This window comes from Burkholderia sp. BE12 (assembly GCF_002959955.1).
In the GTDB taxonomy this organism is placed as follows: Bacteria; Pseudomonadota; Gammaproteobacteria; order Burkholderiales; family Burkholderiaceae; genus Burkholderia.
Map to the genome: position 1 here is coordinate 115,344 of NZ_PREY01000007.1, position 111,994 is coordinate 227,337.

Consider the following 111,994-nt stretch of genomic DNA (forward strand, 5'->3'; position numbering starts at 1 on the left):
GGAGATCGGTATCGTTGGTCATCCTGATCTTCACCTGCTCGAATACGATTTGACTGACCTGGGATCGAGCATTCGCCTGCTTCAAACCACGCAGGCGACGGAAATTTACAACCTCGCGGCGCAGAGTTTCGTCGGGGTGTCGTTCGATCAGCCCTCTACAACCGCGCAGATTACCGGTCTCGGAGCACTGAATCTGCTCGACGCCATTCGGATTGTCAACCCGAAGATTCGCTTCTATCAGGCCAGTACGTCGGAAATGTTCGGGAAGGTCCAGGCCGTTCCCCAGATAGAAAGCACACCTTTCTATCCACGCAGCCCGTACGGTGTCGCCAAGCTTTATGCACACTGGATGACGGTCAACTACCGCGAAAGCTACGACATCTTCGGATGCAGCGGCATTCTGTTCAATCACGAATCGCCGCTGCGTGGCAAAGAGTTCGTCACGCGCAAAATCACGGATAGTCTTGCAAAGATTCGCCTGGGCAAACAGGACGTGCTGGAACTCGGCAATCTCGACGCCAAACGCGACTGGGGATACGCAAAGGAATACGTCGAAGGGATGTGGCGCATGCTTCAGGCTGCTCGCCCTGATACCTACGTGCTTGCCACGAACCGCACCGAAACTGTCCGGGATTTCGTTTCCATGGCTGCGCAGGCGGCCGGCTTCGACCTCGCCTGGGAAGGCAGCGGTGAAAAGGAGGTCGGAGTCGATACCCGTTCCGGCAAGTCTATCGTCAGGATCAGCCCGAAGTTTTATCGCCCTGCGGAAGTCGATTTGCTGATCGGCGATCCGGCCAAGGCACGCGAAGAACTCGGCTGGACGCCGCAAACCACACTGGAGCAACTGTGCCAAATGATGGTCGAGGCCGATATCCGCCGAAACGAAGCCGGCGCCTCGTTTTAAAGCATGGCAAAGGTCTTTGTAACGGGATTGGACGGGTTTACCGGTCGCTATCTGGCGGCCGAATTGTCGCAATCTGGCCATGACGTTTGCGGGATCGTTCGTGCGGAAACAGCCAATATCCCGGGGCGAGTGCACGTCTGCGATCTTCTCGATCGCGAGAACCTGAGGCAAATACTGTCATCGGAACAACCCGATGCGATTGTGCACCTCGCTGCAATCGCGTTTGTGCAACACGGCACGGCGGGGGATATCTATCAGACCAATGTCGTCGGTACCCGAAACCTCCTCGACGCATTGGAGCACTCGGGATGCGAGCCTCGATCGGTGTTGCTTGCGAGCAGCGCCAATGTATACGGCAATTGCGATCGGGAAATCATCGACGAACAGACTCCCCCTGCCCCGGTCAACGACTACGCCATCAGCAAGTTCACGATGGAACTGGTCGCCCGGATGTGGGAAGGCAAGCTCCCGATCGTCATTGCGAGACCGTTCAATTACACCGGCGTCGGGCAAGACAACCGATTCCTTCTCCCCAAGATCGTTGCCCATTTCCGCGACAAGGCGGAGCGCATCGAGCTAGGTAATCTGCACGTCGTGCGCGACTTCTCGGACGTTCGCACAGTGGTGTCCGCGTATCGCCGATTGATCGAAGGGGATTTCGCGGGGCGAACCTTCAACGTTTGCTCCGGTGTCGGACATTCACTGCAGGATATTCTGGCAATAGCGCGTGAACTGACTGGTCACGACCCGGAGATATGTGTGAATCCGCAGTTCGTACGCGCGAACGAGGTTCACAAGCTGATCGGAAATTGCCAGGCGCTTACGCGCGCAGTGGGCATGATCGACTCCATTCCGCTGCGAGATACATTGGAATGGATGCTGACCGCGGCCTAGCCGACAATCGCATCGTCGTGGACGCATCGATCACGGCAACACGATAAAGGAAGGCCCGATGAAAACTACTCACCATCGGGCATCCGTGCGATTGAAACGCATTGAATCACACATCGCTCGTCCCTATGACAAGCAGCCACTGGCCAACGTATCTTGGATTTGCCCGAAGCGCTTGTCGGTGGTGCCCACTCAACGAACAAGCGAATACGCAAACGCTATCGAAACCGCAGCAGATCGGACGCCGCCACCGCGACGCCCAGCCTGCCATACCCATAGCCATTGCTCGTCAAAAAATAGGCGCCCTTCCGCACGCGAAGAAAAGCCGACATGACGCCAACTCCTATCGCCTGAAATTCGGCTGCTGTGCGAAACGGAAGAGAGCTTCAACCATCAATCGACGGAAATAGCATCCATCAATTCAAGGACGCCCTTTCTAAAATGAGGCAGGGAATAACGCTTCACATCTTCACGGGCCCGAGCCGCTATCGCTTCCAGATCCGGGTGACCAAACATCTCCATTAGCCTTTCGGTGCGGGCGGCCAGCTCGTTCGCGTCACGGAAATAATATCCATTGACTCCGTTATTGACGATCTCGGGTTGCCCTCCTTGCGGCATTACCACCGGCACACATGCCGCGGCCATCGCCTCACACGTCGTCATACCAAAGTGCTCCATTCGCTCCGGGAACGACTCCGCATCTTCTCCCCAACCCGATCCATGCCAGAAAATGCTTGCCTTTGCATATTCCTGCTTCAGCACGTCCGCAGAAATATTGCCAAGGATTTTTACAGGATACCCCTTCGCAAGATCATTCACCTCTCGAAAATACTCAATATCATCGACGGTATTCAAATTGACGCTGCCGGCTAGATGATACTCCCATCCCTCCGGAACACGTCCACTGTCGCACATGGCACGAAAAGCGCGCAAGAGCTCAAGATGTTTCTTGTTGTGCCCATCCTTCCCACCGTGAAAGAAGCGGCCCACGCTCAGAATGACACGTGATTTTCCCGAACTTTCGATATCCATGTAGCGTTCCACGTCGATGGGCGGTGACAGCACGACTCCCTTGCATCCCCAGCGGCGATTGAGCCATTCAGTCGTGAATTCAGAAATCGAAATTTTGATCTGATAGCTCGAAATGAATTCGTTACTTCCGCGTTGGATCCTTCCGTATGCTCGCGAAGCCAGTCTTGCTCCGGCCTTTCCGAGCAGTCGCGGCGATCGCCCCATCGCGCCAAGCACGGAAGCCAAGGCTTTACGCCGCGGCCCCATGGGACGGGGCGACAATTGATGCGGGAAAAAGACCACGTAAATGGATGATTTCGCCTGCGAAATCATGGAAGAGCAGTATGTCGAATTAATAAATAAATCGTAGTCAGCCGATCTTGGTGCCAGCTGCGCACAGGAGTCGCCAGGCCACTCAACCCAGCGTGCGCGAGAAAGATCCAGATTCATACGAGCCTGAAATTCATTCACGTCGATCTTCGTAGTGTGAATGAGATCGACCTCATGGCCTTCACTTAATATTTGAGCAATGGTTCCGGTGTATTTCTCACCCCCACCCATCGTGCTCCAATATCTATTATAAATTCCGATTTTCATTCCAACCTGCCTTATAGTCGATCCAGTGGGGTACCTTTGAAGCCCCATCGCCGCAAAAGCGTTCCTGGAACTTTCTTGACCAAGTCAATCTGCAGACGAAGACGCAACCCGAACTCCGCGCGCGCGCTGATCGTGACCACCACCAACAGCATTACGCACCCACGCCACACATGCCCGCGCACAACGCGCAACCTCGATCAGATAGCTGCTCATCGCCACACGTAGCGAAGCATGCTTGAAGCGAATCAGTACGTGATTGCGGGAAACGTAGTAGATGAACATAGGAGACCACTCCACACTGGACCCAGTATGGATATGGCGCACGACGCTCGTCGGCACATATCGGAGCACACCGCCAGCCCGCCGGATGCGCCAGCAAAGGTCCGCGTCCTCGTAATACATAAAAAATCTGGAGTCGAATAGACCCGCTCGCTCAAGGGCGGTACGTTTTATAAGCATTGCCGCACCGCAAAGCGCCTCAGCGTCTTCCTCCTGATCATACTGTCCGCGGTCAGGTTCGTAGATTCCACGGTCACTGGCATCACCGCTTTCGCTCAACCGGGTACCGGTGTTATTCAACAAGTCGAAGCTCGCGCCACTCACCAACGCGCGCGGGATACGCAACAGGTGCTCATCGAACTCCGACGACAGCAGGCCGTGACCAATCTGCGTGCCAGCCAGTTCGACACTGAACGATGTTCCTGCTCCCGCTTCCATTCCCGAAACGATCAATGACAGTTGATACTCGTCGTCGCTATCCGCTACCGGCATCACAGGCAATAACAGTCTTGCCTCGCCCGATGTCCAGCGAACGCGCCTCCCCGCCAACTGCTCACTTCCCCAAAAACCCGAGGCAAAAACAGTCTTCCGATAGTCGCACCCCACGAACGCACTATTCTCGTCCAACAAGAGGCCCAGTTCGCGCTGATCGGGGGACAGTCCTTTTTCTGACGGCTTGAAAACATCACTCTTGACTACGACTTCGACATATTTGCGAAAAAATACCAGTTTCGAGCCCGTCGCCCATACCTTCGGATCGCGTACCAGCGCCGTCACCAATTCGCGAAGCCATTTCGGATCCACCTCGGTATCGTTATTGATAAGCCCAATCAGATCGCCATTCGCAGCTTGCATGCCGAGATTATTTCCACCGGCAAAGCCAAGATTCCTGCTCGATTTAACGATACGTACGCTGGGAAAGTGTTCGGCAACGTAATCGATCGAAGCATCGCTCGACGCATTATCGACCAAGATAATTTCATATCTCGGGTAATCAGTCTGCGTCAGACTCCGCAACAGTCCCGGCAAGAATCTGAGGCCATTGAAATTCACAACAATCAGGCTGACGAGCGGCACCATTTCCTTGAAAGCTGCGTTCTCTACCACCTGATCGCGCATGCTATCGATCTGTGCCGCCACCTCCAACCGTTCTCCTTCCATCACGGAAATTCTGGCCTGGTATTCATGTGCAACACGCTCGACCTCCCTCCCCCATGCCATATCCTTGGATTTCAGCATGGCGTCTCGTTCAGTCGCGATGCGATCGATTTCCGCCCCGTAGTCTTTTATTACTTGCTGAAGGTATTTTTCCCATGCCTGGTCCTTATCCTTCAACAGGCCATCACGCTCCAGAGCGATACGCTGAATCTCCGTTTGATAATCCGAAGATACGCCTTGCACTCGAGATTCGACATAACCTTCGACCTCGAACATTGACGGCGCAAATTCCGGCACCTGACCATTTGACGCCACGGCAATGAAATAGACGGGTTCACGAGGCAATTCGGCCTCCCGGACGTCATGCGCTCCGTTACCTGTTCCGGTCCAGAAGTGTCGTCCGGCTTTACCGACACTCCCATCCATGCGCGCGATCAGCGAGCCAAATGCTGCTCGCTGCCCGTAAATGTCGACGTGGGAAAAATGATGCGATAACAAGCTCTTGAATTCATCCAAGTACAATTCTTTGACGTGAAACGAATTCTTGAATCCGGGTTTTTCAGAATACTCATACTTGTCCGGGCTGGAGATGATCAAAACCCCGTCCTCGCGCAGCACCCGGGAAATCTCGAGCATCATCTCTTCATGCTGATCATGGTGCTCGATCGTTTCGAAGCTCACCACCACATCAACACTGTGATCAGGGAGAGGGATTGCCGCGCATGACCCAGTTTCGAAACGAAGATTCGGTTGGCGATAATGCACGCTTGCATGTTCAACAGTAACACTGTCGATATCCACGCCGATGACGCTACGCGCACTCAACGCCATCAGCCCGGAGCCATATCCCTCGCCGCACGCGATGTCAAGGACATCCTTTCCCTTGACGAGTTCGCTAACAAGATAATATCGATGGTAGTGTTCCATCTCTATCTCGCCGGCCACGCCCGGCACGAACCGTTCTCCGGTGAAATCCATGCTTCGATCCCCTTGCTCGCTCGGATAAGACATCATATAGCTTCCAAAATAATCTCTTTCATAGGCACACCAAACAAGCCTATGCACGTCGAGCTGGAATGGACCTGAAGAATCATCGCATCATGCACCCAGTGGTGTTGTACGTGATCACTTTGCGTACCCTCTGCAATCGCGGGGGAAATACTGTATTCTCCGGAAGGTAAAACCGGGAATTTGAATCTGAATTTCGCCACGAGCTTGTTACCCCGGCTCGCTTCAACCGATTTATTTTTGTAAGGGATGTACGTGTTATCGGCAAAGATAATCTGACCGAGTTTATCTTTGAACACAAAGCCGATAATTGGACGTACGAGATCAGCTGTTGCCCGCGCGGAAATCTCGAGCACCATCTCCTCGCCGCCAACCGCCCACGCAACGGGACTCCCACTTGCATCGAGCAATCGTACACCCGTGATTTGCGCCCCGCCTGCGCCGAACGATGCGCGTGCCTCGTCGAACTGGAAGACCTCGATATCATTTCGCAGCGGCGACGCATTGATCAACGACATGCGCATGTCAATATAGTCCTCGGCCGGAGGAGCAGGCTCCTCGACGTCGGTCAGTTCCTCAACCGGCTGCGGATCCTCCACCACCACCGGATCAAACAGCGATTCCAAATATTTTTCTGAAACTGCTTTCGGATTTCCCGCCGCCCTGATTTGACCTTTATCCAGCCAGACAACGCGATTGCATAGATTGACAATTGCCCCCATATCATGGCTGCAGAATAGCAACGTTCCGTGTTGCATGAACGAGCGCAAGAATCTCATGCACTTCTGGGTAAAGTACGCGTCCCCTACGGACAAGGCCTCATCTACTACCAATATGTCTGCATCAACATGCGCGATCACGGAAAAGGCTAAGCGCACGACCATACCACTAGAATAAGTCTTGACTGGTTGGTCAATAAAATCGGCTATACCGGAAAAAGCAACGATATCGTCATAACGTGCCGCGATCTCATCCCGGGACAATCCGAACAAGGCCCCGCTCAGCATCACGTTCTCGCGCCCGGTGAACTCCGGATTGAAACCGGACCCGAGCTCGAGAAGAGCAGCAATGCGGCCCCGCGTTTCCATCGTACCGGATGAAGGTGAAAGCGTCCCGCAAACAAGCTGGAGCAACGTGGACTTGCCCGAGCCGTTTCTTCCGATAATGCCGACGGTTTCCCCCCTCCGTACCTCAAAGGACACGTCGCTCAACGCCCAAAATTGCTTGTAGTACTTCCGCGGCTCCTTGCCTATTGCGCGATCGACAGTCGGCAACAGGAATTGCTTCAGTCGATCTTTCGGGTTTCCGTAGATCTCGTAATATTTTCCCAAGCCTTTGGCCGCAATTACTACATCGCCAGTTGCGGCCTCGGAATTATCGAATTGATCAGAGAACATCGGCAAATCCCTTTCTCATCTTCTGGAAACAAAAAAAACCAAACCAAGCCACAATCAGCGCCACAACCAAATACAAGCCCAACCCTGCAAAGTCAGGATAATGCCCCCAAAGCATAATTTCCCGGGCTTGCCCGATGATAAATGTCAGGGGATTAAGCAGAAAAAGAGTTTGGTACTGCTGCGGCCACGCTGTTTCCGGATAGAAAACAGGCGAAAGAAATAGCATTGCGGTAGTTATGAACGAAGTACTTTGCTTCAAATCGCGAGCAAAAACACCCAATGCAGCGAGCATCCAGGCGATACCGATGACCATGACCAGGAATGGGAAAAGGACAAATGGAAGCAAGATAATCTGCCAATGCAATTCGCCGCTATAGACCAATATTCCAATCAACAGGATCAAGATGCCGGCAAGTGCGTGAAAAAGCGCTGCCCCGAGACCGATAGCTGGGAGAATTTCCAACGGAAAAACGACCTTCGTCACGTAGTTTGGATTTTCCAGCACCAGGCCCGGTGCGCGATTGATTACCTCGGCGAACAAGCCATGAATGATAACGCCAACAAACATGACCAACGCGAACTGCGAGCGACCGCCATCGACCGCCCCCGCCCACCGCGATTTAAATATGAATGTAAAAACGAACGTATAAATCAAAAGCATCAACAGTGGATTAACCAGCGCCCACAGTAGCCCGATGTACGACCCCTTATATCGAGCCTGCACATCACGCTTCGCAAGCAGCCAAGTAATTTCCCGATTGCGCCAAATAGAAAACATCATCGAGACCAGCGAAGTCGAATAATTCGACGCAGAACTCTTTGAAGGCAAGTTACTGTTCATGACTGAGGTATTAAATTCCGTACGTGCGGCAACCAGCTCGATCCCCTGGAAGCCACGATCGCTGGACGATAGTTGCGGCGACCCAAGGATCGAAATTCCGGATTCCTTGTAAATCAAGTCTGGGATTGAGTCTCGGCGCGATCCGCTTCACCAACCCGGCCATACTGGTCCTCAAAGCGAACGATGTCGTCCTCGCCCAGATACTCCCCGCTCTGCACCTCGATAAGCACGAGCGGAATCTTTCCCGGATTTTCAAGACGATGCCGATGACCGCACGGAATGTAGGTTGATTGATTCTGGGTAAGCAGCATCTCCTGCGCGCCATTGGTTACCCGTGCGCTGCCGGAAACCACGATCCAGTGTTCCGCGCGATGGAAATGCGCCTGCAAGCTGAGTCGGCCGCCCGGCTTGACTTCAATGCGTTTGATCTTGAAACCTGCGCCCTCTTCCAGCACGGTATACGTGCCCCATGGCCGGTGAGCGGTCCGATGAATCATGGCCGCTTCGTGATTCTCCATTCTCAGGTTGCCATACATCGCCTTGACGTCCTGCACCCGCTCACGGTGGGTAATCAGCAAGGCATCTTGGGTATCCACCACAACAAGATCCGAGACACCCAACAGACCGATCATGCGACTGCCGCCGTTCACGTAGCAATTCCTGGCATCGAGCAGGCGCGCCTCGCCGAGCACACGGTTCCCATGCTCGTCAGCATCGAGCAAATCCGCCATACCGGCCCACGAGCCGATGTCCGACCAGCCGCAGTCGCACGCAACAACCGCAACATTTTTTGCCCTCTCCATCACCGCATAATCGATCGAGATCGACTGCACCGTCGCGAAAGTCGCCTCGTCAACAATGATATTCGAGCGGCTTGTGCGATCCTCGCGGGACTGCTCCAGTGCACATTTCGCTCCAGCGAGCAATTCCGGGCAATACTGCTCCATCGCAGCTAGCATGACGTTCGCCGCAAAGCAGAACATCCCGGAATTCCAGTAAAAGCGACCGCTTCTCACATAGTCGACTGCGGTCTCATAGTCGGGTTTCTCGACGAAGCGCCGTACCTCTTCGCCATCGGCTTCGATATAGCCAAAACCTGTCTCGGGGCGATTCGGTGAAATGCCGAAAGTCACGATTCGACCTGCGCTCGCAAGCGCCATAGCGCGGTCCACGGCCACCTGAAATGTGGGCTGGTCCTCGATAAGATGGTCCGCCGCTAGCACCAAAAGCAGTGCATCCTCGCCATACTCCCGAGCAACCTCTAGGGTCGCCAGTGCGACCGCAGCAGCAGTATCTCGCCCGAAAGGCTCCAAGATATAGTGCTCATCCGTTACCTTGCAGTTGGATGCTGCATAGTGGTCTTGAGTAAGAAAATAGAGATCCTTATTAGTCACCGTGAACAAGTGCTCCACCCCCGGAAGCGATGCGGCTCGCTCATAGGTACGCTGGATAAGCGTGCTTCCATCCGGCAAGGTGAGAAACGGCTTCGGGTAACGCTCTCTCGACTGCGGCCAGAGGCGTGACCCTGAACCACCACTCATAATTACGGGAATCAATTTCATGATGCGAATAAACTCCTTAAACGTCACGACCAATGCACGGCTTCGTCAATAAGCCGGTGCAGTTCACGGCAACTTCCTGCTATCGCTTCGTTGCATTCCGCATCGCCGCCCACCGAACCCGCTTCGCGTTCAACCCGTCGAGCCAATGGCCACGGGTGTTGCAGGCCCATGGCACGGGGTTCTTTGGGGTGCCAAGTAGAGTCGTATGGTACATCACCGCCAAGATGCCACCCCGACGCGGCGGCGTACCATGGCTAGTGTCAACTCCCCCGGGATACCGGCGGCAGCACGCGTCGCAAGACAGAGCGGGCCGCATCGAGCGAGAAGTATTCAAGTACGTTGTCCATGCCGCGGTCAGACAATCGATACCACAGCCCCTCGTCTTCGTAGGCCAGCAACACCGCAGCGGCAAAACCTTCGGCATCGTCGCTCAGCAAGACATTGTCTCCGTCCGACAGGCGCATACCCTCGGCTGCGATATGGGTTGCGACCACCGGCAAGCCGTAGCTCATTGCCATGTTCACCTTACCCTTCACGCCAGCACCGTAGCGCAGCGGAGCAAGCGCCACACGGCATCCGTCCATCCACGGCGTCAGATCGGGCACGCGACCGTGGATCTGAATACCGTGCCCAGCCAGTTCGGATTGCGCCGCACCAGGCATATCGCCGATGATGTGCAGCGGGATATCCGGCCGCTTCGCCCGAACCCGGGGAAATATCTCTCCGACGAGCCAGCGCACCGCGTCCTCGTTGGGGCGATGGCTGAAGCCGCCCACAAAAACCAGCCCCTGCCGCTCAGCAAAGCCGGCGCGACGACCGGGCACGTCGTGTATGTTGGACAACAACTCGACGGACGCATCAGGCACTTCGCGAGTCAGCAGATCGTGCTCGATCGGACTAACAACAAACGACACGTCGCACGCTCGAATCAGCATCAGTTCATGCTGTCGGGACAAATTCGCTTTTCGTGCCAATGCCGAGTTATTGGTGAACGCAGCAGCACGCTGCTCACGCAAGAAATGGAGATCGACCGTATCGAACAGGATTCTTGCTTGGGGGGCGACACGCTTGATCAGCGCGAGATTGGGCGCGGCAACGTAATGTCGGCAAAGCATCACGGCAGCAAGCTGATTACCTTCACGCTTGAGCCAGCGAGTCAGCGATGGAGTCCAGGGCTTGCATAGCACGTGCACCCCGATACGACCGAGCTCGACAATCTCCGCATGCGAAGCCTGGCCGTTGCTTGCCATAAAACTGATCCGCCAACCCATCTCGCTCAGCAGGCGCATGATATTGATCAATCGCAGCGAACCAGAGTCGCGGGACGCATTGGGCGTCAACGCATCGACGATCAAGATATGCGGCGACGCAACACGGTGAATCGCTCGTACGGCAGGCGTGCCTGCGGCCGGTTGCGCGGCGAGTTCGGCCGCCCACTTGCCCCTGAATTTGTCGCGGTTGATCACCTGATACTGCTTCACACCTGAAAAGGTGTCGGTGCCTGAGCTGATCCCTTCGTTATGAATCACCAGGCTTTCCGGCTGATAGAACACCTGCTTGTTCGCAGCCCGTACGGCGAATGCCAGGTCCGTATCCTCGTAGTAGGCGGGTGCATACCGCAAATCGAAGCCGCCTAGTTGCATGAAGAGAGCGGCCTCGATCATCAGCGACGCACCGGAGACGTAATCGACGCGTCGCCGGTAAAGAAACTGCGGATCGTCCGGCGATTCGAAGCGCCCGAAATTCCAGCCGGACGCGTCGGAGAACACAATTCCCCCCGCTTCTTGCAGTCGCCCATCCGGATACACCAGACGACTGCCGGCGATACCGCAGTCGCTCTCGTCGGCAAAGCATGCGAGCAGTTGATCGAGCCACCCGGGGGTGACTTGCGTGTCGTTGTTGAGAAAGAGCAGGTAGGTACCCAGAGCGGCTGCCGCGCCCGCGTTGCAGCTACCAATAAAGCCGAGATTGCGCTCGTTGCGTATCAAGCGCAGCCCCTTGATCTGCGCAAGGGTCTGGACGCTGTCGTCCGGCGAGGCATCGTCCACGACGATGACCTCGAAAGCGGCGTCAGCGCCATGTCGCGCTATCGACCGCAAGCAGGCCAACGTATATTCCAGCTTGCCGTAGGCGGGGATGATCACCGACACCTGCGGCTCGGAACGGGTGGGCAGCGCAAACGGGCTGAACGGTTGTTGAACAGATTCGAACGTCCAGCGCATGGAATCGGACGACGGCGGGCGAAATTCCTGCGTGATGCGCGCAAGAGTATTGCGCCACCCGCGAGTGGCGATGCTTCCGGTCACGCGCTGCGCAAGAAAGCGTATGCGATGCACATGCCAAATCAAGTGGTTGAACGACATTGGATTTCTATACCGGGGAAGACTTGAATTTGGAGCAATCGTGCGTGATGAATTTCTGCGGCATCGATATCCTCCTATCGGCATCCGGGATGACAACAGTCGCCGTCATTGACTTCGCGGAAACCCGCATCGAATGGCGCGAAGTGGCCGCCTGATCGCGCTGGGACCGATCAATGCCCGCCGCGGCCATTCAGCAACTTTCGAGGCACAGCTGCAGTGCGTCGTCCCAGCGAGGCGGCTGAATTCCGAACATCCTTTCCAGCTTTTCAGAGGACAAGCGCGAATTTGCCGGCCGCTTCGCCGGAGTGGGATAGTCCGAAGTCGAAATCGGAAGAACGCGAGGGGGTGCCTCCCACTTCGCTCGCGCGAAAATTGCCTGAGCAAATCCGTGCCATGAAGTCGTGTCAGCACAGGCAAGATGATAGACACCGGAGCGCTCTTTCCACCATTGCGCGGATTCCGACGCGAGCCCCTGAGCAACGATATGCGCTGTGATGGTCGCAATCGTGTTGGCCCACGTCGGCGCACCGATCTGATCCGCTACAACGCGCAACTCCGGGCGTTCGGCGCCGACCTTCAGCATCGTCAGCAGGAAGTTCTTGCCGCGCCGCCCGTACACCCAGCTCGTTCGCAGAATCAGGTGCGCGCAGCCTGTCGCGGCGATCGCCTGCTCACCCTCGAGCTTGGTAAGCCCGTACACGTTCTGCGGGTTGGTTGCATCCGTTTCGACATAGGCGCCCTCTTTGGTGCCGTCGAACACGTAGTCGGTCGAGTAATGGACCAGCGCCGCACCGATACGCGCAGCTTCCTCCGCAAAGGCGCGCGGCACGTCGGCATTCAGCCGACGCGCCGCATCGACGTCCGTCTCGGCCTTGTCGACCGCCGTATAGGCAGCCGGATTCACGATGATCGACGGCTTCAGCTCGCGCACGACATTACGCAACCGCTCGAGATCGGACAGATCGAGCATCGAGCGGTCGCATGCCACCACGCGGCCGAGGCCTTGCAGCGAGCGCAGCAGTTCGAACCCGACCTGGCCATTCACACCCGTCACGAGGATCGTCGGTTCAGGAGTCACACCCACCTCACGCATAAACTTCGGCTTCGCTCAAACGCTTGCCGGCCGCATCTTTCGCCGCCAGCAGCGGCTCGAAATCGATCGGCCACTCGATCCCGATCTCCGGGTCATTCCATACGATGCTGCGCTCGTGTTCCGGAAACCAGTAGTCGGTCGTCTTGTAAAGGAACTGCGCGGCCTCCGACAGCACGACGAACCCGTGCGCGAAACCGGGCGGCACCCACAGTTGCCGATGGTTGTCGTTCGACAGCACCACACCCACCCACTTGCCGAAGTTCGGCGAATTCTTACGAATGTCGACGGCCACGTCGAACACTTCACCTTCGACCACGCGAACGAGCTTGCCCTGCGCGTGCTCGATCTGATAGTGCAGACCACGCAGTACGCCCTTCGACGAGCGCGAATGGTTGTCCTGCACGAATTCGATGCCAGGTGCGACCTGCTCGGCGAATTCCTTCCCGTTGAAGCTTTCGTAGAAGAATCCGCGCGCGTCGCCGAACACCTTCGGCTCGATGATCTTGACTTCGGGCAACGCCGTCGCCGTTACTTGGATGGCCATGCGACTTGATCCGTGAGAATGTTCTTCAGGTACTGACCGTATGCGTTCTTCGCGAGCGGCTCGGCCAGCTTCGACACTTGCTCCGCGTCGATCCAGTTGCGGCGATAGGCGATTTCTTCCGGACATGCGACCACGAGACCCTGCCGCTTCTGCAGCGTCGCGATGAAACTGGCCGCCTCGATCAGCGAATCGTGCGTGCCGGTGTCGAGCCATGCGTAACCGCGTCCCATGATCTCCACATTGAGCGCGCCGTCCTTCAGGTACCGCGAGTTGACGTCGGTGATTTCCAGCTCGCCGCGCGGCGACGGCTTGATGTCCGCCGCGATATCGCATACGCGGTTGTCGTAGAAGTACAGGCCGGTCACCGCGTAATTCGAACGCGGCTTGACCGGCTTCTCTTCAATCGACAACGCGCGGAACGACTTGTCGAACTCGACGACGCCATAACGCTCCGGGTCGTGCACGTGATACGCGAACACGGTCGCGCCGTTTTCCTGCGCATGCGCACGCTCGAGCTGCTTCGCGAGATCGTGCCCGTAGAAAATGTTGTCGCCGAGAATCAGCGCCGACGGATCGTTGCCGACGAATTCCTTGCCGATGATGAACGCCTGCGCGAGGCCGTCGGGCGACGGCTGCACCGCGTACTGGATGTTCATGCCCCACTGGCTGCCGTCGCCGAGCATCGACTCGAAGCGCGGCGTGTCCTGCGGCGTCGAAATGATCAGCACGTCGCGAATGCCCGCGATCATCAGCGTCGACAGCGGGTAGTAGATCATCGGCTTGTCGTACACCGGCAAGAGCTGCTTCGATACGACGTGCGTGATCGGATACAGCCGTGTGCCGGAACCGCCGGCGAGAATGATGCCTTTACGTGCCATCGCTTCTCTCCTCAAGTGCGTTTTGCGTAGTTCGTTTCGACCCACTTGCGGTATTCACCCGATGCGACCTCGTCGGCCCACACCTGGTTGTCGAGATACCAGTCGACGGTCTTCGCCAAGCCGGTCTCGAACGTTTCCGCCGGCTTCCAGCCGAGCTCGCGTTCGAGCTTGCGTGCATCGATCGCGTAGCGGCGATCGTGGCCCGGGCGATCGGTCACGTAGGTGATTTGGTCGCGGTACGAACCAGCTGCCTTCGGGCGCGCCTTGTCGAGCAGGTCGCACAGCGTATGCACGACTTCGAGGTTCTTCTTCTCGTTCCAGCCGCCAACGTTGTACGTCTCGCCGGGCACGCCGCGCGCGAGCACTTCGCGGATCGCGCTGCAGTGGTCGCCGACGTACAGCCAGTCGCGCACGTTCTGGCCGTCGCCATACACCGGCAACGGCTTGCCCGCGAGCGCATTCGCGATCATCAACGGGATCAGCTTTTCCGGGAACTGGTACGGGCCATAGTTGTTCGAACAGTTCGTCGTCAGTACCGGCAGACCGTACGTATGATGGTATGCGCGCACCAGATGATCCGAGCCCGCCTTCGTCGCGGAATACGGACTGTTCGGCGCGTACGGCGTCGTCTCCGAGAATTGCGGGTCGGTGGCCGACAGCGAACCGAACACCTCGTCGGTCGACACGTGCAGGAAGCGGAACGCGGCCTTGTCGGCGTCGTTCAGGCCGTTCCAGTACTGGCGGGTAGCCTCGAGCAGCGTGAACGTGCCGACGACGTTGGTCTGCACGAAGTCCGCCGGACCATGGATCGAGCGATCGACGTGGCTTTCCGCGGCGAAGTGCAGCACCGCGCGGGGCTTGTGCTCGGCCAGGAGTGCGTCGAGTGCGTCACGGTCGCAGATGTCGACGCGGGCAAACACGTGCTTCGGGTTTCCGTCCAGCGACTGCAGCGTGCGCAGGTTCCCCGCGTACGTCAGCTTGTCAACGTTGAGCACGGCTTCGTCGGATGCGCGCAGCCAGTCGAGTACAAAATTGGCACCGATAAAACCCGCGCCGCCCGTAACCAGGATCATGAGGCTCCCTCTAATAATGTGCGGCAGACGCCAGCAGGCGCCGCCACATCAGCTTCGCAAATGCTAGTAGCTTGTGATGGCCACGTTAGACCGGGAATTTTAACCGGTCGCCATGGCCTCCAAAGTCATGAAATGCTAATTTTGTTGGGGAAAGCGACAATTATAGGGAGCCGCCCCCTGCAAAAGCCATGCCGCTAACAACTTGATACAGCGCTTCGAACCCTTTCCAAGTGCGAAATTTCTTGCCAAACCAACCTCATGTGAGGGAACAGAAATTGCGCAACACCGCATTGACTGGATAATTTTTCCCACATTCTCGATACTCGCAAAATCCGCGGCCCCATGACCTTCCCCCCCATTGCCATCGGCGACATCCAAGGCTGTCATTCAGCTTTCCAATCGCTGCTGGAAAAGCTTTCAGCCCCCGCCGACACGCCGCTCTGGATCGCCGGCGACGTCGTCAATCGCGGCCCGGGCTCGCTCGCCGCGCTGCGCGCGGTGATCGATCTCGGCCCGCGCGCGACCGTCGTACTCGGCAATCACGACCTTCACCTGCTTGCGGTCTCCGCCGGGCTGCGCACCGAACGCCCCGGCGACACGATCGGCGAGATCCTCACGGCCCCTGACGCCGAAGCCCTGCTCGACTGGGTCCGCCACCGTCCGTTCGCCCATTTCGAAGACGGCAAACTGCTCGTCCACGCCGGCGTCCTTCCGCAATGGGACACCGCGCTCGCGCTCGAACTCGCCGACGAACTGCAGCACGCGCTCCGCGCCCCCGACTGGCGCGACACGTTGCAGAACCTGTACGGCAACGAGCCGAATCAATGGAGTCCGAACCTGAAAAAACGCGACCGCATGCGCGTAGCCTTCAACGCATTCACACGCCTGCGCTTCTGCACGCCCGACGGCGTAATGGAGTTCAAGGCGAATGGCGGCCCCGACAGCGCACCGCCTGGCTACCTGCCATGGTTCGACGTGCCGGGGCGCCGCACCGAAGACGTGACTGTCGTGTTCGGGCACTGGGCCGCGCTCGGCCTGATGCTGCGCGACAACGTCGTCGCGCTCGATTCGGGATGCGTATGGGGAAACCAGTTGTCGGCCGTGCGACTGACGGCCGATCCGGCGCAGCGCACGGTCACGCAGGTGCAGTGCGACGCGTGCCGCGCGCCGGGCGGCGAGTGATTACGCGCTGATTCGCACGACCGGAAAACGCCTCACCCCTCACGCCCCGGCACCGGCGCGTCAGCCGCCCCATCGCCCGTCGCACCTGCGCCGAGCTCGGTCGCCGGAAACGCATGCTTCTGCAACTCGGCGAGCGACTCGGCCGTCGGCTTGCCGACCTTCTCCTGCAGCGTCGCCAGTGCGGCGGCGATCGCGTCGCGCGCGGCCGCGGACGTCGCGCGACGGTCGCCGCCCGGCGCGATCGGTTCGCACACGTACAGATGCGCGACGAGCGGGCCGCCGCGCAGCACCATGTCGAGCGACGTACCGAGCGACAGGTCGCCCGTGTACGCCGGCGCGACCGACTGCCGCCCGTGAGCGTCCTCGTACATCAGGCAGATCGGCTGCACCGCGCAGCCGGCCGATACCGCGGCCTGGAACAGGTTCGCATGGAACGGCAGCAGATCCTGGCCATCGGACGTCGTCCCTTCCGGAAACACGCACATCACGCCGCCTTTACGCAACCGCTCGGCCATCTCGTGCATGATCCGCATCGCTTCGGTACGCTTCTCGCGCTGCAGGAACACGGTGTCGAGCTTCTCGGCGAGCCAGCCGACGACCGGCCACTGCCGCACCTCGGCCTTCGACACGAACGGCGTCGGCCGCCACGCGTTGACCGCATAGATGTCGATCCACGATACGTGGTTGCCCACGACGAGCGCGCTCGCATCGAGCCGCGCGCCGTCGTTGTGGACGACGAGGCGCATCCCGCAGATCCGCAGCATCTTGACCGACCAGCGGCGTATCAGCTCGGCGCGGCGCGCGGGCGTGACGTGCGAAAAGCGCAGCGCGACGATCGCCATGCCGCGCAGCAGATGAAAGACGAGACGCAGCTTGCGAAGAGCGGTCATGACGAAGATCCGGCTTGGTTCAGTGGCGCTCGAACGCGACCTGGCCGGCGACGAGCGTCGCGCGCACGGTGGCCGGCAGTTCGTAGCCGAGGAACGGCGAGTTGTGGCCCTGGCTCTTCAGCGCACGCGGCTCGACGCGCCAGTGCGCCCGCGGATCGAACACGCACAGGTCGGCCGCGCTGCCTTCGGCGAGGCGGCCTGCGGGCAACTGCAGCACGTCGGCCGGCGCGGACGTGATGCGGCGCAGCGCCTGCGCGAGCGGCGTGCGTGTCTCGTCCGCCCACTTCAGCGTCAGCGACAGCAGCAGTTCGAGCCCCGTCGCGCCCGGCGTCGCTTCACCGAACGGCAGCAGTTTCTCGTCGTCGTCGACCGGCGTGTGATCCGAGCAGATCGCGTCGATCGTGCCGTCGGCGAGCGCCACGCGGATCGCTTCGCGGTCGCGCTCGCCGCGCAGCGGCGGGTCGAGCCGGAACTGCGAATCGAAATAGCCGATGTCGACGTCGATCAGATGCAAGTGGTTCACGCCGACGTCGCAGGTCACGGGCAGCCCCTCCGACTTCGCCGCGCGCACGAGCGCCAGCCCGGCCGCCGACGACAGCCGCGCGAGATGCACGCGCGCGCCGGTCACGCGCATCAGTTCGAAAATGGTGTGCAGTGCGATCGTCTCGGCCGCGACCGGCACGCCGGACAACCCGAGCCGCGACGCGAGCGCGCCGCTCGCGGCCACGCCGCCGCGGCCGATGAACGCGTCGAGCGGACGCAGCCACGTCGTGTAGCCGTAGGTGCTCGCGTACTGCAGCGCGCGCAACAGCACCTGCGTGTCGCGCACCGGCACGTTGGCGTGCGTGAAGCCGACGCAGCCGGATTCGGTCAGCGCGACCATCTCGGTGATGACCTCGCCCTTGAGGCCGACCGTCAGCGCGCCGAGCGGATGAACGTTCGCCTGGTGCAGGTTGCGCGCGCGGAACTTGAGCATTTCGACGAGGCCCGGCTCGTCGAGCACGGGGTCGGTGTCCGGCGGGCACACGAGGGTCGTGACGCCGCCCGCGACGGCCGCGGCCATCTCGGACGCGAGCGTCGCCTTGTGTTCGTAGCCGGGCTCGCGCAGCCGCGCGCACAGGTCGACGAGGCCGGGCGCGACGATCAGGCCCGATGCGTCGATCGTCTTGTCCGCGTTGAAACCGGCCGGCGCTGAACCAGCCGCCGCGAGCGCGGCGATCTTGCCGTCCACGACGAATACGTCGGCCTGCCGTTCGGTACCGGCGACCGGGTCGATCAGCGTGCCGCCTTTGATATGAATCTTCATGCGCTGTCTGTGAATGCGTTGATTGCGTTGAATGCCTGAACAAGAATGCGCGAAAACGGGCTCAGTCGCTGTTGCCGGCGACGATGCCCATCACCGCCATCCGCACCGCGATGCCGAACGTGACCTGGTTGAGGATCACCGACTGCGGACCGTCGGCGACCTGCGAATCGATTTCGACGCCGCGGTTCATCGGGCCCGGGTGCATCACGATCGCGTCGGGCGCGGCGAGCGCGAGGCGCTCGGGCGTCAGGCCCCACGTCTTGAAGTACTCCTGCGCGGACGGCAGCAGCGCGCCGCTCATCCGTTCGTTCTGCAGGCGCAGCATGATGATCACGTCGACGCCCTTCAGCCCTTCGTCGAGGTTGTTGAACACCTTCACGCCCATCTGCTCGAGGCCGCCCGGCAGCAGCGTGCGCGGGCCGATCGCGCGCACTTCCGGCACGCCGAGCGTGGTGAGCGCGTGGATGTCGGAGCGCGCGACGCGCGAATGCAGGATGTCGCCGACGATCGCCACGCGCAGCTTCGTGAAGTCGCGCTTGTAGTGACGGATCGTGTACATGTCGAGCAGGCCCTGCGTCGGGTGCGCGTGGCGGCCGTCGCCGGCGTTGATCACGTGCACGTGCGGCGCGCAGTGCTCGGCGATCAGGTACGGCGCGCCGCTCGACGCGTGGCGCACGACGAACAGGTCGGCATGCATCGCCGACAGGTTGTTGATCGTGTCGAGCAGCGATTCGCCCTTGCTGGTCGACGACGCATTGATGTTCAGGTTCAGCACGTCGGCCGACAGGCGCGTCGCGGCGATCTCGAAGGTCGTGCGCGTGCGCGTCGAGTTCTCGAAGAACAGGTTGAACACGGACTTGCCGCGCAGCAGCGGCACCTTCTTCACTTCACGGTCCGTCACGCTGACGAACTGCTCGGCCGTATCGAGGATGTGATTGACGATCGAGCGCGGCAGGCCCTCGATCGACAGCAGATGTTTCAGCTCGCCGTTTTTCGTGAGCTGCGGGTTGCCCTTCAGGAAACCGTAGCGAAACCGGTCGGGGCTCGCGGCCGCCGCGGGATTGCCGGTGCGGCCAGTGGTGTCGGTGGTCATGGTGTGCGTGATTCCAACTATGCAAACGGGCCGCGGTGCAAACCAGCGGCCCGGGATACGGTTCGCGTGTCGTTCAGGCGCCGTGCAACTCGACGCGCAGCGTGAACCGCGCATCGTCGCGCGCGAGCACGAGCGTCGCGTCGGCCGGCACGTCGAGCGTGCCGCCGGCGAAGCGCGCGGCGACCGGCAGCTCGCGGCCGCCACGATCGGCGAGTACCGCGAGCTCGACCGCGGCCGGACGGCCGTAGTCGAACAGCTCGTTGAGCGCGGCGCGCACGGTGCGCCCGGTGTACAGCACGTCGTCGACGAGCACGATGCGCGCGCCGTCGACGTCGAACGGCAGCGATGTCGGGCTGGCCTGGCTGTGCAGCCCCTTCTTCGCGTAGTCGTCGCGGTGCAGCGCGACGTTGATGACGCCGAACGCCGGGGCGCCGAGATCGCGCGCGAGGCGCTCGGCGAGCCACGCGCCGCCGCTGTGAATGCCGGCGAGCCGCGGGCCGCCCGGTTCGGCGAACGCCGTGCCGTACGCGGCGCGGATCTGGTCGAGCAGGACGCGGTAAAGCGCCTCGGCGTCAATGGTGCTCATGGTCGGACAATTGATCGAGATACTGTTGAAGAATGACGCGCGCGGCTTCGGCATCGAGCATGTCGGTGCGTGCGCGGCCGCGCACGTTGCGCTCGCGCAGCCCGGCCTCGGCTTCGACCGACGAATAGCGCTCGTCGACCCACGTGACGGGCAGCCCGAAGCGGCCGTTCAACTGGTTGCCGAAGCGCTTCGCCTGCTGCGTCATGTCGTGCGGCGTGCCGTCCGGATGCATCGGCAAGCCCACGACGAGCGCGTCCGGCCGCCATTCGGCCAGCAGGTCGCCGACCGCCTTGAAGCGGTGTTCGCGGTTCAGGTTCTGGATCACGAGGAGCGCACGGGCCGAGCGCGTCAGCGCGTTGCCGATCGCGACGCCGATCCGTTTCTCGCCGTAGTCGAACGCCAGGAGCGTCGCATCGCGCGCGCTCGCGCCGCTCATGCGTGCCCTGCCTCGCCGGACAGCATCGACGAGCTGACGCCGAGCAGGCCGAGCGCGGCTTCGAAGCGCTCCTCGGCCGGCGTGTCGAACACGATGCGCGGATCGGCGGCGACCGTCAGCCAGCCGTTGCGGGAAATTTCTTCCTCGAGCTGCCCGGCGCCCCAGCCTGCATGGCCGAGCGTCAGCAGGAAACGTTTCGGGCCGGTGCCCGTCGCGACCGCCTCGAGCACGTCCTTCGACGTCGTCATCTCGAGCCCGCCGTCGACGGACATCGACGAGTTGTAGCTCGCGCCCTCGACCGGCTCGTGCAGCACGAAGCCGCGCTCGGTCTGGACCGGGCCGCCGAAGTACACGGGAATGTGCAGCAGCGGCTCGATGTCGAGCTTCAGGTCGATGCGGTTGAACAGCGATTCGAGGTCGATGTCGGTAGGACGATTGATGACGAGGCCGAGCGCACCGCGCTCGCTGTGATCGCAAAGATAGACCACCGTCCCCGAGAACGTCGGATCGGCCATGTTGGGCATGGCGATCAGGAACTGGTTGGTGAGATTGATGCGATCGGAAGGCTTTGACATGGTTTGAATTTTAGCAAAGACGCCGCGACCTGACCGGGCCGCGATCAACAAGCAACGCCGCGCCGCGCTGGCAACGGCGCGCGCGGATCACACGGCACTCTAACACGCGCGCGGGCGCTGTCGGGAGCGTGTTGCAGGCCCGCGCGACAAGGGTCGCAGTCGCGTGTCCGTCCCCTTGTTCGTCAGGTCCGGCCGAGCGCGGCGCCGAGCGCTTCGGACGCCGCCGTGAGATCCGGCGGCGCGACGCCGGCCGCGATCTTCAGGAGCGCCGCGCGCAGCATGTCGGACGCGTGGCGGTGCGCATCGAGGCCGCCGTCGGCGAGCGGCACGCCGTGCGCCGCACGCCGCCACGCCAGGCCGAGCGTGTCGGCCAGCAGCGCCGCGTGTCCGAGCCCGAGCGCGCACGCGGCCGTGCTGACCCGATAGGCCGCGCCGGACGCGTGCCATGCGGCGCCCGCGTCGGCCGTGGCCGGGTTGGCCGCGAGGTCGGCCATCGACGCATCGGCGGTCTGCAGGAAATCCTCATAGGCATGCGCGTTGACGGTCACGACGCCGAGCGCGCGAGTGGGCGCGACAGCGAGCGCATCGTGCTCGGCCCGCGCGGCATCGGCCTCCCACAATGCTTCGGATGCGGGCGTGCCGGCGACGTGCCAGTCGACCGTCAACCCGTAGTCGTGCAGCACGTCGACGAGCGCGACGTCCTCGGCCGCGGCGCCGAACAGCGCGAAATCGCGCCACAGCAGCGCCACCGTCTCGCGCACCAGGTCGGGCGGCGCCGCGCGCCGGCCCTGCGCGTGTTCGCCGAGCAGCAGGTTGGTTCGCGCGAGAAAGCGCTTCAGCTCGGGCGCGCCGCTTGCTCGCAGCGCGCGCACGCACGCGGCCGCGAGCCGCCAGAAATCGTACGGCCCATCGTCGGTGAGCGCGGCCAGCATCGCGTCGAGTTCGTCGAGCGCCGCCCCCGGCGCGCCGTGTTCGGCGCGCAGCACGCCCAGCAGCGCCTGCTCGTAGCGGGCCCGGATCCGGGCCGCGAATGCATCGGGCAGCGCGCGCAGCGTGGCAGGCGGCACCGCGCGGCCGACCAGCGCGAGCGCATCGAGCGGCGCGCTCGCGCGCAGGTCGGCGGCGCTTTGCGCCCGCAACGCACGGAAATGCTCGAAGAGAACGGGCGAGCACGCGAGCTCGCGCAAGTTGTGGCGCCCGACGGCCGCACGAAAGTCGCGCAGCGCGGCACGCCAGCCGGCCGAAGTCGGCTCGGTGGCGACGAGCGGCACGGTGGCCGACAGCTGCCCGGCGAAACGCGCGGCCGGCAGCCAGCCGGCTTCCGCCAGCACGGCCGCGGCCGCGGCAAGCGGCGCCGCGGCGTCGTCGCGCCGCTCGAAGGCGTCGGCAGCCGCCGCCAGCCATGCGTCGGCCGCGCGCACGGCTCCGCCGCGCGGGTTGGGCAATGCGTCAGGGAGGGGAACGTTCGCCGGATCGGACGTCATGGACACGCGCGCCTGTGATCGTCAAGTCGCTCGCGCGAACCGCGGCGCGCGAGCGCCGGGCCGGTGCGAGGCCTGAGCGGGGTGTCCGTGGGCCAGCGGTCCGATCAGATCTGGACCATCTCGAAGTCTTCCTTGCGGGCGCCGCATTCGGGACACGTCCAGTTGATCGGGACGTCTTCCCAGCGCGTGCCCGGGGCGATGCCCTCTTCCGGCAGCCCGGCTTCTTCGTCGTAAATCCAGCCACAAATCAGGCACATCCAGCTCTTGTATTCCATCTTAAGCCGCGTCGGGGAAAAGTCGGTAAATTCGGGAGCCATGATGGTACCGTGTCGGGGCCGGACTGCCTAGCAATCGCGCTGGAGGACGGCGACTACGTTGCGCTGCGCTAAAAAATCCGTCGTACCGGCCGGATTCCACCGCATAATGGTTGAAAAGTGCGGCCTGCCGGGCAACACAGGGCCGAAAAAGCCCATTCGCCTCGCCGTCCGCATCTCCGTCGCTTCTCCGTTTTTCTCTTGCCCCATTTTTACATGTCCAGCAACGCCCCTCCGATCGTCCTCACCTTCGGCCTGTCCGATCCCACCGGCGGCTCCGGCCTCCAAGCCGATCTGATGACCCTGGCGAGCATGGGCTGTCACGGCGTGTCCGTCCTGACCGGCTATACCGTGCGCGACTCGGCCGCCTGCGAAGAAGTGACCGGCCTCGATCCCGACGTCGTCGCCGCGCAAGCGCGCATGCTGCTCGAAGACATGCCGGTTGCCGCATTCAAGATCGGCGCGGCGACGCGCGCGGAAGTCGTGAGCGCGATCGCCGAAGTCGTCGCCGACTACGACGGCGTGCCGCTCGTGCTCGCGCCGGACTTCACGCTCGACGACGAACACGTGCTCGCCGCCGACGACCTCCGCGAATCGATCGCCGACCTGCTGGCGCCGCAAACCACGTTGCTGGTCGCCGACCACGCGACGCTGATCGCGCTCGCGCAGCCGGACGGCGATGCCGAGGCGCCGAATCTCGATGCGGCCGTGTCGCACCTGCTGTCGCAGGGTTGCGAATACATCCTGTCGTCGGAAACGGGCTCGCACCGGCTCGTCAACACGCTGTACGGCGAGGAAGGCCAGCTCCGCGAAGACATGTGGGATCGCTCGCCGCACCGGCTGATGGGCATCACCGATACGCTCGGCGCGGCCATCGCGGCGCTGCTCGCGAACGGCCAGGAGCCGCCCGAGGCCGTGCGCGAGGCGCAGGAGTACCTGTACCAGGCCGTGCGCGACGCGTTCCGGCCCGGCATGGGCGCGTACCTGCCCGACCGGTTCTTCTGGGCGCGCAGCAACGACGATTCGGACACGCCGCCGGCCGTGAAGGCCGACCCGGTTCCGCGGACGTCGCACCGGCATTGAGTCGCGACGCGGCGGGCAGGTCCCGCCGCCCCACGCCGCGCCGCTTCGGTGCGTGCCGTATCGGGCCGCCCCATGCACGCATCCAAAACCACGCACGAATAAAAAAAGACCCGCATCGCTGCGGGTCTTTTCTTTTGGCTGGAACGCGCATCGCTGCGCGCTCCGGACACCATCGACCGAAGTCGATTACATGTCCATGCCCATGCCGCCCATGCCGCCCGGCATGCCGCCCGGCATCGGTGCATCTTCCTTCGGCAGTTCCGCGACAGCTGCGTCCGTCGTCAGCAGCAGGCCTGCAACCGAAGCTGCGTTCTGCAGTGCGGTGCGCGTGACCTTGGTCGGGTCGACGACGCCGGCTTCAACCATGTCGACGTACTCGCCCGTTGCTGCGTTGTAGCCGTAGTTGCCCGTGCCTGCAGCAACCGCCGCCACCACGACGCTGGCTTCTTCGCCGCCGTTCGTGACGATCTGGCGCAGCGGCTCTTCCATCGCGCGCAGCACGATCTTGATGCCGGCGTTCTGGTCGGCGTTCGCGCCGGTCAGGCCTGCGATCGCGGTGCGTGCGCGGATCAGCGCGACGCCGCCGCCTGCCACGATGCCTTCTTCCACAGCTGCGCGGGTTGCGTGCAGTGCGTCTTCGACACGTGCCTTCTTTTCCTTCATTTCGACTTCGGTCGCAGCACCGACCTTGATCACTGCAACGCCGCCTGCCAGCTTGGCCACGCGCTCTTGCAGCTTTTCACGGTCGTAGTCCGACGTCGCTTCTTCGATTTGCGCGCGCACTTGCTTCACGCGTGCTTCGATGTTCACGGCTTCGCCTGCGCCGTCGATGATCGTCGTGTTTTCCTTGCCCACTTCGATGCGCTTCGCCTGGCCCAGTTCTGCCAGCGTTGCCTTCTCGAGCGTCAGGCCGGTTTCTTCCGCGACGACTTGACCGCCGGTCAGGATCGCGATGTCTTCCAGCATCGCCTTGCGACGATCGCCGAAGCCCGGTGCCTTGACCGCGACGGTCTTCAGGATGCCGCGGATGTTGTTGACGACCAGCGTCGCGAGCGCTTCGCCTTCGACGTCTTCAGCGATGATCAGCAGCGGACGGCCAGCCTTCGCGACTTGCTCGAGCACCGGCAGCAGATCACGGATGTTCGACACCTTCTTGTCGTGCAGCAGCACGAACGGGTTGTCGAGGACGGCGACTTGCTTGTCCGGGTTGTTGATGAAGTACGGCGACAGGTAGCCGCGGTCGAATTGCATGCCTTCGACGACGTCGAGTTCGTCGGCCAGCGACTTGCCGTCTTCGACGGTGATGACGCCTTCCTTGCCGACCTTGTCCATCGCTTCAGCGATGCGATCGCCGATCGACGAATCGCTGTTCGCCGAGATCGAGCCGACCTGGGCGATTTCCTTGTTGGTCGTGCACGGCTTGCTGATCTTCTTCAGCTCTTCGACAGCCGCTGCGACTGCCTTGTCGATGCCGCGCTTCAGGTCCATCGGGTTCATGCCCGATGCAACGTACTTCATGCCTTCGCGGACGATCGATTGCGCGAGGACGGTTGCCGTCGTCGTGCCGTCGCCTGCGTTGTCGCTGGTCTTGGAAGCGACTTCCTTGACCATTTGCGCGCCCATGTTCTGGAGCTTGTCCTTCAGCTCGATTTCCTTCGCGACCGACACACCGTCCTTGGTGACCGTCGGGCCGCCGAAGCTGCGCTCGAGCACGACGTTGCGGCCCTTCGGGCCCAGCGTGACCTTGACTGCGTTGGCGAGGATGTTCACGCCTTCGACCATCTTCGAACGGGCGGAATCGCCGAATACGACGTCTTTAGCTGCCATCTTTAACTCCTTGAATTCTTGAGAATATGTACCGTCGAGGAACGCTTACTTGGCGTTGACCACGGCCATGATGTCTTCTTCGCGCATGACCAGCAGTTCCTGGCCGTCGACCTTCACGGTCTGGCCGGCGTACTTGCCGAACAGGACGCGATCGCCGACCTTCACGTCGAGGGCGATCTGGGCGCCCTTGTCGTCGCGCTTGCCCGGGCCGACCGCCAGGATTTCACCCTGGTCCGGCTTCTCGGCTGCTGCTTCGGGGATCACGATGCCCGAGGCGGTCTTGGTTTCCTGATCCAGGCGCTTGACGATCACGCGATCGTGCAAAGGACGAAGGTTCATATTCACTCCTCTCTTGACTGAGATTGAAGAACGCTTAGGGAATCTGCCCGGCTCGTCGCCCGGCAGAGAATTGTTAGCACTCTCGTGCAGCGAGTGCTAATTATATGGACGGGTTTTGACAAATTCAAGAAGGGAAACCGGGGGAATTTTCGCGGCGGCGATGCGGGGGATAAACACACGAAAACAACAAAAACCTTTTCAAAACAATAGCCTGAGTCAGAAACCGTTCCGGAGGGCGACCCGTGCGGCCCCGCGAACCTCATCCAGCCCCGTTTGGACACCGGGTAAGCCCGGAGTTCCTGAGACCGACGACATCGCAGCAAAAAAACCGGACGGGCGCCGATTTCATCCGTCGCGACGCGTTCGTCCGCCCGCGTCGCCGGGCCCAGCCTCGCGCTCCTCACGCATCGGCGCAGTCCGCGCCCGACAGCGGCCGGAAGGTCCGGCCGTCCGTCTCGACGGCCGCGCCCAGCCGCCGCGCGAGTCCCTTCGCGCCTTCGCGCATCACGACGTCGTGATTCCATCGGAACAGCGGCCGTGCGAGCGGCTCCAGCCAGTTCATCCAGCCGTGCGTGCGGATGTGCCAGTCGTAGCGCACGACGGTGCGCGCGCCGTCGGCGGCGAACGACCAGCGTCCGTCGCCTTCGATCGCGCCGCTCGCATGGCCTTCGAGCGCATGCGGCGGCTCGACGCGCCGCACGCGCATGTCGAAGGTCAGCCGGTACGGCAGCGCACCCTTCCATGTATACCGGTGCAGCGCGCCGACGCCGCGCGCGTCGCCATGCTCGAGTTCGACGGTGCGCACGGCGCCCTTCCACCAGTCGGGCCAGCGGTCGACCTGGTAGATCGCGTCCCAGACCGCCGCGAGCGGCGCATCCACGCGCCAGGTCGTCGAAAACCGGTACTCCGCCATGCAGCCTCCGGCATGCGTGTCAGGAACGCGGATCGGCGCGCCGTCAGGGCGCGAAGAAACGCTCGGGAAACGCGACGTCGATCTCCACGTCGTCGAGCGTCACGGTTTCGAGCGGCACGTCGTCATCGTCCGCGTAGCTGACGACCTTCAGCGGAAAACCGTCCGCGGCGTCGAGCCACAACCGGTAGCGATGCACGCCGTCGACCGCGTGCGCGGGCGCGCCCGTGACCAGCACGCGCAGCGCGGTCCGGCCGCCGACGGCCTCCTCGCCCTCGGTCACGGTCGCGCCGCCCTGCTGCAGCGCATGGACGTTGCGCAGCAGTTCGCCGACGTCCGAGCGGTCGACCCGGTGGCCGGTACGATCGCGCACGAGCGGATTGGACGGCGACAGCGTCAGCGCGGGCGGCGCATGCGTGCCGAACGGGCGCAACCGCACCTTGCCGTCGCCGGGATCGTACGCGAGCACCGCGCCGCGATGCGGCGACACGAAATCCATCCGGACGAAGCCCGGTTTCAGGTACGCGTAGCGGATTTCGGTGCGCTCGCCGTCGCGCGCCGACGAGCGGATCGTCGCACGGTACGAGTGGACGTGGTCGAAATGCGCCTGCGCGACGGTCACGGGATCGGCTGTCATGCTCGCTCCTATCAGGCTCGCGGCCAGCAACGCGGCGATCACGGCGCCGCCTCGACATCGAGCACGCCTTCCATTCCGCGCTCGCGATGGCTCCTGAAAAACAGCAGCCGGTGCGTGCAATAGTAGGCGAACCGCCCCGGCTGCTGCGGCGTGAAACGAAACGTTTTCGGCGTCGTGCCGAGTTCGGTATGCACTGCGATGCCCGCCTGCGGTGGCGCGTCGATTTCGAAGCTGTGGGGCACCACGCCGGGTTCGGCCGACACGGTCAGCTCGACCGGCACGTGCGCGCGCACGATCACGTGATTCGGCCGGAAGAAATAGCTGCCGCCGACGATCGCCACGCGCTGCACGCCGTCCGCGTCGACCGGCACGCGCACGGGCAGGTCGCCGTCCGCTCGCGCAAGCAGCGTGCCCGCCAGGAACGCCGCCAGCCCGAGCCCCTTCATCATCGCCGTCTTCATCGCCTGCTCCCTGCGAGCGCCGCGCGTCATCCCTTCCATGCGTCGGTCGGGCCGCCCAGCGCCCCGCATGCGTCGATCGCGAGCTCGCGCAGACGCCGTTCGTCGCCGCGGCCGGACAGCGCATAACCCATGCCGCGATCCGACCAGAAATACGTGTAGCGGCCGTCGGCCGACATCGCCTGCGGCGCGAGGCGCCGCGTATCGTATGCGGTCATGTACAGCGTCACGCGCGCGCCGTCCGCGCGCTGGTACATGAGCTGGGCGGCCGGCCCCGCGTCGCCGGGCAGCACCCGGCCGCCCAGCAGCGCGTAACCGTATTCGTCGAGCGACGGTGCGCGCACCGGCCGGCCGACGCGCGCCGACAGCCACGCGGCGAGACGCGCGGGATCGGCCGCACCGACTTCCACCGGATGCTCGCGGTCGGCGGCGTACACGGCGTATGCGACATCGGCGCGCGCGGCGAACGCCGGTTCGCGGCCGAACGCCGTCCAGCCCGCATGCAGCGCGACACCGATCAGCAGCCCGGCCGCGAGCCCCGCGAACGCATGCGCGACGGCGCGCCAGCGCGGTGCGCGGCGCTGCACGAACAACGCGGGCGCGGCCGCCGGCAACGGAAACAGCGCCTTCAGCGCATCGCGCTGCGCGCGGTAATGCGCGAAGCGTTCGGCTTCCCGCGGATCGGACTGCAGGCGTTCGAGCATCTCGCGGCGCTCGTCCCCGGACAACTCGCCGTCCAGCAGCGCGGACAGCAGTTGCGCCGACGCATCGTCGTCCCGCTGGTTCGAAGGCTTGCGCGGATCGTCCATCATGGCTTCCCGATCACCCGTAACGTGGGCGTGCCGTGCGCCGACGGCCCGTCCGACAGCAAGGCGCGCATCTGCGCGCGCGCCCGCGCGAGTCGCGACATCACAGTGCCCATCGGCACGCCGAGCACCTGCGCGGCATCGCGATAGCTCAACTCCTCGAGCGCGACCAGCAGCAGCACCTCGCGCTGTTCGACCGGCAGCCGGTACAGCGCGCGCTGCACGTCGCGCAACTCCAGCCCGCCGACCTCGCCGGCCGGCGCGGCCATCGTCTGCCACGGCGCGGTGGCGTCGTCGACCGCGATCTCGTGCCGTGCGCGCAACTGGTCGATGAAGCGGTGCCGCAACAGCGTCAGCAGCCACGCGCGCAGGTTGCCGCAGTCGCGCGGCGGCCGGTTCAGCGCACGCTCGAGCGTGTCCTGCACGAGATCGTCGGCCCACGCGCGCTCGCCCGTCAGCGCACGCGCATAGCGCGTGAGATGCGGAAGCCACACCAGCAGATCCGATTCATAGCTCATCGGGGCGCCTCGCGCGTCGCCGCGCGATCACGGCCGCGCAACGTGCCACATGCCGCCGACGCCGTCGCTGCCCGCGTCGCCGGCCTTGTGGTCCATCTTCCAGCGATACAGCGGGCGGCCGCGGTACGCCCATTGCTTTTTGCCGTCGTCGCGGGCGACGAGACTCAGCGCACCCGACGCCTTGTCGTACGCGTCGGCAAGCGCGGGCGGCCAGTTGGCTGCGCACGCGCTGTCGCACATGCTCTTGCCCGGCGCATCGCGATCGAACACGTACAGCGTCATGTGCGCTTCGTCGACCAGTTTCCCGTCGGCGGCCTGCGGCGGTTCCGCGGCGGCCGGCCGCACGAGCGCCGCCGTCAGCGCGGCGGCGAAAAGCATCCGTTTCATTCCCGTTCTCCTTGGCGTCGTGTCGCGACATGGCGGCCGCCGGACGGGACGATCGACTGCGTCGCGATCATTATCCCGCCGGCCGGCCGTGCCGGAACTCGGTATGTAAACGGACGGCGATGGCCGGTTATTCCATGCCATACCATGCCGCGCCGCAAACAGCGGCGGCGATCATTCATGCGACGAAAGAAAACGGGAAGCCCGAAATGACAACGCGGCATGACAGCGATGTCATGCCGCGTTGCGCGACCCGTATTGCCTGGCCCGTGTTACGCGACCATTTCGCACGACGGCCGATGCGGCGCCGTCGTGCGGTTTCGGCCGGTTACCTCGGCAGTGCGCCGGTCAGCGACTGGAGCAGCGTCGTCACCGGTGCGAGCGGGTTGTTCGGCGAGCTGTTGCCGGAATGCGGCGTCACCGACAGGCTCGGCGAGGAGCCGAGCACCGTGCCCACCGACGTGCCGACCGCATTGACGACCGTCGCCGTCGAGTTGGCACCCGTCGTCAGCAGCGAACCGACCGCGCCCGCCGTGCCGCCGGCCGCATTCGCGCCCGAGCCGAGCAGGCTGCCGCCTGCCGCTGCCGCCGAACCGCCCGCACCCGACAGCGCGCCGGCCGCCTGGCCGAGCGCCGCCGGACCGGACGCAAGTGCGCCCGTTACCGAACCGAGGGCGCCAGTCAGCGCGCCGGCCGGGTTGCCGCCGCCCGTCAGGCCGCTCACGAGGTTGGTGATCGGCGCGATCGGGCTGCTGCCGGCGGCGCCGGACAGCGTGCCGACCACCTGGTTCACGACGCCTTGCACCGGCGCCAGCGGGTTGGAACCGCCGAGGTTGCCGAGGGCGCCCGTCACCGAGTTCAGCGCCCCCGTCAGTGCCCCGGCCGGATTGCCGTTGCCGAGCGTACCGACGACCTGGTTCACGACACCCTGCACCGGCGCCAGCGGGCTCGTGCCGCCCAGTGCGCCGAGCGCGCCCGCCACCGAGCCGACCGCGTTGCCCAGGGCGCTCGTGGCCGTCCCGACCGCGTTGCTCAGCGTGCCGGCCGGATTGCTGCCGCCGAGCGTGCCGACCACCTGGTTCACGACGCCTTGCACCGGCGCCAGCGGGTTCGTCCCGCCGAGATTGCCGAGCGCGCCCGTCACCGAGCCGAGTGCGCCGGTCAGCGCGCCGGCCGGGTTGCCGCCCGGCAGCGCGTTCTGCAGGCCGTTGACGAGGTTCGTGATCGGCGTGATCGGGCTGCCGCCGCCGGCACCCGACAGCGTGCCGACGACCTGGTTCACGGCGCCCTGCACCGGCGCCAGCGGGTTCGCGCCGCTGAGCGCGCCCGTCACCGAGTTCAGCGCGTTCGTCAGCGCACCGGCGGGATCGCCGTTGCCGAGCGTGCCGGCGAGCTGCGTGACGGCACCCTGTACCGGCGCGAGCGGGCTCCCTGCGCCACCGACGTTGCCGAGCGTGCCCGTGATCGTGTTGACCGCGTTGCTCAGTGCGCCGGCCGGGTTGCCGCTGCCGAGCGTGCCCGTGACCTGATTCACGACGTTCTGGATCGGGGTGATGGGGTTCGCGCCGCCGCCGAGGTTGCCCAGAGCGCCGGTTACCGTGCCGAGTGCGCCGGTCAATGCGCCTGCGGGGTTGCCGCCGCCGACGCCGCCCAAGGCGCCCGTCACCGTGCCGAGTGCGCCGGTCAACGCGCCTGCCGGGTTGCCACCGCTAACGCCACCTAAGGCGCCCGTCACCGTGCCGAGTGCACCGGTCAACGCGCCTGCCGGGTTGCCGCCGCCGACGTTGCCCAGGGCACCCGTCACCGTACCGAGTGCGCCGGTCAATGCGCCTGCCGGATTGCTGCCGCCGACGCCGCCCAGGGCGCCCGTCACCGTGCCGAGTGCGCCGGTCAACGCGCCTGCCGGATTGCCGCCGCCGACGCTGCCCAGGGCGCCCGTTACCGTGCCGAGTGCACCGGTCAACGCGCCTGCGGGGTTGCCACCGCCAACGCCGCCCAGGGCGCCCGTTACCGTACCGAGCGCGCCGTTCAATGCGCCTGCGGGGTTGCCGCCGCCAATGCCGCCCAAAGCGCCCGTCACCGTACCGAGTGCGCCGGTCAACGCGCCTGCCGGATTGCCGCCGCCGACGCTGCCCAGGGCGCCCGTTACCGTGCCGAGTGCGCCGGTCAACGCGCCTGCCGGGTTGCCGCCGCCGACGCTGCCCAGTGCGCCCGTTACCGTGCCGAGTGCGCCGGTCAATGCGCCTGCCGGATTGCCGCCACCAACGCCGCCCAAGGCGCCCGTTACCGTACCGAGCGCGCCGGTCAATGCGCCTGCCGGATTGCCGCCACCAACGCCACCCAAGGCACTCGTCACCGTGCCGAGTGCGCCGGTCAATGCGCCGGCCGGGTTGCCACCGCCAACGCCGCCCACGGCGCCCGTCACCGTGCCGAGTGCACCGGTCAATGCGCCTGCCGGATTGCCACCGCCAACGCCGCCCAAGGCGCCCGTTACCTGATTCACCACACCTTGAACCGGCGCCAGCGGGTTCGAACCACCCCCGATACCGCCCAGTGCGCCCGTGGCCGTGCCGAGCGCGCTGCTCAGCGTGCCCGTCGCCGTGTTCAGCGCACCCGTCAGTGCACCCGCCGGGTTGCCGCCGCTCAAGGCGCCCGTCACTTGATTCACCACGCCCTGAACCGGCGCCAGCGGACTCGCGCCGCCACCGATACCACCCAGTGAGCCGGTCACCGTACCGATTGCCCCCGTCAACGCACCTGCCGGGTTACCGCCACCCAGCGCACCCGTCACCTGATTCACCACACCTTGAACCGGCGCCAGCGGGTTCGAACCACCGCCGATACCGCCCAGCGTGCCCGTGGCCGTGCCGAGCGCGCTACTCAGCGTGCCCGTCGCCGTGTTCAGCGCACCCGTCAGTGCACCCGCCGGGTTGCCGCCGCTCAAGGCGCCCGTCACCTGATTCACCACACCCTGAACCGGCGCGAGCGGCTGCACCGTGCCGCCACCGCCGAGTGCGCCCGTCACCGCCCCCACGGCGCCCGACAGCACTTGCCCCGGCTCGCCGAGCGACGTCTGGATCGCGCCCGACCCGCCCGCCGTCACGGTGACCGAGCCCAACGGCGACGTGCCCGTCGCGGCCAGCCCAACCGACACGCTGTTCGTCGGCGGATTGACGATCACTTGCGGGATCGGCAGCGAATCGAGGGCCCCCGCCATCGCGGAAGCCGAAGCCAGCACCCCGAACACCGTCGCGACCGACAGCGCCACACCCGTCAATTTGAAATTCTGTCCCATCGTTATTTTCCCCATCTCGGTTGGCACTACGTTGACAAAGCATGGGGACGGATTGCACGAAGCGTGCCAATTCCAAAAACGGATTGATTCGTCTGGTTATTGAACGGCAATAACGCTTTTTTAATCGATTTCAGGCGAAATTCGAGATTGGGAAGACGAAATCGTCTGATGAAAAAGGCCTTCGGAACGCGGATGTAACGTAACGTTTGCGAGCCCCGCGGTAACGTGTTCCGGTACATTCCATGTAACGCCTGAACGCGCGCCCGCGATGGGACCCTATACCGTCACAACCGCTGCCCATTACGCATTTCAGCAATATGAAAATACATTGATAAATCGCGAATTTGCTGATTTTATTTTATCGCGCGATTTTCTTTCTTATCGATTACGCAGATCATTTCCGATTGCGTGGATTTCGATAATCCGGACAGCAGAATGAAACACTGTGAAGAATACGTATTACCACCGGCACGTGCCGGTGGCCGAAACCGCCTCTGCGCGCCGCGGGTTCAACCGAAGCGCGCGGGCCGGTACGGACGGGGATCGATATAGGTCGGCGCGCCCGTCATCATTTCGGCGAGCAGGCGGCCGGTCGCGGGCCCGAGCGTGAGCCCGTGATGGCAGTGGCCGAACGCGAACCACAAATGACGGTGGCGCGGCGCGGGCCCGATCACCGGGCGCATGTCGGGCGTGCACGGCCGCATTCCGAGCCACGGCTCCGGATCGAGCCGCTCGCCGATGCCGAACGCGTCGCGCGCCAGCGGTTCGGCGCGTGCGAGTTGCACGCCGGTCGGCGGCGCGCCGCGCGGCGCGATCTCGACGCCGGTCGTGAGCCGCAGGCGGCCACCCTCCATCGGCGCGACGACGAAGCCTTCCTCGGTATCGCACACGGGGACGTTCAGCGGCGCGCGCGTCGGCAGGTAATGCATGTGATAGCCGCGCTTCGCGCGCAGCGGAATCCGGTAGCCGAGCGGCGCGAACACATGATCGGACCACGGCCCGAGCGCGACCACGGCCGAGCGTGCCGAGATCGGCCCATGTTCGGACCCGACCTGCCAACCGTCATCCACCTGCACGAGCGTCGTCGCGTCGCCGCGCACGAACGTGCCGCCGTCACGCTGGAACAACCGCGCATAGGCCTTGGTCAGCCCGCCCGGGCTCGACACGGTCTTCGGATCCTGCCAGTGGAACGCGCCGCAGAATGCATCGCCGATACCGGGCTCGCGCGCGCGCAGCGCACGCGCGTCGAGCACGGTCATCCGCAGCCCGTGCGCGTCGGCCACGCGCTGTTGCGCGCCCGCTTCCGCATCGAACAGCGCGGGCGAGCGAAACGCCTCGATCCATCCGCCGTCGTGCACGAGCGGCTGCGCGTCGGTGCGCGCGAGCAGCGCATCGTGCTCGACGACGCTCGCCGCGACGAGCGGCAGCATGTCGCGCGCGGCGGCCGCGAGCCGCTGCGGCGACGATTCGCGCCAGAAGCGAGCGAGCCAGCCTGCATACTCGGGCAGCGCCTTGTAGTCCCAATAGAGATCGACCGAACGGTTGCGCGCGTAGCGCAACAGCGTGCCGAGCCGGCGCGGAAACGCATACGGCACGACCGACGAGCGCTCGATCAGCCCCGCATTGCCGTGGCTGGTTTCCTCGCCGGGCGCGCGCCGGTCGACGAGCGCGACGCGCAGCCCGCGATCCTGCAGATGCAGCGCCGACGACACGCCGACGATGCCGGCCCCCAGAACGATGACGTCGAAATCCATATTCCCCCGCACTGTGTCGAGATGGGATGCGCCGTGCGCCAGGCCGCGGCCGGTGCGCGGCGGCGCTTACTTCGCGATGATGTCGCGCTTGAAGTACTTCCGCGACAGCGCGCTCAGCGTGCCGTCCTGCTTCAGCGCGTCGAGCGCGCCGACGATCTTCGCCTGCAGCGCCTTGTCGTTCTTGCGCATCCCGAAACCGGTGCCTTCGCCGAGCGTCGCCGGATCCTTCAGCGGCTCGCCGACGATCTGGTAGTCGCGGCCGGCCGGCTTGTCGAGGAAACCGTCCTGCGCGGTCTGCGCTTCCTGCACGGCCGCGTCGAGACGCCTCGCGACGAGATCGGCGTAGATCTGGTCCTGATCCGGGTACGACACGACGGCCACGCCCGCATTGGCCCAGTGCGCCTTCAGGAAATCCTCCTGCGACGAACCCTGCAGCACGCCGACGTGCTTGCCGCGCAGGCTCGCGACGTCGGGCTTCAGCGGCGAGCCATGCTTCGCCACCATCACGATCGGCACCACGTAGATCGCCGGCGTGAAGTCGATGCTTTGCTTGCGCTTCACGGTGATGTTCATCGCCGAGTTGATCGCGTCGAACTTGCGCGCCTGCAGCGCCGGGATCAGCCCGTCGAACGAATTCTCGACCCACACGCATTTCATGTTCAGCTTCGCGCACACCGCGTTGCCGATGTCGACGTCGAAACCCTGCAACTGACCGGCCGGCGTCTTGCTCTCGAACGGCGGATAGGCGGCTTCGATCCCGAAGCGCAACGTGGTCTGTTCCGCATGGGCCGTGACGGCCGCGCACGCGAGCGCCGCAGCGGCGCAGAGGGAAAGTTTCCAGTTCATGACGGTCCTTCTGTTCTGGATTGAGGCTGGAGATCGGTCGCCCGACGCCCTCGACCGGGCGGCGGTGCGGCATCCGAGTCAGCTAGCCACCTGACGATGTGTCGGATCCCGCACCCCGAAATATAGACTTAAAGTCTACTATGGACTATAGGGGATACGAGGATGTCGCCCCGTCGCTCGACGTCGAGATTTCGTCGCTCATGCCAAACACCCTTGATTCCATGGCGTTTTTCATGAATCCGGCAACGACACAACGTCTCGAAAAGAAAAATTCTCCTGATTGCGTTTGTCTATATTAGACTTTTCGTCCATAACGAACATCGCTGGACGCCGTCTTTCGAGACTTTCCGTCCAGCCCGAACCGGAGATGCTCCCATGACGCAAACCGTCCCCACCCCGCCGCTGACCGTCGACGAAGCCGCGGTGCGCGCGGCGCTGCCTTCGCTCGACGTGCTCGGCACGCTGCGCCGCATGTTCGCGTCGCTCGCCGCGGCGCGCGCGGTTCAGCCGCCGCAGACGCTCACGCTGTTTCCCGGCCAGGCCGGCGACTTCATCACGTATCTCGGCGCGCTCGCCGACGAGCAGGTGTTCGGCGCGAAGCTGTCGCCGTACATCGTGACGGCCGGCAAACCCGACGGGACACCCGGCGGGACACCCGACGGGAGACCGATCGTCACCGCATGGACCGCGCTGATGTCGATGCAAACCGGCCAGCCGCTGATGTGGTGCGACGCGGGGCTGCTGACCGTCGAACGCACGGCCGGCACGACCGCGCTCGCGGTCGACTGCCTCGCGCCGCGCGACGCGCGCCAGCTCGCGATCGTCGGCGCGGGCGCGGTCGGCCTCGCGCACCTCAAGCACACGGCGGCGCTGCGCGACTGGGACACGATCCGCGTGTACTCGCCCGCGCTGGCGGGCGACGCGGCGCTGCAGGCGAGCCTCGCCGCGCTCGACCCGCGCACGCACGCGGCGGCGAGCGTCGAAGCCTGCGTGCGCGACGCGGACGTGGTGATGCTGTGCACGTCGTCGGGCACGCCCGTGCTCGGCGACGGGATGCTCACGCGCCCCGCGCTCGTCACGTCGATCAGCACCAACGTCGCGCGCGCGCACGAAATCCCGCCCACGTGGCTGCCGGACATGGACGTCTACTGCGACTACCGGCATACGACGCCCGCGAGCGCCGGCGAGATGCAGATCGCGGCGGCCGAGCACGGCTGGGATGCCGGCCGGATCGTCGGCGACCTGCCCGCGCTCGTCGCCGGCACCTGCGCGGCGCCGTCGCGCACGCGTCACGCGTTGTTCCGCTCGATCGGCCTCGGGCTCGAGGACATCGCGATCGCGCACGCGCTGTACACGCATCTGACGCGCGCATGAGCGGCACGCGCACGCGGGGCCGATACAATGGCGCAACCGCCGCGGCGGCCGCGCGCGGGCGCACGGGCATGCCGGCCAACGGTACGCCGGCTCGCCGGCCCGACCCGCTGCCCGGCTCCCGCCCACCCGAGATCGCGATACCGATGCGCAAGAAGAAATCTCCCGTCAAAGACCTGCTGCTCACCCGCTATGCGCCGATCGCCGACGGTATCGCCGCACTGTTCTTCCCGTACGCGGAAGTCGTGATCCACGACCTGCACGACCAGACCGTGCTGTATCTCGCGAACAACCTGTCCAAGCGCGAGGTCGGCGACGATTCCGCGCTCGAGGAAATCGATCATTCGGCGCGCGAGCGCGTGATCGGCCCGTACGAGAAGCTGAACTGGGACGGCCGGCGGATGCGCTGCGTCAGCAACGTGCTGTTCGACGACGAAGGCCGGCCGGCCGGGATGATGTGCATCAACTTCAACATCGCCGTGTTCGACGAGGTGCGCTCGACGCTCGACTTGTTCATCAAGGGCGCGGGCGTCGTCGCGCAGCCCGACGAGCTGTTCCGCGACGACTGGCAGGAGCGCATCAACACGTTCCTGCACGGCTGGCTGCGCGAGCGGCAGCTCGGGCTGAACGGGCTCACGCGCGAGCACCGGCGCGAACTCGTCGAGGCGCTGTACGCGGAAGGCGCGTTCCGCGGCAAGAGCGCGGCGAACTACGTCGCGAACGTGCTCGGGATGGGGCGCGCGACGGTCTACAAGCACCTCAAGCACCTGAAGGAAACGCAAGGCGACGCGTGAGCGCGACGTGGCGGGCGCAATCACGGTAGGCCGGTCATCGGTATCGGGCCGCCGGTTCCGCGCCCAAGCTCCGCGACACGCGGGCGCAGCCCCTTCCGCACCATTCCGCGGGCGGCGAAACGTCGAAAAATAAAGTGATATAGTCTCGGTTACACTTTTTTTGCCGCCCGGACCGCCCATGACGACCGCTCCCGCCCCGACTGCCCGCCCGACCCTGACCGTCGAGATCTGGTCCGACCTGATCTGCCCGTGGTGCTGGATCGGTAAGCGCCGCTTCGACGAGGCGCTGGCCGCGTTCGCGCACGCCGACCGCGTCGACGTCGCGTTGCGTGCGTACCGGCTGATGCCCGGCCAACCCGTCGAGCCGGTCGAGGCGATGCTGGCAGGCAAATACCGGATGGCGCCCGCGCAGGTCGACCAGATGCTGCGCCAGGTGACCGATGCGGCCGCGAGCGTCGGGCTGCGCTACGACCTGCCCGGCACGCTCGTCGGCGACACGCTCGACGGCCACCGGCTCGTGAAGCTCGCGCAAGCGTCGGGCCGCGCGCACGCGCTGACCGAGCGGCTCTATCGCGCCTATTTCTGCGAGCACGGCTCGCTGTTCGATCATGCGGCGCTGACCGGGTTTGCGGTCGAAGCCGGGCTCGAGCGCTCGGCCGTCGAAGCCGTGCTGCGCAGCGACGCGTATCGCGACGAAGTCGAAGCCGACATCGCGCACGCCGCACGGATCGGCGGGCGCGGCGTGCCGCTGTTCGTGTTCGGCGGCCGCTATGCGGTGTCGGGCGCGCAGCCGGCCGACGCGTTCGCGCGGGCGCTCGATCAGGCGTGGCGCGACGGCATCGTCGAACCCGGCGACGACGATGCGGCCGCCTGCGGCCCCGACGGCTGCGAACTGCCGGCTCGGTCGTAATCCTCATCCCGCCGCACGCGCGCCGCAGCCGCGCGCGCCACTACGCGACGCTCCTGCCACAAACCGGCAGGAAGCCCGCGCCGCCGACGTCTACAATGCATCCTTTCAGATAACTATCAGAAGGCTGCAGGCCCATGACCCACGGGATTCACGGCGAGAAGCGCTGGTACGCGCTGATCGTGCTCTGTCTCGGCGTGCTGATGATCGTGCTCGACAGCACGATCGTAAACGTCGCGCTGCCGTCGATCAGCACCGATCTCCACTTCACCGAAACGGCCCTCGTGTGGGTCGTCAATGCCTACCTGCTGACGTTCGGCGGCTGCCTGCTGCTCGGCGGCCGGCTCGGCGACCTGTACGGCCAGCGGCGCATGTTCCTCGCGGGCCTCGTCGTGTTCACGCTCGCGTCGCTCGCCTGCGGCCTCGCGCAATCGCAGGCGATGCTGATCGCCGCGCGCGCGGTGCAGGGGTTCGGCGGCGCGGTCGTGTCGGCCGTCTCGCTGTCGCTGATCATGAACCTCTTCACGGAACCCGGCGAACGCGCACGCGCGATGGGCGTCTACGGCTTCGTGTGCGCCGGCGGCGGCAGCATCGGCGTCCTGCTCGGCGGGCTGCTGACGAGCTCGCTGTCGTGGCACTGGATCTTCCTCGTCAACCTGCCGATCGGCGTCGCCGTCTATGCGATGTGCGTCGCGCTGCTGCCGCGCATGCGTATGCCGGTGGGCACCGCACGGCTCGACGTCGCCGGCGCGATCACCGTGACCGCGTCGCTGATGCTGGCCGTCTACGGCATCGTCGGCGGCAACGAGGCCGGCTGGCTGTCGACGCAGACCGTCGCGCTGATCGGCGCGGCCGTCGCGCTGCTCGTGCTGTTCATCGCGATCGAGTCGCGCGCCGCGCATCCGTTGATGCCGCTCACGCTGTTCGCCGCGCGCAACGTCGCGCTCGCGAACGCGATCGCCGTGCTGTGGGCGGCCGCGATGTTCGCATGGTTCTTCCTGTCCGCGCTGTACATGCAGCGCGTGCTCGGCTACGGGCCGCTGCAGGTCGGCCTCGCGTTCCTGCCGGCGAACCTGATCATGGCCGCGTTCTCGCTCGGGCTGTCGGCGCGCATCGTGATGCGCTTCGGGATCCGCGGGCCGATCGCCGCCGGCCTCCTAATCGCGGCCTGCGGCCTCGCGCTGTTCTCGCGCGCGCCGGTCGACGGCGGTTTCGTGTGGCACGTGCTGCCCGGCATGACGCTGCTCGGCATTGGCGCGGGCGTCGCGTTCAATCCGGTGCTGCTCGCCGCGATGAACGACGTCGATCCGGCCGATTCCGGGCTCGCGTCGGGCATCGTCAACACCGCGTTCATGATGGGCGGCGCGCTCGGGCTCGCGGTCCTCGCAAGTCTCGCCGGCGCCCGCACCGACGCGCTCGCGGCGGCGCAAGCCGCGCCGCTCGACGCGCTGAACGGCGGCTACCGCGCGGCATTCGCGTTCGGCGCGGCGTTTGCGGCCGTGGCCGCGCTGATCGGTTTCGCGCTGCGGATCCGGCCGCCACGCGCGGTCGAAGGCGCCGGGCCCGCGATGCACTGACCGTCGGCAGCCGAACGGGAACCGGCATCGAATCGGGGCGCGCAGTGTCGCGCCCTTTTTTGTGCGCACCGGACGCGCGGCGTACGCGCCCGGGTCGTCATACCTTTCACGCCGACCCCTGCTCAAACGCCCGTTTCATGTCCGCCGGCGGCCGCCGGGCGCCCTATCCCGGCCGATTTTTAACGCAGTCGTACATTGACGCGCCACTTTTGCGACAATGGCGGACTTTGATGCGCGCGCCGCAGCCGCGCGCCGCCGCCGAACGCTGCATAACCGCCTGCCTCCGATGTCGCTTCCCCATATCGATCTGCTGTACTCCCTGTCCGGCCTGTTCGTCGGCATTCTCGTGGGCCTCACGGGCGTCGGCGGCGGTTCGTTGATGACGCCGATTCTCGTGCTGCTGTTCGGCGTCCACCCCGCGACGGCGGTCGGCACCGACCTGTTGTACGCGGCCGCGACCAAGGCCACCGGCACGCTCGTCCACGGCCTGAAAGGCTCGATCGACTGGCGCATCACGGGCCGGCTCGCGGCGGGCAGCGTGCCGGCCGCCGCGCTCACGCTGTGGTGGCTGCACACGCACGGGATGAACACGCCGGGCACCGCGCGGATGATCCAGCTCGTGCTCGGCGTTGCGCTGCTGCTCACGTCGCTCGCGCTGATCTTCCGCCCGCAGCTGACCGCATTCGCCGCACGCAACCCGCTCGCGCCGAGCCCCGCGCGCACGCTGTGGTCGACCGTGCTGACGGGCGCCGTGCTCGGCGTGCTCGTGTCGATGACGTCGGTCGGCGCCGGCGCGATCGGCGTGACCGTGCTCCTGCTGCTGTATCCGGCGCTCGCGACGACCCGCATCGTCGGTTCCGACATCGCGCATGCCGTGCCGCTCACGCTGGTCGCGGGCATGGGTCACTGGCTGCTCGGCTCGGTCGACTGGTCGATGCTGCTGTCGCTGCTGCTCGGTTCGCTGCCCGGCATCGTGCTCGGCAGCCTGCTGTCGGCGCGCGCGCCAGAACGGCTGCTGCGCAACCTGCTCGCCGCGACCTTGGTCGCGGTCGGCGTGCGGCTCGTGCTGGCGTAAGCGGCCGGGCCGCCCTTTCCTCCGCGGTTACGCCCCTTCCCGTCCGGCGCATGAGGTACCCGCCCATCGCTCGCCGCACAAGAAAAACAGCCCGACCGGCCTGCGCCGATCGGGCTGTCGTCCATCCGGGGCGGCGCGAGCCGCCCGCGGCGCTTACTGCCCCTGCTGCTGCAGTTTCTGCTGCTTCATCTGCTGCGTGCGCGCCTGCAGCTTCAGCACGCGCTGCAACGCGGTGCGGTTCGCGAGGATGCCGTCGTAGAAGTTGGCGAGATCGCCCTTCAGCGCGGTCCGCGACGCGTCGTTCAGGTAGATCATGTGGCCCGACGGGTAGTTCTTGATCGTCAGGTTCTGCGCCTTGAGCGTCGGATCGAGCGGCATCTGCGCGAGCGTCAGCTCCGTCTGGTGGAACGGCGTGACGGCGTCGAAATACCCGTTCGCCGACAGCACCTTCAGGTCCGGGTTCACGCTCATCGTCGACGCCAGGTCGCCGGCCGTGTACAGCGTATTGCCGCCGCCCTTGTTCGCGCCGGTCGGATCCGTGTGGCTGAAGTCCCAGTTGTTGAAGACCTGGTCGTTCAGGTCCACGAACGACGACGTCGACGTGTACTTGAGGTCGGTGTTGATGTAGCTGTTCCACAGCACCGTGTACGCGCCGCCGACGTTCGTGATCGACGGATCGTTGCTGCCCGAGTTCGGCAGGATGTACGGCGCGATGCCCTTGCCCGTGAAGTTCGCGCGACCGTCGTACTGGCCGATCTGCGTGCCCGGCACGAGCGTCAGGAAGAACGTGTACGGCGGGTTGTCGTCCGACGACGGCACGTTGCCGAGCGCGGCCGGGTTGCCGAAGGTCTGGATCAGCGAGGTCGGGTCCGTGCCGATGTACGAACCCATCTGCTGCGCGGTCTGCAGGTTCAGGTTCAGCCGCACGTTCACGAAGCCGCCGTCCTGCGGGTTCGGCTTCTGCGCGAGCGGCGCGAGCGTGTTGTCCGCGTAGTTGCGGGCCTGGACCATGTACGCGTCGAGATCGGTCGGCGTCGGGTTGACCGTCGTCTTCTTCCAGTAGAACGCATCGGCCGCGAGCGTCGGGAACGTGCCCGGCGCCGACAGCGCGTTCGCGTAGTCGAGGATCGACGACTGCAGCGTGATCCCGTTCAGGTCGATGCCGTCCTCGTGCAGCACCCACGACACGACCGCGCTGCGCGCGGTGCCGTACGACTCGCCGTACAGGAACTTCGGCGAATTCCAGCGCGAGTACTTGGTCAGGTAGCGCTGGATGAAGCGGTCGATCGAGCGCGCGTCCTGGTCGGTGCCCCAGAAATCCTTGTTCTTCGCCGGCGCGATCGCCGTCGAGTAACCGGTGCCGACCGGGTTGATGAACACGATATCGGTGCGGTCGAGCAGGCTGTCCGGGTTGTCGAGCAGCTTGTACGGCGCGGGCGGCGTGAAGTTCGGGAACGACGACTGCAGGCGCTTCGGCCCGTACGAGCCGAGCAGCAGGTAGACCGACGACGAACCGGGGCCGCCGTTGTAGAAGAACGTGACCGGGCGCGGCTTCGACGGGTCGGGATTGTCCTGCGTGTACGCGACGTAGAACATCTTCGCGTTCGGCGCCGACGTGATCGGATCGATCGTCGTCAGGTGGCCCGTGGTGGCCGTGTACTTGATCGTCTTGCCGCCGATCGTGACCTGGCGGTGCACGACCGCGGCGCCTTCGGTCGAATCCGTGACCGCGTCGTTCGGCCCGGTGCCGTACACGTCGGTGTCGACGTACGGCTGGTCGGCCGCGGCGGCGGCCGTTGCGTCGGTGTTGACCGACGTGCTGCCGCTGGTCGTCGCGGCCGCGGTGGCGGCCGCCGCGCTCGGGCTCGGCCCGTCGTCGCCGCCGCACCCCGTGACGAGCAGCGCCGCGGCCGCTGCCGCGGCGAGCGGTACGCTCAAGGTCGTTCCGAATAGCGCGAAACCGTCTTTCAAGGACTTGCGTGTCGTCATTATTGCCTCTCGAACAGAACGATAAATACCGCCGGTCGCAAAGGATCATTTGCGCCGGCGCTCCGCACCGGGAATGCATTCGTTATGCGACGCACTCCGAGTTTTTTACCGGATCGGCAAATACCGATCGGCACGATTTACCCCACCCATGTTTTTTTGCAACTGCACAATGGAATCAATTCCATTGCAAACGACAATTCAACGGTCCCAGCAATACGAACGCATTTCGCGAATTCGCATGCGCACAAAATCGGCGACAAAGAGACGCCACGAGAAGCCCGCCCATCAAGGCGCCTCCACTTCGAACAGACGAACGATCCCCGTCGGCGAGATACCGATTAATCGCGAAACGGCGATCAACCGCGGCTCGAACCGATTGAATAAAATCGAAAGGATCGATTAACTAAATGGAAAGGAATATTCTCGTATCTGGAATTTATTAAATTAAGTGAAAATACCGGCGCATATTAGGTTCCGGATTTATGGCCGTAAAGTAATAATTTGTTACAGCGCTCGTCATTCGGATAAAAGGCAGTGCGGGACCGATTCCAGACGATGCAAAGAAAAAGCCGGACGGCTGTCCGGCTTTGTCGGAGGCGGCGCGACGGCCGCCGTCAGAGCGGCACGTCGATCGTGCCGACGCCGGCGGAAATCGCGTTCGCGCCCGGCGCGGCCGAGATCGGCGGCAGGTTCGCGCTCGTCAGCGCGGGCGCGGCGCCCGGCGTGCCGCCGCGCGGCACCGTGCGGATCACCTGCGACGGCGGCAGCGGCGCACCGCCCTTCAAGTGCTTCCACATCAGGTTCAGCGCCTGCACGTTGTAGTAGTGAACCGGCACGAAGCGCGTGTCGAAGCCCGGAACCGACAGGAAGGCGTCGAAGTGCTGGCCGTTCGTCACTTCATAGAACACCAGCTGGCTGCGCCCGGCTTCGCTGATGCCGTTCTGCGCGACGTACGCGCGCGACGCGTGGTTCACGGGCACGAGCGCGTCGCTGCGGCCCTGCACGATGATCGCCGGCTTGCCGTGCAGGTTCGCGTTCACGCGCACCGCGTCGACGTTCGCGGGCATGCCGAGCATCCCGTTCGTCCACAGCTGGCGCAGGCACAGCGCGCCCGCGAAGCTTGCATCGGGCGTCGCGAGCCGGTGGTCGACGCCCGCGCCGTTGTTGAACACGAGACTGATGCCGGCCGTCGGCGGCACGCCGCTGCCGGCGCCGAACACGGCCGGCATCGGCGACGCGGCGGGGGCCGCGACCGCGCCGGTCGCCGGGTTCGTCGTCGCGAAGCTGAAGTTGCACAGGTTGTCGGTCACGCGCGAGCGCGTGTACGCGTTCGCATAGGTGACCGCGATCGCGGGAATCGCCTGCGAATCCCACATCGGCGCCTGCAGCAGGTCGGAATCGGCCAGATAGCCGGCCGCATGGAGCTGCGCGAGCGCGTCGGCCGCCTGGCTCTGCGTGTCGGCGCCCGCCACCAGCCCGGCCGCGGCGAGCGTCGCGCAGCGCTGCGTGCGGATCGACTGCGTGGTCGCGGTCGGCAGCGCGCTCAGGTACGGCGCGCCGGCCAGCGACGCCGATGCCGCGGCGCACGGTTCCAGCAGGTTCGCGAGCGTCGCGTAATCGGCCAGCGGCCGGCCGAACGACGGCACCGGCTGGCCGCCCGTGCGCACGATCGCATTCGGCGCCATCCGCACGTTGATCTGCGGCTCGCCGACCACGACCGCGGTAATCCAGCCGCGGTTGTCCTGCTCGGCCGCCGCCAGCGACGCGCCGCCGCCGTTGCTCACCGACGCGGCGATCGTCGTGATGTCGCCCGCGCGATAGCGCACGCCGCGACGCGCGCCGTCGATCAGCGGACCGAACTGCTCGTTGAGCGCCCAGTACGCGAACTCCACCGCCTGCAGCGTCACGCGCCCCCAGTCCTGCTCGGAATTCTGCTGCGAATGCGCGTGCTTGAATGCATAGCGGTTCGGGAAGCGGCCGTTGAACGCGGCGAGATCGCCGCTCGTCACGTTCGCGGTAAACAGGCTCGCGGTGCCGGCCAGCACCGCGTTGGCGAGCGTGCCGTCGATCAGCGTGACGGTGTCGGAGCCGAGCTCGTGCGCGCCGTTGCCGCCGCCCTTGTCGTTGTAGGCCACCGCGCAGCCGCGCTTGAGCGCCCACTCGCCGGCCGCGGAAATCGCGCCGTACACGCCGCGCGAGCCGGACGACGTCGCGGTGACGATGCAGGGCTGCGCGGGATCGAAGCTGGCGGGCACCTGCACGAGCAGCGTCACGTTCCTGGTGCCGCTGCCGTCGTCGGCATACGCGAGATATTCGGTGCCGGGGATCTTGCCTTCGCCGAGCGTATCGTTGCCGTCGAGGTCGACGTTCGGCCCCCAGAAGCGGCCGTAGCCGCCGTTCGCGCTCATGTCGACGAGCGCGCGGTAGTTCGACCAGATGGCGAGGCGACGCAATTCGGCGCTCGTCGGCCGCGACGGGTTCGCGAAGCCGGGCGCACTCGCCGCGGCGAGGCCCGTCTTGCCGAGGCCGGCCGTCAGCAGGTCGTCGCTCGCGCCGTCGTAGGCCGTCGTGCGCACGCTTCCGGACACGAAGCCGGGCAACCGGTTGCGCTCGGCCGACTCGTCGCCGTTGCAGGCGCCGAGCATCGCGATCGCGGCCAGCGCCGCCCCACACACCACCCGCCTGCCCCACCCGAGCTTCGTCATCGCCGCCCCCTCGATATCGTTATCGGTCCGCCGCCGCGCCGCGCGCGGCGTTCGGCTTCTGAAGCGCAAACGGGCCCCGGCATGGGGCCCGCCTGGAAACGGGCGCATGCGGCGCTCGCGCGCCGCCGCCCGGCGTTACTGCTGCTGAACCGTCAGCTTGTTCGTGACCGACGTCACACCCTTCACGCTCTTGGCTGCCTCTTCCGCCTTGTCGATCTGTGCCTGGTCGGGCACCGTGCCCTCCAGCGAGATCGCGCCGCCCTTCGAACGCACGACGAGGTTCGCCACGTCGATGCCGCCTGCCTTCGTAATGGCCTTGCGCACCGCGTAGCCGAGCTTGCGGTTCGCCTTCTTCGCGGTTTTCGCGGCGGCCTTCGGCGCGCTCGTAGCGGCCGACGGCGCTTCCGTTGCCGCTGCGTCGCTCGACTGCGCATACACGCTGCCCGACAGACAGGCCGCCACGGCGGCGACACCCAACGCTCTCAACACGATCGACTTCATGCTATCTCCTTATCACTTCGGAACGGCCGTGCACAGTACGGCCGGATACCCCCAAAAACAGCCGGCCCGCGCGCGAACGGGCGGGACAGCCGGTGTTTTCCACGGCGATACGAGAGAGGCGTCACAGGCCGGCGGCCGGCGCACGCGAAAGCGGGCCGGCCGGGCCGGACAGCCGCCGGCCGGACGCGCCCGGTCTCATGACGTGCCGGGTCGCGCGCGATTCGGGCGCGGCTGCGTCGCACAATGTAATCCAGCGCCCGCGGAAGCGCAAAGCTTTTGACGCGACGGCGCCCGCCGCCGTGTCGCCGTGCCGCCGCGCAATCCCTGCGCGACTCGCGCATACGCGCCGAAACCGGGTACCATCGCCGCGAGCATCCGTGTCGTCACGCCAGCGTCATCCGCCGATCCCATGAAGCCTGCCCGCCCTCGCCCGCCGCGCCGCATCCTCGCCCGCTTCGTCGCGGTGTCGTGGCGCGACCTCGCGCTGTCGATCGGCCCGACCGTGCTGCTCGCCGGCGCGGCCGTCTGGCTCGCGGTGAAGCTGATCCAGCCGGCGCCACCGTCCACGCTCGTGATTTCGTCCGGGCCGCCCGGCAGCACATACTGGAACGCCGCCCAGAAATACAAGACGATCCTCGCGAAAAACGGCGTCACGCTCGACGTTCAATCGTCAGAAGGTTCCGCGCAGAACCTCGCGCGGCTGTCGAACCCGAACGCGCCGGTCGACGTCGGCTTCGTGCAGAGCGGCATCGGCCCGAAGGAGCGCGACGAGCATCTCGTGTCGCTCGGCAGCATCGGCTACGTGCCGCTCGCGATCATGTACCGCGGCCCGGTCGTCGCGCGCCTGTCCGACTTCAAGGGCAAGCGGCTCGCGCTCGGCGCGGAAGGCAGCGGCGCGCGCGAGCTGAGCCTCGCGCTGCTGAAGATGAACGGCATCGTGCCGGGCGGCTCGACCGAGCTCCTGCCGACCGCCGGCGAGGACGCCGCGACCGCGCTGCTCGACGGCAAGATCGACGCCGCCTTCCTGTCCGGCGACTCGACGCAGATCCCGGTCATGGCGAAGCTGTTCCGCGCGCCGGGCGTGCACGTGTACTCGTTCACGCAGGCCGAGGCGTATGCGCGGCGCTTTCCGTACCTGACCGCGATCACGCTGCCGATGGGCGTCTACGATCTCGGCCGCAACCTGCCGCCCGCCGACATCCACACGGTCGCGCCGACGATCGAACTCGTCGCGCGCGACTCGCTGCACCCCGCGCTGTCCGACCTGCTGATCGAGGCGGCGCGCGAAGTGCACGGCCACGCGACGATCCTGCAGCACGCAGGCGAATTCCCGTCGTCCGTCACGCGCGGCTTCCCGCTGTCCGACGACGCCGCGCGCTACTACAAGTCGGGCAAGACCTTCCTGTACCGACGGATGCCGTTCTGGGTCGCGAGCCTCGTCGACCGGCTGCTGGTGGTGGTCGTGCCGCTGATCGTCGTGCTGATCCCCGGGCTGCGGCTCGTACCCTCGCTGTACGGCTGGCGCGTGCGCTCGCGCATCTACCGCTGGTATGGCGCGCTGATCGCGCTCGAGCGCAGCGCGCTCGGCGAGCATACGGCCGACGAGCGCGTCAAGCTGCTCGACGAGCTCGACGACATCGAGGAAGCCGTGAACCGGATGAAGATGCCGCTCGCCTACGCCGGGCAGTTCTACGTGCTGCGCGAGCACATCGGCTTCGTGCGCGAACGGCTCACCGCGCACGACCCGGATACGCCGGCGGGCCCGCCCGGCGCCGGCCATCCGCCGGCACGCGCGGAAACCGGCCCGACGCCGGCCGGCGACGCCCCCCGGGCGACTCCCGGTTCCGCGTGAGCGAACGATCCGCGATCATTGCTGCATGCGCGCGCCGCCGCGTAACATGGAGGCCGCCGCCAGGCGCCGCACGCCCCACCTTCTGGAGAACGACATGACAACCGGCCTCGATACCGCCCAACCCGCCTGGTTCTTCGACTTCGTGTCGCCGTTCTCGTATCTGCTGCTCGAACAGCACGACAAATGGCCGGACGTGCCGTTCAACCCCGTCGCCGTCTCGCTGCCCGACCTGCACCGCCACTGGGGCCAGCGCCCGAGCGCCGACGTGCCGGCCAAGCGCGTGTTCACGTACCGGCATGCGCTGTTTCGCGCGGAACAGCTCGGCATCCGCTTCAAGATGCCGCCCGCGCATCCGTTCGATTCCGACAAGGTCCTGCGCCTCGCGATCGCGCTGCGCGCCGATATCGTGACGGTACTGGAAATGTTCCGCTTCATCTGGCGCGAAGGTAACGATCCGTCGACGCCGGAAGGCTTCGCGGCGCTGTGCGAACGCGTCGGCGTCGGACACGGCGACGAGCTGATCGAATTCGAGGAAACCGCCGCGCAGCTGACCCGCAACACGGCCGACGCGATCGCGCTCGGCGTGTTCGGCGTGCCCACCTTCTGGATGAACAAGCAGCTGTTCTGGGGCGAGGACGCGCTGCCGATGGTGCTGTACTGCGCGCGCACGCCGAACTGGCTCGAATCGCGCGAGGTCAAGCGGATCAGCACGCTGCCGAAGGGCCGCGCGTGATGGCCGGTATCACGCACGGCAACGCGCGGCTGCGGTAAGGTTACGCGTCACTAGGGTCTGTTTACATATGGAACGCGCATGCGAATGCCCGAAATCGCGCGTAGGGCAAGGAGTGAGGAGCGCCGTTTGGCCGCGCCAAACAAGCGACGAGCGACGCCGCCATACGGGCGATTTCGGGCATTCCCGTGACATGGATTTATTAATTTGGGGTTGCCACGAGAACGGCCGCTCGCCGCGTTGTGCTCCTTGCGAATACGTCAGTATTCGCGGCGTCGCACGCCTCGCGAGCGGCCGTTCTCGTGGCAACGCATGCGCGTTCCATATGTAAACAGACCCTAGAATCCCCCCATCGATGGAAGACGACGACCGTACCGCCTCGCTCGACATCTGGCTCGTGCGCGTGTTGCGCACGCTGCTGCTCGAGCGCAGCGTCACGCAGGCCGCGCTGCGGCTGAACCAGACCCAGCCCGCGATCAGCACCGCGCTGCGCAAGCTGCGCGAGACGCTGAACGACCCGATCCTCGTGCGCGGCAAATCCGGCATGGTGCCGACCGAATACGGCGCGTCGCTGCTCGAGGCCGCCTCGCGCGCGCTGCGCGAGGTCGATTTCATCGCGACGCCGCACGGCGACTTCGACCCGTCGTCCGCGCGGCGCACGTTCCGCGTCGCCGCGCCCGACTACCTGAACGATTTCTTCATGCCGACGCTGATCGAGCGCTTTCGCGACGCGGCGCCGCATGCCCATCTGGAAATCGATTCGCTGAATCCCGCGCTCGACCACGCAGGCGCGCTCGAATCGGGCGCGCTCGATCTCGTGATCGGCAACTGGCCGAAGCCCGACCCGCAGTTCGCGCGCCAGGACCTGTTCTCCGACACGATCGTGTGCCTGATGCGCGACGCGCATCCGCTCGCCCGCCTGCCGCTCACGCGCGACGCGTATGCGTCGGCCGCGCACGTCGCGCCGACGCCGTACACCGGCGACAAGCGCAACGCGATCGAGATCGGCCTGGCGCGCGCACGCCTCACGCGGCGCATCGTGACGACGCTGCCGTACTTCGGGATCGTGCCGCAGGTGCTGCTGCAGTCGGACCTGATCTTCACGACGACGCGCCGCTTCGCGACGCACTACGCGCAACTGCTGCCGCTCGTCGTCGTCACGCCGCCCGTGCCGTTCCCGCGCATCAAGAGCTACCTGCTCACGCATCCGCAGCCCGATCGGCCGACCGACATCGCGTGGCTGTGCGCGCTGATGCAGAGCGTGTCCGACGAGCTGACGGTCGCCCGCACGCGCAAGCGCTGAAACGCGCGGCTCGAGCGCAGCGCGACCGTTCAGGCAGCGCGGCCGCTCAGGCCGTGCAGAAGGTTTCCTGCAGATGGACCCAGCGCACGACGCCGGCCGCGTCGCGCGCGAACACGGCGGTCGCCCGGCGCGCGGGCAACTCGCCCGACGCCGCATGCTGCGCTTCGAGATAAGCGATCACCGCATGCGATGCGTCGGCCGCGAGCACGCGAATCTCCGACAGCGCGATGCGCAGCCCCGGCTTCGCGCCGGCCAGCTTCGCGAACAGCGCGCGCGTGCCGTCGTGGTCGACCATGCGGCCGTCGGTCAGGGTCATCGTGAAGTCGGCGGAAAACGCCGCGAGCAGCGCGTCGAGCGCCGCCGGCGCGGTATCGACGCCGGACAGCCAGCGCTCGATGGCGGCCACGCTCGCATCGAGCGCGTCGAGATAGACGGAGTGATCGGACATGGGCGCGTGCACGGTGAGGTCAAGCGCGGCCCGCTGCCGCGCGTCGCCGTGCAGTGTATGCAAAAACGCTCGGCCGTGCGCCGGCCGCGCGGCATCGGCGTTTTACCGCGCGCAGGACACGTCGTCGCGCGCGCGCCCGGCCGCCGCCGCCTTCGCATCGGCCACCGGCATGCCCGAGCGCGCCTGCAGCAACTCCGCGCAGACGGCCACCGCGATCGCGCCCGGCGCCTTGTCGACGATGCCGGCGACCCCGATCGGACACACCATCTCGACGAGCCGCGCCGGATCGACGCCGCGCGCCGCGAGCCGGCGCTCGAACTTCACGCGCTTGGTGCGCGAGCCGATCATCCCGAAGTACGCGTAATCGCGCCGCCGCATGATCCGCGCGGCGAGCGAGAAGTCGAGCGCATGGTTGTGCGTCATCACGAGGAAGTACGCGCCGGGCGGCGCCGCGTCGACGACGGCCTCCGGCGTGTCGGTCGGCTCCGGCTGCACGTTCGGCGGACATTCGTCCGGGAACAGTTCGTCGCGCGTATCGACCCACTGCACGACGCACGGCAGCGCGCCGAGCAGCGTGACGAGCGCATGGCCGACGTGCCCGGCGCCGAACAGCACGATGTGCATCGGCGCCGGCGCACCGGCCGCGCGGTTGCGCTGGCCGGTGCCTGGCGCGAACACCGGGGTCGACACGGCGCGCGGCGACTGGGCCGGCCCGTTCATGCCGGCCTCCGCCGGGCCGGGCGGCCGTGAGTGGGCAACGAACGAAGCGAGCGCGACGAGCGTTTCATGTCAGCCTGCCTGGCCCGCGCGGGCCGCACGCACCGCGCCGATCGCGCGCAGGATCGATTCGCCGGTGGCCGGCGCGTCCAGCGGCGGATTCACCTGGTAATCGCCGACCGCCGCGATCGCATCGCGTACCGCGAAGAACACCGAAAACGGCAGCAGCAGCGGCGGTTCGCCGACGGCCTTCGAGCGGTGGATGCTGTCCTCGACGTTGCGATTCTGGAACAGCCGCACGTTGAACTCGGGCGGCGTGTCGTTGACCGTCGGGATCTTGTACGTGGACGGCGCGTGCGTCATCAGCTTGCCGCCCTGGTTCCACCACAGCTCCTCGGTCGTCAGCCAGCCCATGCCCTGGATGAACGCGCCTTCGACCTGGCCGATGTCGAGCGCCGGGTTCAGCGACGCGCCCACGTCGTGCAGCGCATCGACGCGCAGCGTGCGCATCTCGCCCGTCAGCGTGTCGATCACGACTTCCGACACGGCCGCGCCGTACGAGTAGTAGTAGAACGGGCGGCCCTGCAGTTTCGACTGATCCCAGTGCAGCTTCGGCGTCGCGTAGAAGCCGTCGGACCACAGCTGCACGCGCGCGAGGTAGGCCTTCGCGATCACTTCGCCGAACGGCACGCTCGCGCCGCCGACCCACACGAAGTCGTTGCCGAACTTCACGTCGGCCGCATCGACCGTGCCGTCGCCGAACTGCTTCGCCGCGAACACCGCGAGCCGCTCGCGCAACTGGCGCGCCGCATCCTGCGCGGCCTTGCCGTTCAGGTCCGAGCCCGTCGACGCGGCGGTCGCGGACGTGTTCGCGACCTTGCTCGTATCCGTCGCCGTCACGCGGATCCGGCCGAAGCGGATGCCGAGCTCGTGCGCGACCACCTGCGCGACCTTCGTGTTGAGCCCCTGCCCCATCTCCGTGCCGCCGTGGTTCACGAGCACCGAGCCGTCGGTGTAGATGTGCACCAGCGCGCCGGCCTGGTTGAAATGCGTGACGTTGAACGCGATGCCGAACTTCACCGGCGTGAGCGCGATGCCCTTCTTCAGCACCGGATTGCGCGCGTTGAAGGCGCGCACGCCCGCGCGCCGCGCACGGTAGTCGCTCGTCGTCTCGAGTTCGCCGAGCAGTTCCTGCAGCACGTTGTCCTCGACTGTCTGCCCGTACGGCGTCACATTGCGTTCGGTCTTGCCGTACAGGTTCGCGTAGCGGACGTCGAGCGGATCGCGGCCGAGCGCGCGCGCGATGTCGTCGAGGATGTATTCGATCGCGAACGCGCCCTGCGGGCCGCCGAAGCCGCGGAACGCGGTGTTCGACTGCGTGTTGGTCTTGCCGCAGTAGCCGGCGATGTCGACGTCGCCGAGCCAGTACGCGTTGTCGAAGTGGCACACCGCGCGCGTCATCACCGGGCCCGACAGGTCGGCCGAGAAGCCGCAGCGCGAGGTCATGTCGAGTGCGACGCCGTCGATGCGGCCGTCGTCGTCGTAGCCGACGTCGAAGCGGTAATGGAAGTCGTGCCGCTTGCCGGTGATCATCATGTCGTCGTCGCGGTCCGGACGCAGCTTCACCGGGCACAGCAGCTTCCACGCGGCAAGCGCCGCGCAGCACGCGAACAGGCCCGACTGCGATTCCTTGCCGCCGAACCCGCCGCCCATCCGGCGGCATTCGACCAGCACGTTGTGCGACGCGACGCCGAGCACGTGCGCGACGAGGTGCTGCATCTCGCTCGGGTGCTGCGTCGAGCAGTACACGTGCATCCCGTCGTCGTCCTTCGGCACCGCGTACGCGATCTGCCCTTCCAGGTAGAACTGCTCCTGGCCGCCGAGCAGCATCTCGCCCGACTCGCGGTGCGGTGCGGCGGCGAGCCGCGCGGCCGCGTCGCCGCGCGCGAGCTTCAGCGGCGGGATCACGTAGGTTTCGGCCTTGCGCGCTTCCTGCGCGGTCAGGATCGCGGGCAGCTCCTCGTAGTCGACCTGCGCGCGGCGCGCGGCGAGCCGCGCGGTTTCATGCGACGTCGCGACGACGATGAACATCGGCTGGCCGACGAACTGCACGACGCCCTTCGCGAGCACCGGATCGTCGTGGATGATCGGGCCGCAATCGTTGACGCCCGGGATGTCGTCGGCCGTGAACACGGCGACCACGCCCGGCGTCGCGCGCACCGCGTCGAAGTTCATCGACACGATCCTCGCGTGCGGCTTCGCCGACAACCCGAGCGCCGCGTGCAGCGTGCCCGCGACGATCGGGATGTCGTCGGTGTAGGTGGCGCGCCCGCTCACGTGCAGGTGGGCGGATTCGTGCGCGCGCGACACGTGCACCTGCGCGGCGTCGGCCAGCGGATCGAGGGTGCTGAGGAACGGTTCTGCTTGCTGATTCATGTTCGATGTTCTCCGTCTTCAGACGCGCGCCGCGTCGTGGGCACTTTCAGCGGCTACTTCGGCGGCCACTTCGCGCACGTTCAGCGCCTGCGGCGGCAGCGGGTCGTGCGGACGCGTCTCCAGCCAGAATCGGTACATCAGGTTCTTCGCGGTATCGAGGCGATACGTGCTCGTCGCGCGCATGTCGGACAGCGGCTGGTAGTCGCGCTCGAGCGCCTGCATCGCGGCCTGCGCGGTGGCTTCGTGCCACTGTGCGCCGTCGAGCACGGCTTCCGTTTGCGCCGCGCGCTTCGGTGTCGCGGCCATTCCGCCGAACGCGATGCGCGGCTCGCGGATCGTGTCGCCGTCCGCGATGAACGCGAAGGCCGCGCACACCGCGGAAATATCGGAGTCGAACCGCTTCGACAGCTTGTACGTGCGGAACTGCAGCTTTTCGCGCGCGCCGGTGCGGGTCGGCACCTTCACGCCGACGACGAATTCGTGCGGCGCCATGTCCTTCTGCTGGTAGCCCGTGTAGAGCGCCTCGAGCGGCAGCTCGCGCACCGTGTCGCCGCCGCGCAGCACGACGCGCGCGCCGAGTGCGATCAGGCCCGGCATCGAATCGCCGATCGGCGAGCCGTTCGCGACGTTGCCGCCGAGCGTGCCCGCGTTGCGGATCGGCAGAGATGCGAAGCGCTTCCACATCTCGGTCAGCTCCGGATACGTGCCGGCGAGTGCCGCATAGGCCTTCTCGACCGTCACGCCCGCGCCGATCTCGATCCAGTCGTCGCCGTCAACGATCTGCTGCAGTTCGGCGATCTGGCCGACGTAGATCAGATCGTCGAGGCGGCGCATCTGCTTGGTGACCCACAGGCCGATGTCGGTGCTGCCCGCGAGAATACGCGCGTCGGGGCGCTCGGCCTTCAGCGCGGCCAGCGCGTCGAGCGTGCGCGGCGCCGCGAAGCGCGCGCCGTTGACCGTCGTGTAGTCGAATGTGTCGTCGCGCTTGAGCGACGCGAGCGTGCGGGCGAGGGCCGCCGTGTCGACCGCCGGCGACGGCGCCGGCGCACCTTCGCCGGCCGCACCTTCGCCGGTCGCACCTTCGCCGGCCACATCGAACATCCGCACCGCCGCGTCGACGATCGGGCGATAACCGGTGCAGCGGCACAGGTTGCCCGTCAACGCATCGGCGATCTCGGTGCGCGTCGGCACGTCCTTCGCCTTCGCGCACGCATTGCCGCAGCCTTCGTGGCCGTGCTTTTCATACAGCGCCCACATCGACATCACGAAGCCGGGCGTGCAGAACCCGCATTGCGAACCGTGGCAATCGACCATCGCCTGCTGCACCGGATGCAGCGCGCCGTCCGGCCGGCGCAGGTCCTCGACCGTCAGGAGCGCCTTGCCGTCGAGCGTCGGCAGGAACTGGATGCATGCGTTGACGGCCTTGAACTCGACCGCGCCGCCATCGGTCAGCTCGCCGACGACGACCGTGCACGCGCCGCAATCGCCTTCCGCGCAGCCTTCCTTGGTGCCGGTGCAATGCGCGTCCTCGCGCAGGTATTGCAGCACGGTGCGGGTCACGTCCGCGCCGCTGACTTCGCGGATCGCGTGACGATGGTAGAAGCGGATCGGCTCACTCATGTCTCGGTGTTTCTTCAAATTGGGGGGCAAGGCGGCCCGCGCGGAGCGCTCGACCGACGTTTTTCCGACAGTTTGAACGCTATCACCGTCAAATTCCGCAACCCATAGCCCATCACGCATGCGGCTCATATAACTGCCGCGATATGCGCGCCCGGCCGGCCGCTCCCCTTGCCGCACGGGGCGCTCCGTCCGTTCCCGGCGTCCCGCAACCACTGGCCCTCTTCCCGAACGGGGCGTGATTAACTAAACGGTACCTGCGTGAAAACCGGTTCCATGGGAAAATCCCGATTCCCTTTTCCGCCGTTTTTCCGTTCGATTCGTCATTCGTTCCGACCCCATGCCAACCGATTCCGCCACACCGCCGCGCAGCGGGTTCGCGCTCACGCTGCAAATCGTGTCCGTCGTCTGCTTCACGTTCATCTGCTACCTGACCATCGGCCTGCCGCTCGCGGTACTGCCGGGCTTCGTCCACGACGACCTCGGCTTTTCCGCGATCGTCGCGGGCGGCGCGATCAGCGTCCAGTATTTCGCGACGCTCGCGTCGCGGCCGCTCGCCGGGCGCCTCGCCGATACGCTCGGGCCGAAGCAGACGGTGCTGCGCGGGTTGATCGGCTGCGGCGTGTCGGGCGTCCTGCTGCTCGTCGCGCTGCTGCTCGCGCACTGGCCGGTCGCGAGCCTCGTGCTGCTGATCGCGAGCCGGCTCGTGCTCGGCGTCGGCGAAAGCCTGTGCGGCACCGGCGCGATCCTGTGGGGCATCGGCCGGGTCGGCGTCGCGCACAACGCGAAGGTGATCTCGTGGAACGGCATCGCGACCTACGGCGCGCTCGCGCTCGGCGCGCCGGTGGGCGTCGCGATCGCGCATACGCTGAATCCGGCGCTGATCGGCGTGATCGTGATCGCGCTGGCCGCGCTCGGCTTCTACCTCGCCCGCCTGATCGCTTCGGTGCCGCTCGTGCACGGCGAGCGGATGTCGTATGCGAGCGTGTTCACGCGCGTGCTGCCGCACGGCCTCGGCCTCGCGCTCGGCTCGGCCGGCTTCGGCTCGATCGCGACCTTCGTCACGCTGTACTACGCGGCGCGCCACTGGCCGAACGCCGCACTGTCGCTGACCGTGTTCGGCACGCTGTTCATCGGCGCGCGCCTGCTGTTCGCGAACACGATCAAGACCCACGGCGGCTTCCGCGTCGCGATCGTGTCGTTCGCGTTCGAATGCGCGGGCCTGCTGCTGTTGTGGCTCGCGCCGGTGCCGCACGTCGCGCTCGTCGGCGCGGCACTGACGGGCTTCGGCTTCGCGCTGATCTTCCCGGCGCTCGGCGTCGAGGCCGTCGCGCTCGTGCCGCCCGCGAGCCGCGGCGCGGCGCTGTCCGCGTATTCGGTGTTCCTCGACCTGTCGCTCGGCATCACCGGCCCGCTCGCCGGCTATGTGGCCGGTGCGTTCGGCTATCCGCAGGTGTTCCTGTTCGCGGCGGTGGCGGCTGCCGCGGGCGTCGCGCTGTCGATGGTGTTGTATCAGCGGCAGGCGCGTGTTGCGGGGAGCGGCGCGGCGGCGTGAGACACGTGACGCGCGTTGGCGCACGCGCAACGCGCGTCAACGCAGCAGCACATTGAAGTCTCGCAATACGCGGGCCGCATCGGGATGACGCCTGAACGGAACGGCGCTCCCGAGCGAAAGCTTCGGCGCGGCGCGATCGAAGAGCACGAGCGCTTCCGACGTGTTGAGATGGCGCGACATGTACAAAAATCCGTCGACGCGACGGGGATGCCGGTGGACGGCAAGCGACCACTGTTGCGGAACGTCGTACGGCGCGATGGTCGACAATGCGCCGTCGCCCCCGAGGTTTTTCAGCGGCAAGCCGTGCAGGACGGCCACGGTCAGCGGCGCGCCGTCAAATGAAAGGACGTGGCGATCGAGTTCGGTCGTCACGAGCGGAAAACCGCCCAGCGTCAGATCGGCAACTTCGTCATGCAGCACCGTCTCGGCGAATGCGCAATGCAGATCAAAGCCGAAATAGCTGGTGCCGTATCGCCGCCGCTTGCGCGGATCGTCGAAGCGATTGCCGCCGGACTTCCCGAAGTAAGGCTCGCCGGTCGCATATCGCGAGATGCGCACCAGCGTTGCGGGCGCAACCTCGCGGATGACGAGCCTCGCGCTCGCGAAATGCTCGCCCGGTGCCGTCAGCAAACGCGGCTCCTAGCGTTCGCGGAACGCCGCGGCGGCACGTTCGACATCGTCGAGCTTGCCACGCGACAGCGCGACGAGCGGGGTGACGCTGCCCAGCGACGCCTTGGGCGTCGTGAAGAACTGCCATTTGCTCCAGCCGGGCAAGTCGCCGAGACACTGCGTGACCCGCCCCAAGGTCTTGCGGTCGACGTCTCCCGCCAGATAGAAAGCCGGATAGTACTGTGCGGCGCCGACCTCGACCGCGAAGATACGCCCCGACGCGACCGCCTTGCTCAGCGCCTGCCGCGTCATGCCGAGCCCTGTCCACGTCTGCGCGGCGGACAGCAATCGGCCGTCGGCAACCAGCACGCGCCGTTCGGCCTGCACCTGCCGCTCGACATCGGCGACGCCGGCATCCGCGCGTGCAGCCGCCCCGGGCTTCCGCCGGCCGGACGGCTTCCTGTCGCGTGTCGCGGCAGCGGCGATACCGAAGGTGATCGTGCCGGCCAGATCGATGACCTGCGCGATGCCCACCTTGAACAGGTGCCCCAGTTGCTCGTCCGACAGCGCGAGCAGTGCGCGGGCGCGCTCGGGACCGAGCATGGTCGCGGCGCCGACCGCGCTGCGCAGCGCCTCCTCCGTCTCGACATCGAGAACGGCGGCCGCGCCTTCGAGCGCATGAGCTTGCGTGACCATCCTGACCTCCTGATCCAACCGGAAGATCAAGCGTAACCCCGAATCGAAACCAAGTCAACCAAGTCAACCATTTCGATCGGCTTTCCGAGCCGCTCTCATCGCCGTCGGTATTGCGTCACGCCGTCCGCAAAAACAACCGACGCGTGAGATCGAACGCGACGAGATTGCCGGCCACCACGAGCAGCAGCCCGATCACCGCGAGCGGGGACCATTGATAGCCCTCGAACACCGTCGACACGGCCAGCGCGACGATCGGGAACAGCACCGTGCAGTACGCGGCGCGCTCCGGCCCGATCCGGCCGACGAGCGTCAGGTAGGCGGTGAAGCCGATCACCGAGCCCGGCACGGCCAGGTACACAAGCGCGCCGAGATAGCGCGGGCTCATGTCGAGCGTGAACGGCATCCCGGCCACCGCGCTGCCGACGGTCAGGATCGCCGCGCCGATCAGCATCGCCCAGCCGTTGGTCGCGAGCGGGTGCAGCCCCATCGACTGCATCCGGCTCGACAGCAGGTTGCCCGCCGAGAAGCACATCGTGCCGGCGAACGCGATCGCGAGCCCGATCCACGTCGCGTGGTCGTCGAGATGGCCGGCCATCTGCTGCCAGAACAGGCATGCGATGCCGGTCAGGCCAAGCAGCGCGCCGGCGATCGCCGACGGCCGCAGCGGCCGGCCCATGAACAACCGGCCGTTGATCGAGTTCAGCAGCGGCGCGGTCGAGAAGATCACCGCGACGAGCCCGCTCGGCACGACCTGCTCCGCATAGTAGAAGCACAGGAAATTCAGGCAGAACAGCGCGAAGCCTTGTGCGACGAGAAAGCGCCACGCTTCGCGCGGCGGGCGCGCCGGGCGCCGCATCACGCGCAGCAGTGCGAACAGCACGGCGGCCGCGAGCCAGAAGCGCCACGCGATCGACACGGGCGGCGGCACCGAGCCGAGTTGCCACTTGATCGCGATCCAGGTGGTGCCCCAGATCAGCACGGTGACGAAATAAAGCGACAGGTTCATGGCGGCAATCCGGGAAATCGGGTGAATCGGGATCCCGACTATGCCGCCGCCCCGCGCGTGCCGATTGTCCGGAATTGCGGTCTTTTTCGGGACGCCGCACGCGCCATCGCGCGGCCGCTTATACTCGGCGCATCATGAGCCTCTCCCTCAGCGCCCCGCCCGTCGACCGCGCCGCCGCCCTGGCCGGCGGCGATCTGCCGTTCGGCCTGCAATCGGTCTGCCGCACGCTCGCCGACGCGAACGCGACGCTCGAGCGCTTCGCGTGGCTCGGCGACCATCTCGCGATCGCCGAATGGACGCGGATCACCGACGAAAGCGAGACGGTGTACGAGCAGCCCGGTCACCACACGCTGTCGTGCTACCTCGACGGCGGCTACCGGACCGAGCGCCAGCGCGTGCCGCGCTACGGCGCGCCGAGCCTGCTGTGCGCATTGCCGGGCGACCACGAATCGCGCTGGTGGGTGCGTGGCGAAATGCATTTCATCCACCTGTATTTCCTGCCCGAACACTTCACGCAGCGCGCGATCCGCGAACTCGATCGCGAACCGCGCGAACTGAAGCTCGCCGATCGCACCTATTTCGAGGATGCGCGCGTCGCCGCGCTGCTGCGCTCGCTCGCGCTCGACGGCTGGGACGATGCCGACGACCGGCTGCGCGTGAACGAAACCGCGCATGACGTGCTGAGCCTCCTGCTGCGCGGCCAGAGCACGACGCGCACCGACACGTCGTTCCGCGGCGGGCTCGCGCCGGCCGTGCGCCGCCGCGTGCGCGACTACATCGACACGTACCTGACGCAGCCGCTGACGCTCGGCGAACTCGCCGAGGTCGCCGCGCTGTCCGAATACCATTTCTCGCGGATGTTCCGGCTGTCGTTCGGCCGCGCGCCGCACGCATGGGTGGCCGAGCAACGGCTCGCCCGGGCCCGCGAGCTGCTGCGCACGACGGCGCTGCCGCTCGCGCAGATCGCGGCCGACTGCGGCTACGCGAACGCCGGCCACTTCAGCCATCGCTTTCGCGACGCGCACGGCACGACGCCGAATACGTACCGGCGCGCGATGCAGGGCCGCTGAGCGCGGCCCCTCGCCGCTTTTCCGTGCTTACGCGCCGCGCCGCGACAGTTCCTGCTCCAGCGCGGCGACGCCGGCCGGCAGGTCGACCGGCACCTTCAGGTCGACCATCGTGCGGCCGAACGCATGCAGCGTGCGGAACAGGTTGTGTTCGCGGCACTGCTCGCCCATCTGCCCGATCCGTACGATCGGCAACCCGAACGAACCCGAGATCTCGACCTGGTACTGCTTCGAGATATGGCCGCAGACCATCCCGGGCGTGAGCCCCTCCGGCGTCTCGATCCCGACCACCGAATTGAGCCGGCAGTCCTTCGGCGCATAAAGCTTGAGCCCCATCGATTCGACGCCCGCCTGCAGCGCCAGCGAGCAGCGCAGGTGGCGCGCGAAGCGGCTTTCGAGCGTCTCCGCGCAGACGAGCCGCAGCGCCTCGTGCAGCGCGAGCACGCCCGACACGGGCGCCGTGTAGTGATAGCCGGCGTTGTGCCAGAAGTTCTCCGCGAGCGCCATGTCGAGACACCAGTGCGCATTCGGCTCGGGGCGATTCTTCATGCGTTCCCACGCGGCATCGGAAAACGCGATCAGCGACACGCCGGGAATCGACGACAGCCCCTTCTGACCGCCGGTGATCACAGCGTCGATGCCCCACGCATCCATCTCGAGCGGCATCGTCGACAGCGTGCACACCGCGTCGACGACCACCAGCGCGCCGGCCGCCTTCGCGAGCGCGGCGATGTCGCGCAGGTCGCGGTTCCAGACGGTGTTCGACGTCTCGCCCTGCACGATCGTGACGATCTCGGGCCGCTCGCGCGCGATCGCGTCGGCGATCTCGTCGAGGCTCGCGACCGCGCGGTCGGCGACTTCGAGCGTCGCGACGTCGGCGCCGACGCGCGTGGCCATCTCGGCCATCCGCGCGCTGAAGAAGCCGTTGCGGATCGACAGCACGCGCGTGCCGCGCCATGCGAGATTCGAGATCGCCATTTCCATCGCGGCCGAGCCTGGGCCCGCGACGCCGAGCACCCACTTCGTGCGGGTCTGGAACACGTAGCGCGCCATCTCCTTCACCTGCTCGATGATCTTCGCCATCGTCGCGCCGAGGTGGTTGATCACGATCGTGTTCGCCTTGGCCACGGCGGCCGGGATCGGAACCGGGCCGGCCCCCATCATCAGCAGCGGTTCTTCGGGCAGGATCGCGTCGAGCGGCACGACGACGGGACAGGGAATCGGCGAATAATCGATGGACATGGCTGGAAAAAGATGAGGAAAGGAAGTGCTCGGACGCCTGCAGCACGGTACGGCGCGGCGAACTGATCGATCATTCCGCGTTCCGCCGCCCCGCGCAAGAGGCACGCACGTCCGGACAGCGCGACGCCGGCCCGGTCGCCGGACCGGGCCAGCCGGCCGCGCCCCGCTCGCGCGATGACCGCCGGATTGAAAAGGGATTGCCGGCCGCTTCCGAAACGGTTCCATTCGGGTTCCGCCCACATGATTTTCTCCGCCAATATCAGCAGCGATTCGCCGAAACCGGCGGTTCAGCCTGATTCTCGGATCGAACGAAATGGATCGGCCACGTGATACAAATCGCGGAGCGAATTCGATACACAAAATCCGAACGTGGAAAAAACATCCACTATTGCCGCATGTATTGGGGAACGACTCCGAAACTGCCGCGTCACCGTCCGGCCGATCTTCCACCCATCTTATTGATTTAAATAAGAAATATCCGCCTCCTCGACGCATATCCCAATACCGCGCCGGTTTTCCGGAACGCCCTTGCTGCATTGCAACGTTAAACGGGTACTCGCGATTTCGATTTTACGCAAGCCGCCCATTTTCTCAGGTTGACGGATATAGGTTCTGTATTGAACAATCGTCTGCGGAATCGAAATTCGATTTTCGATACGAGGGAGAGCTGGGGCCGCGCAATGCGCTTTCGATGTTGTGCGGCGATAAATCACAACCAAAATCAATCAACCGGGCCAGAAATACGCAGCCATGAACCAGATTCAGACCATGCGTGTATTCGTCTGCGTCGCCGAGCAGCAAAGCTTTCGGCGCGCGGCGCACCATCTCGGCGTGTCCAATGCGCTCGTCACGCGTTCGATCGCGATGCTCGAGGGCCACCTGAACACACGGCTGATCCATCGCACCACGCGCAACCTGTCGCTCACCGAGGCCGGCGTGCGCTACCTCGATGGTTGCCGTGCGCTGCTCGAGGAGTTCGACCACCTCGAATCGTCCGTCGCGCATGCGGTGCGCGAACCGGCCGGCACGCTGCGCGTCGTCGCGTCGGGGCTGATGTCGCCGCTGGCGCTGACGCCGCTCGTCAGCAGCTTCCGGCACCGCTACCCGGAGCTGCGCGTGCAGCTGACCGTCGCCGAAGGGCCGCTCGACGTGCTCGAATCGGGCTACGACGTCGGCATCGTCACCGGCACCCGGCTCGACGGCAACCCGTCGCTGATCGGCCATGCCCTTGCGCCGAACCCGTTCGTCGCGTGCGCGGCGCCGGCCTATCTCGACCGCCGCGGCGAGCCGCGCGTGCCCGACGATCTACCGGGTCACGACTGGGTCACGCTCGCATCGCACCAGCACGCGCCGACGTGGCAACTGGTCGGTCACGACGGCGTCGCCCATTCGGTCACGGTGCGCCCGGCCTGCACGGTCAACCAGCTCGCGCTCGTGCAGGCGGCGGCCGTGGCCGGCGCCGGCATCGCGGTGCTGCCCGAACCGTGCGTGGCCGACGCGCTCAACCACGGCACGCTCGTGCGCCTGATGGGCGGCTACCGGATCGACGATCCCGACGCGCAGTTGTCGCTCGTCTATCCGAACCGCCAGTACGTGCCGGCCCGCACGCGCAGCTTCGTCGAGCACGCACTCGAGCACTTCGGCGCGCCGGCCTCCCGCGAGCGGACGGACTACGGCTTCCTGCGGCCGGGGCGCGGGCCCGAACACGCCGACATCGTCACGGGCCTGCAGTAAACTGCGCGCGTCAGCCAGTGGAGGTGCAGCGTGCGCGTGATCCTGTTCAGCAGCCGGCAGTACGACGACGATTCATTCACCGCCGCCAACCGGCAGTTCGGCTATCGGCTGCACTTCCAGCCGTCGCACCTCGACGCGGAAACGGCGATCCTCGCGCACGGCTATGACGTCGTCTGCCCGTTCGTCAACGACACCGTCGACGCGGCCGTGCTCGAACGGCTCGCCGACGGCGGCACGCGGCTGATCGCGCTGCGCTCGGCGGGCTTCAACCATGTCGACCTCGCCGCCGCCGAACGGCTCGGCATCGCGGTCGTGCGCGTGCCCGCGTATTCGCCGCATGCGGTCGCCGAGCATGCGGTCGCGCTGATCCTCGCGCTCAACCGCCGCCTGCCGCGCGCCGTCGCACGCACGCGCGAAGGCGATTTCTCGCTGAACGGCCTGCTCGGCTTCGACCTGCACGGCAAGACCGTCGGCGTGATCGGCACCGGCATCATCGGCAGCGTGTTCGCGAAGATCATGATGGGCTTCGGGATGCATGTGCTCGCGCACTCGGTGCCGCCGTACAACGACGAGCTGATCGCGTTCGGCGCGCGCTACGTCGAGCTCGACGAGCTGCTGCATCACGCCGACATCGTCAGCCTGCATTGCCCGCTGCTGCCGTCGACACACCACCTGATCAACGAACGAACGCTCGCGCGGATGAAGCACGGCGCGATGCTGATCAACACGGGGCGCGGCGGCCTCGTCGATGCGCAGGCGCTGGTCGACGCGCTCAAGAGCGGCCAGCTGGGCCATCTGGGGCTCGACGTCTACGAAGAGGAAAGCGGGCTTTTCTTCGAGGATCACTCCGACCTGCCGCTGCAGGACGACGTGCTCGCGCGCCTGCTGACGTTCCCGAACGTGATCGTCACGTCGCACCAGGCATTCTTCACGCGCGAGGCGCTGGCCGAGATCGCGCACACGACGCTGCTGAACATCGAGGCGTGGCATGCGGGCGCTCCGCAGAACGTCGTGGCGGCAAATCGCTGAGAAACAGCCCGTTTGATGCCCGGCGGCGCATCCGCAATCGTTTGCTTGTGGTTGTTGCTGCGCACCGGACCCTATCTCGTCAACAATTCAGTGCATTGTTTCGAATGAAGTAACGTTTCGTGCGCGCCGTCTGATATCGTTGCGCCGACGTCCTTCCCTGCCTTTGCCGCTCATGCGTTTCGACGATTCCGACCTCGCCGCCGTCTACCGCGCCATTTTCGAACGGCGCGACATGCGCCACTTCACGCCGGCGCCCGTCGATCCGGCCGTGCTCGCGCGACTGCTGCGCGCGGCGCACCACGCACCGAGCGTCGGCTTCATGCAGCCGTGGCGCTTCATCCGCATCAGCGATCCCGCGTTGCGCACCGCCATTCACGCGCTGGTCGAGGCCGAGCGCCGCGCGACCGCCGACGCGCTCGGCGAGCGCCAGGACGAATTCATGCGGCTGAAGGTCGAGGGCGTGCGCGAATGCGGCGAGCTCCTCGTCGTCGCGCTCGCGGACGGCCGCGAGCGCCATGTGTTCGGCCGCCGCACGCTGCCGGAGATGGATCTGGCATCCACCGCGTGCGCGATCCAGAACATGTGGCTCGCGGCGCGCGCGGAAGGCCTCGGGATGGGATGGGTGTCGCTGTTCGACGTCGATGCGCTGCGCACGCTGCTGCGGATGCCCGACGGCGCGAAGCCGATCGCCGTGCTGTGCGTCGGGCACGTCGATGCGTTCTATGCGAAGCCGATGCTCGAGGAAGAACGCTGGGCCGCGCGCATGCCGATCGAAGCCTGCCTGTTCGAGAACGGCTGGGACGGTCCGGCGGCGATCGACGCGGCCGCTTCGGCTGCCGTGCCGTCGGATATGGCTCCGGACGCCCAAAGGGGAACCCCGTCGGACGCCATGCCCGACAGGTCATCCGAACGCATCGACTGATCCACGGCTAGCAGCCGTCGTCATTCCGGCGCTGAATCGCTGCATATCCCACATTGTGAGCCTCCCGCCTGCCATCCCGTCGCACGCCGGCAACAACCGTTTTGGCCCCAATCATACGGGTTTTCACTGAAGTAGAATCGCGGCTGACGTTCGCCTGACCGCCCGCCCGTCCCGCGCATCCTGCGCATGGCTCGAGCGACATCTTTTCCGAGCCTACCGCGATGCCCTTGCCTCTTTTCGCCCTTGCCGTCGCCGCATTTGGAATCGGTACCACCGAATTCGTGATCATGGGTCTGCTGCCGAACGTCGCGCGCGATCTCGGCGTGTCGATTCCGGCCGCCGGGATGCTCGTATCGGGCTACGCGCTCGGCGTGACGATCGGCGCGCCGATCCTCGCGATCGTCACCGCGAAGATGCCGCGCAAACGTGCGCTGATGGGCCTGATCGGGCTGTTCATCGCGGGCAACCTGTTCTGCGCGATCGCGCCCGGCTATGCGGTGCTGATGGCCGCGCGCGTCGTCACCGCGTTCTGCCACGGTGCGTTCTTCGGCATCGGCTCGGTGGTCGCGAGCAACCTCGTCGCGCCGAACCGCCGCGCGCAGGCGATCGCGCTGATGTTCACCGGCCTCACGCTCGCGAACGTGCTCGGCGTGCCGCTCGGCACCGCGCTGGGCCAGGCGTTCGGCTGGCGCGCGACGTTCTGGGCCGTTACCGGCATCGGCCTCGCCGCGGCCGCCGCGCTCGCGGTGTGCCTGCCGAAAAACCTCGCGATGCCCGACACCAGCATCACGCGCGAATTCAGCGTGCTGAAGCACCCGCAGGTGCTGATGGTGCTCGGCATCAGCGTGCTCGCATCCGCGAGCCTGTTCAGCGTGTTCACGTACATCACGCCGATCCTCGAGGACGTGACGGGCTTCTCGCCGCGGCAGGTCACCTACGTGCTGCTGCTGTTCGGCCTGGGGCTGACGGTCGGCGGCACGCTCGGCGGCAAGCTCGCCGACTGGCGCCGGATGCCGTCGCTGATCGCGACCCTCGCGCTGATCGGCATCGTCCTCGCGCTGTTCGCGGGCACGATGCATCTGCCGTTCGCCGCGCTCGCGACGATTTTCGTGTGGGGCATCCTCGCGTTCGCGATCGTGCCGCCGCTGCAGATCATGATCGTCGATCGCGCAAGCGACGCGCCGAACCTCGCGTCGACGCTGAACCAGGGCGCGTTCAACCTCGGCAACGCGACCGGCGCGTGGCTCGGCGGAATGGCGATCGGCTCCGGCGTGTCGCTCGTGAACCTGCCGTGGGTCGGCGTCGCGATGGCCGTCGCGGCGCTCGCGCTCACGCTGTGGTCGGCGTCGCTCGAACGCCGCCCGGTGGCCGTGCCGACCGAATACGTGTAACGCAACCCTGCCGCGATCGTTGCGTACGCAACTCCTATAGGGCCTGTTCACGCTAATAACGGGCTTGCGAACGTGCCTTGCCGACCGCAGTGCATTTCAACAACCTGCTAGACCTGACGGCCTTCATGGACCTTTCAACGGTCGCGGTGTAGCATCGCGGCCGATGAAAGCCATTCTCAATCGCGATTTCCTCGCGCTGATCCTGAGCGTCGCGGTCGTCGGCCTCGGGACCGGCGCGACGCTCCCGCTTACCGCGCTCGCGCTGACCGAAGCCGGACACGGCACCAACGTCGTCGGCATGCTGACGGCCGCGCAGGCGCTGGGCGGCCTCGCGATCGTGCCGTTCGTCACCGCGCTTGCGCGGCGCATCGGTGCGCGCCGCGCGATCGTCGTATCGGTCGTGCTGCTCGCGGCGGCCACCGCGCTGATGCAGTTCACGTCGAACCTGATTCTATGGGGCGTGCTGCGGGTGCTGTGCGGCGCCGCGCTGATGCTGCTGTTCACGATCGGCGAAGCATGGGTCAACCAGCTCGCCGACGATTCGACGCGCGGCCGCGTCGTCGCGATCTACGCGACCAATTTCACGCTGTTCCAGATGGCGGGCCCGGTGCTCGTCAGCCAGATCGCCGGCGCGACGAGTATCCGCTTTGCGCTGTGCGGCGCGCTGTTCCTGCTCGCGCTGCCGACGCTCGCGACGATCCGCCGTGCGCCGCTCGCCGGCGACGACGCGCATCACGAAGCGCACGGCCGCTGGCGCGACGTGCTGCCGCGCATGCCCGCGCTGATCATCGGCACCGGCTTCTTCGCGCTGTTCGATACGCTCGCGCTGTCGTTGCTGCCGCTCTACGCGATGGATCACGGCGTCGCGAGCGCGACCGCCGTGCTGCTCGCGTCGATCATGCTGTTCGGCGATACCGCGATGCAGTTCCCGATCGGCTGGCTCGCGGACAAACTCGGCCGCGAACGTGTGCACCTTGGCGCCGGCTGGATCGTGCTCGTGGGTCTGCCGCTGCTGCCGTTCGTCATCGCGAACCCGTGGCTGTGCTGGCCGCTGCTGTTCGTGCTCGGCGCGGCGGCCGGCAGCATCTACACGCTGTCGCTCGTCGCGTGCGGCGAGCGTTTCCGCGGCGCGGCGCTCGTCACCGCGAGCTCGCTCGTGTCGGCGTCGTGGAGCGCCGCGAGCTTCGGGGGTCCGCTGGTTGCGGGTGCGTTGATGGAGCAACTGGGCAGCAACGCGCTGGTCGGCGTGCTGGTCGTCTGCGTCGCCGCGTTCGTCGCGGCCGCGTTGTGGGAACGACGCGCGGCGGTGCAACGCGCGGTCTGATCCAGGTTGGCGTTGGCGTTGGCGTTGGCGTTGGCGTTGGCGTTGGCGTTGGCGTTGGCGTGAGCGTGAGCGTGAGCGTGAGCGTGAGCGCGCGGCATCATGCATCGATACGCATCGGCCCGCTCGCGCCCATCCTCCATAAACGAAAACGGCCCGCGCAATGCGAGCCGCCCTGTCATTCCGTACTACGCGTGACCGATGCGTGACGTTTCGCGCTGCGCTCCGTCAAGCACGCCGCGCCGGCAAAATCCTGCCCGCACACGTGCCGAAGCCGACGCGATAGCCGTCGCCTTGGCACCAGCCGTTCAGCGTCAGTTCGTCGCCGTCCTCGATGAACGTGCGGCTGCCACCACCGTTCAGCGCGACCGGCTCCTTGCCGTTCCACGTCAGTTCGAGCAGGCTGCCGAACGAATCATTCGTCGGCCCGCTGATCGTGCCCGAACCCATCAGATCGCCCACGCGCGTGTTGCAGCCGGCGACCGTGTGATGCGCCAACTGCTGGGCCATCGTCCAGTACATGTGCTTGAAGTTGGTGCGGCAGATCGACGTCGCCTCGGCCGCACCCTCCGCGCGCAGCGTCACTTCCAGCGCGATGTCGAACGCATGCTTGCCCGCATGCTGCAGATACGCGAGCGGCTGCGGCGACTGCTCCGGCTGCGCGACGCGGAACGGCTCGAGCGCGTCGAGCGTGACGATCCACGGCGAGATCGTCGTCGCGAACGTCTTCGCGTTGAACGGGCCGAGCGGCACGTACTCCCACTGCTGGATGTCGCGCGCGCTCCAGTCGTTCAGCAGCACCATCCCGAAGATATGCGCTTCCGCGTCCTCGCACGCGATCGGCTCGCCGAGTGCGTTGCCCTTCCCGACGATGAAGCCCGTTTCCAGCTCGATGTCGAGCTTGCGGCACGCGCCGAACACCGGGCGCTCCTGGTCGGGCAGCTTCAGTTGCCCGTTCGGGCGCCGCACCGGCGTGCCGCTCACGACCACCGACGACGCACGGCCGTTGTAGCCGATCGGCATCTCCGACCAGTTCGGCAGCAGCGCATTCTTCGGATCGCGGAACATCGAGCCGACGTTGGTCGCGTGCTCCTTCGACGAATAGAAATCGGTATAGCCGGGAATCTCGACCGGCAGATGCAGCGTCGCGTCGCGCTGCGCGACGAGCATCTGCGCGCGAAGCGTCGCGTCGTCGCGCAACCGTGCGTTGTCTTGCGAAAACAGTTCGGACAACTGCACGCGTACGCTGCGCCATACGTCGCGGCCGAGCGCGATGAACGCGTTGAGCGTCGGCGCGGCGAACGCATCGGCGCCGGCCGGCAACGTCACGAGGCCCGCACGCGCCAGCGCCGCGAGATCGACGATCTGGTCGCCCAGCGCGACGCCCGCACGGCGCACACCCTGCTTCGCATCGCTGAAGATCCCGAACGGCAGGTTCTGGATCGGGAAATCGCAGGCGGGATCGTTCGCCGTGTCGACCCAGCTCTTGCGGGCCGGGTCGAGCGTCGCGCGCCAGTCTTGGGTGTCGCTCATCGTTGCTCCGGATTGAAGTGTTTCTGGATGCCTTGCCAGCATTCGAAGTAATCGGCCTGCAGCTGCGCGGTGTCGAGCGCGTAGCGCGTCGGCCGGATCAGCGTGCGGGTTTCGAACATGAACGCCATCGTCGCATCGACCTTGTGCGGCTTCGTCGTGTCGCTCGCCGACGCCTTCTCGAACGTGTCCGCGTCGGGCCCGTGGCCCGACATGCAGTTGTGCAGGCTCGCGCCGCCCGGCACGAAGCCCTCGGCCTTCGCGTCGTACGCGCCGTGCACGAGCCCCATGAACTCGCTCGCGACGTTGCGGTGGAACCACGGCGGGCGGAACGTATCCTCGGCCGCGAGCCAGCGCGGCGGGAAGATCACGAAGTCGATCGTGTCGACGCCCGGCGTATCGCTCTGCGACTGCAGCACGAGGAAGATCGACGGATCGGGATGGTCGAAGCTGATCGAGCCGATCGTGTTGAACAGGCGCAGATCGTATTTGACCGGCGCGTAGTTGCCGTGCCACGCGACGACGTCGAGCGGCGAATGGCCGATGTCCGCGCGCCAGAGGCGCCCGTTCAGCTTCGCGATCAGCTCGAACGCGCCTTCGCGGTCTTCATACGCGGCCTGCGGCGTCAGGAAATCGCGCGGGTTCGCGAGCCCGTTCGAGCCGATCGGGCCGAGATCCGGCAGGCGCAACAGTGCGCCGAAGTTTTCGCAGATGTAGCCGCGCGCGTCGCCGTCCGGCAGCGCGACGGTAAAACGCACGCCGCGCGGAATCACCGCGATCTCGAACGGCTCGACGTCGAGCCGGCCGAATTCGGTCGCGATGAACAGGCGCCCCTGCTGCGGCACGATCAGCAGTTCGCCGTCCGCGCTGTAGAAGAAGCGGTCCTGCATCGAGCGGTTCGCCGCGTACAGGTGGATCGCGCAGCCGTTCATCGCGGCGGCCGACCCGTTGCCGGCCATCGTCACGAGGCCGTCGACGAAATCGGTCGGCTCGACCGGCATCGGCAGCGGATCCCACCGCAACTGATTGGGCGGCGTCGGCGGCACGTCGGCCGAGTCGCCGAATTCCGACACGAGCCGCTGCGGGCCCGCATACGGCTCGAACGGCCGATGCACCGCGGCCGGGCGAATCCGGTACAGCCACGAGCGGCGGTTGTGGCCGCGCGGCGCGGTAAACGCGGTGCCCGACAACTGCTCCGCGTACAGCCCGTACGGCGCGCGCTGCGGCGAGTTGCGCCCGTGCGGCAGCGCGCCGGGCAGCGCCTCGGTCGCGAATTCGTTCGCGAAACCGCTCAGGTAGCCGGCGGTCGCCGGTTTCGACAGGTCAAGCGTCATCGTTTCCTTTCTCCATCAATTCAGGGCGGCGTTCGGCGCCTGCGCGCCGCCGCGCCGCGTGACGCCCGCGAGGCCCAGCACGAACAGCGCCGAGCACAGCACGGGCACCGCGGCCGCGTGGAACAGCGCGCCGTTCGACCAGTTGAGCGCAATCAATTGCCCGCCGACGAGCGGCCCGAGCACTGAGCCGATCCGGCCGATGCCGAGGCTCCAGCCGATGCCGGTCGAGCGCAGCGACGTCGGGTAATACTGGCCCGCGAGCGCGTTCACGGCCGGCTGCCCGCCGACCACGCAGAACCCGCCCGCGAACACGACGACCAGCAGCCACGGCAGCGCATGCGCGACCGAGCCGATCAGCCCCACCGACACGGCCGCGCACGCGAAGCACGCGAACAGCACACGCACGAAACCGTAACGTTCGATGAACCAGCCGAGCGACAGCGTGCCGATCACGCCGCCCGTCTGCAGCACCGTGCCGACGATCACCGCCGTGCCGGGCGAATAACCGGCGGCGCGCATCACGGTCGGCAGCCAGTTCGACAGGAAGTACAGGTCGATCAGGTTCATGAAGCTGATGGCCCACAACAGCAGCGTGACCGGCAGGCGGCCATGGCGGAACAGCTCGGCGACCGGCGCGCCGCTCGCGGCACGCTCGCGCACGACGAGCCGCGTATTCGCATCGATGCCGGCTTCCGGCGCGAACCGCGCGAGCCAGTCGCGCGCCTGCGCGACGCGCCCTTTCAGCACCAGGAACTGCAGCGACTCGGGCAGCCGCGCGACCATCGCGAGCGTCAGCACGAGCGGCACCGCGCCACCGACGAAGAACACCGAACGCCAGCCGAGCGCCGGAATCAGCGCCGCGCTGATGAAGCCGCCGAGCGCCGCGCCGAGCGTGAAGCCGCACGACACGATCATCATCCGCTTCACGCGATGCGCGGCCGGGCTGAACTCGCCGACCAGCGCCATCGCGTTCGGCATGATGCAGCCGAGGCCGAGCCCGGTGACGAAGCGCAGCGCCATCAGCACGGGGATCGAGCCCGCGAACGGCGTCGCGAGCATCGTCACCGCGAAGAACAGCGTCGAGCCGATCAGCACCGGGCGCCGGCCGATGCGGTCGGCCAGCACCGACAGCCCGAGTGCACCGAGCAGCATCCCGAACAGGCTCGCGCTGAACACGGGCCCGAGCGCCTGCTTCGGCACGCCCCATTCGGCGATCACGCTGGGCGCGACGTAGCCCATCGCCTGCGCATCGAAACCGTCGATCACGAGGCACAGCCCGCACAGCATCAGCAGCATCCAGTGAAAACCCGGGCGATGGGTCTCGTCGATCACGCGCTCGACTTCGAGCACGCGCGCGTCGGCCGGCGCCGCGCTCATTGCGCGACCTCGGCGGCCGGATGCACGAGCGGCGTCACGCCCTGGCGCGCGAGCGCCATCGCTTCGCGCAGCACGTCGGCGTCGCCGACCTGGTTCGCGAGCAACAGGATCAGCTTCGCGTTGACGAGCTGGCTGTCCGCGTCCGACAGGTCGCGATGCATGTCGATCAGCGCTTCGTAGAACGCGTCGGGGTCGGCCAGGCGCGGGCGGGTATCGAGTGGGGGCATGACGGTGTCTCCGGTGTCTTTATCGTATTCAGCGGGCGCGGATCGCGCGCGCCAGTGCGTCGGCAATCGCCTGACGGTCGAGCGTGCGCGTGCGTGCGCAGACGTGCTGGTCGGGGCGCAACAGGTAGAACGTGCCGGGCTGCGCGTCGTAGCGCCGCGCGGCGAGCCCGTCGACGTCCTCCACGACGTCCACGCCGGCCACCGGCTGCGCGTGCCCCGCCGGCACGACAAGCACCGGCCGAACCGGCACCGCGAGACCGTCGACGGCCTGCGCCAGCGCCGCCGCGTCGCCCGGCAAGCCGAACAGCACGCCGGTGAAGCCGCCGCGCAGATGCTGCAGCAGCCAGCCGGGCGTGCCCTGCGCGCGCACCGGCGCATCGGCCGCCGCCGCGCCCGCCCGCATCGCGCACGCGAATGCGTCGCCGCCGCGGTCCGGCGTGTTGAGCGGCGAATCGGCGAGCACGGCCGGCACCGACAGGCGCCCGCTGTTCACCAGCTTGCGCGCGAACTCGCAGTCGCGCGCAAGCTTCAGCGTCGCATCGCGGAACACGCGCGACACCGCGCTCTTCGGCGTGATGAAGTCGGTCGAGCGCGTCGAGTTGCGGATGTTCTCGTCGGCCGCGAACTCGCGCTCGCTCGCATACGTATCGAGCAGGCTGTCGTCGGAACGGCCGTCGAGCACCAGCTTCAGCTTCCACGCGAGGTTGTCCGCGTCCTGCACGCCGCTGTTCGCGCCGCGCGCGCCGAACGGCGACACGCCGTGCGCGGAATCGCCCGCGAACAGCACGCGGCCGTGACGGAACGTCTCCATCCGCTGGCAGCGGAACGTATAGACACTCACCCACTCGAGCTCGAACTCGACGTCCGGCCCGAGCAGCGCGCGCACGCGCGGGATCACGCGCTCCGGCTGCTTCTCGGCGACGGGATCGGCATCCCAGCCGAGCTGGAAGTCGATGCGCCACACGTTGTCCGGCTGGCGGTGCAGCAGCACCGACTGGTTGCGGTGAAACGGCGGATCGAACCAGAACCAGCGCTCGGTCGGAAACTCCGCCTTCATCTTCACGTCGGCGATCAGGAAGCGGTCCTTGAACGTGCGGCCGCGGCTTTCCAGGCCCATCGTCGTGCGCATCGGGCTGCGCGAGCCGTCGGCCGCGATCACGTACTGCGCACGCAGCGTCGCGACGCCATCCGGCGTCTCGATCGTCAGCACCGCATGTTCGGCCGACTGGTCGACGCCCGTCACCTTGTGCTTCCACCGGATGTCGATGTTCGGCAGTTCGAACGCGCGATCGGCCAGATAGCCTTCGACGTAGTACTGCTGCAGGTTGATGAATGCGGGGCGCGCATGCCCTTCCTCGGGCAGCAGGTCGAACGCGTAAAGCTGCTCGTCCTGCAGGAACACCTTGCCGACGTGCCAGCTCACGCCCTTGTCGACGAAGCGCTCGCCGCAGCCGAGCCGGTCGAAGATTTCGAGCGTGCGCTTCGCGAAGCAGATCGCGCGCGAGCCGGTCGACAGCGTGTCGTCGTCGTCGAGCAGCACGACGGGCACGCCCTGCTGCGCGAGGTCGATCGCGGCCGCGAGGCCCACCGGGCCCGCGCCGACGACGATCACCGGATGAACGGCCGCGTCGTGCGCGCGGGCGCGGTACTCGAACTTCAGCGTCTGGTAATCGATGCTCATGGTCGCCATCCGCTCCTCAACCGCGCCGTGCGCGCACCGCCGCGCCCGTCGTCCCGTCCGTCTCCTGCCGGCGCGCCTGCCCGCCTGTCCTGTCAACCGCCACGTCTCGCTCCTTGCTTCCTGTTGATTCGTGAACGGCGCCGTTTCGCGGCGCCCGCATGCCGCATTTCTTGATCCGCGACAAATCCTTGGATTTACGAATAGTAAAACCAATTACGAATAGTGAAATCAACGTAAACCCTAGGCATCGACTCGGGGACGGGATAACCATATGAGTGAAACGCCGAGCCGAGCGCGGCGCGCGCTGCTAATATCAAGTCAACGAGGCGGCCCTTTCGGCCGCCATTTTTCCTTCTCACGCCGATGATTCCGCCTACCATCCCCGAGTTGGTCACCCGTGCCGGGCAGCTGCCGTATCTGCGGGAACACCTCGCGCTTGCCGAAGGCGGCACCGCGTGCGCGAATCTGCCCGAGCGCACGCTCGCGAGCGCATACGAGCCGATCTACGACGTGACGATGCCCGGCTCGCCGCAATCGACGTCGTTCGCCGACGCGATCGAGCGCTACGGCGACGAGCTCGGCTTCCAGGCCGTCACGCTCGTCACGGGCGCGCAGCACGATCCGGTCGACGCGGCCGTCGACGACCAGACGCTGGTCGCGATCGACCGCCTGTCGCGCGCGCTGCACGCGATCAATTTCTTCGGGGCGCAACGCCACGGGCTGTTGTTCCTGCGCGTGCACGAGCGGCTGCTCAAGAGCGTGAAATACGACCACGGCAAGCATTTCTCGTCGGTACTGCAGCGCTTCGGGCTGCCGGTCGAGCGGATCGTGATCGAGCTGCCGGCGGTCGCGGTCGCGCACAAGACCTTCCTCGGCTACCTGACGCGCAGTTACCAGCATCACGGTTTCAAGGTCGCGGACAAGCTGCCCGACCCGGGCCGCATCCTCGCGGTCGAATCGGAGATGGCGCGCCCCGACTACATCAAGATGGATGCGGGCATCGCGTTGCGAGACGGGATGGTCAAGGCGCTCGTCGCCTACGCACAGCGCGTGCGCATTCCGCTGATCTTCGATGGCGTCGTCGACGAGACGCAGTGCGAGCTGCTGCGCCAGCACGACGTGCGGTTCATGCAGGGGCCGGTGTTCGCGAAGGTCGTGACGGCCTGAGCGATCGGCAGGAAAGGCGCGCGCAGAACGGCGCGCCGCAGGCCGGCGGATGGCGTGATGTTCGCGTGATGTTCGCGGGATGGGAACCGGGAAGCCGGGGCACCGCGCGAGCGCGGCCCACGCCGACGGTTACCGCCTACGCCCTGCCGCCATCGTCGTACTTGGGCAGATCGTCGCCGATCTCGACGCCCGGGAAACGATCGCGATACCAGACGTGCCATGCCGGACGCAGCCGCGACGGTTCGTCGAGCGTCGCGTAATTGATCTCGACCGTCCGCGGCGCGTCGGAGAGCCGGTATTCGAGCTGCGCGCCGCAACGGCCACAGAAGCGCCGCTCGCCCCACGCGCTCGATGCATAGACGGTCGGTTCACCCTGCAGGTATTCGAATGCGCCGATCGGCACCGATGCCGACGCAACGACCGCCGCGCCGGTCGTGCGCTGGCAGAGCCGGCAGTGGCAGAAGCCGGCATCGGTGGGAACCTCGGCGATACGGTAGCGAATCGCGCCGCACGCGCATCCGCCCTCCATCGGTTCGGGGTGGGCCATTACAAACCTCGTCGTCGGGGAGCAGGCGAACGATGATGAGCGCCGTTCGCTCGTCGCGCAATACGCCACGGCGCCGCGCCGCCGCCACGCCCCACGCCGCCCCGGCGCGAACGAACCGGTTGCCCGCGCGAAGGCAACACCCGCGCGCTCGTTGCTCAGACCGTCTGCCCGAGCCGCTGCGCGAGCGCCTTCAATTGCGGCCCGACCTGCGTGCGAAACACGCCCTCGTCCATCGACGACGCCGGACCGCTGCAGCTCAGGATCAGCCAGCGCCCCTCGCGCGGCTCGCGAAACGGCACGGCCGCCGCGTTCACGTCCATGTGCCACGCGCGGAACGAATAGCAGCAACCGCCCGTCGAGAACTCGGCCACCGCGTGCTGCGCGGCCTCGACGAGCGCATCGGCGTCGGCCCCGCCGCCGGCGGCGCGGTGCAGTTCGGCATAGAGCGCGCGGCGCGCGTCCTCCGGCTGCACGGCCAGGTACGCGCGCCCCATCGAGCTCGTCAGCATCGACAGCCGCGAACCGGGCGCGAGCCCGAGCGTCAGCGCGGTCTCGCTGCGGATCGTTTCCAGGTAGATCATGTCGAGCCCGTCGCGGCAGCCGAGCGACACGGCCGCGCCGATCTGGCGCGCCAACGCCTGCATGTGCGGCCGCGCGAGATCGATCGTCCCCGAGCCCGACAGCAGCGCATAGCCGAGCGACAGCACGCCGGCGTCCAGCGCATACTTTCCGAGCGTCTCGTCGTAGCGCAGATAGCCGAGCACCGTCAGCGTATAGGCGAGCCGGTTCACCGTCGCCTTCGGCAGCCCCGTGCGTTCCGCGAAATCGCGGTTGCCCAGCATCGTCTCGCCGGGCCGGAAGGCACGCAGCAGGTCGAGCCCACGCGCGAGGGCGACGACGAACTTGCGCTCGTCGATCGTGGTGTCATCCATGGTTGAAAGTGTCATCCGGTGCTACACTGGGTTCGATTTGCAAAACATTGTTCCGCACAGCGGAACGCAAGTCAAGCGAACTTCAGGCATCAGCCCGGAGCACGCGCTGACGCGCTACTTCTGCCCGACCGAAAAGCACGGGTGTGGAGTCAGCGCCGAGGCGCCCACTTCGACCGACCGCAAAGCAAGGGGCCGAGTAAGTACTGAAGCGCCAACTCGGGCCGACCGCGAAGCATGGGGCCCGAGTAAGCGCTGAAGCGCTAACTCGGGCCGACAGGAGATGAGACGATGAGTGCTGCAACTTTTCATTGGGACGATCCGCTGCTGCTCGACCAGCAACTGACCGAAGAAGAGCGAATGGTCCGCGATGCCGCGCAGGCGTACGCACAGGACAAGCTCGCGCCGCGCGTCACCGAAGCGTTCCGCCACGAACGCACCGACGCGGCCCTCTTTCGCGAGATGGGCGAGGTCGGCCTGCTCGGCCCGACGATTCCCGAGGAATACGGCGGCCCCGGCCTCAACTACGTGAGCTACGGGCTGATCGCGCGCGAAGTCGAGCGCGTCGATTCGGGCTACCGGTCGATGATGTCCGTGCAGTCGTCGCTCGTGATGGTGCCGATCCACGAATTCGGCTCCGACGCGCAGAAGCAGAAATACCTGCCGAAGCTCGCGACCGGCGAATGGATCGGCTGCTTCGGCCTGACCGAGCCGAACCACGGCTCCGATCCGGGCAGCATGGTCACCCGCGCGAAGAAGGTGCCGGGCGGCTACTCGCTGTCCGGCGCGAAGATGTGGATCACCAACTCCCCGATCGCCGACGTGTTCGTCGTGTGGGCGAAGCTGGAAGAAAACGGCAAGGACGCGATCCGCGGCTTCATCCTCGAGAAGGGCTGGAAGGGCCTGTCGGCGCCGGCGATCCACGGCAAGGTCGGGCTGCGGGCATCGATCACCGGCGAGATCGTCCTCGACGAGGTGTTCGTACCCGAAGAGAACCTGATGCCGAACGTGAGCGGCCTGCGCGGCCCGTTCACCTGCCTGAACTCGGCGCGCTACGGGATCGCGTGGGGCGCGCTCGGCGCCGCCGAGTCGTGCTGGCACACCGCGCGCCAGTACGTGCTCGACCGCCAGCAGTTCGGCCGGCCGCTCGCCGCGAACCAGTTGATCCAGAAGAAGCTCGCCGACATGCAGACCGAAATCACGCTCGGCCTGCAAGGCGTGCTGCGCCTCGGCCGGATGAAGGACGAAGGCACGGCCGCCGTCGAGATCACGTCGATCATGAAGCGCAATTCGTGCGGCAAGGCGCTCGACATCGCCCGCCTCGCGCGCGACATGCTCGGCGGCAACGGCATCTCCGACGAATTCGGCGTCGCGCGCCACCTCGTGAACCTCGAGGTGGTCAACACGTACGAAGGCACGCACGACATCCACGCGCTGATTCTCGGCCGCGCGCAGACGGGCATCCAGGCATTCTTCTGACGATCCGGCCATGACACACGCGGCAGCGATGCCGCGCACGCGCCCGCCGCCACGTAAAAGACCCGCCCGGCATCGCTGCCGGACGGGCCTTCGTCATGGAAGCCGCGGCTGCGGGCCGCCGATGCTTACTTGTTCGGCTGCGGCGTCAGGCGCAGATACGGACGCACCGCCTTGAAGCCCTTCGGAAAGCGCTTCTTCAGCTCTTCCGGATCCTGCAGCGACGGCACGATCACGACGTCGTCGCCGTCCTTCCAGTTGCCGGGCGTCGCGACCTTGTAATTGTCGGTCAATTGCAGCGAATCGATCACGCGCAGCACTTCGTCGAAGTTGCGCCCCGTGCTGGCCGGATAGGTGATCGTGAGCCGCACCTTCTTGTTCGGGTCGATTACGAACAGCGAACGCACCGTCAGCGTTTCGTTCGCGTTCGGGTGAATCATGTCGTACAGCTGCGACACCTTGCGGTCCGCGTCGGCGATGATCGGGAAGCCCACGACCGTCGACTGCGTTTCGTTGATGTCGTTGATCCAGCCCTTGTGCGATTCGACGCCGTCGACCGACAGCGCGATCACCTTCACGTTGCGTTTCTCGAATTCGCCCTTCAGCTTCGAGGTCAGCCCGAGTTCGGTCGTGCACACCGGCGTGTAGTCGGCCGGATGCGAAAACAGGACACCCCAGCTGTTGCCGAGCCACTCGTGAAACTTGATGGTGCCCAGGCTCGATTCCTGCTCGAAATCCGGTGCGATGTCACCAAGACGCAGACTCATGATGTTCCCTCCTCGAACGATGCTGGTTGAAACCGCGCGCCGGACAGCGCGGGGCAGTCCATCAGCTTACGGGAAGCAATGGGCCGTGCGAACGATTATTCCGTTTGATATTCATTCTTTTTTGTCATTTTTACCCGGGGTCGCGGCAGGGCGGAGGGCTGCGAGGGAAACTTTTCAATCCTTTGCCGCTCTGTTCATGATTACAAGTCGTTTACCATGCAGTCTTGCGCTGCCGCCGTTTGTCTTGCCGGCTCGCCAGCAGGCAGGGGTTTCGCTACGATGTGAACCTGCAGCATGACAGCACGAAGGGAGTTGCAATGTCGGAAATCAACAAGGAGAAACTGATGTCGGATATCAAAACCGTTCTCTCGGACGCCGAAGACCTGCTCAAGCAAGCAGCGAGCAGCACGGGCGACCGTGCGGCCGAGCTGCGCGAGAAGGCCATGTCTCGCCTGAAGCAGGCCAAGGAAAAGGCAGCCGACGTCCAGGTCGTGGTGGTCGAGAAGGGCAAGAAGGCCGCGCGCGCGACCGACGACTACGTGCACGAGCATCCGTGGACGTCGATCGGCGTGGCCGCCGGCGTCGGCGTGCTGATCGGGCTGCTGATCAACCGCAAGTAACGCGCTCGGCGCCGTTTCGCCCCGCAGGCCGCGTCGCGCGGCCTGCGGGCGTCGAAGCCAGCCGGCCTGCGCCGGCCGGCTTTGTCCTAGCTGCTCACTGCACGCGCAAGCATTTCATCCATGACGACAGACACCCCCTCGCAGCCGTCCGGTCAAGGACCGCTGCGCCGCCTCGTCGGCTCCGCCATCGGCCTTCTGCAGACGCGCCTCGAACTGGTGGGCATCGAGCTTGCCGAGGAGAAGGAGCGCCTGATGGGCGTGCTGTTCCTCGGACTCGCCGCGATGATGCTCGCGACCATGGCGCTCATCAGCCTGACCGTGCTGATCGCGATCGCGTTCTGGGATACCTACCGCTGGCAGGCGCTCGCCGCGATCACCGCGCTGTATGCCGTTAGCGCCATCGTATGCGCGCTGAAGGCGCGCTCGGGCCTGCGCGACGCGCCGACCGTGTTCGAGGCGACGCTCGCCGAACTCGATAAAGACCGCGACCTGTTCCGCGGCAAGCCGTGAACGCCCTCGCGCTCATCCCTTCCACCTACTTCGCCGACGCGCCATGAGCCAGAACATCACGGGCAATTCATCCCGCTCCCATTCGTCGCGATCGCACTGGAGCGCGTCGCAGCACCGCGCGCTCCGCAAGGAATTGCTGATCCTGCGATCCGAAGTCGAGCGGCTCGAACTCGCGGAAGCCGCAGCCGAAATGCGCCAGGCCGTCACGCGCTTCAGCTGGCTCAAGGTATTCATCCCCGGCCTGTCCTCCCACAAGTTCGGCCAGTCGGCCAAGAACCTGAACGCAAGCCTCGGCCAGCTCGTCAACCAGTATCCGATGCTGAGCTCGCTCGCGTCGCTCGTGCTGGCGAAACCCATTCGCTCGCTGCTGCGCGCGAGTGCGGGCCCCGCGTTGAAGTGGGGTACGCTCGGCTTCGCCGCATGGGAAATCTACAGGATCTGGGCGCAGTCCCGCGACGAGCGCGGACTCGACGCACACGACGATTGACCGTCGGCATCCCGCGCGCACGGCCATGGGCCGCTGCGCGCCTTCCTTGCGAACCCAGCGCTCGCCCCAGCAGACAGCGCCCGGTTCGCCGGCGCCATCGTTACCTGCATTGCCTTTCGTCCCGTCCGAGCGCAGCGTGAATGTACCGCATGCATCGTCGTGCATCGGACCAGTGTCGAGCGGCGCCGCTGCCAGTTCATAGCTCACAGGCGAATCGTCGCCGTCCGGCCGCCCGAGCGCTATTCGATTCTCGGCATGCCCGTGCGGCGGCACCTGCGCCAGCATGCCGCGGATGCGCACCATCGACTATGGCGAGCGACATAGCGACCATCAGCTCGACGAGCGTGAATCCGCCCGGTCGTTGCACCACATTCTTCAGGGATTGAGCGCCCAGCTCCATCGCAATCGTCCTCCGCAACGGTGATGCGACGACTGTAGCGGCGCGTGCGGACGCGCGCCATTAGCCGAACGGCCGACTGGCGACATGCGATCGCACCCGACACAATCGGCGCGAATCGAACCAACGGAGCAGACGATGAACGAACGCAGCGCGTCAGCGCTTACGTGGGGTCTTGGCGGGAGAGGCGCGACGGAACTCTTCGATCACGTCGGTAAATTCGGAAACGTCCTCGAACCGGCGATACACCGACGCGAAGCGCACATAGGCGATCGTATCGAGGCCGCGCAACTCGTTCATCACGAGTTCGCCCAGCTTCTCGCTACGCACCTCACGCTCGCCGGTCGCGAGCAGTTGATATTCGATGCGGGCGACCGCCGCGTCGATCGCGTCGGCGGCAACCGGCCGCTTGCGCAGCGCGAGTTGCATGCTGGCGACGATCTTGCGACGGTCGAATTCCGTGCGGCTGCCGTCCTTCTTCACGACGAACGGCAGGGACAACTCGACCCGCTCGTACGTCGTGAAACGCTTGTCGCAAGCCGAACAGCGACGGCGCCGCCGAATCGCGGCGCCATCTTCGGACACGCGCGAGTCAACGACCTGCGTGTCGTCATGCCGGCAGAACGGGCAGCGCATCGGCGATCAGCGGTAAACCGGGAAACGCTTGGTCAGCTCGGCGACCTGCGCGCGCACGCGCTCGATCGTCGCTGCGTCTTCCGGGTTATCCAGCACGTCGGCAATCAGGTTGCCCACCTGCTCGGCTTCCGCCGGCCCGAAACCGCGCGTCGTCATCGCCGGCGAACCGAGGCGCACGCCGCTCGTCACGAACGGCTTTTCCGGGTCGTTCGGGATCGCGTTCTTGTTCACCGTGATGTGCGCCGCGCCGAGCGCCGCTTCCGCTGCCTTGCCCGTGATGTTCTTCGCGCGCAGGTCGACCAGCATCACGTGGCTTTCCGTGCGGCCCGACACGATCCGCAGCCCGCGCTTCACCAGCGTTTCGGCCAGCACGCGTGCGTTCTCGACGACCTTCTGCTGATATTCCTTGAACTCCGGCGACAGCGCTTCCTTGAACGCCACCGCCTTCGCCGCGATCACGTGCATCAGCGGGCCGCCCTGGATCCCCGGGAAGATCGCCGAATTGATCGGCTTCTCGTACTCGGCCTTCATCAGGATCACGCCGCCGCGCGGGCCGCGCAGGCTCTTGTGCGTCGTCGTCGTCACGAAATCCGCGTGCGGCACCGGGTTCGGGTACACGCCCGCCGCGATCAGGCCCGCGTAGTGCGCCATGTCGACCATCAGGTACGCGCCCACCGACTTCGCGATCTTCGCCAGACGCTCGAAATCGATCTTCAGCGCAAACGCCGACGCGCCCGCGACGATCAGCTTCGGCTTGTGTTCCTGTGCAAGCTGCTCGGCCGCGTCGTAGTCGATGTCTTCGTTTTCGTTCAGGCCGTAGCTCACCACGTTGAACCACTTGCCCGACATGTTCACCGGCGAGCCGTGCGTCAGGTGGCCGCCATGCGCGAGGCTCATGCCCATGATCGTGTCGCCCGGCTTGAGCATCGCGAAGAACACGCCCTGGTTCGCCTGCGAACCCGAATTCGGCTGCACGTTCGCTGCTTCCGCGCCGAACAGCTGCTTCACACGATCGATCGCCAACTGCTCGACCACGTCGACGTACTCGCAGCCGCCGTAGTAGCGCTTGCCCGGATACCCTTCCGCGTACTTGTTCGTGAGCTGCGAGCCCTGCGCGGCCATCACGGCCGGGCTCGTGTAGTTTTCTGACGCGATCAGCTCGATGTGATCTTCCTGACGGCGGTTTTCCTGCTCGATCGCTGCAAAGATTTCGGGATCGACGTTCGCGATGGTGCTTTGGGCTCTGTCAAACATACGGTTTCCGTTAAGTGTGTACAGGTTGACCGGAGCGGCCAAGTACGGTGCGTTGCTGGCGAGACCAGCTCGACGTGGCGGAAGAATCCGTATGACGCGAGGCAGGACAGCCACCGGCGATGCACGCGACGGCGCACAACGGCTGCCCAGGCGAACGGCAAAAACGGCGCCCCGCGCTTCACGGTGGGATGCTCCACCTTGAACCCGAAGGGTTCTATCGCCAGTCACGCAGGGGTGATGAGCGCATTAGTGTATTGGATGCGTCATGAATAGGCAACCGCACGGCAGGACGCTCGAATCAATTGGGGCCAGGTTTTACGCGCCCGTGCCGAAACGCTTTGCCGCCTTGCCGCGGTGCGGCAATCTCAGTAGGCTTGCGGGATATCACCCGCTACTTTGTTACCGACCAGGAGCAGCAATGATCGTGTTCGTCACAGGCGCGTCCGCCGGCTTCGGCGCCGCCATTTCCCGTGCCTTCGTCAAGGGAGGCCATCGCGTCGTCGCGACCGCGCGCCGCAAGGATCGTCTCGATGCGCTCGCCGCCGAACTCGGCGACGCGCTGCTGCCGCTCGAACTCGACGTGCGCGACCGCGCGGCCGTCGAGGCCGTGCCAGCCGCCCTTCCCGTCGAATTCGCGGCGCTCGACGTGCTCGTCAACAACGCCGGCCTCGCGCTCGGCGTCGAGCCGGCCCACAAGGCCAGCCTCGACGAATGGCAGACCATGATCGACACGAACTGCTCGGGCCTCGTGACCGTCACGCACGCGCTGCTGCCCGGCATGATCGAGCGCGGCCGCGGCCATATCTTCAATCTCGGTTCGGTTGCCGGCACCTATCCGTATCCGGGCGGGAACGTATACGGCGCAACCAAGGCTTTTGTCCGACAATTCAGCCTGAACCTGCGCGCCGATCTGATCGGCACGCCATTGCGCGTGACCGACATCGAGCCGGGCCTGTGCGGCGGCACGGAATTCTCGAACGTCCGCTTCCGAGGCGACGATGCGAAGGCGGCGAACGTGTACCAGAACGTTGAGCCGCTCACGTCCGAGGACATCGCCGACACGATCTACTGGATCGCGACGCGCCCGGCACACGTGAACATCAACACGATCGAGATGATGCCGGTCGCACAGGCACCGGCCGGCCTCACGATCCATCGCGGCTGACGCATCGCGCACAGCCGCGGCCGCCTCCGGCGGGCCCGCGGTGTGCCGTGTCGCACTACATTCCGTTACGAAACCGTTACGAATCCGGTTCCTGCGTTCCGGTAGAATGCGCGCCATGACTCAGCCTACCCGTTCCCCGGAAGCGCCGTCCGGCTTTACCTGGCCGGTGCGCGTGTACTACGAGGATACCGACGCAGGCGGCATCGTCTTCTATGCCAACTACCTGAAGTTCTTCGAGCGCGCCCGCACCGAGTGGCTTCGCGCATGCGGCGTCGACCAGCGTCGGCTCGCCGACGATACCGGTGCGATCTTCATCGTGCGCAGCACGTCGCTCGACTACCGCGCGCCCGCGCGACTCGACGACACGCTGACGATCACGAGCCGGCCCGGACGCATCGGCCGCGCGTCGGTGGAATTCACGCAGGAAGCCTGGTGTGGCGGCACGCTGCTTGTGGTTGGGCACATCCGCCTCGGCTGCGTCGACCGTCACGGCATCCGGCCCGCGGCCATCCCGCCGGCCGTGCTCGATGCGCTGCAACGCGGGCCCGTCATCGACGCGGGGCAGTCTGATTTGTCAACGAAGCTCGCATGAGCCCCGTTTAGACACAGCCTATGAACTTGCCGTTCTGATTAGATACTAAGCAAGGTTCGGCGTCAGGCATGGCCGGCGCGCCGCGCCGCACGCACACCGGACGCCCTTGCCGGGCACTCCCGAAGGGACGCTACTCAAACCTCTATGAATACTGCTCAAGACCTGTCGATCATTTCCCTCGTTCTCAACGCGAGCGTGCTGGCCCAGGCCGTGATGGGGCTGCTGCTGCTGCTGTCGCTGATGTCGTGGACCTTCATTTTCCGCAAGTGGTTCGCGATCCGCCGCGCGCGCGCGCAGACCGAACGCTTCGAGAAGGATTTCTGGTCGGGCGGCGACCTGCAGGCGCTGTACCAGAGCGCAGCCAACAACCGCCATACGATCGGCGCACTCGAGCGGATCTTCGAATCGGGGATGCGCGAATTCCTCAAGGCGAAGGAAAAACGTCTCAGCGATCCGGGCCTCGTGCTCGACGGTGCCCGCCGCGCGATGCGTGCGTCGTTCCAGCGTGAAATGGACGTGCTCGAAGCCAACCTCGCGTTCCTTGCTTCGGTCGGTTCGGTCAGCCCGTACATCGGTCTGTTCGGCACGGTCTGGGGGATCATGAACTCGTTCCGCGGCCTCGCGAACGTCCAGCAGGCGACGCTCGCGAACGTCGCGCCGGGCATCGCCGAAGCGCTCGTCGCCACCGCGATCGGCCTGTTCGCCGCGATTCCGGCGGTGGTCGCGTACAACCGCTACGCGCACGACATCGACCGCCTCGCGATCCGCTTCGAGACCTTCATCGAAGAGTTCTCGAACATCCTGCAGCGTCAGGCCCAGTAAGGAGCGCGCCATGGCAGGAAGCCCCATCCGATCCAGCATGCGCGGCGGCCGCTCGCGCCGCGCAATGGCCGACATCAACGTCGTGCCGTACATCGACGTGATGCTGGTGCTGCTCGTGATCTTCATGGTCACCGCACCGCTCGTCGCCCCGTCGATCATCAACCTGCCGACCGTCGGCAACGCCGCGCCGCAGGAGCAGACGCCGCCCGTCGTCGTCAACATCAAGGCCGACCGCACGATGAGCGTCAAGTACAAGGGCGACTCGGGCGCGACCCAGGAAGACACGATGACGAAGACCGAGCTCGACAGCTTCATCTCGGCCCGGCAGGCCGATCACCCTGACCAGCCGGTCGTGATCGCAGCCGACAAGACCGTGCAGTACGATGCTGTCATGACCGTGATGTCCGATCTGAAGGCGCGCGGCGTCAAGCGCGTCGGCCTCCTCGTCAAATCGCAATGAACCGGCAGCAATCCACGCGCGGATCCGCGTACCCGCTCCAGCCGCCCCGCGAGCGCGGGACGTGGCGCGCGTTCGCGCTCGCCGCGCTGATGCACGTGCTGCTCGCGCTGTTCCTCTATCACGGCGTGCAGTGGCAGAACAGCACGCCGGCCGGCGCCGAAGCCGAGCTGTGGACCGAAGTGCCCGACGTCCCCACGCCGCGGCCCGTCGTCACGCCCACGCCGCCCGCGAAGGTCGCGCCGCCCCCGCCCCCGGTGCGCGACGAACAGGCCGACATCGCGCTGCAGCAGAAGAAGCGGCAGCAGGAAGCGGCCGCGCGCGAAGCGCAGCTCGAACAGCAGCGCCGCGTGCAGCAACTGAAGGCCCAGCAGGAAGAGGAAGCCCGCCGCGCGCAGCTCGCCGCGCAACAGGCCGCCGCGCTCGCCGCCCAGAAGGCCGCGGAACGCGACAAACAGAAGCAGGCCGACAAGCTCAGGCAACAGCAGCTCGCCGAACAGCAGAAGCTCGAACAGCAGAAACTCCAGCAGCAAAAGCAGGCTCAGCTCGAAGCGCAGCAGGCGGCGAAGGCGAAAGCCGACGCAGCCGCGAAGGCAAAGGCGGAAGCGCAGGCCAAGGCGAAGGCCGAAGCCGCGGCGCGCGCGAAGGCCAACGCGGCGGCGAATGCAAAGCTCGACCGCGAGCGCAATGCGCGCCTCGCGCAGATGCAGGGGTTGTCCGGCGCCGGTGAAGGCGGCGGCGAAGGCCTCGCGAAAAGCGGCACGGGCACGGGCTCCGGCGGCAATGCCGCCACGCCCGGCTATGCCGACAAGGTACGCCGCCGCGTCAAGCCGAACATCGTTTGGGGCGGCGAGCGGGCAGGCCTGACCACCGTCGTCAAGATTCGGTGCACGCCATCCGGTGACGTATTGAGCGCATCGGTCTCCCGCTCGAGCGGGAATTCGGGGTGGGATCAAGCCGTGGTCAATGCGATCCACGCATCGGTCCCGTTGCCGCCCGATTCTAACGGCCGTACCCCGTCTGACATTACGATTACCTTCAAGGCGGCGGAGTGAAACGAAATGCGCTTACACTCCGGGCGTCGCTGTCAGATGGGAACGAATCGGGTATTTTTACTGTCTCTGCCGTTGCGCAGCGATCCAAGCCATACGGGAAGCAAGAAGCATGAGTTTGATGACAAAGCTAGGTTTCAGGGCACTCGTGGCCTCGTGTCTGATTACGGCCGGCAGCGCGGCTAACGCCCAGGTCAACGTGCTGATCACCGGTGTCGGGTCGACCCAGTTCCCCATTGCCACCGCGAATTTCACGAACGAGGCGAACCTGCCGCAGCAGGTCACGTCGATCGTTCGCGCCGATCTCGCCCGCAGCGGCAAATTCACCAACATCGACGCCGGCAGCACGCCCGTGCCCGAGACCGCATCGGTCGATCTCGGCGCGTGGAAGGCCAAGGGCGCGAATGCGTTCGTCGCCGGCAGCGTGAACCGCGAGGCAAACGGCCAGTACAAGGTCAACTTCATCCTGTACGACACCGTGAAGCAGCAAAGCCTCGGCGGCCTGTCGCTGACGGCCACCGACACCACGCTGCGCACGGCCGGCCACAAGATCGCCGACTACATCTACCAGAAGCTGCTCGGCGTGCGCGGCGTGTTCGCCACGCGCCTGTCGTACGTGATCAAGACAGGCAACCGCTACCAGCTGCAGATTTCGGATTCGGACGGCCAGAACGCGCGCATCGCGCTGTCGAGCACCGAACCGATCATCTCGCCGGCCTGGTCGCCGAGCGGCACGAAGGTCGCGTACGTGTCGTTCGAGCGCAAGAAGCCGATCGTCTACATCCACGACCTGCCGACCGGCAAACGCTACATGGTCTCCGACCAGAAGGGCAACAACAGCGCACCGGCGTGGTCGCCGGACAGCAACACGCTTGCGGTCGCGCTGTCGCTGACGGGCAACACGCAAATCTATACGGTCAACGCGAACGGCGGCGGCCTGCGCCGTCTCACGCAGAGCAGCTCGATCGACACCGAGCCGTACTACTCGCCGGACGGCCGCTGGATCTACTTCACGAGCGACCGCGGCGGCGCGCCGCAAATCTACCGGATGCCCGCACAGGGTGAAAGCGCCGGTGCCGCTCAGCGCGTAACCTTCACCGGCAGCTACAACACGAGCCCGCGCGTGAGCCCGGACGGCAAGCTGCTCGCTTACATCTCCCGCACGGGTGGGGGCTTCAAGCTGTACGTTCAGGATCTGCAGACCGGCGCGGCGAACGCCATCACGAATACCAATCGCGACGAATCGCCGAGCTTCGCGGCAAACGGCCAGTACCTTCTGTACGCTACCCAGTCGGGTGGTCGCAACGTTCTGGCTGCAGTGCCCTCCGACGGCAGCGCGCCGCCGCAGATCCTGTCCGTCCAGGGCGGCTCCGTTCGCGAGCCGTCGTGGGGGCCCTTCATGCAATGACCACAAGGAGAGTAACCATGATGTCGAATAAAGCTCGTCTGGCCCTGGCCGTGATGATGATCAGCGCGCTCGCAGCGTGCAAATCGGGCGTGAAGCTCGACGACAAGGCAAACAACGCGGGCGCAGTCAGCACGCAGCCGAGCGCCGACAACGTCGCGCAAGTGAACGTCGATCCGCTGAACGACCCGAACAGCCCGCTCGCGAAGCGCAGCATCTACTTCGACTTCGACAGCTATTCGGTGAAGGACGAGTACCAGCCGCTGATGCAGCAGCACGCGCAGTATCTGAAGAGCCACCCGCAGCGCCACGTGCTGATCCAGGGCAACACCGACGAACGCGGCACGAGCGAGTACAACCTCGCGCTGGGCCAGAAGCGTGCGGAAGCCGTCCGCCGTGCGATGGCATTGCTCGGCGTGAACGATTCGCAAATGGAAGCCGTGAGCCTCGGCAAGGAAAAGCCGCAAGCCACGGGTCACGACGAAGCATCGTGGGCGCAGAACCGTCGCGCCGACCTCGTCTACCAACAGTAAGTAACGGAAGAATCGCCGTATGACGCATCGTTTAACCTGGCTGCGCGTTGCCGCAGCATTCTGCGTCGCGGGCGCGGCGTGGTCGGCCGCGCCGGCGCACGCCGGCATGTTCGACGACAACGAAGCGCGCCGTGCCGTGCTCGATCTGCGCAGCAAGAGCGACAACCTGTCGAGTCAGTTGTCGGCCGCCCAGCGTACGATCCTCGATCAATCCGGCCGTATCGACCAGCTGAATCAGCAGGTCGCGACGCTGCGCGGCGAGAACGAGGATCTGACGAACCGGCTGACGACGCTCGAGCGGCAGCAGAAGGAGTACTACCAGGATCTCGACACGCGGCTCAAGAAGTTCGAGCCGCAGCAGGCGACGATCGATGGTGTCGAAGGCACCGTGCAGCCGGGTGAAACGGATGCGCTCAGCGCGGCGCAGCAGCAGTTCCGCAACGGCAACTTCAAGGCAGCGGCGGCTTCGTTCCGTGCGTTCATCGCGAAGTATCCGCAGAGCCCCTATCAGCCGACCGCGCAGTACTGGTACGGCAATGCGCAATACGCGCTGCGCGACTACCGCGGTTCGACTGCGACGTGGCAAGGGATCGTCAGCAAGTTCCCGCAGCACCCGCGCGCGGCCGATGCCCTCGTGGCGATCGGCACGAACCAGCTCGAGCAAGGCCAGAAGGCGGCCGCGAAGAAAACGTTCGAGCAGGTCGTGTCGCAGTACACCGGGTCGAACGCGGCGCAGACGGCGCAGGGCAAGCTTGAAACGATCAAATAATTATCGTGACGGGTTGTTGACAGCCTAGCAACCCGTCGCTATAATCTTTTGCTCTTCAGGTCGTTGCACAAGTTGTTGAAGCAACGAACCGACAGGTTTCAAGAACGTGGGGTGGTAACTCAGTTGGTTAGAGTATCTGACTTTTAATCAGAGAGTCGAGGGTTCGAGTCCCTCCCACCCTACCAACTATCTTCGATAGTGCAAAAAAGCCTCCCTCGCGGAGGCTTTTTTGCGTCTGTTGTGTCGCTGTTGAACCGCCCCTCCTCAACTGCCGACCGACACGCCGACGAAGTCGCGTCCGCAAGCGTCGCGAGTACCACGAAAGACACAGCCCGGTGCAGCACCCGCAGCGTGCAATCGGCTGTCACTTCCTTGCCTCCAAGGGCCGCGCTACACAAACACAAAGCGACTCACCGCAGCGCCCCTACTGAGGCGAGGATTCGGCAAATGCCTCAACGAGCGCTAATAGTGCCTCCCGTTTGCGCACATTAAGCGATCGAAACCCTGCAACTACTCGTTGCTCCTCATCACTCTCGAGGGACGCTCCTACCTGCCCCGTGAGCAGATAGTGAATGTCCACTCCTGCTGCGGCAATCGCAATCAAATAGTCCGAGTTAGGACGCCTCAAGCCCTTCTCGTACTGATATTGCGCGCGTTGTTTAACGGCCCCGAGAGCTGCGAACTCTGTTTGGTTGAGGCCCAATCGTGAACGCTCATGCCTCAGTCTCTCCCCAAATACGTCCATTCGAGGTAATTTCCTTCTTGACACAGGATCAATTGATCCTATAATTGGCGATACACAAGTCCGAATGAGTCATCATGGCAGCGCCCGAGGTCACCCCGTACGCCGGGCTGACAACAAGGGCGCCCCCCCTTCACGGAGAACCACCATGTCGACGACTTACGAAATTTGCGGTGCATTGCCCGTTCTCGATCACTTTCGCCCTAGCCATGCGCAGCAATTCGTTGACAGAATTGGATTCGCCGCACGCGTCTACTTCGCCATGGATGCAGTCACGCATACGCTCATGCTCCGTATCAGCGGAGCACTCACGGATGCAGAGATGAAATCGATCGAAACCGCGCTAATCGGATTTTCCCAGAAATGGGCGCGAGGTGGAGCCTTCTTCCGTCGAACCCGCTATGGTGAATCGACATTCGTCCCTATCGGCATAGCGTTGCATGTCGGCTCATCGTGTCCCACCTCGGACAGCGTATGGAATTGATGTTGTTGCCCCACTTCGGCGGAAAAGCGAAAGCAATCGATCTGCTCAGGAGCCACCATGGAAGAGCCTGCAATCTACACGTTGTCTGGAGCGATTTCAGTCCAAGAGGACATCGAGAACGAACAACTTGATCGGGTTTCGCGCCATCTGTGCGGCATCGCGACCGTGCACTTCCACCATGATCCGATCGCAAACACGGTATCTTTGCGCATATCCGGCACGCTCATGCGTGATGATAAGCGCTATATCGAACAGCGCATCGAGCGATTCGCCGAGGAAAACGCCCGTGTCGCTGCGATTCTTCTGAGTGAGTGGAATGGCGTTACGAGCGAACTCGTCGTGGGAATGAACTGGGACGCCCAATGCCTCATTCACTTGGGAGCAGTACAAGAGCAACTGGCAAAGCTGTCGACTCGGTACTTCGACTTCATTCTCCGTCTTGAGCCGCCAAGCTCTCCGGCACACGGCGAACCGCTTATGTGCGTCTCAATTGAATCATCGGACACGCAACAGTCCTGACTCAGTCCGCGGCAACCCGTCGAATGTGTGCGCGCAGCATAAGCTCATGAATGACAACTTCAAACTCAGCACGCGCCCCCTTCCATCGGGAGCAGCTACGCCCGGTCCTTTTGAAACCAGAGTGAGTCCAAGGGTCGCCCAACCCGCCTCGGTGACCAAATGTGCACGACTGCCCGCCGTGATACTCAATTGCTTTCATGAAAGCGATTTGCTCGACTTCATCGAACAAGCAGCCGATGTCGATCACGCTGAGCCAACTACGGAAGCATTAGTGCAGCGGCAGTCCAACGGAACGTTACCAAGCCACACCCCAGCACTGAAGTGTGCAGGCCGAACTATCCGCGGATAACCCAAGCGAAACGCATTGGCGCGGATCGGATGACATCGTCGATGCACCATCGATCCATATCATGACGCCTCGTCGATACAGAGCTGCTTGCGCGTCGCTGCAATTGTCCCTAGTGAGAAATGTCACTGTATCGCGCGACTAGCCCGTCCATACAGGTGGTCATCCAGAAAGCCGTCCTTGCCTGAAAGTCGCTGATGGGGCAATTGCATTTCTCCGATGCGGCGCACCTCACGCGAGTCGCGGAACAATGTTGCACGCCTCCTACGGGCGGACTGCATCCGGCAGCATCGGTGCAGATGAAACTTCTGCGGCTTGCAAGTCGGTCAGCACGACAGCAATGCTCGCATGAGGAACCCTCCTGACTTTAGTAGTTGTCGCCTTCGCGATATTTGCTTAGATTAAAAGTCAACATCTCGGACCCGAACCGCTCGCCGCAGATAGCACCATTGATCTGCGGTAGCTCCGGGCTGTCTTTTCCGATTTTGAATCGCAGCGCGTTTTTATTGCAGCCAATCGAACGATCGAGCCGTTCGAGAAGCAATTGCCAAGACATCACCTTCGTTGCCATCTCGCAGCGAAGCGCATGAACTTACGGATGTCGGAGGACCATCGATGACTACGAGCGTACGACACAAGGCTGGTACACTTGGCCGGTCTCGACTAAGCGTGGAATTGGGAACGCTAAAATCCCGATGGGCAACATGGTGTGCGCAACGTGGTGTGACGCCGAGTGAGGAATTGAGGCGAATCATTACCGAAACAGTTGGTGTTGCAGAAACTCAACCCCGGGCGCCGCAGACGCTACCTGCTCGCAATGGGCCGTGCGCACGCGTCTCGATCGGACTTACCAACGCCGAACTGGAACGCGTTAGGGGCATAGCTTACGTTCGCGGTTTCACGCCGAACCGTTGGATCGTCGCCTTGGTTCGGGCGAAGCTTACCGGCGAACCGCAACTTAGCAGCAGAGAGATGGTGCTTGTTGCGGAGTCAAATAGGCAGCTCGCAATAATCCGAACGCTGCTAGGCGAATGTGCGAGGGAAGCAGCCACGAACGATTGCAATAAGTCGTTTAACTGGGAGCAAGTCCGCACCGCAATAGAGGCACATTTGCGTACCACGGCGACGCTTTTGCGAAGCAATCTAGATCGCTGGAGCCGTTAAAATGCCGTTCCCAAAGACCTATGTTGATGCACTCTTGGTGAACTGGGGAGATCGGCTATTCCCCAGTGCACTTCGCCACGCCCGTGGCCTGCATCTGCCCCACTGGGCCTTACAGCAGGACGCGCTACATTTGCGCGAAAGGATCGCCCGAACGCTTCGAGGGGCGCCCGAAGTAATGGTGAAGATATCGAACAGAGCATCGGGCACGCAGGGAATGAAGGCGGTTCGGCGCCATCTGCGATACATTTCGCGACATGGTAGCGTTGATCTGGAGGATCAAGACGGACGCATGATCTCCGGAGAAGTGGCATTGCAGGATCTTTTCGAGCAGTGGCACTGGGGCAGTTGGGGCATTCCAAATGAAAGCAAACGCAGGGAAACCCTCAATGTGGTGCTCTCGATGCCGCCTGGTACCGATAGCGAGATCGTATGGGATGCAGCAAGGATGTTCGCCCAGGAAACATTTGGTGATGGACGACCATATGTATTCGCACTGCACAATGACGAAGCGCATCCCCATGTACATTTATGCGTCCATGCGCGTGGCCCCGACGGTCGTCGGCTCAATCCCCGAAAGCAGGATTTGCATCGTTGGCGAGAAGCATTCGCGCAGCAATTGCGGGCACGCGGCGTCGACGCGAACGCTACTTCTAGAACAGTACGCGGGCAAATACAGTACTTTCCTAAACAAGCAGCGCTCCGGGTGGCGTTACGAGGCGGACACCCTTTCAATGGCACGCATGCCATCGACATCGAGACCCGATGTGCAATGTGGGGCGCCCACATGGAGACGCTAGGCAACTGGTATAAAGTCGCGCGCACCTTGGCTCATTCCGATTCCCCCGAAGACCGCGAAATGGCGATGAACATCGCAGACTTTGCTCGGCGAATGCCAGTCCGGACCCTAAACCCAGAGGCGCCACAGTCGCCTCAGGCTGTCACGCAACGTACGCCATATGCGGACGAGCTGCGCCCTGAAAATAGTTGCGAGCCATCGATAGAGATAGGTCGCTAATTAGCGAGGCCGTCGGCATCCAAAGTATCTTCTTCGTCATGCACGATGGCATAACGAAACGAAAGGACGGCAGGCGCCCGCTGCACGCGATATCACTCCTGGATCGACGGCGCGGGATCGGCGTCGGTATAGCGCGGCTTCGCGTTCTGCAAGTCGCGCGTGTTCTTCTGCACGGCCACCGAGCCGAACAGCGCGAGCACGAACGACATCGCGTAAAAGCCCTTCTCGCTCAATTGAAGCGTCGCGTTGAAAAGACCAACGATCAGCAGTGCGATCGACAGCAGCAGCGCGATCCAGCTGAGGCCGTAGTAGATGCCGGTGACGGGAATGCCCTCCGCGCGGTCGCGCACGCTCTTCTGCAGCGAGATCGCCGCATAGAGGCCGAACACCAGCACGGTGAAGTAGTAGCCCTTCTCGTTGAGCTGCATCCCGGCGTTCCAGAGCCCGATCAGGAATGCCGCGAAACCGGCGAGCAGCGCGGCCCACGACGCGGCCACGAATGCGAACGACGGTTGCTGGATGGTGGTCTGGTTCATTGCTTTGCCCTCTCTTTCTTGTTGTTCGAAATCGTTTTCGTTGAACTGCGTTTGGCGCATGGTAGCAGCTTTGGCGCGCGTCACGGCGGGCGTGCTCGCATGCTCACGTTTCGCGCCGCGCGCGCCGCCAGCGCCCCGGCGTCGTGCCGAGTACCGCGCGAAACGCCTTGCCGAATGCGGCCTCCGACTGATAACCGACCGCCTGCCCGATTTCCGCCTGCCCGCGCTGCGTGTCCTGCAGCAGCGCGCACGCATGCATCATCCTGATCCGCGCGACGAATGCGCCGACGCTCATCCCGGCCTTCTCGCGGAAATGCCTCGCGTAGGTCGCACGCGACATCGCCGCCGCGGCGCCGAGCGATTCGACCGTCCACGGTTGCGCCGGCGCCTGCAGCACGGCCTGGACCGACGGGCCGAGGCGCGCATCGGCCGCGAGCGCGAGCCAGCCGGACGGCACGCGCGCGCCGCGGCCGTACGCGCGCAGTGCATACGCGAGCAACGCCTGCCCGAGCGCGTTCACGATCGCGCCGGCGCCCGGCTGCACATTCGACGCCTCCGTACGCAGCACGCTCGTCAGCAGTTGCAGCGGCGCGGCGCCCGATGCGTCGCGCAACCCGACGTGCAGCACCTGCGGCAGCGTGCGCATCAGCAGTTCACCCGCGCCGCGCGCATAGACGAACCGTCCGCAGAGCAGATCCACGCTCGCGCCGCCCGATTCGGCCGGATCGAGATTCGACTTGACCGGCAGCACCGCGCCGTCGTCGGCGCGCGAATCGAACAACGGCACGAGCGGCTTCGACCGGCTGCCCGCTGCGTCGAGCAGGTCGTGCGCGCTGCCCGCGGGCAGCAGCACGAAATCGCCGTCGGCGAGTTGCAGCGTGCGCCCGTCGGCGGTACGCAGCCGGCACGTTCCGGCCAGCACCAGGTGGAACGCCGCCTCGCCGGGCGGCAGCGGGTCGTGCGGCATCGCGAACGGGCCGTCGAGCAGGCAACGCACGTCGAGCTCGACATGGCTGCGACCGAGCGACAGCAGTTGACTCAATGCATCCATGAGACGATTGCGCTAAAAATTGACACTCTAGCGTATCGAAACCCTCAGCGCGAGCGATCAGAATAGCCCTGCATCGCCCGAAATCGCGGCGCCCGCCGCCCTCCTCACTCTTCTCGACAAGGACGCATCATGCTGAACTGGAACGAATACCGGAAGGAACTCTCGACGCGTATCGGCGACATCGCCAAGCTGTCGCCCGATACGCTGGCCGGCTACAAGGCGCTGTCCGGCGCGGGCGCCAAGACCGGCCATCTCGACGCGAAGACGCGCGAGCTGATCGCGCTCGCGGTGGCCGTAACGACGCGCTGTGACGGCTGTATCGCCGTGCATACGGCCGAAGCGACCAAACATGGCGCGACCAAGGAGGAAGTGGCGGAAGCGCTCGGCGTCGCGATTGCGTTGAATGCGGGCGCGGCGCTCATCTATTCGGCGCGTGTGATGGACGCGCTCGGCGACTGAACCGGCGCGTTGCGGCACCGCCCTCGTCTCGCACCGCACTGAACTGCTGCGTTGCATGGCGCCCGGCCGCATGGCCGGGCGCCTGCGCATCACGCACAGGCGAAGGTCATGCATGACGATGGCGGGTGACTCGCCTGCATGATGCGTAAGCGTCGCGGAGTCGGCTACCATGCGCGAACGATACATCGTGAAGGAGCGCTTCATGTGCCGCTGGCTCGCCTATACGGGTAATCCGATCCACCTGGAAACGGTGCTGTTCCGCGCGAAGCATTCGCTGATCGACCAGAGCCTGCATTCGGAGCTGGGCGCCACGACCACCAACGGCGACGGCTTCGGCATCGGCTGGTACGGGCATCCCGATGAACTCCCGTTCCGCTATCGCTCCGTGCATCCCGCATGGAACGATCGCAACCTGCGCGAAGCCGCGCGTGCGATCCGCTCGCGGATGTTCGTTGCACACATTCGCGCGGCGACCGACACGCCCGTGCAGGAAACCAACTGCCATCCGTTCCGCCACGGCCGCTGGCTGTTCGCGCACAACGGGCTGATCCGCGACTTCCACAAGTTGCGCCGCGACCTGACGATGAAGGTCGATCCCGCGCTGTTCCCGACGCTCGAAGGCTCGACCGACTCCGAGCTGATGTTCCGCCTCGCGCTGACGTACGGTCTCGAGCAGGCGCCGCTGCCGGCGCTCGAACGGATGGTCGGCGTGGTGGAGGAAACCGCCGCGCGGCACCGCATCGCCGATCCGCTCAACATGACGATCTGCGCGACCGATGGCGAACGGATCGTCGCGGTGCGTTACTCGAGCGAACGGCAATCGCGCTCGCTGTTCCACAGCACGTCGTTCAAGCACCTCCACGAGCTGTATCCGCATAACCCGCGTATCGCCGAAGCCGGTGACGATGCGTTCATGGTCGTGTCGGAGCCGCTCGTCGACCTGCGCGGCGCGTGGGAGGAAGTGCCGGAGGGAATGGCGATCGTCGCGCACGGCGCCGATGTGCAGCAGCGGCCGTTCGGGCCGCGGCACAAATGACATGCCGCAGTCCTGAAGAAATCGAGCGCATTCAGGTGGCGAAATCTTCGGCGAGACAAGGCAATCGCGGCGATCCGGCTTTTAAGGAGGCTCGGCGCTCGGTAATGCCGACGCAATTGGAAGGGTCCAAGAAAGCAACCCCGCGCGGACCATTTCGGTTTTGACTAAATAAAAAATTAATACCTGTGTGATTTCATGCCGACCCAAAATCGGGGACGATAATCGATACATGATCGAGAACCCGTCGATAACGCACATTTATTTCGAATTATTACGACGGACCGGCAATCATTACCGGGAAGATGACGTTCGCACACCGTCGCGCCGCTTGAAGGCGAACGCTTATTCCTGATCAAAATATTCAAGTTACAAATTTTTAAAAGCACCGTTACAATTCGGCGACGAATGAATTCGCATCAATAAAGTACGACGCAGTTACCGGCACATCGAATCCGAGATGACTCAAGATCTCCCCAAGTCCCTCCCTGTCATGCCGACGGGCAATCAATCCGTGCTTTCCAGCATGAAGCAGGACCATGCCTTCGTGGTATGGCTCACCGGTGTGTCCGGTGCCGGTAAATCGACGCTCTCGAATGTTCTGAAGGAACAACTCGATGCGCGCGGCCTTCGGACTTTTCTGCTGGACGGCGACCAGCTTCGCGAAGGATTGAATCGGGACCTTGGATTCAGCGACGCAGACCGCCACGAGAACATTCGTCGGACGGCCGAGGTCGCGCGCCTGATGGTGGATGCCGGGCTCGTCGTCATCGTCGCGCTGATCTCGCCGTTTCGGGAGGCCCGCGCCAACGCGCGCGCACGTTTTCCGCAGGGCATGTTTTTCGAAGTCTTCGTCGACGTTGCGCTGGATGTGGCGGAAGCGCGCGCCCCCAAAGGGCTCTACGCGCGGGCAAGGCAAGGGACCCTTCGGCAGTTCACCGGCATCGAATCGACCTATGAAAAACCGGTATCGCCCGACGTGCATGTGCGCACGGGCGAAGCAGGCCCGCTGGAATGCGTGCACGCGATCATGCGGAAATTGCCGTTGAACGGCTGATGCCCATCGTCGACCGTCGTCCGCCGCCCGTGATGAACCTCCCTCACCGCGAGCACCGTGCCATCGTCGGCCACCGCGATGCGACCTGATCGAGAATCAATCGACCTACTTCCCGCTCGGTGCGACTCACCGGCTGACGAACCCCGGCAAGATTCCGCTCGAGCTGATCGAGGTCCAGTCGGGCGCGTATCTCGGCGAAGACGACATCGTCCGCTTCGAGGACACCTACGGCCGCGCCGCGCGGTAAGCAACTCGACACCCGACGCGCGCGACGACCGGCCGGGCCGAAAACGGGCAGCACGCACCCGCGTCCTGCCCGTTTTTCATTCCGTCAACCAATGTCAGCCCGGTTGCCCGCCCCTCCCGGCTCAGGTTATAAAAGCGCCTCCCATTCCGGTGCATGCGCCGCCCTTTTACCCTTGACTTCGGAGAACGCATGATCGATCTCGCCACCGCCCAGCAATTCCTGATGACCCGCGGCCTCGACTTCGGCCTGAACCTCCTCGCCGCGGTCGTCTTGTGGTTCATCGGCCGCTGGGCAATCCGCATCGGTACCCGCCTGCTCGGCAAGGTCGTTCGCCGCAGCGGCAAGGTCGACCCGACGCTCACCGACTACCTGACCTCCGTCGTCGGCGTGCTGCTGACGATCCTGCTGATCCTCGCGATCCTGCAGATCTTCGGCGTGCAGACCACCTCGTTCGCCGCGCTGCTCGCCGGCCTCGGCCTCGCGATCGGCACGGCCTGGGGCGGCCTGCTCGCGCATTTCGCCGCCGGCGTGTTCATGCAGGTGCTGCGCCCGTTCAAGATCGGCGACGTGATCAGCGCGGGCGGCGTCACGGGCACCGTGAAGGAGCTCGGCCTGTTCGGCACGACGATCGTCACCGCCGACAACATCGTGACGATCGTCGGCAACAACAAGATCTTCTCGGACAACATCGCGAACTACAGCGCGACGCCGCACCGCCGCGTCGACCTCACCGCGAAGATCGCGAACAGCGTCGATGCGGTCGATGCGATCACCCGCCTGAAGGCGCAGATCCAGTTGGTTCCGAACGTGCTGAAAGTGCCGGCACCGGACATCGGCGTGCTGCAGTTCACGCCGGAAGGCCCGCTGCTGTTCGTGCGCCCGTCGACTCAGCCGGAGAACTACTGGCAGGTGTACTGCGACACCAACCGCGTGATCCTCGAAACGTTCCGCGACGCCGGTTATCCGACGCCGGAAACGCCGATCTCGCATCGCAACGCGTAACGGCAGCAGCGGCCAAACCGCACGAAAAAAAAGCGTGGCACCCGCCACGCTTTTCTCACTTCACCGAAACCAACGAACGCGCGCTCAGCGCCCGCCCGCCTTCGGCGCCTCATCCGACCGCCGCCCGCGCACGAGCTTCCACACCGCGCCGAGCGCGACCGGCACGATCGCCGCGCCGATCCCGACCAGCACGATCACGTTCAGGTACTGGCGGATGAACGGGATGTTGCCGAAGAAATAGCCGAGCAGCACGAGCAGCAGCACCCACACCAGCGCGCCGATCATGTTGAACAACTGGAAGCGCGCGACGCTCATCGACGACGCGCCCGCGACGAACGGCGCGAACGTGCGCACGACCGGAATGAAACGCGCGAGCACGATCGTCTTGCCGCCGTGCTTGTCGTAGAACGAGTGGGTCTTCTGCAGCGCGGCGCGATCGAGGAAGCGCTCGAGCACCGGAATATGCGTATTGAACACCTTCGGGCCGACCCAGCGGCCGATCAGGTAGTTCACGGTGTTGCCGGAGATCGCCGCGACGAGCAGCAGCACGATCAGCAGGCCGACGTTCATTTCGCCCGTCGCCGCGAACGCGCCGCCGATGAACAGCAGCGAATCGCCGGGGAGGAACGGAAAGACGACGAGCCCCGTCTCGCAGAACACGATCAGGAACAGGACGAGATAGACCCACGCGCCGTACTGCCGGATGAAATCGCCGAGGAAAGCGTCGATATGCAGGACAAGATTGACGAAATGAAGCAGCGTATCCAAATGCGATTCCTCGAAGGCGGTAGGGCCGGAACGGCCGGAACAGGCCAGGGATGGCCGAGGCGCCCGCCAGTCAAGGCGGCGCGTGCAACTGGGTGATGATACCGAAACTCCCTTAAGGCTCCGTGAAAAAACGTAACGGCCGCCCGCCCCGGCACGCGTTCGCGGCCTCGCTATAATTCGGCCATGTCCGATATCACCGAAACGGCCGCGGGCGCCGCGCCCGCCCCCGCCGCGCGCCCGCTGCGCGCGATCCAGCCCCTGCCCGACCAGCTGATCAGCCAGATCGCCGCCGGCGAGGTCGTCGAACGCCCGGCGTCGGTCGTCAAGGAACTGCTCGAGAACGCGATGGACGCCGGCGCGACGACGCTGCGCATCGTGCTGGAAGAAGGCGGCGTCAAGCGCATCTCGATCACCGACGACGGCTGCGGGATTCCGCCCGACGAACTGGCGCTCGCGCTGATGCGCCACGCGACCAGCAAGATCCGCTCGCTCGAGGAGCTCGAGGCGGTCGCGACGCTGGGTTTTCGCGGCGAAGCGCTCGCGTCGATCGCGTCGGTCGCCGAGATGTCGATCACGAGCCGCACGGCCGATGCCGCGCACGCGATGAAGATCGATGCGCAGACGGGCGTGCTGTCGCCCGCCGCCGGCTCGACCGGCACGACGATCGAGGTGCGCGAGCTGTACTTCAACACGCCCGCGCGGCGCAAGTTCCTGAAGAGCGAGCAGACGGAATTCGGCCACTGTCTGGAAATGATCCGCCGCGCGGCGCTTGCACGGCCGGACGTCGCGATCTCGGTGCTGCACAACGGCAAGGCCGTCGAGCACTGGAATGCGACCGAGCCCGCGCAGCGTGTCGCGAAGATCCTCGGCGACAGCTTCGCGACCGCGCACCTGCCGCTCGACGAGCAGGCCGGTCCGCTCGCCGTCTACGGTTGCGCCGGCCTGCCGACCGCGAGCCGCGGGCGCGCCGACCAGCAGTATTTCTTCGTGAACGGCCGCTTCGTGCGCGACAAGCTGCTGACTCACGCGGTGCGAGCGGCCTACGAGGACGTGCTGCACGGCGACCGTTACCCGTCGTACGTGCTGTTCCTCGACCTGCCGCCCGAAGCCGTCGACGTGAACGTGCATCCGTCGAAGATCGAAGTCCGGTTCCGCGATTCGCGCTCGATCCACCAGTACGTGTTCCATGCGGTGCAGCGTGCGCTCGCGCGCCACGCGGGCGCATCGCCGGAAACCACCGCGGGCGGCCATGCCGCGCATATCGAACCGGCGCCGCGCGGGCCGGCATCGTTCCTCGATACGCCGCTCGGCCAGGGCCCGAGCGCCGCGACCGGCGGCAGCGGTTTCTCGTCGCCGTCGTCTTCATCGTCGGCGGGCAACACGTGGATGCGCCAGGCGCGGATGACGCAGGGCACGCTGCCCGTCGCGCAGCCGCTCGCGCTCTACGACGCGCTGTTCGGCCGCAAGGACAGCGGCGCGGGCACGCCGGACGGCACGACGCTCATCGCCCGCGATTCGGCCGACGCACCGGTCGCGCCGCTGCCGGGCTTCGCCGCGTCGCCGCTCGCCGCCGGCGCGCACGACGAGCAGCCGCTCGGCTTCGCGCTCGGCCAGATCCACGGCATCTACGTGCTCGCGCAGAACGCGTACGGTCTCGTGATCGTCGACATGCATGCGGCGCACGAGCGGATCCTGTACGAGCAGTTCAAGAACGCCCTCGCCGATCGCTCGGTCGCCGTGCAGTCGCTGCTGCTGCCGATCTCGATGACGGCCACGCCGGTCGAGATCGGCACGGTCGAGGAAGAGCGCGACACGCTCGAATCGCTCGGCTTCGATCTCGCGGTGCTGTCGCCGACGACGCTCGCGATCCGCGCGGTGCCGGCGCTGCTGAAGGATGCGGACCTGCAGGCGCTCGCGCGCGCGGTGCTCGCCGACCTGCACGCGTTCGGCGGCTCGCGCGTGCTCACCGAGCGCCAGCACGAACTGCTCGGCACGCTCGCGTGCCACCACGCGGTGCGGGCGAACCGGCGCCTGACCCTCGACGAGATGAACGCGCTGCTGCGCCAGATGGAGGCGACCGAGCGCGCGGATCAGTGCAATCACGGCCGGCCGACCTGGTATCAGCTCACGCTGAACGATCTCGACCGTCTCTTCATGCGCGGGCAATGAGCGCTTCTTCGCCATCCAGCCCGACGACGATCGCCTGCCTGCTCGGCCCCACCGCTTCCGGCAAGACGGCCGCGGCGCTGGCACTCGCCGCGCGCCGCCCGATCGAGATCGTCAGCGTCGATTCGGCGCTCGTCTACCGCGACATGGATATCGGCACCGCGAAACCGTCGCACGACGAGCGCGCGAGCGTGCCGCATCACCTGATCGACATCATCGACCCGGCCGACGCGTATTCGGCCGCGGAATTCCGCGCGGACGCGCTGCGCCTGATCGGCGAGATCGTCGCGCGCGGCCGCACGCCGTTGCTGGCGGGCGGCACGATGCTGTACTACAAGGCGCTGACGCAAGGGCTCAACGATCTGCCGGGCGCCGACCCGGCGGTCCGCGCGACACTCGACGCCGACGCCGCGCGCGACGGCTGGCCCGCGCTGCACGCGCGGCTCGCACAGGTCGATCCCGACACGGCCGCGCGGCTCGCGCCGAACGATTCCCAGCGGATCCAGCGCGCACTGGAAATCTTCATGCTGAGCGGGCAGCCGATGTCGGCGCTGCTCGCCGCGCCGCGCCGCACGGACGATGCGGCCGCCGCGTACCGCTTCGTGCCGGTCGCGCTCGAGCCGTCGGATCGCGCGGTGCTGCACGCGCGGATCGCGCAGCGCTTCGACGCGATGCTCGACGCGGGCTTCATCGACGAAGTCGAACGACTGCGGCGCCGCGACGATCTCCATCCCGATCTGCCGTCGATGCGCTGCGTCGGCTACCGGCAGGCGTGGGAGTTCCTAGACGGCGATACCGACTACCGAACGATGCGCGACAAGGGCATCTTCGCGACACGCCAGCTGTGCAAACGCCAGATCACGTGGCTGCGCGCGATGCCGGAGCGGATCGTGGTGGACTGCATCGCGCCGGATTCGACGGCCCGCGCCCTCGACGCGCTCGAACGCGTCCTCGACGGCCGTACGCCGGGCTGACGCGTCAGCCCGCCCGACGCGCCGCCAGGCGCGCGCGGGCGCCGTCGACGATCCACGTGCCGCCCTTGCTGGCCGGGGCGCGCCCGGCGAACGCGCCGCGGGCGTCCGCGTAAGCGTGGGCATGTGCCGCCGCGCTCAGCCCGCGAGCGTCACGAGATTCGCATCGCGCACGAGCTGCCAGCGGCCGCCGGCCTTGCGGAAGATCGTCAGCGTATGGCCCGAGCGGTGGATCGTCTCGCCGCCCGGCGGCGTCGCGTCGATCTCGAGGAAATTGCGCATGTACGCCCAGTCGCCGATCACGCACAGCTCGTCGATCCGGTAGCGGCCGTCGACCTTCGGAGCGTGCTCCGCACCCGCGTTCGCTTCGCGCGACGCGGCCGCGAACGCCGCCTTGTCGAACGGCGGCTTGCCGGCCACCATGAAGATCGCGTCGTCGGCGATCAGGTCGAGCACGGTCGCCAGATCGCCCCGCCGACTCGACACGAACCAGTTTTCCACGAGCTCGCGGATCGCGCGTTCATCTTCGGTCATCGTCGTCCCTCCTTCATCGGCGCGCGTCCGACCGCACGCGGCGCCCGAAAAAAAGCCGCCCGGATCGATTCCGGGCGGCTTTCCGTACTGCATTCTGCTGCTTGCCGTGCGTCAGACCACGACCGTCTGCGCCTCGCCTTCGCGGGTCGCACGCACGGTGCCGATCTTCCACACCTGTTCGCCGGCGGCGGTCAGGTCGGCGATCGCTGCATCGGCATCGGCCGCCGAGACGATCACGGCCATGCCGATCCCGCAGTTGAACACGCGGTGCATTTCCGCGTCGGCGACGCCGCCGTGCTCCTGCAGCCACTTGAACAGCGGCGGCAGCGGCCACGCGTGCTGGTCGAGCTCGGCGGTGAGGCCTTCGCGCAGCACGCGCGGGATGTTCTCGACGAGGCCGCCGCCCGTGATGTGCGCCATGCCCTTCACCGTCAGCTTCTGCATCAGCGCGAGCAGCGGCTTCACGTAGATGCGCGTCGGGGCCATCAGCGCGTCGGCCAGCGAGCGGCCGTGGAAATCCGCCGACAGATCGGGATTCGCGCGCTCGATGATCTTGCGCACGAGCGAGAAGCCGTTCGAGTGGATGCCGCTCGATGCGAGGCCGAGCACCACGTCGCCCTCGGCAATCGTGCTGCCGTCGATGATCTTGCTCTTCTCGACCGCGCCGACCGCGAAGCCGGCCAGATCGTATTCGCCGTCCGGGTACATGCCCGGCATTTCGGCCGTCTCGCCGCCGATCAGCGCGCAGCCCGACAGTTCGCAGCCCTGCGCGATGCCCTTGACGACGGTTGCGGCCGTGTCGACGTCGAGCTTGCCGCACGCGAAGTAGTCGAGGAAGAACAGCGGCTCGGCGCCTTGCACGAGGATGTCGTTCACGCTCATCGCGACGAGATCCTGGCCGACGGTGTCGTGTTTGTTCAGATGAAAGGCCAGCTTGAGCTTGGTGCCCACGCCGTCGGTGCCCGATACGAGCACGGGCTCCTTGTACTTCTTCGGCACTTCGAACAGCGCGCCGAACCCGCCGATGCCGCCGAGCACGCCGTCGCGCAGGGTTTTCTTCGCAAAAGGCTTGATCTTGTCGATGAGCGCGTCGCCTGCGTCGATGTCGACACCTGCGTCGCGATAGGACAGACCCTGAGCGTCGGGAGCGGATTTCGGAGGATTCATGGGGGAATGCGAGAAGGTCGGTAAAATGCGATTTTACCCGAAGCCGGCCCGTTGGCCGGAATTCCCAGCACCGAATCGTCAGGGATTGCATCTTGGTCAACACGTCCCCGTTTTCATCGCCGGGCGAAGCGCGCCGAAACCCGCGCCGCGCCGTGCGTACGGTCGCGCGTGAAGCCAGCCGGGGCGCTTTCCCCCGCGCGTGCCCGGCGTACGGCACGCGTTTTTTCAACCGACCCGCATTGTGACTGCTGTGTCCCGTCAACTGACGCTCGATCTCGGCACGCCGCCGCCCGCCACGTTCGACAACTTCATCATGAGCGACGAGAACGACGAGCTCGTCACGCGCCTGCAGAAGCTCGATCTCGCGCTCGCGGCCGGCCCCGTGCCGGACCGGTCGTTCTATATCTGGGGCGAGCCCGGCAGCGGCCGCACCCACCTGCTGCAGGCGCTCGTGAGCGACGCGTCGTACGGCTATGCGCGCTACCTGACGCCGCAGAGCCCGCTCGGCGCGTTCACGTTCGACCCGCGCATCGGCATCTATGCGATCGACGACTGCGACCGGATGAGCGACACGCAGCAGGTCGCGCTGTTCAACCTGTTCAACGAAGTGCGCGCCCACCCGTCGAGCGCGTTCGTCGCGGCGGGCCCGGCGGCGCCGCTCGCGCTCGACGTGCGCGAGGATCTGCGCACGCGCCTCGGCTGGGGGCTCGTGTTCCACCTGTCGCCGCCGTCCGATGCCGGCAAGATCGCCGTGCTCAAGCTCGCGGCGAAGGAGCGCGGGATCGCGCTCACCGACGACATCGCTGCATACCTGCTGACCCATTTCCGCCGCGACATGCCGAGCCTGATGGCCTTGCTCGACGCGCTCGACCGCTTCTCGCTCGAGCAGAAACGCGCGGTCACGCTGCCGCTGCTGCGCCGGATGCTCGCGCGTCCCGGCGACGACATCACACCACCGGGCACGGGCCCGAACCGCTTCGAGTAAAATGCGCTTCCATGACCAATCTGGCACTCTTTGACCTCGACCACACGCTGATTCCGACCGATAGCGACCACGAATGGGGTCGCTTCATGGTGAAGCTCGGCATCGTCGACGCGGAAAGCTTCTCGCGTCGGAACGACCAGTTCTTCGCCGATTACAAGGCCGGCCAGCTCGACATCCACGCGTACCTGTGCGCGATGCTCACGCCGCTCGCGAAGTATTCGCGCGCACAGCTCGCCGAATGGCACGAGCAGTACATGCACGAGGTGATCCGCCCCGCGATGACGCCCGCCGCGCTCGAACTCGTGCGCAAGCATCTCGATGCGGGCGACCTGTGCTGCGTCGTGACGGCCACCAACGAATTCATCACGCGCCCGATCGCGACCGCGTTCGGCGTCGACACGCTGATCGCGTGCGAGGTCGAAACGACCGACGGGCATCCCGATTCGCCGTACACGGGCCGGCCGACCGGCACGCCGAGCTATCGCGAAGGCAAGATCGTGCGCACCGAAGCGTGGCTCGCGTCGCTCGGCAAGCACTGGGACGACTTCGAACACAGCTATTTCTACAGCGACTCGCACAACGACATCCCGTTGCTCGAGAAAGTCACCGACCCGATCGCGACCAACCCCGACGACACGCTGCGTGCGCATGCAAGCAACCGCGGCTGGCGCATCCTGGATCTCTTCTGAACGTCGTGATCAAAAAATTCATTCGCAAGCTGCTCGGACAGGACGAAATCGAGCAAACGCCCCCCTCCGCGGCCCCGGCCGACGAAGCGGCCCCTGCTGTCCCGCGCGCCCCGAAGGGCGCCCGCGGCGGCGGCGCGAGGAAATCGCGCAGCAACCATGAGCCGACCGTCGTGCCGGCCAGCGTGCACGGCATCAACCCGGCGCTGATCTCGAAGAACGCGGTGCGCGTGACCGACACGCTGCAGCAAGCGGGCTTTCGCGCGTTCATCGTCGGCGGCGCGGTGCGCGACCTGCTGCTCGGCATCGCGCCGAAGGACTTCGACGTCGCGACCGACGCGACGCCGACCGAGGTGCAGCGCCTGTTCCGCCGCGCGCGCCTGATCGGCCGCCGCTTCCAGATCGTCCACGTGCAGTTCGGCCAGGAACTGATCGAGGTATCGACGTTCCGCGCGCTGGTCGACGCGCCGCCCGAGGCGGCCTCGGCCGCGGCCGGGCCGCCGAGGCGCCTGAAGCGCGACGAACTCGATCGCCGCACGCACGCGGTCGATGCGAGCGGCCGCGTGCTGCGCGACAACGTGTGGGGCGAGCAGCACGAAGACGCCGCGCGCCGCGACTTCACGATCAACGCGATGTACTACGACCCGTCGACGCAGACGGTGCTCGACTATCACGACGGGATGGCCGACATACGCGCCCGCCTGTTGCGGATGATCGGCGATCCGGCCACCCGCTTCCGCGAGGATCCGGTGCGGATGCTGCGCGTCGTGCGCTTCGCGGCGAAACTCGATTTCGAGATCGAACCGCATACGCGCGAGCCGATCCATTCGCTCGCCGACCTGATCAACAACGTGCCGGCCGCACGCCTGTTCGACGAAATGCTGAAGCTGCTGCTGTCGGGGCACGCACTCGCGTGCCTGCAGCGGCTGCGCAAGGAAGGCCTGCATCACGGGCTGCTGCCGTTGCTCGACGTCGTGCTCGAACAGCCGCAGGGCGAGAAATTCATCACGCTCGCGCTGAACAACACCGACGCGCGCGTGCGTGCCGGCAAGCCGGTGTCGCCGGGCTTCCTGTTCGCGACGCTGCTGTGGCACGACATGCGCCAGCGCTTCGAGCAGTACACGGCCGAGGGCGAAATCCCGGTGCCGGCGCTCCATCGCGCGATGGACGACGTGCTCGACATGCAGACCGAGAAACTCGCGATCCACAAGCGTTACTCGGCCGACATGCGCGAGATCTGGGGCCTGCAGTTGCGCCTCGAGAAACGCTCGGGCCGCAGCGCGATGCGGCTGCTGGAACACCAAAGGTTTAGAGCGGGGTATGATTTCCTCCTGTTACGCTGCGAATCCGGCGAGCTCGATATGGAAGTCGGACAGTGGTGGACGGATTTCATCGAAGGCGACGCGGCCGCTCGCGAGGCATTGCTCACGCAGGGCGGCTCGAAGGAAAAATCGCCCCGCAAGCGGCGCCGCCGCGGCGGTGCGCGAAACCGCAATCCGGGTGAAGGTGCCGCCGAGCAGGCGCCGGATACCGCGGGCGGTACCGCGAGCGGTTCCGACGACTGACGCGTGCGCCGGCGAACGACGTAGGAAGTGATGCCATGACGGTTGCATATATCGGATTGGGGGCGAATCTCGGCGATGCGCGCCAGACCCTGAAGGACGCGGTGGTGTGCCTCGCGCAGCAGCGCACCATCTCGATCCTCGGCAAGTCGAGCCTGTATCGTACGGCGCCGTTCGAAGCGGGCGGCGACGACTACTACAACTGCGTCGTCAAGCTCGACACGACGCTGTCGGCCCGCGAGTTGCTCGCGCTCTGCCAGAAGATCGAACATCACTTCGGCCGCGAGCGCCCGTATCGCAATGCGCCGCGCACGCTCGACCTCGACATCCTGCTGTTCGGCGCCGATTCGATCGACGAACCCGACCTGATCGTCCCGCACCCGCGCCTCACCGACCGCGCGTTCGCGCTCGTACCGCTCGTCGAAATCGAGCCGGCGCTCGACATCCCCGCGCGCGGCCGTGCCGACGCGTTTCTCGCCGCCGTCGCGGATCAGCGCGTCGAAAAGGTGCAGACCTGCCAGTGCCTGATGCAGAAGGCGCTCGCTGCCGGCGAAGACGCCGACAAGACCCGTTGCCGATGAACTCGACTCCGCTGACCGTCACCGCGCCCGACCTGCGCGCCCCGCACCGCTATCTCGTGATCGAAGGGCCGATCGGCGTCGGCAAGACGACGCTCGCGCGCCTGCTCGCCGAGCGCTGGTCGATGCAGACGCTGCTCGAACGCCCGCAGGACAACCCGTTCCTCGAACGTTTCTATCGCGACACCGCGCGCTATGCGCTGCCCGTCCAGCTGTCGTTCGCGCTGCAGCGCGCGCAGCAGGCGCGCGAGCTGATCGGTGCGCTCGACACGGGCCGGCCCGTCATCGCCGATTTCATGCCGCAGAAGAACGACATCTTCGCGCGGCTGAACCTGCCGGAAGACGAGTGGCAGCTGTATCGCTCGGTCGCCACGCACGTCGACGTGCCGCAGGCGCCGTCGCCCGATCTCGTCGTCTATCTGCAGGCCAGCCCCGAAGTGCTGTTCTCGCGCATCCAGAAGCGCGGGATGCCGATGGAACTGCAGATCAGCGACGCATACCTGCGCTCGCTCGTCGACGCGTACAACGAATTCTTCTATCACTACGACCGCACGCCGGTGCTGACGGTCGCGGCCGAACACCTGAACCCGCTGGATTCCCCCGAGGATCTCGCCCTGCTGGTCGAGCGCATCGAGACGATGCGCGGCCGCAAGGAATTCTTCGTCAAGGGCGAGACGACGCGCTGACGCGTCTCGCCGCTGTTTTTACCCATCGATCCGGATTCCCCATGACCTATCTCCAGGAATCGAGCCGGCCTGCCGTGACCGTGCCGAAACTGCAGGCGATGCGCGACGCCGGCGAGAAGATCGCGATGCTGACCTGCTACGACGCGAGCTTCGCGGCGCTGCTCGACCGCGCGGGCGCCGACGTCCTGCTGATCGGCGATTCGCTCGGCAACGTGCTGCAAGGGCACACCACCACCCTGCCCGTCACGCTCGACGACATCGCATATCACACCGCTTGCGTCGCACGCGCGCAGCCGCGCACGCTGATCGTCGCGGACCTCCCATTCGGCACGTACGGCACGCCCGCCGACGCGTTCGCGAGTTCGGTCAAGCTGATGCGCGCCGGCGCGCAGATGGTCAAGCTCGAAGGCGGCGAATGGCTCGCCGACACCGTGCGCTTCCTGGTCGAACGCGCGGTGCCCGTGTGCGCGCACGTCGGCCTGACGCCGCAATCGGTGCATGCGTTCGGCGGCTTCAAGGTGCAGGGCAAGACCGAAGCCGGCGCCGCGCAATTGCTGCGCGACGCGCGCGCGATCGAGGACGCGGGCGCGCAGCTCGTGGTGCTCGAGGCCGTGCCGACGCTCGTCGCGTCCGAAGTCACGCACATGCTGCGCATTCCGACGATCGGCATCGGCGCGGGGGCGGACTGCTCGGGCCAGGTGCTGGTGCTGCACGACATGCTCGGCATCTTTCCCGGCAAGCGGCCGCGCTTCGTCAAGGACTTCATGCAGGGCCAGCCGAATATTCAGGCGGCGGTCGAAGCGTATGTGCGCGCGGTGAAGGACGGCTCGTTCCCGGGAGCGGAGCATACGTTCTGACGTAACGGGCTGGATGTAGAAAAACGCGGCGCCCCACAAAGGGCGCCGCGTTTTTTATTGGAATACCACGTTGCCGAAGGCCAGCGGCAGCGAATGTTCGGACACACGGCCCGAATCGTCATCGCATCATTTCAACACCGCGTCGAGCGCGCCGCGCAGTGCGTTGGTCAGCAGCAGCGCCTGCGCCCGCGCGAGATCGTCACGAGTCACGACGCGCTCCACCGCGCCGAATGCGGGATCGTCGAGCAGCACACCGCGCATCACGCCGGGCAGCACGCCGCACGACAATGGTGGCGTCACCCATCGACCGTCGAGCTTCACGAACAGATTCGAGCGCCCGCCTTCCGTCACCTCGCCACGCTCGTTGACGAACAGCATGTCGAACCCGCCGAGCGCCTCCGCCGCCTGCCACGCACGGTCGTATTCAGCGCGGCGCGTCGTCTTGTGCAGCAGCAGCGCGTCGTTCGCGCGGGTCGGCGCGAAGCCGTGCGCGGAGGCCAGCAGCACGCCGACGGGCCCCGGCGGCAACGGCTTGAGCGGCGCCGCGACGATCTCGATCGTGCCGTCCTTCGCCAATGCGAGCTTCATCCGGTACGCGCCGTCGCCGTCGAGCGCCACGCAGCGTGTGTCGATCTCGCGACGCAACGCGTCGGCATCGAAGCGAAAGCCGAACGCATCCGCGCTGCGTTGCAGCCGCGCGAGATGGCGATCGAGATGGCGAATCCCGTC

At 65.8% G+C, this 111,994-nt stretch carries 106 protein-coding genes, 1 tRNA gene, 1 pseudogene and 1 riboswitch (2 of these 109 only partly in view); of the genes and pseudogenes, 50 read left to right on the forward strand and 58 right to left on the reverse strand.

Annotation, left to right across the window (positions count from 1 at the left end; genetic code table 11):
• Both gmd and C4B30_RS09800 read left to right on the forward strand, forming a co-directional pair.
• Positions 1 to 904: the 3' portion of a GDP-mannose 4,6-dehydratase gene (gene gmd / locus C4B30_RS09795; protein ID WP_105132499.1), read on the forward strand. It extends 131 nt beyond the left edge of the window; 904 of the gene's 1,035 nt are visible here — the last part of the coding sequence; the start codon falls outside the window, past its left edge; its stop codon occupies positions 902 to 904.
• A gap of 3 nt (positions 905 to 907) precedes the next feature.
• Positions 908 to 1,798: an NAD-dependent epimerase/dehydratase family protein gene (locus tag C4B30_RS09800; RefSeq protein ID WP_105132500.1), complete on the forward strand. Its 891-nt coding sequence runs from the start codon at positions 908 to 910 to the stop codon at positions 1,796 to 1,798.
• A 390-nt stretch (positions 1,799 to 2,188) separates the two neighbouring features.
• Here C4B30_RS09800 and C4B30_RS09805 read toward each other — a convergent pair whose 3' ends face one another.
• From C4B30_RS09805 to C4B30_RS09830, 6 genes are all read right to left on the reverse strand, one after another.
• A complete protein-coding gene (locus C4B30_RS09805) occupies positions 2,189 to 3,403 on the reverse strand; it encodes a glycosyltransferase family 4 protein (RefSeq protein ID WP_158683448.1) in 1,215 nt (404 codons plus the stop codon).
• An 84-nt stretch (positions 3,404 to 3,487) separates the two neighbouring features.
• Positions 3,488 to 5,818 (reverse strand): glycosyltransferase, encoded by a 2,331-nt coding sequence (locus C4B30_RS09810; RefSeq protein ID WP_158683450.1) that lies wholly within the window; start codon positions 5,816 to 5,818, stop codon positions 3,488 to 3,490.
• A 32-nt stretch (positions 5,819 to 5,850) separates the two neighbouring features.
• Entirely contained in the window at positions 5,851 to 7,245 is a 1,395-nt protein-coding gene (locus C4B30_RS09815) for an ABC transporter ATP-binding protein (protein WP_105132503.1), read from the reverse strand.
• Positions 7,235 to 8,086 carry an ABC transporter permease gene (locus C4B30_RS09820; protein WP_105132504.1) on the reverse strand — a complete coding sequence of 284 codons (852 nt, stop codon included), beginning with the start codon at positions 8,084 to 8,086 and terminating at the stop codon, positions 7,235 to 7,237. The genes C4B30_RS09815 and C4B30_RS09820 overlap by 11 nt, the downstream gene beginning before the upstream one ends.
• 113 nt (positions 8,087 to 8,199) lie before the next feature.
• Positions 8,200 to 9,648, reverse strand: coding sequence for a mannose-1-phosphate guanylyltransferase/mannose-6-phosphate isomerase (locus C4B30_RS09825; protein WP_105132566.1), 1,449 nt, complete (start codon positions 9,646 to 9,648; stop codon positions 8,200 to 8,202).
• 260 nt (positions 9,649 to 9,908) lie between these two features.
• Positions 9,909 to 12,011: a glycosyltransferase gene (locus tag C4B30_RS09830; protein WP_105132505.1), complete on the reverse strand. Its 2,103-nt coding sequence runs from the start codon at positions 12,009 to 12,011 to the stop codon at positions 9,909 to 9,911.
• Between C4B30_RS09830 and C4B30_RS35265 the strand changes: the two genes are divergently transcribed.
• Positions 12,011 to 12,166 (forward strand): hypothetical protein, encoded by a 156-nt coding sequence (locus C4B30_RS35265; protein ID WP_158683452.1) that lies wholly within the window; start codon positions 12,011 to 12,013, stop codon positions 12,164 to 12,166. The two genes, C4B30_RS09830 and C4B30_RS35265, sit on opposite strands and share 1 nt — an antisense overlap.
• Before the next feature lie 35 nt (positions 12,167 to 12,201).
• On the opposite strand, the gene rfbD is transcribed toward C4B30_RS35265, so the two are convergent.
• Genes rfbD through rfbB form a run of 4 tightly spaced genes read right to left on the reverse strand, consistent with a single transcriptional unit; the run spans position 12,202 to position 15,599 of the window.
• On the reverse strand, positions 12,202 to 13,104 hold the full coding sequence (gene rfbD, locus C4B30_RS09835) for a dTDP-4-dehydrorhamnose reductase (RefSeq protein WP_105132506.1): 903 nt from the start codon (positions 13,102 to 13,104) through the stop codon (positions 12,202 to 12,204).
• Complete coding sequence (gene rfbC, locus C4B30_RS09840) at positions 13,097 to 13,648, reverse strand: dTDP-4-dehydrorhamnose 3,5-epimerase (protein WP_105132507.1); 552 nt, start codon at positions 13,646 to 13,648, stop codon at positions 13,097 to 13,099. Before rfbC ends, rfbD begins: the two co-directional genes overlap by 8 nt.
• Complete coding sequence (gene rfbA, locus C4B30_RS09845) at positions 13,633 to 14,526, reverse strand: glucose-1-phosphate thymidylyltransferase RfbA (protein ID WP_105132508.1); 894 nt, start codon at positions 14,524 to 14,526, stop codon at positions 13,633 to 13,635. Before rfbA ends, rfbC begins: the two co-directional genes overlap by 16 nt.
• Positions 14,527 to 14,537: 11 nt before the next feature.
• Positions 14,538 to 15,599 carry a dTDP-glucose 4,6-dehydratase gene (rfbB, locus tag C4B30_RS09850; RefSeq protein WP_012328028.1) on the reverse strand — a complete coding sequence of 354 codons (1,062 nt, stop codon included), beginning with the start codon at positions 15,597 to 15,599 and terminating at the stop codon, positions 14,538 to 14,540.
• A gap of 342 nt (positions 15,600 to 15,941) precedes the next feature.
• Here rfbB and C4B30_RS09855 point away from each other — a divergent pair, with 342 nt between their 5' ends.
• Positions 15,942 to 16,781, forward strand: coding sequence for a symmetrical bis(5'-nucleosyl)-tetraphosphatase (locus tag C4B30_RS09855; RefSeq protein ID WP_105132509.1), 840 nt, complete (start codon positions 15,942 to 15,944; stop codon positions 16,779 to 16,781).
• Positions 16,782 to 16,813: 32 nt separating this feature from the next.
• Here the strand turns inward: C4B30_RS09855 and C4B30_RS09860 are convergent, their stop codons facing one another.
• From C4B30_RS09860 to C4B30_RS09895, 8 genes are all read right to left on the reverse strand, one after another.
• Complete coding sequence (locus C4B30_RS09860; RefSeq protein WP_105132510.1) at positions 16,814 to 17,671, reverse strand: lysophospholipid acyltransferase family protein; 858 nt, start codon at positions 17,669 to 17,671, stop codon at positions 16,814 to 16,816.
• 19 nt (positions 17,672 to 17,690) lie between these two features.
• Positions 17,691 to 18,977 carry a dihydroorotase gene (locus tag C4B30_RS09865; RefSeq protein WP_105132511.1) on the reverse strand — a complete coding sequence of 429 codons (1,287 nt, stop codon included), beginning with the start codon at positions 18,975 to 18,977 and terminating at the stop codon, positions 17,691 to 17,693.
• Positions 18,978 to 19,038: 61 nt separating this feature from the next.
• Complete coding sequence (locus C4B30_RS09870; protein ID WP_027783704.1) at positions 19,039 to 20,070, reverse strand: aspartate carbamoyltransferase catalytic subunit; 1,032 nt, start codon at positions 20,068 to 20,070, stop codon at positions 19,039 to 19,041.
• A 73-nt stretch (positions 20,071 to 20,143) separates the two neighbouring features.
• Positions 20,144 to 20,656 carry a bifunctional pyr operon transcriptional regulator/uracil phosphoribosyltransferase PyrR gene (gene pyrR, locus C4B30_RS09875; protein ID WP_105132512.1) on the reverse strand — a complete coding sequence of 171 codons (513 nt, stop codon included), beginning with the start codon at positions 20,654 to 20,656 and terminating at the stop codon, positions 20,144 to 20,146.
• Entirely contained in the window at positions 20,643 to 21,092 is a 450-nt protein-coding gene (gene ruvX, locus C4B30_RS09880) for a Holliday junction resolvase RuvX (RefSeq protein ID WP_027783702.1), read from the reverse strand. The genes pyrR and ruvX overlap by 14 nt, the downstream gene beginning before the upstream one ends.
• Entirely contained in the window at positions 21,089 to 21,667 is a 579-nt protein-coding gene (locus C4B30_RS09885; protein WP_006491354.1) for a YqgE/AlgH family protein, read from the reverse strand. Before C4B30_RS09885 ends, ruvX begins: the two co-directional genes overlap by 4 nt.
• Positions 21,668 to 21,849: 182 nt before the next feature.
• Positions 21,850 to 23,151, reverse strand: coding sequence for a hypothetical protein (locus C4B30_RS09890; RefSeq protein WP_105132513.1), 1,302 nt, complete (start codon positions 23,149 to 23,151; stop codon positions 21,850 to 21,852).
• Positions 23,152 to 23,255: 104 nt separating this feature from the next.
• A complete protein-coding gene (locus C4B30_RS09895; RefSeq protein ID WP_004186709.1) occupies positions 23,256 to 23,426 on the reverse strand; it encodes a rubredoxin in 171 nt (56 codons plus the stop codon).
• Positions 23,427 to 23,681: 255 nt separating this feature from the next.
• Between C4B30_RS09895 and C4B30_RS09900 the strand changes: the two genes are divergently transcribed.
• Positions 23,682 to 24,548 (forward strand): hydroxymethylpyrimidine/phosphomethylpyrimidine kinase, encoded by an 867-nt coding sequence (locus C4B30_RS09900; RefSeq protein WP_027783700.1) that lies wholly within the window; start codon positions 23,682 to 23,684, stop codon positions 24,546 to 24,548.
• Positions 24,549 to 24,734: 186 nt separating this feature from the next.
• Here C4B30_RS09900 and groL read toward each other — a convergent pair whose 3' ends face one another.
• The 11 genes from groL to C4B30_RS09960 all read right to left on the reverse strand — a co-directional run bounded on the left by groL (position 24,735) and on the right by C4B30_RS09960 (position 36,322).
• Positions 24,735 to 26,375, reverse strand: a complete 1,641-nt coding sequence (gene groL, locus C4B30_RS09905; protein WP_027783699.1) for a chaperonin GroEL — start codon at positions 26,373 to 26,375, stop codon at positions 24,735 to 24,737.
• A 45-nt stretch (positions 26,376 to 26,420) separates the two neighbouring features.
• A complete protein-coding gene (gene groES / locus C4B30_RS09910) occupies positions 26,421 to 26,714 on the reverse strand; it encodes a co-chaperone GroES (RefSeq protein ID WP_027783698.1) in 294 nt (97 codons plus the stop codon).
• Between the two features lie 400 nt (positions 26,715 to 27,114).
• Complete coding sequence (locus C4B30_RS09915) at positions 27,115 to 27,627, reverse strand: SRPBCC family protein (protein WP_105132514.1); 513 nt, start codon at positions 27,625 to 27,627, stop codon at positions 27,115 to 27,117.
• A gap of 43 nt (positions 27,628 to 27,670) precedes the next feature.
• On the reverse strand, positions 27,671 to 28,303 hold the full coding sequence (locus C4B30_RS09920) for a LolA family protein (RefSeq protein WP_105132515.1): 633 nt from the start codon (positions 28,301 to 28,303) through the stop codon (positions 27,671 to 27,673).
• Positions 28,300 to 28,722 carry a quinol oxidase gene (locus C4B30_RS09925; protein ID WP_105132567.1) on the reverse strand — a complete coding sequence of 141 codons (423 nt, stop codon included), beginning with the start codon at positions 28,720 to 28,722 and terminating at the stop codon, positions 28,300 to 28,302. Before C4B30_RS09925 ends, C4B30_RS09920 begins: the two co-directional genes overlap by 4 nt.
• A 26-nt stretch (positions 28,723 to 28,748) precedes the next feature.
• Positions 28,749 to 29,531, reverse strand: a complete 783-nt coding sequence (locus C4B30_RS09930) for an anti-sigma factor family protein (protein WP_027783694.1) — start codon at positions 29,529 to 29,531, stop codon at positions 28,749 to 28,751.
• The gene (locus C4B30_RS09935) at positions 29,528 to 30,043 is read right to left on the reverse strand and encodes a sigma-70 family RNA polymerase sigma factor (protein ID WP_027783693.1); all 516 of its coding nucleotides are present in this window, start codon (positions 30,041 to 30,043) and stop codon (positions 29,528 to 29,530) included. The genes C4B30_RS09930 and C4B30_RS09935 overlap by 4 nt, the downstream gene beginning before the upstream one ends.
• A 27-nt stretch (positions 30,044 to 30,070) precedes the next feature.
• Positions 30,071 to 30,430 carry a COG4315 family predicted lipoprotein gene (locus C4B30_RS09940; protein ID WP_105132516.1) on the reverse strand — a complete coding sequence of 120 codons (360 nt, stop codon included), beginning with the start codon at positions 30,428 to 30,430 and terminating at the stop codon, positions 30,071 to 30,073.
• 325 nt (positions 30,431 to 30,755) lie between these two features.
• On the reverse strand, positions 30,756 to 33,722 hold the full coding sequence (locus C4B30_RS09945; RefSeq protein ID WP_105132517.1) for a beta strand repeat-containing protein: 2,967 nt from the start codon (positions 33,720 to 33,722) through the stop codon (positions 30,756 to 30,758).
• 509 nt (positions 33,723 to 34,231) lie between these two features.
• Positions 34,232 to 35,476 carry an NAD(P)/FAD-dependent oxidoreductase gene (locus C4B30_RS09955; RefSeq protein ID WP_105132518.1) on the reverse strand — a complete coding sequence of 415 codons (1,245 nt, stop codon included), beginning with the start codon at positions 35,474 to 35,476 and terminating at the stop codon, positions 34,232 to 34,234.
• Positions 35,477 to 35,542: 66 nt separating this feature from the next.
• Positions 35,543 to 36,322, reverse strand: coding sequence for an ABC transporter substrate-binding protein (locus tag C4B30_RS09960; protein ID WP_105132519.1), 780 nt, complete (start codon positions 36,320 to 36,322; stop codon positions 35,543 to 35,545).
• A 375-nt stretch (positions 36,323 to 36,697) separates the two neighbouring features.
• Between C4B30_RS09960 and C4B30_RS09965 the strand changes: the two genes are divergently transcribed.
• The 5 genes from C4B30_RS09965 (at position 36,698) to C4B30_RS09985 (ending at position 42,046) form a co-directional block, all read left to right on the forward strand.
• Positions 36,698 to 37,696 (forward strand): ornithine cyclodeaminase family protein, encoded by a 999-nt coding sequence (locus C4B30_RS09965; protein WP_105132520.1) that lies wholly within the window; start codon positions 36,698 to 36,700, stop codon positions 37,694 to 37,696.
• Positions 37,693 to 38,487 (forward strand): helix-turn-helix transcriptional regulator, encoded by a 795-nt coding sequence (locus C4B30_RS09970; RefSeq protein ID WP_105132521.1) that lies wholly within the window; start codon positions 37,693 to 37,695, stop codon positions 38,485 to 38,487. The genes C4B30_RS09965 and C4B30_RS09970 overlap by 4 nt, the downstream gene beginning before the upstream one ends.
• Before the next feature lie 178 nt (positions 38,488 to 38,665).
• Positions 38,666 to 39,397 (forward strand): DsbA family oxidoreductase, encoded by a 732-nt coding sequence (locus C4B30_RS09975; RefSeq protein WP_105132522.1) that lies wholly within the window; start codon positions 38,666 to 38,668, stop codon positions 39,395 to 39,397.
• Positions 39,398 to 39,531: 134 nt separating this feature from the next.
• On the forward strand, positions 39,532 to 40,971 hold the full coding sequence (locus C4B30_RS09980; RefSeq protein ID WP_105132523.1) for a DHA2 family efflux MFS transporter permease subunit: 1,440 nt from the start codon (positions 39,532 to 39,534) through the stop codon (positions 40,969 to 40,971).
• A 286-nt stretch (positions 40,972 to 41,257) separates the two neighbouring features.
• Positions 41,258 to 42,046 (forward strand): sulfite exporter TauE/SafE family protein, encoded by a 789-nt coding sequence (locus tag C4B30_RS09985; RefSeq protein WP_027783684.1) that lies wholly within the window; start codon positions 41,258 to 41,260, stop codon positions 42,044 to 42,046.
• A 153-nt stretch (positions 42,047 to 42,199) separates the two neighbouring features.
• Here C4B30_RS09985 and C4B30_RS09990 read toward each other — a convergent pair whose 3' ends face one another.
• The 3 genes from C4B30_RS09990 to C4B30_RS10005 form a co-directional block, all read right to left on the reverse strand.
• Complete coding sequence (locus C4B30_RS09990; protein ID WP_105132524.1) at positions 42,200 to 44,035, reverse strand: S10 family peptidase; 1,836 nt, start codon at positions 44,033 to 44,035, stop codon at positions 42,200 to 42,202.
• A 614-nt stretch (positions 44,036 to 44,649) separates the two neighbouring features.
• The gene (locus tag C4B30_RS10000) at positions 44,650 to 46,740 is read right to left on the reverse strand and encodes a D-(-)-3-hydroxybutyrate oligomer hydrolase (protein ID WP_105132525.1); all 2,091 of its coding nucleotides are present in this window, start codon (positions 46,738 to 46,740) and stop codon (positions 44,650 to 44,652) included.
• Positions 46,741 to 46,875: 135 nt separating this feature from the next.
• On the reverse strand, positions 46,876 to 47,241 hold the full coding sequence (locus C4B30_RS10005; RefSeq protein WP_027783681.1) for a BON domain-containing protein: 366 nt from the start codon (positions 47,239 to 47,241) through the stop codon (positions 46,876 to 46,878).
• A gap of 409 nt (positions 47,242 to 47,650) precedes the next feature.
• On the opposite strand from C4B30_RS10005, the gene C4B30_RS10010 reads away from it, so the two are divergent.
• The 3 genes from C4B30_RS10010 to C4B30_RS10020 all read left to right on the forward strand — a co-directional run bounded on the left by C4B30_RS10010 (position 47,651) and on the right by C4B30_RS10020 (position 51,126).
• Positions 47,651 to 49,093 (forward strand): TAXI family TRAP transporter solute-binding subunit, encoded by a 1,443-nt coding sequence (locus C4B30_RS10010; protein WP_105132526.1) that lies wholly within the window; start codon positions 47,651 to 47,653, stop codon positions 49,091 to 49,093.
• 94 nt (positions 49,094 to 49,187) lie between these two features.
• A complete protein-coding gene (locus C4B30_RS10015) occupies positions 49,188 to 49,826 on the forward strand; it encodes a 2-hydroxychromene-2-carboxylate isomerase (protein WP_027783679.1) in 639 nt (212 codons plus the stop codon).
• Positions 49,827 to 50,178: 352 nt separating this feature from the next.
• Positions 50,179 to 51,126: a LysR family transcriptional regulator gene (locus C4B30_RS10020; RefSeq protein WP_089499694.1), complete on the forward strand. Its 948-nt coding sequence runs from the start codon at positions 50,179 to 50,181 to the stop codon at positions 51,124 to 51,126.
• Between the two features lie 46 nt (positions 51,127 to 51,172).
• Here the strand turns inward: C4B30_RS10020 and C4B30_RS10025 are convergent, their stop codons facing one another.
• The 4 genes from C4B30_RS10025 to xdhA all read right to left on the reverse strand — a co-directional run bounded on the left by C4B30_RS10025 (position 51,173) and on the right by xdhA (position 56,347).
• Positions 51,173 to 51,574, reverse strand: a complete 402-nt coding sequence (locus C4B30_RS10025; protein WP_105132568.1) for a polyketide cyclase — start codon at positions 51,572 to 51,574, stop codon at positions 51,173 to 51,175.
• A 102-nt stretch (positions 51,575 to 51,676) separates the two neighbouring features.
• The gene (xdhC, locus tag C4B30_RS10030; protein ID WP_105132527.1) at positions 51,677 to 52,294 is read right to left on the reverse strand and encodes a xanthine dehydrogenase accessory protein XdhC; all 618 of its coding nucleotides are present in this window, start codon (positions 52,292 to 52,294) and stop codon (positions 51,677 to 51,679) included.
• Positions 52,295 to 52,363: 69 nt separating this feature from the next.
• Complete coding sequence (gene xdhB, locus C4B30_RS10035) at positions 52,364 to 54,727, reverse strand: xanthine dehydrogenase molybdopterin binding subunit (RefSeq protein WP_027783675.1); 2,364 nt, start codon at positions 54,725 to 54,727, stop codon at positions 52,364 to 52,366.
• 18 nt (positions 54,728 to 54,745) lie between these two features.
• Positions 54,746 to 56,347, reverse strand: a complete 1,602-nt coding sequence (gene xdhA / locus C4B30_RS10040; protein WP_105132528.1) for a xanthine dehydrogenase small subunit — start codon at positions 56,345 to 56,347, stop codon at positions 54,746 to 54,748.
• A 337-nt stretch (positions 56,348 to 56,684) separates the two neighbouring features.
• On the opposite strand from xdhA, the gene C4B30_RS10045 reads away from it, so the two are divergent.
• Positions 56,685 to 57,899 carry an MFS transporter gene (locus tag C4B30_RS10045; protein ID WP_105132529.1) on the forward strand — a complete coding sequence of 405 codons (1,215 nt, stop codon included), beginning with the start codon at positions 56,685 to 56,687 and terminating at the stop codon, positions 57,897 to 57,899.
• A gap of 36 nt (positions 57,900 to 57,935) precedes the next feature.
• On the opposite strand, the gene C4B30_RS10050 is transcribed toward C4B30_RS10045, so the two are convergent.
• From C4B30_RS10050 to C4B30_RS10060, 3 genes are all read right to left on the reverse strand, one after another.
• Positions 57,936 to 58,529 carry an RES family NAD+ phosphorylase gene (locus C4B30_RS10050; RefSeq protein WP_105132530.1) on the reverse strand — a complete coding sequence of 198 codons (594 nt, stop codon included), beginning with the start codon at positions 58,527 to 58,529 and terminating at the stop codon, positions 57,936 to 57,938.
• Between the two features lie 9 nt (positions 58,530 to 58,538).
• Positions 58,539 to 59,222, reverse strand: coding sequence for a hypothetical protein (locus tag C4B30_RS10055; RefSeq protein WP_234015426.1), 684 nt, complete (start codon positions 59,220 to 59,222; stop codon positions 58,539 to 58,541).
• A gap of 97 nt (positions 59,223 to 59,319) precedes the next feature.
• Positions 59,320 to 60,210: a DMT family transporter gene (locus C4B30_RS10060; protein WP_027783670.1), complete on the reverse strand. Its 891-nt coding sequence runs from the start codon at positions 60,208 to 60,210 to the stop codon at positions 59,320 to 59,322.
• Positions 60,211 to 60,344: 134 nt separating this feature from the next.
• Between C4B30_RS10060 and C4B30_RS10065 the strand changes: the two genes are divergently transcribed.
• Entirely contained in the window at positions 60,345 to 61,280 is a 936-nt protein-coding gene (locus C4B30_RS10065; protein ID WP_027783669.1) for a helix-turn-helix domain-containing protein, read from the forward strand.
• A gap of 27 nt (positions 61,281 to 61,307) precedes the next feature.
• Here the strand turns inward: C4B30_RS10065 and C4B30_RS10070 are convergent, their stop codons facing one another.
• Positions 61,308 to 62,519, reverse strand: a complete 1,212-nt coding sequence (locus tag C4B30_RS10070) for a pyridoxal-phosphate-dependent aminotransferase family protein (RefSeq protein WP_006484921.1) — start codon at positions 62,517 to 62,519, stop codon at positions 61,308 to 61,310.
• Positions 62,520 to 63,269: 750 nt separating this feature from the next.
• Between C4B30_RS10070 and C4B30_RS10075 the strand changes: the two genes are divergently transcribed.
• From C4B30_RS10075 to C4B30_RS10095, 5 genes are all read left to right on the forward strand, one after another.
• Positions 63,270 to 64,253: a LysR family transcriptional regulator gene (locus C4B30_RS10075; RefSeq protein WP_105132531.1), complete on the forward strand. Its 984-nt coding sequence runs from the start codon at positions 63,270 to 63,272 to the stop codon at positions 64,251 to 64,253.
• A 30-nt stretch (positions 64,254 to 64,283) separates the two neighbouring features.
• Entirely contained in the window at positions 64,284 to 65,282 is a 999-nt protein-coding gene (locus tag C4B30_RS10080) for a 2-hydroxyacid dehydrogenase (protein ID WP_027783666.1), read from the forward strand.
• A gap of 172 nt (positions 65,283 to 65,454) precedes the next feature.
• On the forward strand, positions 65,455 to 66,204 hold the full coding sequence (bluB, locus tag C4B30_RS10085) for a 5,6-dimethylbenzimidazole synthase (RefSeq protein ID WP_105132532.1): 750 nt from the start codon (positions 65,455 to 65,457) through the stop codon (positions 66,202 to 66,204).
• A 221-nt stretch (positions 66,205 to 66,425) separates the two neighbouring features.
• Positions 66,426 to 67,595, forward strand: coding sequence for an MFS transporter (locus tag C4B30_RS10090; RefSeq protein WP_027783664.1), 1,170 nt, complete (start codon positions 66,426 to 66,428; stop codon positions 67,593 to 67,595).
• Positions 67,596 to 67,758: 163 nt separating this feature from the next.
• A complete protein-coding gene (locus C4B30_RS10095; RefSeq protein WP_105132533.1) occupies positions 67,759 to 68,919 on the forward strand; it encodes an MFS transporter in 1,161 nt (386 codons plus the stop codon).
• Between the two features lie 225 nt (positions 68,920 to 69,144).
• On the opposite strand, the gene fahA is transcribed toward C4B30_RS10095, so the two are convergent.
• The 5 genes from fahA to C4B30_RS10120 are packed head-to-tail and all read right to left on the reverse strand — an operon-like array spanning position 69,145 to position 75,065.
• The gene (gene fahA, locus C4B30_RS10100) at positions 69,145 to 70,449 is read right to left on the reverse strand and encodes a fumarylacetoacetase (protein WP_105132534.1); all 1,305 of its coding nucleotides are present in this window, start codon (positions 70,447 to 70,449) and stop codon (positions 69,145 to 69,147) included.
• Positions 70,446 to 71,780, reverse strand: a complete 1,335-nt coding sequence (hmgA, locus tag C4B30_RS10105; RefSeq protein ID WP_089499681.1) for a homogentisate 1,2-dioxygenase — start codon at positions 71,778 to 71,780, stop codon at positions 70,446 to 70,448. Before hmgA ends, fahA begins: the two co-directional genes overlap by 4 nt.
• Before the next feature lie 15 nt (positions 71,781 to 71,795).
• Positions 71,796 to 73,157, reverse strand: a complete 1,362-nt coding sequence (locus C4B30_RS10110) for an MFS transporter (RefSeq protein ID WP_105132535.1) — start codon at positions 73,155 to 73,157, stop codon at positions 71,796 to 71,798.
• Positions 73,154 to 73,384: a DUF2783 domain-containing protein gene (locus C4B30_RS10115; protein WP_027783659.1), complete on the reverse strand. Its 231-nt coding sequence runs from the start codon at positions 73,382 to 73,384 to the stop codon at positions 73,154 to 73,156. Before C4B30_RS10115 ends, C4B30_RS10110 begins: the two co-directional genes overlap by 4 nt.
• A 28-nt stretch (positions 73,385 to 73,412) precedes the next feature.
• Complete coding sequence (locus C4B30_RS10120; RefSeq protein ID WP_105132569.1) at positions 73,413 to 75,065, reverse strand: FAD-dependent oxidoreductase; 1,653 nt, start codon at positions 75,063 to 75,065, stop codon at positions 73,413 to 73,415.
• Between the two features lie 363 nt (positions 75,066 to 75,428).
• Between C4B30_RS10120 and C4B30_RS10130 the strand changes: the two genes are divergently transcribed.
• Positions 75,429 to 76,232, forward strand: coding sequence for an EAL domain-containing protein (locus C4B30_RS10130; RefSeq protein ID WP_105132536.1), 804 nt, complete (start codon positions 75,429 to 75,431; stop codon positions 76,230 to 76,232).
• A 136-nt stretch (positions 76,233 to 76,368) separates the two neighbouring features.
• On the opposite strand, the gene C4B30_RS10135 is transcribed toward C4B30_RS10130, so the two are convergent.
• Together C4B30_RS10135 and C4B30_RS10140 are read right to left on the reverse strand one after the other, a co-directional pair.
• Complete coding sequence (locus tag C4B30_RS10135; protein ID WP_027783656.1) at positions 76,369 to 76,779, reverse strand: GFA family protein; 411 nt, start codon at positions 76,777 to 76,779, stop codon at positions 76,369 to 76,371.
• Positions 76,780 to 76,934: 155 nt separating this feature from the next.
• Positions 76,935 to 77,726, reverse strand: coding sequence for an IclR family transcriptional regulator (locus C4B30_RS10140; protein ID WP_105132537.1), 792 nt, complete (start codon positions 77,724 to 77,726; stop codon positions 76,935 to 76,937).
• Between the two features lie 273 nt (positions 77,727 to 77,999).
• On the opposite strand from C4B30_RS10140, the gene C4B30_RS10145 reads away from it, so the two are divergent.
• Positions 78,000 to 79,187: an acyl-CoA dehydrogenase gene (locus tag C4B30_RS10145; protein WP_027783654.1), complete on the forward strand. Its 1,188-nt coding sequence runs from the start codon at positions 78,000 to 78,002 to the stop codon at positions 79,185 to 79,187.
• Positions 79,188 to 79,312: 125 nt separating this feature from the next.
• Here the strand turns inward: C4B30_RS10145 and C4B30_RS10150 are convergent, their stop codons facing one another.
• Positions 79,313 to 79,951, reverse strand: a complete 639-nt coding sequence (locus C4B30_RS10150; RefSeq protein ID WP_027783653.1) for a peroxiredoxin — start codon at positions 79,949 to 79,951, stop codon at positions 79,313 to 79,315.
• Between the two features lie 317 nt (positions 79,952 to 80,268).
• Between C4B30_RS10150 and C4B30_RS10155 the strand changes: the two genes are divergently transcribed.
• From C4B30_RS10155 to C4B30_RS10165, 3 genes are all read left to right on the forward strand, one after another.
• Positions 80,269 to 80,571, forward strand: coding sequence for a DUF883 family protein (locus C4B30_RS10155; RefSeq protein WP_006494044.1), 303 nt, complete (start codon positions 80,269 to 80,271; stop codon positions 80,569 to 80,571).
• Between the two features lie 120 nt (positions 80,572 to 80,691).
• Positions 80,692 to 81,081 (forward strand): phage holin family protein, encoded by a 390-nt coding sequence (locus C4B30_RS10160; protein WP_089499678.1) that lies wholly within the window; start codon positions 80,692 to 80,694, stop codon positions 81,079 to 81,081.
• 43 nt (positions 81,082 to 81,124) lie between these two features.
• A complete protein-coding gene (locus C4B30_RS10165) occupies positions 81,125 to 81,568 on the forward strand; it encodes a DUF3318 domain-containing protein (RefSeq protein WP_027783651.1) in 444 nt (147 codons plus the stop codon).
• A 196-nt stretch (positions 81,569 to 81,764) separates the two neighbouring features.
• Here the strand turns inward: C4B30_RS10165 and C4B30_RS10170 are convergent, their stop codons facing one another.
• The 3 genes from C4B30_RS10170 to glyA form a co-directional block, all read right to left on the reverse strand.
• On the reverse strand, positions 81,765 to 81,968 hold the full coding sequence (locus C4B30_RS10170) for a prepilin-type N-terminal cleavage/methylation domain-containing protein (RefSeq protein ID WP_230469123.1): 204 nt from the start codon (positions 81,966 to 81,968) through the stop codon (positions 81,765 to 81,767).
• Between the two features lie 153 nt (positions 81,969 to 82,121).
• Positions 82,122 to 82,601, reverse strand: coding sequence for a transcriptional regulator NrdR (nrdR, locus tag C4B30_RS10175; RefSeq protein WP_105132538.1), 480 nt, complete (start codon positions 82,599 to 82,601; stop codon positions 82,122 to 82,124).
• Positions 82,602 to 82,607: 6 nt separating this feature from the next.
• Positions 82,608 to 83,855 (reverse strand): serine hydroxymethyltransferase, encoded by a 1,248-nt coding sequence (glyA, locus tag C4B30_RS10180; protein WP_105132539.1) that lies wholly within the window; start codon positions 83,853 to 83,855, stop codon positions 82,608 to 82,610.
• Between the two features lie 137 nt (positions 83,856 to 83,992).
• Positions 83,993 to 84,093: riboswitch (ZMP/ZTP riboswitch) on the reverse strand.
• 180 nt (positions 84,094 to 84,273) lie between these two features.
• Between glyA and C4B30_RS10190 the strand changes: the two genes are divergently transcribed.
• The 11 genes from C4B30_RS10190 (at position 84,274) to C4B30_RS10245 (ending at position 92,395) form a co-directional block, all read left to right on the forward strand.
• Positions 84,274 to 85,020, forward strand: a complete 747-nt coding sequence (locus tag C4B30_RS10190) for an SDR family NAD(P)-dependent oxidoreductase (protein WP_027783649.1) — start codon at positions 84,274 to 84,276, stop codon at positions 85,018 to 85,020.
• A gap of 106 nt (positions 85,021 to 85,126) precedes the next feature.
• Positions 85,127 to 85,612, forward strand: coding sequence for a tol-pal system-associated acyl-CoA thioesterase (gene ybgC, locus C4B30_RS10195; RefSeq protein ID WP_105132540.1), 486 nt, complete (start codon positions 85,127 to 85,129; stop codon positions 85,610 to 85,612).
• A 144-nt stretch (positions 85,613 to 85,756) separates the two neighbouring features.
• The gene (gene tolQ, locus C4B30_RS10200; protein WP_027783647.1) at positions 85,757 to 86,434 is read left to right on the forward strand and encodes a protein TolQ; all 678 of its coding nucleotides are present in this window, start codon (positions 85,757 to 85,759) and stop codon (positions 86,432 to 86,434) included.
• A gap of 10 nt (positions 86,435 to 86,444) precedes the next feature.
• On the forward strand, positions 86,445 to 86,894 hold the full coding sequence (gene tolR / locus C4B30_RS10205) for a protein TolR (RefSeq protein ID WP_059465493.1): 450 nt from the start codon (positions 86,445 to 86,447) through the stop codon (positions 86,892 to 86,894).
• On the forward strand, positions 86,891 to 87,946 hold the full coding sequence (gene tolA, locus C4B30_RS10210; RefSeq protein WP_105132541.1) for a cell envelope integrity protein TolA: 1,056 nt from the start codon (positions 86,891 to 86,893) through the stop codon (positions 87,944 to 87,946). The genes tolR and tolA overlap by 4 nt, the downstream gene beginning before the upstream one ends.
• A 109-nt stretch (positions 87,947 to 88,055) precedes the next feature.
• Positions 88,056 to 89,351, forward strand: a complete 1,296-nt coding sequence (gene tolB / locus C4B30_RS10215) for a Tol-Pal system beta propeller repeat protein TolB (RefSeq protein ID WP_105132542.1) — start codon at positions 88,056 to 88,058, stop codon at positions 89,349 to 89,351.
• Between the two features lie 17 nt (positions 89,352 to 89,368).
• The gene (pal, locus tag C4B30_RS10220) at positions 89,369 to 89,881 is read left to right on the forward strand and encodes a peptidoglycan-associated lipoprotein Pal (protein WP_006484980.1); all 513 of its coding nucleotides are present in this window, start codon (positions 89,369 to 89,371) and stop codon (positions 89,879 to 89,881) included.
• Positions 89,882 to 89,900: 19 nt separating this feature from the next.
• Positions 89,901 to 90,650: a tol-pal system protein YbgF gene (gene ybgF / locus C4B30_RS10225; protein WP_105132543.1), complete on the forward strand. Its 750-nt coding sequence runs from the start codon at positions 89,901 to 89,903 to the stop codon at positions 90,648 to 90,650.
• A 108-nt stretch (positions 90,651 to 90,758) separates the two neighbouring features.
• A tRNA-Lys gene (locus C4B30_RS10230) sits at positions 90,759 to 90,835 on the forward strand.
• Between the two features lie 705 nt (positions 90,836 to 91,540).
• A complete protein-coding gene (locus C4B30_RS10240) occupies positions 91,541 to 91,876 on the forward strand; it encodes a hypothetical protein (protein WP_199779067.1) in 336 nt (111 codons plus the stop codon).
• Positions 91,877 to 91,933: 57 nt separating this feature from the next.
• The gene (locus tag C4B30_RS10245) at positions 91,934 to 92,395 is read left to right on the forward strand and encodes a hypothetical protein (RefSeq protein ID WP_105132545.1); all 462 of its coding nucleotides are present in this window, start codon (positions 91,934 to 91,936) and stop codon (positions 92,393 to 92,395) included.
• A gap of 713 nt (positions 92,396 to 93,108) precedes the next feature.
• Here C4B30_RS10245 and C4B30_RS35270 read toward each other — a convergent pair.
• Positions 93,109 to 93,312, reverse strand: a complete 204-nt coding sequence (locus tag C4B30_RS35270) for a hypothetical protein (RefSeq protein ID WP_158683454.1) — start codon at positions 93,310 to 93,312, stop codon at positions 93,109 to 93,111.
• An 882-nt stretch (positions 93,313 to 94,194) separates the two neighbouring features.
• Here C4B30_RS35270 and C4B30_RS10255 point away from each other — a divergent pair.
• Entirely contained in the window at positions 94,195 to 94,920 is a 726-nt protein-coding gene (locus C4B30_RS10255; protein ID WP_234015428.1) for a relaxase/mobilization nuclease domain-containing protein, read from the forward strand.
• Between the two features lie 92 nt (positions 94,921 to 95,012).
• Here the strand turns inward: C4B30_RS10255 and yiaA are convergent, their stop codons facing one another.
• Together yiaA and C4B30_RS10265 are read right to left on the reverse strand one after the other, a co-directional pair.
• Positions 95,013 to 95,456 carry an inner membrane protein YiaA gene (yiaA, locus tag C4B30_RS10260; RefSeq protein ID WP_034207840.1) on the reverse strand — a complete coding sequence of 148 codons (444 nt, stop codon included), beginning with the start codon at positions 95,454 to 95,456 and terminating at the stop codon, positions 95,013 to 95,015.
• 103 nt (positions 95,457 to 95,559) lie between these two features.
• The gene (locus tag C4B30_RS10265; protein ID WP_105132548.1) at positions 95,560 to 96,507 is read right to left on the reverse strand and encodes a cupin domain-containing protein; all 948 of its coding nucleotides are present in this window, start codon (positions 96,505 to 96,507) and stop codon (positions 95,560 to 95,562) included.
• A gap of 129 nt (positions 96,508 to 96,636) precedes the next feature.
• On the opposite strand from C4B30_RS10265, the gene C4B30_RS10270 reads away from it, so the two are divergent.
• The 5 genes and pseudogenes from C4B30_RS10270 (at position 96,637) to C4B30_RS10290 (ending at position 100,305) form a co-directional block, all read left to right on the forward strand.
• Positions 96,637 to 96,966 (forward strand): carboxymuconolactone decarboxylase family protein, encoded by a 330-nt coding sequence (locus C4B30_RS10270; protein WP_105132549.1) that lies wholly within the window; start codon positions 96,637 to 96,639, stop codon positions 96,964 to 96,966.
• A gap of 202 nt (positions 96,967 to 97,168) precedes the next feature.
• A complete protein-coding gene (locus C4B30_RS10275) occupies positions 97,169 to 98,002 on the forward strand; it encodes a class II glutamine amidotransferase (protein ID WP_027783639.1) in 834 nt (277 codons plus the stop codon).
• A gap of 490 nt (positions 98,003 to 98,492) precedes the next feature.
• Positions 98,493 to 99,056, forward strand: coding sequence for an adenylyl-sulfate kinase (gene cysC / locus C4B30_RS10280; RefSeq protein WP_105132550.1), 564 nt, complete (start codon positions 98,493 to 98,495; stop codon positions 99,054 to 99,056).
• A gap of 91 nt (positions 99,057 to 99,147) precedes the next feature.
• A pseudogene (locus C4B30_RS10285) lies at positions 99,148 to 99,303 on the forward strand (mannose-1-phosphate guanylyltransferase/mannose-6-phosphate isomerase); the annotation flags it as partial.
• Positions 99,304 to 99,492: 189 nt separating this feature from the next.
• Positions 99,493 to 100,305, forward strand: a complete 813-nt coding sequence (locus tag C4B30_RS10290) for a mechanosensitive ion channel family protein (protein ID WP_027783637.1) — start codon at positions 99,493 to 99,495, stop codon at positions 100,303 to 100,305.
• 84 nt (positions 100,306 to 100,389) lie between these two features.
• On the opposite strand, the gene C4B30_RS10295 is transcribed toward C4B30_RS10290, so the two are convergent.
• The gene (locus C4B30_RS10295) at positions 100,390 to 101,073 is read right to left on the reverse strand and encodes a DedA family protein (protein WP_027783636.1); all 684 of its coding nucleotides are present in this window, start codon (positions 101,071 to 101,073) and stop codon (positions 100,390 to 100,392) included.
• Positions 101,074 to 101,256: 183 nt separating this feature from the next.
• On the opposite strand from C4B30_RS10295, the gene mutL reads away from it, so the two are divergent.
• Positions 101,257 to 103,242, forward strand: a complete 1,986-nt coding sequence (mutL, locus tag C4B30_RS10300) for a DNA mismatch repair endonuclease MutL (RefSeq protein WP_089499671.1) — start codon at positions 101,257 to 101,259, stop codon at positions 103,240 to 103,242.
• Complete coding sequence (gene miaA / locus C4B30_RS10305; RefSeq protein WP_105132551.1) at positions 103,239 to 104,213, forward strand: tRNA (adenosine(37)-N6)-dimethylallyltransferase MiaA; 975 nt, start codon at positions 103,239 to 103,241, stop codon at positions 104,211 to 104,213. Before mutL ends, miaA begins: the two co-directional genes overlap by 4 nt.
• A gap of 135 nt (positions 104,214 to 104,348) precedes the next feature.
• Here miaA and C4B30_RS10310 read toward each other — a convergent pair whose 3' ends face one another.
• Both C4B30_RS10310 and purM read right to left on the reverse strand, forming a co-directional pair.
• Complete coding sequence (locus C4B30_RS10310; RefSeq protein ID WP_027783631.1) at positions 104,349 to 104,744, reverse strand: YybH family protein; 396 nt, start codon at positions 104,742 to 104,744, stop codon at positions 104,349 to 104,351.
• 111 nt (positions 104,745 to 104,855) lie between these two features.
• Entirely contained in the window at positions 104,856 to 105,911 is a 1,056-nt protein-coding gene (gene purM / locus C4B30_RS10315; protein ID WP_027783630.1) for a phosphoribosylformylglycinamidine cyclo-ligase, read from the reverse strand.
• A gap of 250 nt (positions 105,912 to 106,161) precedes the next feature.
• Between purM and hda the strand changes: the two genes are divergently transcribed.
• From hda to panB, 6 genes are read left to right on the forward strand one after another with little or no spacing between them, the layout of a single operon-like run.
• The gene (gene hda, locus C4B30_RS10320; protein ID WP_012327945.1) at positions 106,162 to 106,896 is read left to right on the forward strand and encodes a DnaA regulatory inactivator Hda; all 735 of its coding nucleotides are present in this window, start codon (positions 106,162 to 106,164) and stop codon (positions 106,894 to 106,896) included.
• An 11-nt stretch (positions 106,897 to 106,907) separates the two neighbouring features.
• A complete protein-coding gene (locus tag C4B30_RS10325; RefSeq protein WP_105132552.1) occupies positions 106,908 to 107,585 on the forward strand; it encodes an HAD family hydrolase in 678 nt (225 codons plus the stop codon).
• Positions 107,586 to 107,590: 5 nt separating this feature from the next.
• Entirely contained in the window at positions 107,591 to 109,147 is a 1,557-nt protein-coding gene (gene pcnB / locus C4B30_RS10330; protein ID WP_105132553.1) for a polynucleotide adenylyltransferase PcnB, read from the forward strand.
• A gap of 35 nt (positions 109,148 to 109,182) precedes the next feature.
• Positions 109,183 to 109,725: a 2-amino-4-hydroxy-6-hydroxymethyldihydropteridine diphosphokinase gene (gene folK / locus C4B30_RS10335; protein WP_006476832.1), complete on the forward strand. Its 543-nt coding sequence runs from the start codon at positions 109,183 to 109,185 to the stop codon at positions 109,723 to 109,725.
• Positions 109,722 to 110,408, forward strand: coding sequence for a deoxynucleoside kinase (locus tag C4B30_RS10340; protein ID WP_027783627.1), 687 nt, complete (start codon positions 109,722 to 109,724; stop codon positions 110,406 to 110,408). Before folK ends, C4B30_RS10340 begins: the two co-directional genes overlap by 4 nt.
• A gap of 41 nt (positions 110,409 to 110,449) precedes the next feature.
• On the forward strand, positions 110,450 to 111,265 hold the full coding sequence (gene panB / locus C4B30_RS10345; RefSeq protein WP_089499666.1) for a 3-methyl-2-oxobutanoate hydroxymethyltransferase: 816 nt from the start codon (positions 110,450 to 110,452) through the stop codon (positions 111,263 to 111,265).
• A 126-nt stretch (positions 111,266 to 111,391) separates the two neighbouring features.
• On the opposite strand, the gene C4B30_RS10350 is transcribed toward panB, so the two are convergent.
• Positions 111,392 to 111,994, reverse strand: the 3' end of a protein-coding gene (locus C4B30_RS10350) for a chorismate-binding protein (protein ID WP_105132554.1). The gene runs 1,320 nt beyond the window's last position; the window shows 603 of its 1,923 coding nt (coding positions 1,321-1,923); the start codon falls outside the window, past its right edge; the stop codon is at positions 111,392 to 111,394.

What these genes read in the sequence shown, in the direction of transcription:
- C4B30_RS09800 (WP_105132500.1), top strand. Translation starts at nt 908, where the DNA reads ATGGCAAAGGTCTTTGTAACGGGATTGGACGGGTTTACCGGTCGCTAT.
- C4B30_RS09805 (WP_158683448.1), bottom strand. Translation starts at nt 3,403, where the DNA reads ATGAAAATCGGAATTTATAATAGATATTGGAGCACGATGGGTGGGGGT.
- C4B30_RS09810 (WP_158683450.1), bottom strand. Translation starts at nt 5,818, where the DNA reads ATGGATTTCACCGGAGAACGGTTCGTGCCGGGCGTGGCCGGCGAGATA.
- C4B30_RS09815 (WP_105132503.1), bottom strand. Translation starts at nt 7,245, where the DNA reads ATGTTCTCTGATCAATTCGATAATTCCGAGGCCGCAACTGGCGATGTA.
- C4B30_RS09820 (WP_105132504.1), bottom strand. Translation starts at nt 8,086, where the DNA reads ATGAACAGTAACTTGCCTTCAAAGAGTTCTGCGTCGAATTATTCGACT.
- C4B30_RS09825 (WP_105132566.1), bottom strand. Translation starts at nt 9,648, where the DNA reads ATGAAATTGATTCCCGTAATTATGAGTGGTGGTTCAGGGTCACGCCTC.
- C4B30_RS09830 (WP_105132505.1), bottom strand. Translation starts at nt 12,011, where the DNA reads ATGTCGTTCAACCACTTGATTTGGCATGTGCATCGCATACGCTTTCTT.
- rfbD (WP_105132506.1), bottom strand. Translation starts at nt 13,104, where the DNA reads ATGCGTGAGGTGGGTGTGACTCCTGAACCGACGATCCTCGTGACGGGT.
- rfbC (WP_105132507.1), bottom strand. Translation starts at nt 13,648, where the DNA reads ATGGCCATCCAAGTAACGGCGACGGCGTTGCCCGAAGTCAAGATCATC.
- rfbA (WP_105132508.1), bottom strand. Translation starts at nt 14,526, where the DNA reads ATGGCACGTAAAGGCATCATTCTCGCCGGCGGTTCCGGCACACGGCTG.
- rfbB (WP_012328028.1), bottom strand. Translation starts at nt 15,599, where the DNA reads ATGATCCTGGTTACGGGCGGCGCGGGTTTTATCGGTGCCAATTTTGTA.
- C4B30_RS09855 (WP_105132509.1), top strand. Translation starts at nt 15,942, where the DNA reads ATGACCTTCCCCCCCATTGCCATCGGCGACATCCAAGGCTGTCATTCA.
- C4B30_RS09860 (WP_105132510.1), bottom strand. Translation starts at nt 17,671, where the DNA reads ATGACCGCTCTTCGCAAGCTGCGTCTCGTCTTTCATCTGCTGCGCGGC.
- C4B30_RS09865 (WP_105132511.1), bottom strand. Translation starts at nt 18,977, where the DNA reads ATGAAGATTCATATCAAAGGCGGCACGCTGATCGACCCGGTCGCCGGT.
- C4B30_RS09870 (WP_027783704.1), bottom strand. Translation starts at nt 20,070, where the DNA reads ATGACCACCGACACCACTGGCCGCACCGGCAATCCCGCGGCGGCCGCG.
- pyrR (WP_105132512.1), bottom strand. Translation starts at nt 20,656, where the DNA reads ATGAGCACCATTGACGCCGAGGCGCTTTACCGCGTCCTGCTCGACCAG.
- ruvX (WP_027783702.1), bottom strand. Translation starts at nt 21,092, where the DNA reads ATGAGCGGCGCGAGCGCGCGCGATGCGACGCTCCTGGCGTTCGACTAC.
- C4B30_RS09885 (WP_006491354.1), bottom strand. Translation starts at nt 21,667, where the DNA reads ATGTCAAAGCCTTCCGATCGCATCAATCTCACCAACCAGTTCCTGATC.
- C4B30_RS09890 (WP_105132513.1), bottom strand. Translation starts at nt 23,151, where the DNA reads ATGACGTCCGATCCGGCGAACGTTCCCCTCCCTGACGCATTGCCCAAC.
- C4B30_RS09895 (WP_004186709.1), bottom strand. Translation starts at nt 23,426, where the DNA reads ATGGAATACAAGAGCTGGATGTGCCTGATTTGTGGCTGGATTTACGAC.
- C4B30_RS09900 (WP_027783700.1), top strand. Translation starts at nt 23,682, where the DNA reads ATGTCCAGCAACGCCCCTCCGATCGTCCTCACCTTCGGCCTGTCCGAT.
- groL (WP_027783699.1), bottom strand. Translation starts at nt 26,375, where the DNA reads ATGGCAGCTAAAGACGTCGTATTCGGCGATTCCGCCCGTTCGAAGATG.
- groES (WP_027783698.1), bottom strand. Translation starts at nt 26,714, where the DNA reads ATGAACCTTCGTCCTTTGCACGATCGCGTGATCGTCAAGCGCCTGGAT.
- C4B30_RS09915 (WP_105132514.1), bottom strand. Translation starts at nt 27,627, where the DNA reads ATGGCGGAGTACCGGTTTTCGACGACCTGGCGCGTGGATGCGCCGCTC.
- C4B30_RS09925 (WP_105132567.1), bottom strand. Translation starts at nt 28,722, where the DNA reads ATGAAGACGGCGATGATGAAGGGGCTCGGGCTGGCGGCGTTCCTGGCG.
- C4B30_RS09930 (WP_027783694.1), bottom strand. Translation starts at nt 29,531, where the DNA reads ATGATGGACGATCCGCGCAAGCCTTCGAACCAGCGGGACGACGATGCG.
- C4B30_RS09935 (WP_027783693.1), bottom strand. Translation starts at nt 30,043, where the DNA reads ATGAGCTATGAATCGGATCTGCTGGTGTGGCTTCCGCATCTCACGCGC.
- C4B30_RS09940 (WP_105132516.1), bottom strand. Translation starts at nt 30,430, where the DNA reads ATGAAACGGATGCTTTTCGCCGCCGCGCTGACGGCGGCGCTCGTGCGG.
- C4B30_RS09945 (WP_105132517.1), bottom strand. Translation starts at nt 33,722, where the DNA reads ATGGGACAGAATTTCAAATTGACGGGTGTGGCGCTGTCGGTCGCGACG.
- C4B30_RS09955 (WP_105132518.1), bottom strand. Translation starts at nt 35,476, where the DNA reads ATGGATTTCGACGTCATCGTTCTGGGGGCCGGCATCGTCGGCGTGTCG.
- C4B30_RS09960 (WP_105132519.1), bottom strand. Translation starts at nt 36,322, where the DNA reads ATGAACTGGAAACTTTCCCTCTGCGCCGCTGCGGCGCTCGCGTGCGCG.
- C4B30_RS09965 (WP_105132520.1), top strand. Translation starts at nt 36,698, where the DNA reads ATGACGCAAACCGTCCCCACCCCGCCGCTGACCGTCGACGAAGCCGCG.
- C4B30_RS09970 (WP_105132521.1), top strand. Translation starts at nt 37,693, where the DNA reads ATGAGCGGCACGCGCACGCGGGGCCGATACAATGGCGCAACCGCCGCG.
- C4B30_RS09975 (WP_105132522.1), top strand. Translation starts at nt 38,666, where the DNA reads ATGACGACCGCTCCCGCCCCGACTGCCCGCCCGACCCTGACCGTCGAG.
- C4B30_RS09980 (WP_105132523.1), top strand. Translation starts at nt 39,532, where the DNA reads ATGACCCACGGGATTCACGGCGAGAAGCGCTGGTACGCGCTGATCGTG.
- C4B30_RS09985 (WP_027783684.1), top strand. Translation starts at nt 41,258, where the DNA reads ATGTCGCTTCCCCATATCGATCTGCTGTACTCCCTGTCCGGCCTGTTC.
- C4B30_RS09990 (WP_105132524.1), bottom strand. Translation starts at nt 44,035, where the DNA reads ATGACGACACGCAAGTCCTTGAAAGACGGTTTCGCGCTATTCGGAACG.
- C4B30_RS10000 (WP_105132525.1), bottom strand. Translation starts at nt 46,740, where the DNA reads ATGACGAAGCTCGGGTGGGGCAGGCGGGTGGTGTGTGGGGCGGCGCTG.
- C4B30_RS10005 (WP_027783681.1), bottom strand. Translation starts at nt 47,241, where the DNA reads ATGAAGTCGATCGTGTTGAGAGCGTTGGGTGTCGCCGCCGTGGCGGCC.
- C4B30_RS10010 (WP_105132526.1), top strand. Translation starts at nt 47,651, where the DNA reads ATGAAGCCTGCCCGCCCTCGCCCGCCGCGCCGCATCCTCGCCCGCTTC.
- C4B30_RS10015 (WP_027783679.1), top strand. Translation starts at nt 49,188, where the DNA reads ATGACAACCGGCCTCGATACCGCCCAACCCGCCTGGTTCTTCGACTTC.
- C4B30_RS10020 (WP_089499694.1), top strand. Translation starts at nt 50,179, where the DNA reads ATGGAAGACGACGACCGTACCGCCTCGCTCGACATCTGGCTCGTGCGC.
- C4B30_RS10025 (WP_105132568.1), bottom strand. Translation starts at nt 51,574, where the DNA reads ATGTCCGATCACTCCGTCTATCTCGACGCGCTCGATGCGAGCGTGGCC.
- xdhC (WP_105132527.1), bottom strand. Translation starts at nt 52,294, where the DNA reads ATGAACGGGCCGGCCCAGTCGCCGCGCGCCGTGTCGACCCCGGTGTTC.
- xdhB (WP_027783675.1), bottom strand. Translation starts at nt 54,727, where the DNA reads ATGAATCAGCAAGCAGAACCGTTCCTCAGCACCCTCGATCCGCTGGCC.
- xdhA (WP_105132528.1), bottom strand. Translation starts at nt 56,347, where the DNA reads ATGAGTGAGCCGATCCGCTTCTACCATCGTCACGCGATCCGCGAAGTC.
- C4B30_RS10045 (WP_105132529.1), top strand. Translation starts at nt 56,685, where the DNA reads ATGCCAACCGATTCCGCCACACCGCCGCGCAGCGGGTTCGCGCTCACG.
- C4B30_RS10060 (WP_027783670.1), bottom strand. Translation starts at nt 60,210, where the DNA reads ATGAACCTGTCGCTTTATTTCGTCACCGTGCTGATCTGGGGCACCACC.
- C4B30_RS10065 (WP_027783669.1), top strand. Translation starts at nt 60,345, where the DNA reads ATGAGCCTCTCCCTCAGCGCCCCGCCCGTCGACCGCGCCGCCGCCCTG.
- C4B30_RS10070 (WP_006484921.1), bottom strand. Translation starts at nt 62,519, where the DNA reads ATGTCCATCGATTATTCGCCGATTCCCTGTCCCGTCGTCGTGCCGCTC.
- C4B30_RS10075 (WP_105132531.1), top strand. Translation starts at nt 63,270, where the DNA reads ATGAACCAGATTCAGACCATGCGTGTATTCGTCTGCGTCGCCGAGCAG.
- bluB (WP_105132532.1), top strand. Translation starts at nt 65,455, where the DNA reads ATGCGTTTCGACGATTCCGACCTCGCCGCCGTCTACCGCGCCATTTTC.
- C4B30_RS10090 (WP_027783664.1), top strand. Translation starts at nt 66,426, where the DNA reads ATGCCCTTGCCTCTTTTCGCCCTTGCCGTCGCCGCATTTGGAATCGGT.
- C4B30_RS10095 (WP_105132533.1), top strand. Translation starts at nt 67,759, where the DNA reads ATGAAAGCCATTCTCAATCGCGATTTCCTCGCGCTGATCCTGAGCGTC.
- fahA (WP_105132534.1), bottom strand. Translation starts at nt 70,449, where the DNA reads ATGAGCGACACCCAAGACTGGCGCGCGACGCTCGACCCGGCCCGCAAG.
- hmgA (WP_089499681.1), bottom strand. Translation starts at nt 71,780, where the DNA reads ATGACGCTTGACCTGTCGAAACCGGCGACCGCCGGCTACCTGAGCGGT.
- C4B30_RS10110 (WP_105132535.1), bottom strand. Translation starts at nt 73,157, where the DNA reads ATGAGCGCGGCGCCGGCCGACGCGCGCGTGCTCGAAGTCGAGCGCGTG.
- C4B30_RS10115 (WP_027783659.1), bottom strand. Translation starts at nt 73,384, where the DNA reads ATGCCCCCACTCGATACCCGCCCGCGCCTGGCCGACCCCGACGCGTTC.
- C4B30_RS10120 (WP_105132569.1), bottom strand. Translation starts at nt 75,065, where the DNA reads ATGAGCATCGATTACCAGACGCTGAAGTTCGAGTACCGCGCCCGCGCG.
- C4B30_RS10130 (WP_105132536.1), top strand. Translation starts at nt 75,429, where the DNA reads ATGATTCCGCCTACCATCCCCGAGTTGGTCACCCGTGCCGGGCAGCTG.
- C4B30_RS10135 (WP_027783656.1), bottom strand. Translation starts at nt 76,779, where the DNA reads ATGGCCCACCCCGAACCGATGGAGGGCGGATGCGCGTGCGGCGCGATT.
- C4B30_RS10140 (WP_105132537.1), bottom strand. Translation starts at nt 77,726, where the DNA reads ATGACACTTTCAACCATGGATGACACCACGATCGACGAGCGCAAGTTC.
- C4B30_RS10145 (WP_027783654.1), top strand. Translation starts at nt 78,000, where the DNA reads ATGAGTGCTGCAACTTTTCATTGGGACGATCCGCTGCTGCTCGACCAG.
- C4B30_RS10150 (WP_027783653.1), bottom strand. Translation starts at nt 79,951, where the DNA reads ATGAGTCTGCGTCTTGGTGACATCGCACCGGATTTCGAGCAGGAATCG.
- C4B30_RS10155 (WP_006494044.1), top strand. Translation starts at nt 80,269, where the DNA reads ATGTCGGAAATCAACAAGGAGAAACTGATGTCGGATATCAAAACCGTT.
- C4B30_RS10160 (WP_089499678.1), top strand. Translation starts at nt 80,692, where the DNA reads ATGACGACAGACACCCCCTCGCAGCCGTCCGGTCAAGGACCGCTGCGC.
- C4B30_RS10165 (WP_027783651.1), top strand. Translation starts at nt 81,125, where the DNA reads ATGAGCCAGAACATCACGGGCAATTCATCCCGCTCCCATTCGTCGCGA.
- C4B30_RS10170 (WP_230469123.1), bottom strand. Translation starts at nt 81,968, where the DNA reads ATGGAGCTGGGCGCTCAATCCCTGAAGAATGTGGTGCAACGACCGGGC.
- nrdR (WP_105132538.1), bottom strand. Translation starts at nt 82,601, where the DNA reads ATGCGCTGCCCGTTCTGCCGGCATGACGACACGCAGGTCGTTGACTCG.
- glyA (WP_105132539.1), bottom strand. Translation starts at nt 83,855, where the DNA reads ATGTTTGACAGAGCCCAAAGCACCATCGCGAACGTCGATCCCGAAATC.
- C4B30_RS10190 (WP_027783649.1), top strand. Translation starts at nt 84,274, where the DNA reads ATGATCGTGTTCGTCACAGGCGCGTCCGCCGGCTTCGGCGCCGCCATT.
- ybgC (WP_105132540.1), top strand. Translation starts at nt 85,127, where the DNA reads ATGCGCGCCATGACTCAGCCTACCCGTTCCCCGGAAGCGCCGTCCGGC.
- tolQ (WP_027783647.1), top strand. Translation starts at nt 85,757, where the DNA reads ATGAATACTGCTCAAGACCTGTCGATCATTTCCCTCGTTCTCAACGCG.
- tolR (WP_059465493.1), top strand. Translation starts at nt 86,445, where the DNA reads ATGGCAGGAAGCCCCATCCGATCCAGCATGCGCGGCGGCCGCTCGCGC.
- tolA (WP_105132541.1), top strand. Translation starts at nt 86,891, where the DNA reads ATGAACCGGCAGCAATCCACGCGCGGATCCGCGTACCCGCTCCAGCCG.
- tolB (WP_105132542.1), top strand. Translation starts at nt 88,056, where the DNA reads ATGAGTTTGATGACAAAGCTAGGTTTCAGGGCACTCGTGGCCTCGTGT.
- pal (WP_006484980.1), top strand. Translation starts at nt 89,369, where the DNA reads ATGATGTCGAATAAAGCTCGTCTGGCCCTGGCCGTGATGATGATCAGC.
- ybgF (WP_105132543.1), top strand. Translation starts at nt 89,901, where the DNA reads ATGACGCATCGTTTAACCTGGCTGCGCGTTGCCGCAGCATTCTGCGTC.
- C4B30_RS10240 (WP_199779067.1), top strand. Translation starts at nt 91,541, where the DNA reads ATGTCGACGACTTACGAAATTTGCGGTGCATTGCCCGTTCTCGATCAC.
- C4B30_RS10245 (WP_105132545.1), top strand. Translation starts at nt 91,934, where the DNA reads ATGGAAGAGCCTGCAATCTACACGTTGTCTGGAGCGATTTCAGTCCAA.
- C4B30_RS35270 (WP_158683454.1), bottom strand. Translation starts at nt 93,312, where the DNA reads ATGGCAACGAAGGTGATGTCTTGGCAATTGCTTCTCGAACGGCTCGAT.
- C4B30_RS10255 (WP_234015428.1), top strand. Translation starts at nt 94,195, where the DNA reads ATGATCTCCGGAGAAGTGGCATTGCAGGATCTTTTCGAGCAGTGGCAC.
- yiaA (WP_034207840.1), bottom strand. Translation starts at nt 95,456, where the DNA reads ATGAACCAGACCACCATCCAGCAACCGTCGTTCGCATTCGTGGCCGCG.
- C4B30_RS10265 (WP_105132548.1), bottom strand. Translation starts at nt 96,507, where the DNA reads ATGGATGCATTGAGTCAACTGCTGTCGCTCGGTCGCAGCCATGTCGAG.
- C4B30_RS10270 (WP_105132549.1), top strand. Translation starts at nt 96,637, where the DNA reads ATGCTGAACTGGAACGAATACCGGAAGGAACTCTCGACGCGTATCGGC.
- C4B30_RS10275 (WP_027783639.1), top strand. Translation starts at nt 97,169, where the DNA reads ATGTGCCGCTGGCTCGCCTATACGGGTAATCCGATCCACCTGGAAACG.
- cysC (WP_105132550.1), top strand. Translation starts at nt 98,493, where the DNA reads ATGCCGACGGGCAATCAATCCGTGCTTTCCAGCATGAAGCAGGACCAT.
- C4B30_RS10290 (WP_027783637.1), top strand. Translation starts at nt 99,493, where the DNA reads ATGATCGATCTCGCCACCGCCCAGCAATTCCTGATGACCCGCGGCCTC.
- mutL (WP_089499671.1), top strand. Translation starts at nt 101,257, where the DNA reads ATGTCCGATATCACCGAAACGGCCGCGGGCGCCGCGCCCGCCCCCGCC.
- miaA (WP_105132551.1), top strand. Translation starts at nt 103,239, where the DNA reads ATGAGCGCTTCTTCGCCATCCAGCCCGACGACGATCGCCTGCCTGCTC.
- C4B30_RS10310 (WP_027783631.1), bottom strand. Translation starts at nt 104,744, where the DNA reads ATGACCGAAGATGAACGCGCGATCCGCGAGCTCGTGGAAAACTGGTTC.
- purM (WP_027783630.1), bottom strand. Translation starts at nt 105,911, where the DNA reads ATGAATCCTCCGAAATCCGCTCCCGACGCTCAGGGTCTGTCCTATCGC.
- C4B30_RS10325 (WP_105132552.1), top strand. Translation starts at nt 106,908, where the DNA reads ATGACCAATCTGGCACTCTTTGACCTCGACCACACGCTGATTCCGACC.
- folK (WP_006476832.1), top strand. Translation starts at nt 109,183, where the DNA reads ATGACGGTTGCATATATCGGATTGGGGGCGAATCTCGGCGATGCGCGC.
- C4B30_RS10340 (WP_027783627.1), top strand. Translation starts at nt 109,722, where the DNA reads ATGAACTCGACTCCGCTGACCGTCACCGCGCCCGACCTGCGCGCCCCG.
- panB (WP_089499666.1), top strand. Translation starts at nt 110,450, where the DNA reads ATGACCTATCTCCAGGAATCGAGCCGGCCTGCCGTGACCGTGCCGAAA.